At 63.5% G+C, this 86750-nt stretch carries 61 protein-coding genes, 1 other RNA gene and 1 pseudogene; 18 read left to right on the top strand and 45 right to left on the bottom strand.

The features are described from left to right. The coding region (locus EHS19_RS03870; RefSeq protein WP_175578286.1) for a glycoside hydrolase family 101 beta sandwich domain-containing protein at nucleotides 1-2707 on the top strand (2707 nt) is incomplete at its 5' end. Nucleotides 2708-3042: 335 nt separating this feature from the next. Here EHS19_RS03870 and EHS19_RS03865 read toward each other — a convergent pair. The 3 genes from EHS19_RS03865 to EHS19_RS03855 all read right to left on the bottom strand — a co-directional run bounded on the left by EHS19_RS03865 (nucleotide 3043) and on the right by EHS19_RS03855 (nucleotide 6186). After that, nucleotides 3043-3756 (bottom strand): SDR family NAD(P)-dependent oxidoreductase, encoded by a 714-nt coding sequence (locus EHS19_RS03865; RefSeq protein ID WP_151916468.1) that lies wholly within the window; start codon nucleotides 3754-3756, stop codon nucleotides 3043-3045. Between the two features lie 78 nt (nucleotides 3757-3834). Further along, nucleotides 3835-5124 (bottom strand): uracil-xanthine permease family protein, encoded by a 1290-nt coding sequence (locus EHS19_RS03860; RefSeq protein ID WP_151916467.1) that lies wholly within the window; start codon nucleotides 5122-5124, stop codon nucleotides 3835-3837. Between the two features lie 249 nt (nucleotides 5125-5373). Then, on the bottom strand, nucleotides 5374-6186 hold the full coding sequence (locus tag EHS19_RS03855; RefSeq protein ID WP_151916466.1) for a histidine phosphatase family protein: 813 nt from the start codon (nucleotides 6184-6186) through the stop codon (nucleotides 5374-5376). A 95-nt stretch (nucleotides 6187-6281) separates the two neighbouring features. Here EHS19_RS03855 and EHS19_RS03850 point away from each other — a divergent pair, with 95 nt between their 5' ends. Next, nucleotides 6282-6980 carry an alpha/beta hydrolase gene (locus EHS19_RS03850; RefSeq protein WP_151916465.1) on the top strand — a complete coding sequence of 233 codons (699 nt, stop codon included), beginning with the start codon at nucleotides 6282-6284 and terminating at the stop codon, nucleotides 6978-6980. 91 nt (nucleotides 6981-7071) lie between these two features. Here EHS19_RS03850 and EHS19_RS03845 read toward each other — a convergent pair whose 3' ends face one another. The 5 genes from EHS19_RS03845 to EHS19_RS03825 all read right to left on the bottom strand — a co-directional run bounded on the left by EHS19_RS03845 (nucleotide 7072) and on the right by EHS19_RS03825 (nucleotide 12309). Beyond that, nucleotides 7072-7743: a haloacid dehalogenase-like hydrolase gene (locus EHS19_RS03845; RefSeq protein ID WP_151916464.1), complete on the bottom strand. Its 672-nt coding sequence runs from the start codon at nucleotides 7741-7743 to the stop codon at nucleotides 7072-7074. Further along, complete coding sequence (locus EHS19_RS03840; protein WP_241677062.1) at nucleotides 7740-8861, bottom strand: glycosyltransferase family 2 protein; 1122 nt, start codon at nucleotides 8859-8861, stop codon at nucleotides 7740-7742. The genes EHS19_RS03845 and EHS19_RS03840 overlap by 4 nt, the downstream gene beginning before the upstream one ends. A 1103-nt stretch (nucleotides 8862-9964) precedes the next feature. Then, the gene (locus tag EHS19_RS03835) at nucleotides 9965-10612 is read right to left on the bottom strand and encodes an alpha/beta hydrolase (RefSeq protein ID WP_151916480.1); all 648 of its coding nucleotides are present in this window, start codon (nucleotides 10610-10612) and stop codon (nucleotides 9965-9967) included. Nucleotides 10613-10633: 21 nt separating this feature from the next. Beyond that, on the bottom strand, nucleotides 10634-10846 hold the full coding sequence (locus tag EHS19_RS03830; protein ID WP_151916462.1) for a zinc ribbon domain-containing protein: 213 nt from the start codon (nucleotides 10844-10846) through the stop codon (nucleotides 10634-10636). A gap of 221 nt (nucleotides 10847-11067) precedes the next feature. Next, nucleotides 11068-12309 carry a M20 metallopeptidase family protein gene (locus EHS19_RS03825; RefSeq protein WP_241677059.1) on the bottom strand — a complete coding sequence of 414 codons (1242 nt, stop codon included), beginning with the start codon at nucleotides 12307-12309 and terminating at the stop codon, nucleotides 11068-11070. Nucleotides 12310-12633: 324 nt separating this feature from the next. Here EHS19_RS03825 and EHS19_RS03820 point away from each other — a divergent pair, with 324 nt between their 5' ends. After that, nucleotides 12634-13476, top strand: coding sequence for a Cof-type HAD-IIB family hydrolase (locus tag EHS19_RS03820; protein WP_151916478.1), 843 nt, complete (start codon nucleotides 12634-12636; stop codon nucleotides 13474-13476). A gap of 160 nt (nucleotides 13477-13636) precedes the next feature. Here the strand turns inward: EHS19_RS03820 and EHS19_RS03815 are convergent, their stop codons facing one another. From EHS19_RS03815 to EHS19_RS03785, 7 genes are all read right to left on the bottom strand, one after another. Next, nucleotides 13637-14176, bottom strand: a complete 540-nt coding sequence (locus tag EHS19_RS03815) for a peptidylprolyl isomerase (RefSeq protein ID WP_151916461.1) — start codon at nucleotides 14174-14176, stop codon at nucleotides 13637-13639. A gap of 29 nt (nucleotides 14177-14205) precedes the next feature. Next, nucleotides 14206-14883: a methionine ABC transporter permease gene (locus tag EHS19_RS03810; RefSeq protein ID WP_151916460.1), complete on the bottom strand. Its 678-nt coding sequence runs from the start codon at nucleotides 14881-14883 to the stop codon at nucleotides 14206-14208. A 2-nt stretch (nucleotides 14884-14885) separates the two neighbouring features. After that, a complete protein-coding gene (locus EHS19_RS03805) occupies nucleotides 14886-15758 on the bottom strand; it encodes a methionine ABC transporter ATP-binding protein (protein ID WP_175578284.1) in 873 nt (290 codons plus the stop codon). A gap of 223 nt (nucleotides 15759-15981) precedes the next feature. After that, nucleotides 15982-16830 (bottom strand): MetQ/NlpA family ABC transporter substrate-binding protein, encoded by an 849-nt coding sequence (locus EHS19_RS03800; protein ID WP_175578283.1) that lies wholly within the window; start codon nucleotides 16828-16830, stop codon nucleotides 15982-15984. Between the two features lie 266 nt (nucleotides 16831-17096). Continuing rightward, the gene (locus tag EHS19_RS03795; protein ID WP_151916458.1) at nucleotides 17097-19430 is read right to left on the bottom strand and encodes a RelA/SpoT family protein; all 2334 of its coding nucleotides are present in this window, start codon (nucleotides 19428-19430) and stop codon (nucleotides 17097-17099) included. Between the two features lie 102 nt (nucleotides 19431-19532). Continuing rightward, a complete protein-coding gene (gene dut / locus EHS19_RS03790; protein WP_151916457.1) occupies nucleotides 19533-20033 on the bottom strand; it encodes a dUTP diphosphatase in 501 nt (166 codons plus the stop codon). After that, nucleotides 20033-20326 carry a DUF4193 domain-containing protein gene (locus EHS19_RS03785; protein ID WP_151916456.1) on the bottom strand — a complete coding sequence of 98 codons (294 nt, stop codon included), beginning with the start codon at nucleotides 20324-20326 and terminating at the stop codon, nucleotides 20033-20035. Before EHS19_RS03785 ends, dut begins: the two co-directional genes overlap by 1 nt. Before the next feature lie 150 nt (nucleotides 20327-20476). Here EHS19_RS03785 and sepH point away from each other — a divergent pair, with 150 nt between their 5' ends. Further along, nucleotides 20477-21661 (top strand): septation protein SepH, encoded by a 1185-nt coding sequence (gene sepH, locus EHS19_RS03780; RefSeq protein ID WP_151916455.1) that lies wholly within the window; start codon nucleotides 20477-20479, stop codon nucleotides 21659-21661. A 39-nt stretch (nucleotides 21662-21700) separates the two neighbouring features. On the opposite strand, the gene EHS19_RS03775 is transcribed toward sepH, so the two are convergent. After that, complete coding sequence (locus EHS19_RS03775; protein ID WP_151916454.1) at nucleotides 21701-22921, bottom strand: alkaline phosphatase family protein; 1221 nt, start codon at nucleotides 22919-22921, stop codon at nucleotides 21701-21703. 269 nt (nucleotides 22922-23190) lie between these two features. Between EHS19_RS03775 and EHS19_RS03770 the strand changes: the two genes are divergently transcribed. Then, complete coding sequence (locus EHS19_RS03770) at nucleotides 23191-25905, top strand: DNA gyrase/topoisomerase IV subunit A (RefSeq protein WP_151916453.1); 2715 nt, start codon at nucleotides 23191-23193, stop codon at nucleotides 25903-25905. A 278-nt stretch (nucleotides 25906-26183) separates the two neighbouring features. Further along, complete coding sequence (locus EHS19_RS03765) at nucleotides 26184-27161, top strand: serine hydrolase (protein ID WP_151916452.1); 978 nt, start codon at nucleotides 26184-26186, stop codon at nucleotides 27159-27161. Here EHS19_RS03765 and EHS19_RS03760 read toward each other — a convergent pair. Together EHS19_RS03760 and EHS19_RS03755 are read right to left on the bottom strand one after the other, a co-directional pair. Next, nucleotides 27149-27340 (bottom strand): hypothetical protein, encoded by a 192-nt coding sequence (locus EHS19_RS03760; protein ID WP_151916451.1) that lies wholly within the window; start codon nucleotides 27338-27340, stop codon nucleotides 27149-27151. The genes EHS19_RS03765 and EHS19_RS03760 overlap by 13 nt on opposite strands. A 64-nt stretch (nucleotides 27341-27404) precedes the next feature. Then, complete coding sequence (locus EHS19_RS03755) at nucleotides 27405-32471, bottom strand: DEAD/DEAH box helicase (RefSeq protein WP_151916450.1); 5067 nt, start codon at nucleotides 32469-32471, stop codon at nucleotides 27405-27407. A gap of 114 nt (nucleotides 32472-32585) precedes the next feature. Between EHS19_RS03755 and EHS19_RS03750 the strand changes: the two genes are divergently transcribed. Further along, entirely contained in the window at nucleotides 32586-34346 is a 1761-nt protein-coding gene (locus EHS19_RS03750; RefSeq protein ID WP_151916449.1) for an alpha/beta hydrolase, read from the top strand. A gap of 129 nt (nucleotides 34347-34475) precedes the next feature. Beyond that, the gene (locus tag EHS19_RS03745; RefSeq protein ID WP_241677061.1) at nucleotides 34476-35936 is read left to right on the top strand and encodes an aspartate ammonia-lyase; all 1461 of its coding nucleotides are present in this window, start codon (nucleotides 34476-34478) and stop codon (nucleotides 35934-35936) included. Nucleotides 35937-36046: 110 nt separating this feature from the next. On the opposite strand, the gene EHS19_RS03740 is transcribed toward EHS19_RS03745, so the two are convergent. From EHS19_RS03740 to EHS19_RS03730, 3 genes are all read right to left on the bottom strand, one after another. After that, nucleotides 36047-38320 carry a DNA gyrase/topoisomerase IV subunit B gene (locus tag EHS19_RS03740; RefSeq protein WP_151916448.1) on the bottom strand — a complete coding sequence of 758 codons (2274 nt, stop codon included), beginning with the start codon at nucleotides 38318-38320 and terminating at the stop codon, nucleotides 36047-36049. A 199-nt stretch (nucleotides 38321-38519) separates the two neighbouring features. Beyond that, nucleotides 38520-39959 (bottom strand): RNA polymerase sigma factor, encoded by a 1440-nt coding sequence (locus EHS19_RS03735; protein ID WP_421745192.1) that lies wholly within the window; start codon nucleotides 39957-39959, stop codon nucleotides 38520-38522. A 182-nt stretch (nucleotides 39960-40141) separates the two neighbouring features. Then, complete coding sequence (locus EHS19_RS03730) at nucleotides 40142-40894, bottom strand: DUF4192 family protein (protein ID WP_151916446.1); 753 nt, start codon at nucleotides 40892-40894, stop codon at nucleotides 40142-40144. A gap of 206 nt (nucleotides 40895-41100) precedes the next feature. On the opposite strand from EHS19_RS03730, the gene EHS19_RS03725 reads away from it, so the two are divergent. Further along, nucleotides 41101-42276, top strand: coding sequence for a polyprenyl synthetase family protein (locus EHS19_RS03725; protein WP_151916445.1), 1176 nt, complete (start codon nucleotides 41101-41103; stop codon nucleotides 42274-42276). A gap of 89 nt (nucleotides 42277-42365) precedes the next feature. Then, a complete protein-coding gene (locus EHS19_RS03720; protein ID WP_151916444.1) occupies nucleotides 42366-44744 on the top strand; it encodes a protein kinase domain-containing protein in 2379 nt (792 codons plus the stop codon). Nucleotides 44745-44795: 51 nt separating this feature from the next. Here the strand turns inward: EHS19_RS03720 and EHS19_RS03715 are convergent, their stop codons facing one another. Beyond that, the gene (locus tag EHS19_RS03715) at nucleotides 44796-45548 is read right to left on the bottom strand and encodes a lysophospholipid acyltransferase family protein (RefSeq protein WP_151916443.1); all 753 of its coding nucleotides are present in this window, start codon (nucleotides 45546-45548) and stop codon (nucleotides 44796-44798) included. 67 nt (nucleotides 45549-45615) lie between these two features. Here EHS19_RS03715 and EHS19_RS03710 point away from each other — a divergent pair, with 67 nt between their 5' ends. Further along, nucleotides 45616-46236, top strand: a complete 621-nt coding sequence (locus EHS19_RS03710; RefSeq protein WP_151916442.1) for a hypothetical protein — start codon at nucleotides 45616-45618, stop codon at nucleotides 46234-46236. A 62-nt stretch (nucleotides 46237-46298) separates the two neighbouring features. On the opposite strand, the gene EHS19_RS03705 is transcribed toward EHS19_RS03710, so the two are convergent. The 7 genes from EHS19_RS03705 to EHS19_RS03675 all read right to left on the bottom strand — a co-directional run bounded on the left by EHS19_RS03705 (nucleotide 46299) and on the right by EHS19_RS03675 (nucleotide 59048). Then, a complete protein-coding gene (locus tag EHS19_RS03705; protein ID WP_151916441.1) occupies nucleotides 46299-47618 on the bottom strand; it encodes an ABC transporter substrate-binding protein in 1320 nt (439 codons plus the stop codon). 114 nt (nucleotides 47619-47732) lie between these two features. Then, on the bottom strand, nucleotides 47733-48716 hold the full coding sequence (locus EHS19_RS03700; protein ID WP_241677058.1) for a carbohydrate ABC transporter permease: 984 nt from the start codon (nucleotides 48714-48716) through the stop codon (nucleotides 47733-47735). Next, nucleotides 48709-49641: a carbohydrate ABC transporter permease gene (locus tag EHS19_RS03695; protein ID WP_206666315.1), complete on the bottom strand. Its 933-nt coding sequence runs from the start codon at nucleotides 49639-49641 to the stop codon at nucleotides 48709-48711. Before EHS19_RS03695 ends, EHS19_RS03700 begins: the two co-directional genes overlap by 8 nt. Nucleotides 49642-50207: 566 nt before the next feature. Beyond that, nucleotides 50208-51254, bottom strand: coding sequence for an anthranilate phosphoribosyltransferase (trpD, locus tag EHS19_RS03690; protein ID WP_151916439.1), 1047 nt, complete (start codon nucleotides 51252-51254; stop codon nucleotides 50208-50210). A 250-nt stretch (nucleotides 51255-51504) separates the two neighbouring features. Then, nucleotides 51505-54834, bottom strand: coding sequence for a carboxypeptidase regulatory-like domain-containing protein (locus EHS19_RS03685; protein WP_175578282.1), 3330 nt, complete (start codon nucleotides 54832-54834; stop codon nucleotides 51505-51507). A gap of 378 nt (nucleotides 54835-55212) precedes the next feature. Further along, entirely contained in the window at nucleotides 55213-56793 is a 1581-nt protein-coding gene (locus tag EHS19_RS03680) for an MFS transporter (RefSeq protein ID WP_151916437.1), read from the bottom strand. 239 nt (nucleotides 56794-57032) lie between these two features. Beyond that, a complete protein-coding gene (locus EHS19_RS03675) occupies nucleotides 57033-59048 on the bottom strand; it encodes a glycosyl hydrolase 115 family protein (RefSeq protein WP_175578281.1) in 2016 nt (671 codons plus the stop codon). A 170-nt stretch (nucleotides 59049-59218) separates the two neighbouring features. Here EHS19_RS03675 and EHS19_RS03670 point away from each other — a divergent pair, with 170 nt between their 5' ends. Beyond that, nucleotides 59219-61480, top strand: a complete 2262-nt coding sequence (locus tag EHS19_RS03670) for an extracellular solute-binding protein (protein WP_151916435.1) — start codon at nucleotides 59219-59221, stop codon at nucleotides 61478-61480. A gap of 317 nt (nucleotides 61481-61797) precedes the next feature. On the opposite strand, the gene secA is transcribed toward EHS19_RS03670, so the two are convergent. After that, a complete protein-coding gene (secA, locus tag EHS19_RS03665; protein WP_151916434.1) occupies nucleotides 61798-64764 on the bottom strand; it encodes a preprotein translocase subunit SecA in 2967 nt (988 codons plus the stop codon). 248 nt (nucleotides 64765-65012) lie between these two features. Further along, nucleotides 65013-65672 carry a ribosome hibernation-promoting factor, HPF/YfiA family gene (hpf, locus tag EHS19_RS03660; protein WP_151916433.1) on the bottom strand — a complete coding sequence of 220 codons (660 nt, stop codon included), beginning with the start codon at nucleotides 65670-65672 and terminating at the stop codon, nucleotides 65013-65015. A gap of 176 nt (nucleotides 65673-65848) precedes the next feature. Between hpf and rnpB the strand changes: the two genes are divergently transcribed. Further along, nucleotides 65849-66221: RNase P RNA component class A (rnpB, locus tag EHS19_RS03655), an RNA gene on the top strand. A 52-nt stretch (nucleotides 66222-66273) separates the two neighbouring features. Here the strand turns inward: rnpB and EHS19_RS11295 are convergent. Both EHS19_RS11295 and recA read right to left on the bottom strand, forming a co-directional pair. Then, entirely contained in the window at nucleotides 66274-67230 is a 957-nt protein-coding gene (locus EHS19_RS11295) for a regulatory protein RecX (protein WP_241677057.1), read from the bottom strand. Nucleotides 67231-67232: 2 nt separating this feature from the next. Next, the gene (recA, locus tag EHS19_RS03645; protein WP_151916432.1) at nucleotides 67233-68444 is read right to left on the bottom strand and encodes a recombinase RecA; all 1212 of its coding nucleotides are present in this window, start codon (nucleotides 68442-68444) and stop codon (nucleotides 67233-67235) included. A gap of 38 nt (nucleotides 68445-68482) precedes the next feature. Here recA and EHS19_RS03640 point away from each other — a divergent pair, with 38 nt between their 5' ends. Further along, nucleotides 68483-68692, top strand: a complete 210-nt coding sequence (locus EHS19_RS03640; RefSeq protein WP_151916431.1) for a hypothetical protein — start codon at nucleotides 68483-68485, stop codon at nucleotides 68690-68692. Nucleotides 68693-68733: 41 nt separating this feature from the next. Here the strand turns inward: EHS19_RS03640 and EHS19_RS03635 are convergent, their stop codons facing one another. From EHS19_RS03635 to EHS19_RS03615, 5 genes and pseudogenes are all read right to left on the bottom strand, one after another. Then, nucleotides 68734-68979, bottom strand: a complete 246-nt coding sequence (locus EHS19_RS03635) for a DUF3046 domain-containing protein (protein WP_151916430.1) — start codon at nucleotides 68977-68979, stop codon at nucleotides 68734-68736. A gap of 166 nt (nucleotides 68980-69145) precedes the next feature. Beyond that, nucleotides 69146-69622 carry a helix-turn-helix domain-containing protein gene (locus EHS19_RS03630; RefSeq protein ID WP_241677060.1) on the bottom strand — a complete coding sequence of 159 codons (477 nt, stop codon included), beginning with the start codon at nucleotides 69620-69622 and terminating at the stop codon, nucleotides 69146-69148. Nucleotides 69623-69709: 87 nt separating this feature from the next. Then, complete coding sequence (locus EHS19_RS03625) at nucleotides 69710-70363, bottom strand: CinA family protein (protein WP_151916428.1); 654 nt, start codon at nucleotides 70361-70363, stop codon at nucleotides 69710-69712. Between the two features lie 302 nt (nucleotides 70364-70665). Then, nucleotides 70666-71322, bottom strand: a pseudogene (gene pgsA / locus EHS19_RS03620) (CDP-diacylglycerol--glycerol-3-phosphate 3-phosphatidyltransferase); the annotation flags it as partial. Nucleotides 71323-71402: 80 nt separating this feature from the next. Then, nucleotides 71403-74510 (bottom strand): FtsK/SpoIIIE family DNA translocase, encoded by a 3108-nt coding sequence (locus EHS19_RS03615; protein ID WP_421745182.1) that lies wholly within the window; start codon nucleotides 74508-74510, stop codon nucleotides 71403-71405. A gap of 101 nt (nucleotides 74511-74611) precedes the next feature. Here EHS19_RS03615 and EHS19_RS03610 point away from each other — a divergent pair, with 101 nt between their 5' ends. Further along, a complete protein-coding gene (locus tag EHS19_RS03610; RefSeq protein WP_151916427.1) occupies nucleotides 74612-75400 on the top strand; it encodes a Fic family protein in 789 nt (262 codons plus the stop codon). Between the two features lie 61 nt (nucleotides 75401-75461). Here the strand turns inward: EHS19_RS03610 and miaA are convergent, their stop codons facing one another. From miaA to EHS19_RS03590, 4 genes are all read right to left on the bottom strand, one after another. Further along, nucleotides 75462-76499 carry a tRNA (adenosine(37)-N6)-dimethylallyltransferase MiaA gene (miaA, locus tag EHS19_RS03605; RefSeq protein ID WP_151916472.1) on the bottom strand — a complete coding sequence of 346 codons (1038 nt, stop codon included), beginning with the start codon at nucleotides 76497-76499 and terminating at the stop codon, nucleotides 75462-75464. A 4-nt stretch (nucleotides 76500-76503) separates the two neighbouring features. Beyond that, a complete protein-coding gene (gene miaB / locus EHS19_RS03600; RefSeq protein WP_175578280.1) occupies nucleotides 76504-77946 on the bottom strand; it encodes a tRNA (N6-isopentenyl adenosine(37)-C2)-methylthiotransferase MiaB in 1443 nt (480 codons plus the stop codon). A 107-nt stretch (nucleotides 77947-78053) separates the two neighbouring features. Next, entirely contained in the window at nucleotides 78054-79376 is a 1323-nt protein-coding gene (locus EHS19_RS03595) for a histidine kinase (protein WP_151916426.1), read from the bottom strand. After that, entirely contained in the window at nucleotides 79349-80011 is a 663-nt protein-coding gene (locus EHS19_RS03590) for a response regulator transcription factor (protein WP_151916425.1), read from the bottom strand. Before EHS19_RS03590 ends, EHS19_RS03595 begins: the two co-directional genes overlap by 28 nt. 173 nt (nucleotides 80012-80184) lie before the next feature. Between EHS19_RS03590 and EHS19_RS03585 the strand changes: the two genes are divergently transcribed. Then, nucleotides 80185-80946: a GTP pyrophosphokinase gene (locus tag EHS19_RS03585; protein ID WP_151916424.1), complete on the top strand. Its 762-nt coding sequence runs from the start codon at nucleotides 80185-80187 to the stop codon at nucleotides 80944-80946. On the opposite strand, the gene EHS19_RS03580 is transcribed toward EHS19_RS03585, so the two are convergent. From EHS19_RS03580 to EHS19_RS03570, 3 genes are all read right to left on the bottom strand, one after another. Then, a complete protein-coding gene (locus EHS19_RS03580) occupies nucleotides 80903-81928 on the bottom strand; it encodes a DMT family transporter (RefSeq protein WP_151916470.1) in 1026 nt (341 codons plus the stop codon). The two genes, EHS19_RS03585 and EHS19_RS03580, sit on opposite strands and share 44 nt — an antisense overlap. Before the next feature lie 193 nt (nucleotides 81929-82121). Beyond that, nucleotides 82122-83051, bottom strand: coding sequence for a Bax inhibitor-1/YccA family protein (locus EHS19_RS03575; RefSeq protein WP_151916423.1), 930 nt, complete (start codon nucleotides 83049-83051; stop codon nucleotides 82122-82124). A 299-nt stretch (nucleotides 83052-83350) separates the two neighbouring features. Further along, nucleotides 83351-84205, bottom strand: a complete 855-nt coding sequence (locus EHS19_RS03570; RefSeq protein ID WP_151916422.1) for a DUF5067 domain-containing protein — start codon at nucleotides 84203-84205, stop codon at nucleotides 83351-83353. Between the two features lie 160 nt (nucleotides 84206-84365). On the opposite strand from EHS19_RS03570, the gene EHS19_RS03565 reads away from it, so the two are divergent. Both EHS19_RS03565 and EHS19_RS03560 read left to right on the top strand, forming a co-directional pair. Next, a complete protein-coding gene (locus tag EHS19_RS03565) occupies nucleotides 84366-85805 on the top strand; it encodes a sensor histidine kinase (RefSeq protein WP_151916421.1) in 1440 nt (479 codons plus the stop codon). A gap of 5 nt (nucleotides 85806-85810) precedes the next feature. Continuing rightward, nucleotides 85811-86503 carry a response regulator transcription factor gene (locus tag EHS19_RS03560; RefSeq protein WP_277752780.1) on the top strand — a complete coding sequence of 231 codons (693 nt, stop codon included), beginning with the start codon at nucleotides 85811-85813 and terminating at the stop codon, nucleotides 86501-86503. Nucleotides 86504-86750: the final 247 nt, after the last annotated feature.

Genomic DNA, 86750 nt, shown 5'->3' with positions numbered 1-86750 from the left:
GTCGCGCGGCGACAACGGCAAGGACGGCACCGAGTCGTACCTGCTGCCGTGGCTGTGGGATGCGAGCACCGGCAAGCTGGTCGATTCGGCGAACGAGAAGCTGTACCACTGGAACACGCTGGGCGGCACGACCGAGTGGACGCTGCCCGCCGATTGGCGGAATCTCGCGTCGGTGAAAGTGTACGAGCTGACCGATCAGGGCAAGACCAACGAGCAGACCGTTGCCGTCAAGGACGGCAAGGTGTCGCTTGAGGCTGAGGCGCAGACCCCGTACGTGGTGACCAAGGGCGCTGAGCGGCAGCTGAAGGTCACGTGGAGCACGGGCATGCACGCGACCGATGTCGGTTTCAACGACGCCAGGACGCTCGGCGAGAACTGGAAGGTCGCGGCCGGCAAGGACGGCAAGGCGGCGATCGTGGGCACCAGCAACGCGGTGCTCAAGCTGACCGGCGGCGTGAAGGTGTCGCAGAAGCTGACCGATCTGAGGGCCGGCAAGCGCTACGCATTGTATGTGGGCGTGGACAACCGCTCCGGTTCGGCTGCCAGGGTGAGCGTGACCAGTGGCGGCAGGACGCTGGCGACGAACTCGACCGGCAGGTCGATCGCGAAGAACTACGTCAAGGCGTACGCGCACAGCACCACCACCACGATCGAGCAGGGCGTGTCGGGAAGCTACTTCCAGAACATGGTCGTGTGGTTCACCGCACCTGACAGCGGCGACGTGACGGTCGTGCTGTCGCATGACGCGGGCACGGAGGCGACGGGCGCGGCGTACTTCGACGACGTGCGCGTGCTGGAGAACAAGTACGCGGGTCTGACGCTGAACGCGGACGGCACGCTCAAGACGCTGACGAACGACTTCGAGAACAACGCGCAGGGCATCTGGCCGTTCGTGATCGGGCCGATCGAGGGCGTCGAGGACAACCGCACGCACCTGTCGGAGCTGCACGCCCCGTTCACGCAGGCCGACTGGGACGTCAAGAAGATGGACGACGTGCTCGACGGCACCTGGTCGGTCAAGACCCATGGTCTGACGCAGCGCGGCGCCCTCGTCTACCAGACGATCCCGCAGAACGTGCGGCTGGAGCCGGGCGAGACCTACAAGGTCACGTTCAAGTACCAGGCCGGTTCCGACGACATCTACGCGTTCGTGACCGGTGACGGCGAAGGCACCATCACGTCCACCACCAACATCAAGAAGGCGATGGGCAAGAACGCCGACGGCACGTTCACCGCGACCGTCACCGGCTCGGTGACCGGCGACAGCTGGTTCGGCATCTACTCGACCACCACCGCCCCCGACCTGCAGGGCACCAGCGGGAACGCTGCCAATCTTGGCGGCTACAAGGACTTCGTCCTTGACGATCTGAAGGTCGAGCATGTCGCTCCGACCGCGCGCACCAAAGCCGAGGCTCAGGCCAGGCTCGACGATGTGCGGGCGAAGTACGACACGATGCAGGACCAGTATGCGCCGGGCAAGTGGCAGACCTATCAGGATACGGTGGTTCGCATCCGTGTGCTGATCGACAAGGACGGCGCGACGGGAGACGACTTCACCAAGGCATACAACCTCGCCGAAGCGCTCGACGCCTACATGGCCGAAGTCTCCGACAAAGCCTCCGGCGATGCGTGGGATGTGGCATCCGACGCATACACGGTCGAGGCGGGCAGCGTGGAGCCGACCGCCGGCGGAGCGGCCGAGGGACCGGCGAATCTCGCGCAGGACGGCAACGCCGGCACGCAGTGGCACACCGCCTACGACGGGACGGCGGTGGCCAACGGCACCGCATGGTATCAGTTCAACCTCAATAAGCCGACCACCATCGACGGGCTGCGCTATCTGCCTCGCGCGGGTGCCGCGAACGTCAACGGCAAGATCGTGAAGTACAAGGTGACGCTCACCCTCGCCGACGGCACCAGCAAGGATGTCGTCGCCAACGGCACGTTCGACACCGCGACCACGTGGCAGCGAGTCTCCTTCGATGCCGTCAGCAATGTGGTCAAGGTGCGTCTCACCGCGCTTGAGACGACGGGCCGGCTTGCATCCGAGGCAAACAAGTTCGCCGCCGCGGCCGAGCTGCGGGTCACGACGCCGAGGACCTATCAGGCGCAGTCGCCCGACAAGACCAAGCTCGACGAACTGATCGACACGGCCAAGGGCTACAAGGCGAAGGACTACACCGAGGCCAGCTACAAGAAGCTGAGCACAGCGCTCGATGCAGCCCTCAAGGCATCCGGCAACATGAGCGCAACGGCCTACGATGTGGCGCTGGCCGAGGCCAATCTGGGTACCGCGATCAACGGATTGGATGGAGCCGATCCCAAGCCAGATCCCAAGCCAGATCCTGATCCCAAGCCAGATCCAGATCCTGAACCCGATCCAACGCCAAAGCCGGACCCGGATCCCGACCCGACTCCGGATCCCGACCCGGAACCGGAGCCCGATCCGACGCCAAGCCCCGGCCCCGATGCCGGCAACAACGGTGGCAACAACGGAGCCGGCAACGACAACGACAACGGCTCCAAGCCTGATCAGAACAAACCTGATCAGAACAAGCCCGATCAAAGCAAACCCAAGCCGAACGGCAAGACGGACGGACGTATCCCGGATACCGGAGCGCCGGTCGCCGCCGCGATGGCGACGACGCTGCTGCTGACTGCCGCAGCCGCCGCGCTGACGGCACTGCGTCGCCGCAGCCGCCGGTAAGCCACGCTGTCCGGAAGTCAATGCCGCTGATTTCCGGACAGCGGCCAGACAACAGCATGGGGATGGCCCGTCTATACCAATCCGTATAGGCGGGCCATTCCCATATGCGCTGCAATCAGGCCACACTGCAACTAGTGTCCTGCGTCAAAATTCGTTGACGAATTCACTACCCCTCAGTCCCGCGTCTCGGGCCAGCTCCGCTGACAAGGGGAGCCAACAACATAATCAATGAACTTCTGACGCAGGACACTAGGCCACACTGCAACTAGGCCGCGATGACACGGCAATCCGCTGCGCGGCAACGCGCCCTACCGCGCAATCCGCCGCACGGCCGTTCACACGTAGTTGCGTTCGATCAGAATGTCGGAAACGGTCAGATTCGCCTCGCTGAGCAGATTGAACAGCACCACGTCGGCGAGTTCGCCCGCGTTCATGAACGTGTGCTGCTTGGCTTCGGACACGTAGTCGTGGCTGTCGCGGTAGAACGCGGTGTCGATGCCGCCGGGGTACACGCCGACGATCTTCACGCTCGTGCCCTTGTAGGCGGCCTTGAGGCTCTGCGTGTAGCCCTTCTCGCCCCATTTGGCGGCGCAGTACACGGATTCGTTCGCATTGCCGCGCGTGGCGGCGGTGCTCATCACGTTCGCGATCTTCAGATCGGACTCGTGGTCGGCGCGCAGCACGGCGACCGACCACAGCATCATGCCCTTGAGTCCTTTGAGGCAGCGATCGATGTCGGCGCCCTCATAGGCGGCGGGAACCTTGAAGGAGGGCTGCCCCGCGTTGTTGATCAGCAGATCGATGTGGCCAAGCGCCGCGATCTTGGCGACCGAATCCTTGACGAACGCCTCGTCGGACACGTCGCCGACGAAGGCGCGATACTGTTCCGACGAGAGTTCGGCGGAAAGCTCGCTCTGCCGCTCGGCGTTGAAGTCGATGCCGGCGACAAGCCAGCCGCGCTCGATGAGCCCACGGGTCAGCTCGTATCCCAATCCCAGAGCGCTTCCGGTGACGATCGCGATGTTCCTGCCATTCGTTGCATTCGCCATGATGTTCCCTGCCTTCCGACGCATCCGTCCGATGGTGTGATTGTCATGGTCAGCGTATCGAACCGTTCAGACGCGCCGCTACTGGATGTCGGGGTCGGTTTTGTCGATCGTGCCGGTGGCGCGGCCGACGGCCTTGAGTCCGTGATAGACGACGAGCACCGCTATCGTGCCGATGGCGATGCCGTTGAACTGGATGCCGTTGAACGCGAACTCAAACTGGCCGATGGCTACGATCATCACGATCGCGGCGACCATGATGTTGAGCGGCTTGTCGAAGTTGACCTTGTTCTCCACCCAGATGCGGATGCCCATCATGCCGATCATGCCGTAGAGCAGCGTGGTGACACCGCCGAGCACGCCGGCGGGAATCGTGTTGATGATCGCGCCGAACTTCGGGCACAGGCTCAGCAGCAGCGCGAAAGCGGCCGCGCACCAGTAGGCGGCGGTCGAATACACCTTGGTGGCCGCCATCACGCCGATGTTCTCACCGTACGTGGTGGTGCCGGAGCCGCCGCCGAATCCGGCGATCGCGGTGCCCAGACCGTCGGCGAACAGCGCGGTGCCCATCTGGTTGTCGTAGTCGCGGCCGGTCATCTGCGCCACCGACTTGACGTGACCGACGTTTTCGGCGACGAGCACCAGCACGACCGGAAGGAACATCGGCAGAATCGAGAAGTCGACCTGCGGCGTGTGGAACTGCGGCAGACCCACCCATGCGGCCTTGCCGATCGCGGAGAAGTCGACCTGGCCGCGAGCGCAGGCGTACGCATAGCCGACGATCACGCCGAGCAGGATGTTGAGGCGACCGGTGAGCCCCCGGAACAGCACGGCGATGAGCAGCACGGCGAGCAGGGTCACCAGTGCGGTGTCCATGCCCTTCTGCCAGTTCGACCATACGGACGGCGCGAGGTTGAAGCCGATGATCGCCACGATGGCGCCGTTGACGACTGGCGGCATGATGATGTCGATCCACTTGGAGCCGGCGTAGTGCACCAATATGCCGATCAGGGCGAGCAGCAGGCCGGTGACGAGGATGCCGAAGCTGGCGACCGCAAGCCCCTTGCCGGCGGTCTTGACGGCGAGGATCGGCGCGATGAAGCCGAACGACGAGCCGAGGTAGCTGGGCAGCACGTTCCTGTTGATCAGCAGGAACAGCGCGGTGGACAGCGCGGTGAAGAACAGCGTGGTCGACGGATCGAATCCGGTGAGGATCGGCACGAGGAACGTCGCACCGAACATGGCAACGACATGCTGCGCGCCGATGCCGACCGTGCGCGGCCATGTCAGCCGCTCGTCGGGTTCGACCACCTCGCCGGGGGCGAGCGTCCTGCCGTCGCCGTGGATCTTCCATGTGAACAGGTTCGTCATGACCGACTCCTTACCTCTCTAGTCATACGGCGTCGTCATCGTGCACGCCGTCGCATCGTCAGCCATTGTAGCCGGTGCGCGTCACCACCAACCGCCGCACCTAGTCACCGGCGCGTCACCGGCACGCAATCAGCGAGCAACCATGCCGTCACCAGGAATTCACCATGCCAACCGCCACGGCATGCCAGCCTCTGCCGGCTTCCCGCAGCCGCCGGGGCTTCCCGCAGCCGCCGGACCGCAGTCGAGGCATCACAGATGCGGATCGACCGCCTGCACCACGTCCACCAGATCGCCGTTGGACAGCGTGGGTCGCTTGAATTCACGCCATTCCTCGACGCGCACCTCCCATTTGCCGCTGTCCTCGCCGAGCACGGGCCGCGCGGTCTGCTCCCAGCGGAACCGGCGATGCGTGCGGCCGGTGGAGGGGTCGCGCCGCGAATAGTGCAGGCATGTGCAGTTGGTGATCGTCCAATCAGGGGATGCGGCCCGGCGCATGAACTCCTCGTCCGACAGATCCTCCAACGTGAGCATCAACGCGAGCATCAGATCGCCATGGCTGACCATGACAACCGATTCGGCATCGGACTTGCGGTTGAGCGACGTGAGCAGATTATGCACGCGGTTCTCCGCCACGTCGGCGATCGACTCGCCTGCCGGCGGACGCCAGTAGAGCGGATCGGTGTTCTTGAACATCCAGTTGCGCGGATAGTTGCCCCGGAAATCGTCCTTGGTGATCGTGTTGATCTCGCCCCAGGAGCGTTCGCGAAGCACGCGCGTCTCCTCCCATTTCGCCTTGGGCAGCGCCATCGTGGCGGCGGTCTCGCGCGTGCGGACGAACGGGGAGACCAGATATCGGTCGAACAGCTGCTGCTGCGACACCAGCCAGCGCCCGATGCAGTCGGCCTGCCTGCGACCGGTCGAGGTGAGACGCCACGACCGGTCGGGAACGGTGACGTTGTCCTGCGTGTAGAGCGAATTGTCGCCCTGCTCGCCGGCGTTGATGATCACGTTCGCCTCCGACTCGCCGTGGCGGATGATGTAGAGATCCAAAGGCATTGTCATACCGCACCACGCTACCCGTGAAGACGGACGCGGGGCGGTTCGCAAAGGCGGACGCGGGGCGGTATGCGAACCCATGCACGCCTACAATTGGCGGCATGAGACTGAACGCGACCGCGCACATCGATTTTTCGGCGGAATCGGAACCGCTGCTGCTCATGTTCCACGGATACGGCAATGACGAGACCGAGATGATCCGTGTGATCGATGCCGTCTACCGCGACGGAGCCGAGCCGAGCTATCTGTCGTTCGCCGCGCCGCATCTGCGGCCGTATCTCGGCGGGCGCTACTGGTATCCGGACGGATGCGGCGTCGAGGAGCGGCGTCGCGCGTGCCGCGCAGCGGGCGCGGCGGTCGTCGCGATGATCGACGCGCCGGTGTTCTCGCGGCGGTCGAAGGTGCTGATCGGCTTTTCGCAGGGCGGCTATCTCGCCTACCGGATGGTCGTCGATCATCCCGATCTGTTCGATGCGGCGGTGCTGCTGTCCCCGTCGTTCAAGGGGGAACGCGGAACCGTGCTGGACTGTCGGACGCGGTTCATGCTTGCCTATGGCGGCACCGACGTGACGATTCCGCCGGCCGATCAGCTGACCGCACGGCATGTGCTCGCCCAGTCAGGACGGCTCGTCTACCGCGAATACAAGGACATGGGTCATGCGATCTGCGATCGGGAGATCGCCGACATCCATGATTTCCTGCATCCGGCCGGCGCCGGCGTCGCGTCCGCCGTCGAGCCGACCACGCTGTTCGCCGCATCGCATCAGCGGATGATCGGCGCTCGTCGGGGGCGGCGCTGATCCGCCTGATTTCGATGCCGCCTGTACGGCGTCATCCGACGCCATTGTTCGCCATCCGTGGCTATTGGTCGCTATTTGACGCTACTTAACGCTATTTGACGCGGGTGATGCACGATCCCCTGACCATGTAGGCGCGGCGGGCCAGATCGATCATCGGCTGATCGAACGCGCTGTCGGTGTAGAATTCGTCGATCACCGCGTCGTCGCCCATGATCTCGCGAAAGCGGCGCACCTTGTTGACGTTGAAGTTGAGATACGTGACCTCAAGCGTGCTCGGGTCGATGACCGACGAGATCAGTCGACTCACGCCAAGTCGCCGGCATGCCTCGCCGACGGTCAGGTCGAAGGATGCGGTGAGGATCACGTCGTCCTCGCGCGGGTGGTACCACGGTTTGATGCGGTTCATGCGATGATCCCAGAAGTCCGACACCACGGCGTCGAGTCCGGCCGTCCTCGCGTCATCCCGGACCGGCCGCATGCCCACCGGCGTATGTGCCAAGGCACCCATCGCCGCCGTATGTCTGCGCATCAGTCGCGCGGCGCCGGCGGAGACGGACAGACGTTCCAGATACCGTTTCGTCACGTCGCCGACCCGCGCCTCCATCTGCTCTAGGGTGGCGCGGCCGAGCTTGTAGCGGATGGCGCAGCGCAGCACCGGCGAAAGGTAACGCAGCACCGAAGGATCATAGCGCACGCTGTACAGATAGAGATCGAACAGGCTCTCCCCGTCATAGATCGTGCCGTCGAAGTCGAACACCCTCATGCTCGTCGGTCCCGTGATCGCCGGTCCTGTGATCTCCGGTCCCGGCCACGCTCGGCCGCATCCGCGGATTCGAGCTCGGCGTCTCCCGACTCGCGCATCGACTGCAGCCAGCCGCGTCCCATACGCGCCCAGTCCTCGCGCATCTGGTCGAAATCCTCCAACGCACCGTTGACGGAGCGTTTGAGCAGTTCGATGAGCGATCGCGTCGATTCGGGCACATCGGCCTTCTCATCATCCAGATCCCGGCTGAGCACGGCGATGCGGTCGCGCAGGGCATCCTCCTGACGCGGATCGACCTTGAACTTGGCGACGATCGACTGGCGTATCGTCTCATAGTCGAGATTGGCGAGAAAGTTGAGCTGCTGCACCTTCATGAACTGCCTGAGCTCGGGATAGCGCGCCAGAATATAGGCCTCACGGTCATCGGCCGACGCCATCCAGTCATGCAGCGTGCGCATGTTCCAGCTGGACATGATCGACCCCTGTCGCATCCGGTAGTGGTACAGCACCTCGGGAATGCGCACCACCCGATGCGATTCGCCGATCACGTTGCAGATGCGGGCCATGTCCTCGATCTTGCGCCCTACCGGAAACGAGAATCCGTGCTCGCGGTAGATGGGCGCGGCGGCGATGAACGACCAGAAGTAGCTGTCGATCTCGGCTTTGACCTGCGCCTTGATCGCCTCAACCGGACTGAGGATCGTCACCTCGTCGAAATCGTTGTGCCGATAGGAGGATTTGAGCGTGCGACCGGTCTCGCTGATCGTGTCGAACTGGAACATCACCAGATCGGCGTCGTAGTGGTGCGCGGCGTCGAGCGTGCGTTCGATGAGACTCGGAGCGACCATGTCGTCGGAATCCACGAAATAGATCCAATCGCCATGCGAGGCGGCGAGTCCGGCATTGCGGGCATCGGACAGACCGCCGTTGGTCTTGTGGATCACACGAATGCGACCGTCCTTCGCCGCCCACGCGTCGCACATGGCCGGGCAACGGTCAGGCGAGCCGTCGTCGACGAGCAGAATCTCAAGGTTGCGATACGTCTGTGCGACCACGCCTTGCACGCAGGCATCCAGAAATCGTTCCACACCGTACACCGGTATGATGACCGACACCAGCGGGGAGCCCTCCCCTTGGGAACCCGTCTCCAAGGAATCCTCCCCCCGGATGCCCTCCCTTTGGGCGCTCTGGATGATTCCGGCGCTCGTCTCGTTGCGATTCATGGCCAATATTCCCTTCGTCGCCTACAACTGCGGGTCATTCTACCCGCACCGGCCTATAAGGCAGCCCTCGGTTCGGCCCCATCCCGCCGAGTCCGATGCCGGCGACCGAAGCGGAACATGAACAGGCCATCGATTTTCGTTCCGTCCCATTGATCTGTGGGATGCAACGTCAAAACGAGCTGGAATTATGTTGCGTCCCACTGATCCGTGGGACGGAATGAAGAATGAGCCGTTATTGACGTTCCGTCCCACTCGCTCCTTGCACCATGCCAATTCCGCCATGGGCGATGCGCGCATAAACCGCCATTTTCCAACGTTTTTACCTGATTACTGCCTGAGCGTTCGCTGTGACATGGAAGGAGTCGTGGGACGCAACACCCGAATGGGCCCGATTTTCGTTCCGTCCCACTGAGTTGTGGGACGCAACGCAATATGAGTCTGTTTTCACGTTCCGTCCCACGGGTTCGTGGTTCGTGAGAATCAGGGGAATCAATTGTGCGAAATACTTCAAGTCCCCTGAGTTGTGTCGAGTACCATGAGTGGTTTGTCTTGTAATTGCCTGAGTGATGCTGCATCCTCTTCGGGACCGTTGCCGTCAAGCTGACAGCAGAGCTGTCTGTGGGCAACGTCGCTCGACGAGCGTCGAGCCAGCAAACCGCGCGCACAGCGCGACCATGATTGCAGGACCGTTGCCGTCAGCAAGGCTGACTGGGAAACAACGGAAGTCGGGTCCCCCTCGTCAGGGAGGGCCGATATCGCTCAGACAATTGCGAGACGGACCGCTAGTGTCCTGCGTCAGAAAATCGCTGACGAATTCACTACCCCTCAGTCCCGCTTCGCGGGCCAGCTCGCCGCAATCACGGACGCGCTGTGCGCGCGGTTTGCTGGCTCGCCGGTCGGCTCGCACAGCACCTACAAACAGCTCCGCTGTTTGCTTTACGGTGCTGTCCTGACAAGGGGAGCCAACAACATAATCAACGAACTACTGACACAGGACGCTAGCCCATGTAGGGACGGGCGAGGTCTGCCTCGACAAGGAACGCGGAGACGTCGCGCATCTCGGCCATGCAGATGCTGTGCGCCATGCCCGGATAGATCCGCTCGGTCAGCGCGGTGTGCGCGGCGTAGAATGCGGACATGGCCTCGACCTCCTCGACCGGGAAGATGTCGTCGGCGGAACCGTGCCCGTAGAACATCGGCGGGCGACGCCGGGCCAGCGCATCATCCTGCGGAAGCGCGCCATGCGCGAGGAATCCGGAGAAGCTGACCGCGGCCGCATAGCGCGACGGATTGAGACGCAGCATCTCGCCGGCGAGCAGACCGCCCTGCGAGAAGCCCATGACGACGACCTTGCGATCGGCATCGATGTTCTCGCTCACCCACGCGTCGATCGCCTCGCCGGCCTGCCGCGCCTGATCATCAAGCGACGCGCCGGTGGGCACGCCCTCATGCTCCCAGTGGCCGAACCACGTGTATCCCATGCCGTAGGCGATCGGCGCGCGCAGCGAGGCGTAGTCCGCGCCAGTCGCGCAATAGGCGAGCAGACTCGGCAGATCATGCTCGTTCGAGCCCCATCCATGCAGCAGCACATAGACGGGCCCCTTGCCATCGCGATCGATCGATGTCAGCGCATGCGTGATCGACAAAGTCGACATAGCAGCCCCCGATCAGCCGACGAGGAAGTCGAGCACGTTCATGCCCGTGCCCGTCTGGGCACGGTACAGCTCGGTATAGCCGCACTGCACGCAGCTGATCGTGATGAACTTCTTGTTCTGCACGTTGAACAGCTTGGCGACGTTGCCGCCCGTCGCCTGAAACTGGTCGCTTTCATAGTTGCGGCAACCGCATTTGACGCACACGTACTGCACCTGACCCGCCATGATGGCTCCTTTCCTCCGGCAATCGCAATCCGAAACCATCGTCCGAACAACAATCCGATCATTCCGTCAATCCCATGCTACCCGCAGGACAGGCCCGATCAGGTCAGCCCCGCCGCCACCGGCGCCGGCACAGCACAAGCAGCCATGCAGCCGTCCGGCGTAACAGTGCAGCGCAGCCCGCCGTTCAGCGTGGTCGTGCGGCCGCGCAGCGCATCCGTTCGTCAGGCTAATTCGCGCAGCACGCGCAGTGCGGCGTTGACATAGAAATCAACGGCCGGCGCGACCGCGGCGTCAAGCCCGACGAAACGGGGACTATGCCAGTCGGCGCATCCCGGCCGACCGTTCGAGCCGACGAACGCGAACACCAGCCGCGACCTGAGGCCGAACTCCACGAAATCCTCGCCCGCCATGCTCGGACGGATCGGCATGAGCCGCGCGTATCCGGGCACATCGGCCGCCACGGCGCGCGACAGGGATGCGTCGCCGACCAGCGGAATCTGGATGCAATCCCACTCGACATCCGCCGTGATCGCGAACGCGGCGGCGATATGCTGCACCTCGTCGGCGAAGCGACGCCGCACCAGCGTCTCGTCATCCATGTCGAAGAACCGAACCGTGCCCTGGAAACCGGCCTCGGCGGGCACGACGTTCCACACATGCCCGCCATGCACCTCGGTGATCGACAACGCCAGCGCATGGAACGGGGAGACGTTGCGACTCACGATGGTCTGCAATGCGAGAATCATCGTGGCGAGCGCCTCGATCGGACCGGTGCCCTTGTGCGGATATCCGGCGTGCGTGCCATGCGCGTGCAGCGTGACCTTGAACTTCACGCAACCGGCCATCATCGGCTCGACGCCGACGGCGATCTCGCCGGGAGCATAATTCGGATTGTTGTGCGTGCCGATGATCGCCTCGACGCCATCGACCACGCCGGCGTCCACCATGGCTCGCGCGCCCAGTCCCAGCTCCTCGGCCGGCTGGAAGACGATCCTCACGCTTCCGGCGATGCGGTCGCGGTGCGCGGCGAGCCAGAACGCGGCGCCCAGCAGACCGGACATGTGCAGATCGTGCCCGCAGCCGTGCATCACCCCCTCGTTGAGCGAGGCGAACGGCAGACCGGTGTCCTCGCGGATCGGCAGACCGTCGATGTCGGCGCGCAACGCGATGCACGGACCGGGCCGCTCCCCCTCGATCAGCCCCACCACGCCGGTCTTCATCGGCGTGTCGAGCACCGTGATGCCGTGATCGCGCAGCTGGGCGGCCAGGTACGCGCTGGTCTCGTATTCCTCGAAGCTGCGTTCGGGATGCGCGTGCAGATAATGGCGGATGCCGATCAGCTCGTCGCCCGCGCCGACATGCACCGCCGCCGCATCCGCCCCACCGTTCGCACCGCTCGTCTGGCCGGCACTGCTCGACTCGTCCGCCGCGGTCTCGCTGATCGTGACATCGCCGCTCATCATCGGACCCCTTCCCTCTCGTCGTGATCGCCCGGATCACCCATATCGCACGAATCGTACCGCATGCCGCACCCACGTCGCATCCCGACTTCGCGCATCGGACGTACACTGGATTGCGGGATCACTGGATTACGGAACCATGCATCGACGGCCTCGCCGAACGTCGGCGGACAGCGCGGCACGCCGCCGATCACCGCCGTGCCGCCGATCACCAACGACATGGCCAGCGACTCGGCCGGCGCACCGCACCGGTCCGGCACCGACGTGGAGCCGGAGACGACCCGCCCCGGCATCCTGCAACACAACACGAAATCCAAGGAGAATCGCATGACAGCCGTCAGCACGCTACCGACCACTCCGCACGACTTCGACCCAGCCGACGTCAAAGCGGCGTTCTTCGACATCGACGGCACGCTGACCAGCTTCGTCACGCACGAGATTCCCGACTCCACGATCGAGGCGCTGCACCGGCTGCAGGCGCGCGGTGTGCGCACGTTCATCTGCTCGGGTCGCGCCCCCTCGCACATGACCGTCGTGCTCGACATGATGCCGGTGCATTTCGACGGGATCGTGGCGCTCAACGGCCAGTACTGCTTCGACGACCACGGCTTTTTGGAGAAGGAGCCGCTGCTGGAATCGGACGTGACGACCATCACCGCATGGCTCGACGCGCATCCCGACGTGGTCGCGAACTACTGCGAGAAGGATTACGTGTACTTCAACCAGATCACCGAGGCGATGCGCCGCACATGGGCGCAGCTGGGCAAGACCGCGCCGACCACGCACATCGACGACCCGCACACCCGCCCGGCCACGCATGAGACGTTCCAGATCAGCCCGTATGTGACGCTGGAGCAGGAGGCCGAGATCGAGGGGCTGTGCCGCAACGTGAAGGGCGTGCGCTGGCACCCCGACTTCGTCGATCTCATTCCGGCCGACGGCGGCAAGCCGGAGGGCATGAAACGGTTCATGCGACACTACGGCTGGAGTCGCGAGCAGACCGTCGCATTCGGCGACGGCGGCAACGACGCCACGATGCTGGAATTCGCCGGACTCGGCGTGGCGATGGGCAATGCGACCGAGCCGGCGCGCCAAGCCGCCGACTACATCACCGACGACGTCGACCACGACGGGATCATGAACGCGCTGACGCGATTCGGGGTGCTGTAGGCAGCCGCAACGCATTCGGGGACATCGCCCGCAGGCGACATCCCCGAATATGAATGCGAATGGCGATTGGACGGACCCATCGGATTGCCGGAAGTCGATGCCGGCGATCCGATATCCGACAATCCGGTATCCGACAATCCGGTATCCGACGATCCGGCCGCTACTTGACGACCTCGATCGACATGATGCCCGCCGGCTCCAGCGGAGCGTCGGACGCATCGGTGGGCACCGCCTCAAGCCGATCCACGACCCGCTTGGACGCGTCGTCGGCCACCTCGCCGAAGATGGTGTGGTGACCGTCGAGCCACGGCGTGGGCACGGTGGTGATGAAGAACTGCGATCCGTTGGTGCCGTGGATGCGCCCGTCATGGCCTCGACGCAGGCCGGCGTTCGCCATGGCGAGCAGGTACGGACGGTCGAACGTGAGCGACGGGTCGATCTCGTCGTCGAACTCGTATCCGGGGCCGCCGGTGCCGTTGCCGAGCGGACAGCCGCCCTGGATCATGAAGTCCTTGATGATGCGATGGAAGGTCAGTCCATCGTAGAACGGCTCATGGGAGGGCTGTCCGGAGAACGGATCCTTCCATTCCTTGTCGCCGGTGGCGAGTCCGATGAAGTTCGCCACGGTCTTGGGCGCGGCGTCGTCGAACAGGTTGATGGTGATGTCACCTTCGGAGGTGTGCATGATAACTGTGGTCATAGCGGTTCAGTCTAGCAGCCGGCATGAGACTATCGCGCATGGTGGTCGATGCGCCGGGCGATCCAGTCGCCGAGGGACTGCACGATCTGCACCAGAATAATGCTGAGCACCACGGCGACGAGCATCACATCGTACTGGTAGCGCTGATAGCCGTATCTGATGGCGATGTCGCCCAGACCGCCTGCGCCCACCGTGCCCGCCATCGCCGAATAGCCGAACAGGTTGATGAACGTGATCGCCGCGCCGCGCACCAGCGACGGCAGGCTTTCGACCAGCAGCACCTTGGTGACGATCTGCCATCCGTTCGCGCCGAAGCTCTGCGCCGCCTCGATCAGGCCGCCGTCCACCTCGGCGAGCGACTGCTCGACCATGCGGGCCACGAACGGCGCCGCGGAGATGACCAGCGGCACCATCGCGCCTTCGACGCCCAGCGATGTGCCGACGATGAGTCTGGTGAACGGGATGATCGCCACCAGCAGAATGATGAACGGAATCGAACGGCCGATGTTGACGATCCAGCCGAGGACCGCGTTGAGCGCACGGTGCGGCCAGATCGACTTCGGGGCGGTGATGGTCAGCAATACGCCCAGCGGAATGCCGAGCACGTAGGCGATCAGCGTGGACACGCCGGTCATGATCAGCGTGTCGCGCGTGCCTTCGAGCAGCAGCTCGCCGTAGTCGGCGATGAATGCGTTGATCTGTTCCATGCTCAGCGGCCCTCCTCCTGCGCATCCTGCGCGGATTGCGCGGATTGCCCGGATTGTACGGATTGCGCGGTACCGATCTGCGCGCCGCCGACCTGCGCGCTCTGCCCGGCGGCGTCGCTCTCGTCGCGCCCGTTCTGCTCATTGGCGCTGGCGATCAATGATTTGAGCACGTCGCTGTGCGGATTGGCGAACAGCTCGGCGGTATCGCCCATCTCGACGATGTTGCCGCCGTCGATCATCGCCACCCGGTCGCAGATGTTGCGCGCCACCGACAGCGAATGCGTGATGACGACCAGCGTCACCCCCAGATCGCGGTTGATGCGCCGCAGCAGGTCGAGTATCTGCACGGTGGTGGTCGAATCGAGTGCGCTGGTCGCCTCGTCGCACAGCATGATCTTCGGCTCGTTGGCGAGCGCCCTCGCGATGGCGACGCGCTGCTGCTGTCCGCCGGAAAGCTGGCTCGGATAGCGGTTCTCGAATCCTTCGAGGCCGACGAGCCGCAGCAGTCTTCTGGCCCGTTCGACGCGCTGCGCCTTGGGCCGGTGGGCGAGTTCGAGCGGGAACGTCACGTTGCGCAGCACAGTGCGCTGCTGGAAAAGGCTGAAGTCCTGAAAGATCATGCCGATCGTGGAACGCAGCTTGGTCAGCTCGCCGCCGGTGACGTCCGTCACGTCGACCCCATCGATGAGCACCCGCCCGGATGTCGGCCGCTCCAACAGGTTGATGGTGCGCACCAGCGTCGATTTGCCGGCACCGGACGATCCGAGGATGCCGAACACCTCGCCGTCGTTGATGGTCAGATTGATGTCGTGCAGCACCTCGTGCGCCTGGGCGCCGGTGCCGTAGCTTTTCTTGAGATGGTCGAATCGGATCACGTCTGCATGCCCTTCCTGCCTGTCCGTCCGTACGTGTTTCGTTACGCGCCGGCACCCTGGCACATGGCAATGCCGCGTGCCGGACACGTGAGGTCCGACGCGCGGCATGCGCCCTGAACGATCGTTCTGAGCGGATTGCCCTAGGTGGATTGCCCAGAACGAATCACCCAGATGCGGATTGCCCAGATGCGCCGAACAGCGTGCCGATCAGCGTGTATGCCGATCAGAAGACCGGCACCACGGCGCCCTTGTAGGTGTCGTTGATGTAGTCGCGCACCTCGCTGGAGTTGAGCGCCTTCTTGAGCTCCTTCGTCTTGTCGGTGTTCTCGTTGCCCTCCTTGACGACCAGGATGTTGGCGTAGGTCTTCGCGGCGATGCCGTCGGCCTTTTCGGTCGCCAGCGCGTCCTTGGTCGGGTCGAACTTCGCCTGGATGGCGTAGTTGCCGTTGAGGGCTGCGATGTCGACGTCGCTGAGCACGGTCGGCACGACGGCGGCCTCAAGCTCCTTGAACTGGAGGTTCTTCGGGTTGGAGACGATGTCCTTGGGTGTGGAGTTGATGTCCTCGGGGTTCTTGAGCTCGATCAGGCCGGCGTCCTGAAGCAGCAGCAGCGCGCGGGCCTCGTTGGTGGCGTCGTTCGGGACGGCCACCGTGGCGCCGTCCTTGAGATCGTCAAGCGACTTGGTCTTGCCCGGGTAGAGGCCGAACGGCTCGAAGTGGACCGTCTCGACCGAGACCAGATGCGTGCCCTTCTCCTTGTTGAAGTTGTCAAGGTACGGCTTGTGCTGGAAGTAGTTGGCGTCGACGTCGCCATCCTCGGTGGCGGTGTTCGGCTGCACGTAGTCGGTGAACTCCTTGACCTCAAGCTTGTAGCCGTCCTTTTCGAGAATCGGCTTGACCGCCTTGTTGAGGATTTCGGCGTGCGGGGTCGGGCTTGCGGCCACGGTGATGGTCTTGTCGTCCTCCTTGCTGGTCGCGCTCGATCCGCCGCATGCGGCCAGACCGACGCTCACCGCGACGGCGACCGCGGCGGCCACCACGGATTTGATGATTCGCGTATTGATGATCTGCATGATGACGTCCTCTCTCTTTTCCGTCTCTCTGCGAACCGCCGAAGTCCTGACTGCGGCGGTTCGCTCGGGCATCCGCCCTCTCGATACGCCACTATAGCGGCGCGGCGAGGCTCGCCATGCGGCATGGTCATTGACGTTTTTTATAGTCCATTATCAGCGGCTGCTGACCGCTCGCGATCGTCGACGGCCGACGGCAACCTGCCGAATGCGCGGCAGGGCCGCGACCGGCCGATCGTCGCCGTTCGGAACCGTCTCGCCGAGAACGGTCAGGACTGCTGCATCTTGCGCAGACGCGGTTCCTGCGATTCCTTGGCGCCGGTGATGCGGTAGACGTCGAACACGCCGTCGATCTTGCGCACGGCGGCCAGCAGACGGTTCAGATGCTGGGGATCGGCCATTTCAAAGCTGAACTGGCTGATCGCCACACGATCGCGCCCGGTGGCCTGCGAACCGGAGAGGATGTTCACGCCGTGATCGGCGAGCACTCGCGTCACGTCGGATAGCAGATGCTGGCGATCCAATGCCTCGACCTGGATCTTGACCATGAACGAGCCCTTGGTGCTGGTCCACTGCACATCGACCACGCGTTCCGGCTGCCGCTTTTCAAGATCATGCATGTTCTGGCAGTCGGTGCGATGCACCGACACGCCCTGATTGCGCGTGATGAATCCGACGATATGGTCGCCCGGCACCGGCATGCAGCAGCGCGCGAGCTTGACCCACACGTCGCCCACGCCTTTGACGGCGATGCCCAGCGAGCTGGTGGTCTTCTTGACGCTCTCCACCTGCCGCAGCGGCAGCGCCTCCTGCTCGACCTCCTCGTCGACCTCCTCGCTGCCCGCGTCCTTGACGAGATGCGCGATCACGTTCTGCGTGGAGATCTGGCCGTCTCCGATCGCGGCGAACACCGCGTCGGCGTTGGCGAAGTTGAGCTCATCGGCCACGCCCACCAGCGCCTGGGGCGTCAGAAGCGTGGCGATGGGAAGGTTGCGCTTGCGCATGGCCCGCGTCAGCTCGTCGCGGCCCTCGTCGATGGCCTCGGTGCGGCGCTCCTTGGAGAACCACTGACGGATCTTGTTGCGGGCCTTGGGGCTTTTGACGAAGCTCAGCCAGTCGCGCGACGGACCAGCGGTGTCGGACTTGGAGGTGAGGATCTCGACGGTGTCGCCGTTGTCGAGCGTCGTGTCGAGCGGCACCAGACGGCCGTTGACGCGAGCGCCCATCGTGCGATGGCCGACCTCGGTATGCACCGCGTAGGCGAAATCCACCGGGGTCGCGGCGGCCGGCAGCGAGACGATCTTGCCCTTCGGCGTGAACACGTAGACCTCGGACGCGCCGAGATCCTCCTTGAGCGAGCCGAGGAACTCCTTGGAGTCCGGCGTTTCGCTGGTCCAGTCGGCGAGCTGCTGGATCCATTTGAGGTTGTCGGCCTCGGACAGCTCCTGCTCGTTCTCCCCGCGCCTGCGATCGGCCTTGTCCGGCGAGCTCAGGGCGCGACCGGCCTGACCGTTCTCCTTGTACTTCCAATGCGCGGCGATGCCGAACTCGGCCCGCCGATGCATGTCCCACGTGCGGATCTGGATCTCGACCGGCTTGCCGCCGGGCCCCACGACCGTCGTGTGCAGCGACTGGTACATGTTGAGCTTGGGCATGGCGATATAGTCCTTGAAACGCCCCGGCACCGGGCTCCACCGCGCGTGCACGGCACCGAGCGCCGCATAGCAGTCCTGAATCGTGTCGACGATGATGCGCACGCCGACCAGATCGTAGATGTTGGCGAAATCATGGCCGCGCACGATCATCTTCTGGTAGATGGAGAAGTAGTCCTTCGGCCGTCCGGTCACATACGCCTTGATGTGCTGCGCATCGAGATCCTCGTGGATCTCCTCCAGAATCTGCTTGAGGTACACGTTGCGCTGTCCGGCGCGCCGAGCCACGAGCACGACGATCTCGTTGTAGATCTTCGGATAGAGGACCTTGAAACTCAGCTCCTCCAGCTCGGTCTTGATCGCGTTCATGCCCAGGCGGTTGGCGAGGGGGGCGTACACGTCAAGCGTCTCATGCGCCTTCTTCTGCGCGCCGGCCGGCTTGACATAGCGCCACGTACGCGCATTGTGCACGCGATCGGCGAGCTTGACGACGAGCACGCGCACGTCCCGGCTCATGGCCACGACCATCTTGCGTATCGTCTCCGCCTGCGCGGAGTCGCCGTACTCCATCTTGCTCAGCTTGGTGACGCCGTCGACCAGACCGGTCACGGTGTCGCCGAACTCGGCCCGGCATTCGTCAAGCGTATAGTCGGTGTCCTCCACCGTATCGTGAAGCAGGCCTGCCGCCACCACGGTCGGACCCATGCCCAGATCGGCGAGGATCTGCGCCACGGCGAGCGGGTGGATGATGTACGGCTCGCCGGATTTGCGCCGCTGCGGGGCATGCTGGGTGACCGCCCTGCGATAGGCGCGATCCAGTATGGTCAGATCCTCCTGAGGATGATGGGCGCGACATGCCTCCATGATCGGCTTGAGCGGATTGAGCGGATCGTCGCTGATCTCGCATCCCAGCATGCGAGCCGACGCATACTCACCCTGCGCGTTGGCCATGCTTCACCTCCTCGACTTTCGTCCAATCATACCCTGTGCCACGGCAGCGGGTTCAACGGATACCGGGACGACGCCCGCAGCGCGCGCGACATCGCTGCCCCGTCAGTTGCCGCCAACGGCCTCCTGCGCCGACGACACGCCGGTCGATCCGAACCCGCGCTCCGCGCGATCGGAGCCGGGAAGACGGTCGGCGGCGACGAACGTGGCCTGCACGTAACGCTGGATGACCAGTTGGGCGATGCGATCGCCGGGATGGAACACGGCGGTGCGCTCGGGATCGAGGTTGATGAGCGGCACCTTGATCTCACCGCGGTACCCGGCATCGACGGTGCCCGGCGCGTTGAGCACGGTGACCCCCTGCCGGACAGCCAGCCCGGAACGCGGATGCACGAGGGCGACGTAGCCCGCCGGCAGCGCGATGGCGACCCCCGTGGGGACCAGTGCGCGCTGGAACGGCTTGAGCGTCACCTCGACCGTCGTGATCAGATCGGCGCCGGCGTCGCCGGCATGGGCATAGCGCAGCTGCACCGGATGCGACTCGTCGAGGGACCTGACGAGCACCTCGGTGTTCTCCGGCTCGTTGTAGGTCTCGTCGATCGCCATCAGGCGGCGCACTCCTGGCACACCGGCTGCCCGTCCTCGGTGGTGTACGCCAGCTGGCTGCGATGCTTGACCAGGCAGCATTCCGAGCAGATGAATTCGTCGCCCTGCATCGGGATGACCGTCACCGAGGCGTCCTCGTTGCTCAGATCAGCGCCAGGCAGCTCATAGTCCTCGGCGATGGCGTTCTCGTCGTCGTCGATGTCGCTCGACGTGTTCTGAGAGCCCTTGCCGAGCGCCTGCAGCGATTCCTCGTCATCGTCCTTATTGCGAGGGGAATCATAGTCCTGAGCCATCTTCGTCCTTTCCTTCCACGGCGTCCTATGCGCCATAGGATACACGACTTGTACTCGGCATAGGATACACGATTTGAAATACCCGTAAAATACGACACGTGGGGCACAATAGAACGTGCAAGGTTTTTTTGATGGAAAGTGGTGTGTGACATGCCTGAGCATCCGCTTGAACACGCGAGATTCGATCACGTCGAACCGACCGGGGAGCTCGTGTTCGCGGCCGGCTCGCGGCGTTTCTCGGTCGATGTGGACGAGACGCTGGAGCGCGCCATCCTCGAAGCCAAGCAGCTGCGCGACGAGTCGGGCGCCGACATCAGACCACAGCGCGTCGAAACGCTGCCGATCTCACAGATCCAGACCCTCATCCGTGCCGGGGCGGAACCGTCCAAGGTGGCCGAACGCTATGCCGTCAGCGAGGCGCTGGTCCGGCGGTTCTCCGCAGCCGTCGAAACGGAGAAGAGCTATGCCATCGAGCAGTTCCTGCTCGTTCCCGCGCCGAAGGAGAGCCGCGTGCGCACGATGTCGGAGCTGATCGAGCGTTCGCTCGCCACCGCCCGCATCGGTATGGAGTCCGTATCGTGGAAGGCGACACGCCGAGGACTGGAACCGTGGCGCATCACCGCGCGCTTCGCCTCCGCCGGCCGCGCAGTCAAGGCCGAATGGGCGTGGAACATGCACGACAACGCCGTCGTCGCACTCAATCCCACGGCGCGGCGGCTGCTCGGCGAGCTCGACGACGCCGCGCCGTCGAACGGCGGCTCTTCCTCGGCGGCGTCGGACGACGGTCTGTCGGTCTCGCTTCGACTGCCCGGCGACTCGCTGCGCTCCGCGCGTATCGAACGCACCGTGTCGCAGTGGGCTCCGCAGCAGACCGCGGACCATCACTCATTCGACGAATCGCATGGCATCGCATCGGCGGCATCCTCCGATGAGGCGGGTCCCGCCGGAGCGATCGCGTCTGCGGCGGCGACATCGCAGTCGCAGGCCGCCACAGTCAACGGACTGCAGTCGGCGCCGACCGCGGCCCGTCGTCCGCTCGACTCGCCGGCTGCCGGTGGGCGTAGGGCGGCGGCTCGGGCCGTATCGGCAGATGCGCGCACGGCCGCCGATGCGGCCCGCGATACGACCGGGGCGAATACCGACGCACAGCGGCCTGCGACAGCGCAGAACTCCGCCGGTTCCGCCTCCGCATCCGTCTCCGTTCCGCTTGTGCCGGCCTCGAGCGACGAGCGAGGCCGCAGCACGACGAGCCAGCCCGAGACGAAAGGCGCGCAGCGGCGTCGCCCCGGGCGTTCCGCCGTGCCCAGTTGGGATGAGATCCTGTTCGGCGAATAGTCCGGTACCAGACGATCCGCACTGATCGGATCGCAGCGATCAGGCCACGTCGATCAGGCAGGGAATGTCCATCTCCATCATCGTGCGCGAACCGTGCACGCTCGGCAGCCGCGTCGCCTTGTCGGTCTGGCTGCGTGAATCGACGATGGTGGTCTGCGCGCGAGCCGCGACGATCACGTCGCCGAGCATCGTCGGCACCCGCGCGTCGATGGGACCGAACAGACCGTCCGCGAGCGCCTCGCCGCGCGTGAGCACCAGCGCCGCGTCGCCGAGTCGTTCGCGCCACCGGCTGGCGATGTCGTCGGCGTTCGCGTCCGTCTCGGCGTAGAGCATCGGGGCGCGCGGCTCTCCGCCGACCATCGCGACGCCGGCCGACAGCAGCGGCTCGCTCGCGATGTCGATGCGCTGGCCGGGGTCGGCCTCGATCATGCCATGGTCGGCGGTGACGACGATCAGCGTGCCCTTGGGCGCGTTGCGGCGCACAAGCGCCAGCTGCGCGTCGATGCGCTCGAATGCGGCGATCCACCGTTGCGAGTTCCATCCGTAGTTGTGGCCGATCTTGTCGGCGTCGCGAATGTACAGGTAGGTCAGACCGGCCGACCTCGCCGCGCGGCATGCCGCCAGCGCCCGCTGACTCGGCGAGATGTCGCCCACATACGCGGGGCCGCGCAGCGCCGCCTTGGTCAGCGGCGAATCGGCGAATTTCGGCAGCCCCACGGTGGTCACGCGAACGCCGCGTTCGTCAAGACGCTCGAATACGGTCGGCTGACGCTGCAGGTCGAGCGGGTCGGGCGCCTCCTTGAATCCGATGAGCTGGCAGAGCGCGCCCGTGTCGGGATTGCGCTGCGTGTATCCGGTCATGCAGGTCAGTCCCGGGCAGGTGCCGGTGCCGAACGTGCCCATCGCGGCGACCGTGGTGCTGGGGGTGCAGGTGCTGATGGGGCGCTGATTGGCGCTTTCGTTCATCAGCGAACGCAGGTAGGGCGCGTGCCCGAGCCGCATCGCGAGATTCCAGTAGCCCATGCCGTCAACCAGCACGACGATGGCGCTGGACGCCTTCGGCATGCCGAGCGCGACGCGGCATCGTTCGGGGTCGGGATGCACGGGGGTCGCGATGGGCACGCCGATCGCCGCGGAAACCGCCGGCAGCAGCGCCGACAGGTGCAGCGGGCCGCCGCGCCGGCCATCCGCATGGTCCGAATACTGCGCGACAGGCACGAAATCAAGCAGCTCATTGGTAGACGGTACTTCCACTCCCATATCGCCCATTCAATCACCGGACGGCGAAAACGCGAACGGCGACGCGCGGCAGAGTCGTGGCGATGCGCGGCAGCGACGTGGCGATGCGAACCGATGAACAATCCGATGAACAATCCGATGAGCAAGCCGATGAGCAAACCGATGAGCAAACCGATGAGCAATCCGATGAACGGACGCCCCCGCCGCCACGGCATCCCGTGGTTTCGCTACTATGGTGCGGTCGGTCGCATGCGCGCGGCCGCAACGATCACTGGCGGATGGGAGCACTCATGGCACATGGCCGCAAACCGGCGCACTCCTCCTACGACCTGCGTCAGGTCAAGGAGCACATCGTCGAGACCCCGTTGAACGAGGAGATGAGCAAGTCGTTCCTCGAATACGCCTATTCGGTGATCTATGCGCGAGCGCTGCCGGATGCGCGCGACGGGCTCAAGCCGGTGCAGCGGCGCATCATCTACCAGATGGGGCAGATGAACCTCTCCCCCGACCGCCCGTACATGAAGTCGGCGCGCGTGGTCGGCGAGGTGATGGGCAAGCTGCATCCCCACGGCGATTCGGCGATCTACGAGGCGATGGTGCGTCTCGCCCAGCCGTTCGCGATGCGGCTGCCGCTGGTGGACGGCCACGGCAACTTCGGCTCCCTTGACGACGGGCCCGCGGCATCGCGATACACGGAGGCCCGGCTGGCCCCCGCGGCGCTCGGCATGAACGCCGGGCTCGATGAGGACACGGTCGATTTCACGCCAAACTACGACAACAAGCTCAAGGAGCCCGTCGTGCTGCCGAGCGCGATCCCCAATCTGCTCGTCAACGGCGGCTCCGGCATCGCGGTGGGCATGGCGACGAACATGGCCACGCACAACCTGCGCGAGACGGTGGCCGCCGCCAAGCATCTCATGGCCCATCCCGACGCCACGCTGGAGGAGCTCATGCGCTACGTGCCGGGGCCCGACTGGCCCGGCGGCGGCATCATCATCGGTCGTGACGGCATTCGCGATGCCTACCGCGACGGCCGCGGCACGGTGACCACGCGCGCGACGACGCACATCGAGAACGTGACGGCGCGCAAGAAGGCGATCGTGGTGACCGAGCTGCCGTTCATGGTCGGACCCGAACGGGTGCTGGAACGCATCTCCGAAGGCGTGAAGAACCATAAGCTGGAGGGCATCTCCGGCGCGATCGATCTGACGGACCGGCACAACGGCACCCGCATCGTCATCGAGGTCAAGACCGGCTTCGACCCGAACGCGGTTCTTCTGCAGCTGTTCCGCCATACGCCGCTGGAGGACAACTTCACCATCAACAACGTCGCTTTGGTGGACGGTCGGCCGCACACGATGGGGCTGCGCGAGATGCTGGACGTGTGGATCGGCCACCGTCGTGGCGTGGTGCGTCGTCGCAGCGCGTTCCGCCGTCGCAAGGCGCTGGAGCGGCTGCATCTGGTCGAGGGCCTGCTGCTCGCGCTGCTCGACATCGACGAAGTGATTCAGGTGATTCGCACCTCGGACGACGCCGACGCGGCGAAGAGCCGCCTGATGGCCGTCTTCGATCTGGACGACATACAGTCGCAGTACATCCTCGATCTTCGTCTGCGCCGACTCACCCGCATGAGCCGCATCGAGCTTGAGGCCGAGCGCGACGATCTGAGGCATCGCATCGAGGAGCTCGACCGCATTCTCGCATCGAACGACGAGCTGGACGCCGTGGTCGTGCGGGAGATGGACGAGGCCGTCGAGGCCTGGGGCTCACCTCGGCGCACCGTGCTGCTCGACGCCGACGAGTCCGGCACGCTCACGCCGGTGGTAGCGCACGGCGACGACGATGCGCGGGATGCGGCATTGGACGCAGCCAAGGCGGTGACGACGACGCAGCATGCCGCATCCGATGTCGCCGCTGCGGCCGCGGCGCGACGCGAGGGGCGCGAGGACGCTGCCGCGCAGGCGCTGCAGATCGAGGACGCGCCATGCACGGTGATGCTGAGCGCATCCGGTCTGATCGCCCGGACGACGCCGTCAGCGATGGATGTCTGGCATGCGCGGTCCGCCGCCGATCCGCGTACCGCGGACGATCAGATCCGTTCGATCTTCGCGACGTCCACACGCGCCTCCTATGCGCTGATCACGTCGGCCGGCCGTCTCGTGCTCGCGCATGTGAGCGATCTGCCGTCGCTGCCCGCCTCGACGACGCTGCATGTGACCGGTGGCGTGCGCGCCGACGAGCTGATCGCCATGACCGAAAGCACGCAGCCCGTGCACGGCGAGCATGTGGTGGCGGCCATCGCCATGCACGGCGATCCGGTTGACGCCGGTTCCGACGGCGGTTCCGACGCGGGTTCGCAATCCGCCGCGGCGCTGCTCCCGCTGGCTATCGGCACCCGCCGAGGCGTGGTCAAGCGCTGGAATCGAGAGGCTCCCACGACGATGGACTCATGGTCGGTGATCGATCTCAAGGACGGCGACGAGGTGCTGGCCGCCGCTCCGGCGCGCGACGGCGACCGTCTGGTGTTCATCTCGTCGGACGCATCGCTGCTCACCTTCGACGCGGCGCTGGTCCGCCCGCAGGGGCGCACCGCGGGCGGCATGGCCGGCATCCGGCTTGCCGAGGGGTGCCGTGTGATGGCGTTCGCCGCCATACCCGCCGGCAAGATCGCATGGACGTACGAGGAGGGCGGCAACGGCCTGTCGGCCTCGTCCGGCGCCGTGGTGCTGACGGTCGCCGGCGATGCGGACGCGTTGGCCGGCACGGACAACGGTTCGGCGAAGGTGACCCCGCTGGAGATGTATCCGACGAAGGGCCGTGGCACCGCCGGCGTGCGCGCGCAGCGCTTCCTCAAGGGGCAGAACACGCTGATCCTCGCATGTGTGGGAGCCTATCCTCTGCATGCTTCGACCGACTCCGGCTCGCCCGTCGAGCTGCCGAAGCCCGACATGCGGCGCGACGCATCCGGCGTGGAGCTCGCCTCGCCGATCGGATTCGTCGCCTGACGCTTCGGATTCGTCGCCTGACGCTGGCGTTGCCTGCGCCGCCTTCCGACACCGCCTCCTGACACCGCCGGACATCGGCGCAGAGGGTATTACGTGCCTGTGGCACACGCCTACCTCATACCCTACATACCCGGCAGACGCGCCGTGCGTGCTGCATGCGCGGAACGCGCGGCGCGCACGGCGCGTCTGTCTACATCGCAGTGCTCCGCCATGTCCGCTATGGTGGAGGTGATCGTTCACGGACCAGGCTGGTTTGCGGCCGTTGATCGGAGGCTGTCATGAGGATGCGCATCGGCTTGCGTCATGCCGCCACGTCAGCCACGGTCGCGATGGCGCTGATCGCATCCGGGCTGTCTCCGAACGCGGTCGCGGCGGTGGCCGCCGCTTCGACGACGATGCCGTATCCGTTCGGACCTTCGACCAAGGCCGACCACACCCCCGACGAATCCGGAGACGATAGCGACTGGGATGCGCAGGCGGTGCTGCTCAACGCGATGATCGAACGGACCCGGACGCTGCCGGAGCTGCTGCGCATCGGCATGGGCGATCCGAGCACGCAGGACAAGGAGCCGCTTCACGATCTGACCGACGAGGTGCGCGGCTCTCTGGACGATCTGTTCGCCGGTGCCGAATCGTATGCGATGGTGGTGCGCGATGCGCGCACCGGATATGAGCTGGTGAACATCAACGGCGGACGCGTGTTCGTTTCCGCAAGCACCTACAAGCTGTATGTGGCGCGGGATATGGCCACGATGGTGGAGTCCGGCGCATTGTCGTGGCAGTCCGCTCTCAACGGCATGACGTTGGAGTCCTGTCTCGATACGATGATCGTCAATTCCGACAACGATTGCCCGATCGCATGGCTGACCAGCGTGTCGTCGAATGACGAGACCACCGCCCGCGCCGTCGCCGCGGGCGCGAGCGGAACCGTGTTCGGCAACGACGGCATCGTGCGCACGACCGCCGACGATCTGTCCTCCATATTGGAGGATTTCTATCATCGCAATGGTCTTACCGACGAGTCGGTGGATCGCATACTGGCGTTGATGGAGCGGCAGATCTACCGCGAGGGCATTCCGGCCGCGTTCGACGATGACGTGACCGTCGCGGACAAGGTCGGTTTTCTTGACGCGTATCTCAATGACGCCGGCATCGTCTACTCGGCGAAGGGCGATCTGATCGTCGTGGTGCTGACGAACGGCTCGTCATGGGATGACATCGCCCAGGCCGTGCGCATCGTCTATCAGGCGCTGTAGCCGACATTGCCCGTGCCGCCGTCGCCATCACCGCTATCGCCATCGTCGCCGCGGTTGCCATGAACGCGGTCGTTGCCGTCGCGGTCGTCGCAACCCCAGTCATCGCGGCTGAAACCCGGCCTTCGCGGCGGCTTGAGCACGCCCCGCCGAACGCGCAACGCGCCACCGAACACGAACAAGCCGCCGTGTGGACACGGCACACACGGTCGAACGGCGAAAAGCCCGCAAAGCCGATGAAATCGGTCAGCGGTACAGCTTCATGCCCTGCGGACACGGCACGAATCCCGCCATATGCAGCATGCGCAGCAGTTGCGGACGAGACCTCACCGGTGAGCCGTTGACATCCGCTACGGTGATGCCGCCGACGCCCTCGCAGTCCATCGTGCGCTGCAGCGCGAAGACCAGTTCGCCGCAGGCTCGGCGAAGGGTTTCGGATGCGGCGTCGAACGCGAACAGGCGATGGCTGCGCGGCACGATCATCAGCACCGGTCTGCCCTGTGCCGTCACGACGACGCTGCCGGCGCGCCGTGACGGACGTAGACCGGCGGCATGCTCGCGCGCATCGAATTGGCCCGACGACGGAGGGTCCCGCTGTTGCGGCGCATCCGCCGACATCTGCTCCTGCGATGGCACCCGCTCCTCCGATGACGTTCGACCTTCCGATGAAATCTGTGCATCATGCGGTGTCGACGCATCCGCTGACGCATGACGCTCGGATTCGGCACCGGCAATCGGCCATGGAATCGCCGACCCGTAGAGATTGGCGGGATCGAGCGCATCGATGGCGACGAGCGCTCCCCCGCCGCCGCGGGCATCATCGGCCATGCCGCGCAACGCGTCGATGGACTCCCGCTCGGCGAATTGCGCGGCGCCGAATCCTTCGACGAACATGCCCCTGACCAGCAGCCCGCGCTCCTCCATGCGTCGAAGGACGGGATACAGGCCGGAGAATCCTCCGTCGATGTCCTCCTTGTCGATGAGCGGCTGGGCGATGATGCCGTAACGGTCCAGCAGCGCCTCCACCATGGCGATGGCGCGTCTGCCCGATTCCTCGTCCGAGTCCTCGCCCCCATCGGCGGGCATGGACCGGGATGAGGATGAGGCGACCAGCGACCACAATCCTCCCAGACGCGCCGGAAGCCGCGTGCCGAGTCTGACCCGTCGCCGAGCCACGCGCACCGTTTTCGTCTGTGGGCCGGCCCCGCCGCCGGCAAGCACCGCGCGCACCGGGGAGAACGAACTGTTGGTGATGCTGCCCTGCCGCACCAGCGCCCATAGCGCGTTTTCGAATGCCTGATGCGACCAGCCGTCGTCCATGATCTCACCGGTCGCGTCATCCACGGTGATGTCGGTGATGTCGGTGCCGTCACCGTCGTGACCGTCGTCACCGTTCCCGTCGCTCCCCTGTTCAGCTCTATGGCGATTCCATGCGGCTCGCGCCATGTCCTCCAGCCGATCGGCCCGATAGGAGCCGGCACCGGATGCGTACGACAGCGCATCCGATATCGCGCTCATGACATCGCGGTCGAGGTCATGCGCGGCTGCGGCTGCACCGTCGACGATCCCATTGCGGTGCCGGGCTGCGTCGCTCGTACGATGCAGCGTCTGCATGGGCGCAAGGATCGCCGAACGCGAGGGATGGAACGCTATGCGTCCGATGCACTGCGAGCCGCGCGAGCCGTCCGCCACCCACACGACGTCGCCCTCGGCAAGCAGCTCGTCGAGCATGGACGGCGTATAGTTCCTGATCCGAGCCGGGAACACGGCGCTCTCCCATAGCGCGGCGGGCAGCGCCACTCCTTCGAGCTGTTCGATGACCTGCGCCAGTCCGTCGGCCCCTTCGAGACGCTGCGCCCCGACCGATGCCACCGACTGGCGGTCCAGCACGAATCGCTGGAACACGGACGCAGGCACAGGCTTGATCGCCTTGCGCATTCTGGCCAGCGACAGCGCGCGGATGCGGCGGAACACCTCACGGTGAAGCAGCTGCATCTCGCCTGGCGCTTCCGCCTGGGTTTCCTTCCGGGTCTGCGACTGTGTTGCCGTCTGTCCGCCGGATGCGGAGTCATCCGTCTTCGTCGCGGCACGAAACGCACCTTTGAGCAGCTCTCCACGGCGTTCCATCTCGTCCAGCGCATGAACCGCCGTCCGCGCATCGAGTCCGAGATCGGCGATCATTCGATCGGCGGTGAACGGACCATGCGTCTTCGCATAGCGCGCCACGCGCCCCGCCACGTCGTCCTCGTCGAGTTCGTTCCAGAATCGTCGCGAGGCGAGCTGGCGTTCGACCTGCGCGATAGCCTCAGGATCGAGCAGCGCGGTCATGTCCGAGCCCGTGAGCAGGCGCTCCAGGACCGCCGGGTCGACGGACAGCAGCTGCGCGCTGCGTTCCGCCTGCGGCATGTCGTACTGGTACATGACCGAGCCGACGAAGCCGAACAGCAGATTCTCGGCGAACGGGGACGGCTCCTGAGTCTGCGTCTCGACCAGCGAGATGGCTCCGGACCCCACCGCTTCCATGATCTCGCGCAGCGCCGGCATGTCGTAGACGTCCTGAAGACACTCCCGAGCCGTCTCCAGAAGCAGCGGGAAATTCCGTCTTGCGCGCGCCGCGCCCAGAAGCTGCGCCGCGCGCAGACGCTGCTGCCACAATGGCACGCGTCTGCCCGGATCGGTGCGCGGCAGGAACAGCGAGCGCGCGGCGCATTCGCGGAACCGGGCGGCGAACAGCACGCTGTCGCCCACCTGCGCGCGCACGATGCGGTCAAGTTCGTCGGGATCGAACACCAGCAGGTCACGTGAAGGCACGTCGCCTCCCATATCGGGCAGTCGGATGACGATGCCGTCGTCCGCCGCATAGATCTGCCCGTCGAACCCGAACCGGCGCGACAGCCGGTCACCTATGGCCAGCGCCCACGGCTCATGCACGCGGCGCCCGAACGGCGAATGGACGATCACGCGCCAGTCCGACTCCTCGTCGCGGCATCGTTCGACGACGATATGCCGGTCGTCGGGCACCACGCCGGTGGCTGCCCGCTGCTCTGACAGCAGCGCAGCCAGGTTGTCTACGGCATTGTCGTCCAGACCGTCCTCACGCAATCTACGTTCCACCGGCACCGTAAACCGTGGCGCGCTGCGTTCCCGCGTCCGGCCGGATGCAGTCGCGGGCCCGGATGCATTGTCGGGTGGCTCACCCTGCGGAGCGTCTTCAAGACCACTGCAGACCTGTCTGAGGAACCCGCCACGCGCCCGCCCGAAGCCCGCGTCTCGCCCGAGGCCCTCACCATGCCAGAACGGCAGGCGCGCGGTGCGTCCCGGCGCCGGCGTGACGACGACGCGGTCGCGGGTGATCTCCTGAATCTGCCATGTGGAGGTTCCCAGGGTGATCACGTCGCCGACCCGCGACTCGTAGACCATCTCCTCGTCCAGTTCACCCACCCGGCGCGGTCCTCTGCCGGATTCGCTCTCAGGCAGCACGACCGTGTACAGGCCCCGATCCGGGATCGTGCCTCCGCTGGTGACGGCGAGCCGCTGCGCCCCTGGACGCGCGGATATGATGTCGTCGTCCCGATTCCACATGAGCGGCGGCCGGAACGCGGAGAACTCCTCATCATCGTAGGTGCCGGTCATCATGCCCATGACGGCGTCGAACACGTCCCGCTGAAGATCCTCAAAGGGAGCCGAACGGCGCACGCTGCGATACCATTCGTCCGGTTTGAGATCATCCATCGCGGCGGCCGCGACGGTCTGCTGGGCAAGCACGTCGAGCGGATTGCGCGGTATGTGCAGCGGTTCGATGGCACCCGCCATCATGCCCTCGATGCCGGTCGCCACGCCTATGATCTGCTCGCGCGTCAGCGGATAGAACAGCGCGTGCGACACGCCGCCCACATGGTGGTCCGCGCGTCCGACGCGCTGCAGACCCGACGACACCGACAGCGGGGGCGCGATCTGGATGACCAGATCAACCGATCCCATGTCGATTCCCAATTCGAGACTGCTGGTCGCCACCACGCACCGCAGCCGGCCATGTTTGAGACGCTCCTCGATCTGCTTGCGACGCTCCTTCGACACCGATCCGTGATGGGCCATCGCGATCACGTCGTCGGCGTCATGCGACTGCACCAGCATGGTGGTGGATCCCACCACGGCGTCATAGTGAGTGGCGAGCCCCTTCTTCCCCACATGCCCGTCCGCACCGCCTTTCGCGTCGTCATCCGCATCGAACGAACCGGCGGATTTGCCGTGACGGCCTTCGGCGTAGAGGTCGTTGAGTCTGGCCGTGAGACGCTCGGCCAGTCCACGCGAGTTGACGAAGACGAGCGTGGTGCGGTGCGCGAGAATCTCGTCGAGTACGCTGCGCTCCACCACGGGCCAGATCGACCCGGTTCGACCTGCCGCCACACCCGTGGGATTCGCGTGATCGGCGGGCTTGCCGGCATCACCTGCACCGTGCGCCCCGTCGGATGCTGTTCCGACGAGCCGCATCATCCGCGGCGTGACCCCGCTGATATGCCGTTCACCTCGCAAGCTCTGCGCCGCTCCCGCCTTCGACGGCATGTCGGCCGAGTTCAGATCGCGCATGTCGGCGAGCGGGGCGACCGCGCGCAGTCGCATGCCCGGACGGCCATGCGGATCGATGATCGTGATCGGAGCCGAACCGGCCAGAAATCGTGCCGCCTCGCCGGCGGGATTGACGGTGGCCGACAGTCCGATGCGCTGCACCGGCTCTGCGACGAGCATGTCGAGCCGTTCGAGACTCAGCGCCAGATGCGCCCCACGCTTGGAGCCCGCAAGGGCATGCACCTCGTCGACGATCACGGTGCGCACGGTTCGCAGGATGCGCCGCGCCTTGGAAGTCAGCAACAGGTAAAGTGACTCCGGCGTGGTCACCAGAATGTCCGGCGGATGGGCGGCTATGGCTCGCCGTTCGCGCGCCGTGGTGTCGCCGCTGCGCGTGGCGACGCTGATGCGCGGAGGCGCGACGCCCATGGCCTCGCACTGCCTCGCTATGCCGCCCAGAGGGGATTCAAGATTCTTCGCCACATCGACGGCGAGCGCCTTGAGCGGGGACACGTACAGCACACGCACCCCATGGACGGCGCGCGCCTCGCCCTCGGTCATCAGCCGGTCTATGGCGGAGAGGAACGCCGCAAGCGTCTTGCCGGAACCCGTGGGGGCGATCGCCAGTACGTTGCCGCCTGAGCGAATCGCGGGCCATGCCTCGCGCTGCACCTCGGTGGGCCGTCCGAACGCATGGGAGAACCATGCCCGGGTGGGAGCGGAGAACAGGTCAACAGATTCGCACATGTGTTCGATTATGCTGTGCGCCAAGGACGACGCGACACGCCTGGGAACTACGGTGCCGACGCATCGGACGGCACGCCCCTTCACCATGAGGACGAACGACGATAGACTGGTGTCATGAGCGAACCACAGCAGCCCATGTCCTTCAATCCGGGCGACCAGCAGCCATACAGGCGCAGTCAGCCCGAATCCCAGCATGCGTATCCTCCCTATGGGCAGCCCGGCTATCAGCCCAGGCCACCGTACTACGGCTACGTGCCCCCGCGGCCGCATAGCTCGCTGGCCGCATGGGCCGTGGTGCTCATCGCAATCGCCACTGCATTCAGTCTCATGGCGGCGGTGGCGCTCGTGCCCGCAGTCATGAACACCGACACGATGACCGTCAGCATCGACAACACCCACGGCACCACCGACGGCGGCTCTCAGGGCGGCGACGGCTCCGACGCGCCCGGCGCCCGACCGGACTCCGTCGACGCGGCATTCGACGACTACTACACGCAGAGCGTCACATGGAAATCCTGCGCTCAGGGCGATGCCTGCGCCACGCTCAAGGCGCCCTCCGACTGGTCCGACGCTGAGTCCACGCCCATCAGCCTGCATCTTGCCATCCACCATGCCACGAAGGAATCCAAGGGCACGCTGTTCATCAATCCCGGCGGCCCCGGCGCGTCCGGCGCGGACTTCCTCAATGACTTCCTCTCCTTCAGCGCCACGAACCGCCTGACGGAGAACTACGACATCGTCGGATTCGATCCGCGCGGCGTGGGCGGCTCCACCGCGGTCTCCTGCGGAACCGACTCGTCACTGCTCGACGACTACTTCCTTTCGCCGCCGGCCACGGACAAGAACCTGCAGCAGCTGCGCAGCCTGTCCGACCGGTTCGCCAAAGCGTGCCGGGACTCCTCCCCCGACGACATCGTCGATCATGCGGACACCCAGTCGGTGGCGCGCGACCTCGATATGATGCGGGCCGTGCTGGGCTCCGATCATCTCGACTACCTCGGCTTCTCCTACGGCACGTTCATCGGCGCCACCTATGCCGCGCTGTTCCCCGAGCAGACCGGCCGGCTCGTGCTCGACGGCGCGGTCGATCCGCAGGAGGACACGTCCGAACAGACCATCAACCAATCGGTGGGATTCGAAAACGCGCTCAAGGCCTATCTCAAGGACTGCATCGACAACGACGCCAGCTGCCCGTTCAAGGGGGGCAGCGTCGATCAGGCGGTCAAGCAGATCCAGTCATGGCTCTCCCGCGCCGATTCCAAGCCCTGGCCGGCATCCGGCGGCGACGTCAACAGCGTGGCCCTGATGTACGGCATCATCACACCGCTGTATTCGCAGGACAACTGGACGTTCCTGACGCAGGCGTTCACCGAGATGAAGTCCAGGGGAACCGCGACCACGATGCTGCTGCTCACGAACACCTATCTGGCGCGCGAGCCCGGCGGCGGATACAAGGACAACTCGATGCAGGCGAACCTCATCGTCAACTGTCTGGACAACCCGCCGACATCCGACATGGCCCGCCAGAAGCAGATCGCCAAGGAGCTGAGCGAGAAATCACCCACGTTCGGCCGATTCATGGCATACAGCAACCTCGGCTGCGACGCGCTCAAGCAGGACCGATCGCATCTCGAGAAACTCGACTTCTCCGCGAAGGGCGCCGCGCCGATCGTGGTCGTCGGCACGACGGGCGACCCAGCCACGCCGTACCAGTCGGCCGTGAATCTCGCCAAGGAACTGGATTCCGGCGTGCTGGTCACCTACAAGGGCGAAGGGCACACCGCGTATTCGTCCACCAACGTCTGCGTGGCGAACGCGGTGGACGACTATCTCATCGACGGAACCGTGCCGAAGGACGGCACGACCTGCCAGTAGCCCCACACGCAATCATCCGCCAGACAGCGTCGGCAATCCACCGGCGTTTCGTCGGCTCGCATGCCCGCCACGGTTCGGGCGGGGTCCTCGCCACACGCGCACCATCACGCCAAGAACAGGAGCATCATGATGATCGATCGACTTGCGTCGAACAACTCGTCAATGGCACGCGCGATGCGCGTCGAACACGACTGCATCGGCACGCTTGACGTGCCCGACGACGTCTACTGGGGCATTCACACCCAGCGGGCGATCGGCAACTTCACCGTGTCCGGCATCGCGGACTCAACGCACCCGCAGCTCATCAGGGCGTATGCCACCGTCAAGCGCGCGTGCGCCGAGGCGAACGCCGAACTCGGCCTCATCGACCGCGCCAAGGCCCGTGCCATCATCGCCGCGTGTCTTGAGATCGAGAGCGGCGCGCTCGCCGACCAGTTCCCCGTGGACGTGCTGCAGGGAGGCGCCGGCACCTCCACCAACATGAACATGAACGAGGTGATCGCCAACCGTGCGTTGGAGATCGCAGGACACCGGCGCGGCGACTACGCGTTCATCCATCCCAACGACGACGTCAATCACAGCCAGTCCACGAACGACACGTATCCCGCCGCGTGCAAGCTTGCGCTCATCGACGCGATCGGGCCGCTGGCCGAACAGACCCGTGCGCTTGGCCGGGCGTTCCATGATCTAGCCGACCGACACGCCGATGACGTGACCATCGGGCGCACCCAGCTTCAGGATGCGGTCCCCATGACCTATGGCCAGGAGTTCCACGCCTTCGCCAGTTTCATGAAGGCCGACTGCATGGCGTTGGAGCATGTCGTTCCGCAGCTTATGTCGCTCAATCTCGGTGCCACCGCTATCGGCACCGGCATCTGCGCCGATCTGCGGTTCCGCAAGGCCGCGACCGAGCATCTGGCGCGCATCAGCGGTCTGCCGGTCACGGCCGCGCCCGATCCGGTGGCGGCGATGACCGACATGAGCGCCTACATCGCGGTCTCGCAGACCGTGAAGAACCTCGCGATCCATCTCAAGAAGGCAGCCGACGACCTGCGACTGCTCAATTCGGGGCCGCACGACGGCTTCAACGATCTCAACGTGCCGGCACGTCAGGCCGGCAGCAGCATCATGCCAGGCAAGGTGAATCCGGTGATTCCCGAATGCGTGGATCAGTGCTGCTTCATGGTGTTCGGCATGGACACGACGGTGACGTGGGCCGCCTCGGAGGGTCAGCTGCAACTCAACGCGTTCGACCCGGTGATGATCCATGCGCTGCTGGACGGCATCGATCTGATGACCCGCGCGCTGGCCATGTTCCGCGAGCGTTGCGTCGAGGGCATCACGGTGAACGTCGAGGTCGGGCGCCGTTACGCGCAGTACTCCCCGTCGATCGCGGCGACGCTCAACGACGAGATCGGCTACGAGCATGCCGTCGACATCGCCAAGGAGGCGTCCGTCACCGGCCGCAGCGTGCGCGACATCGCCGGCGAGCGGACCGATCTGCCCGCAAGCGAGCTGGATGCGCTGCTGGATCCGATCACGCTGGCACGTCGGCTCGGTCAGACCTGCCGCGAGCATCGCGACGCCTGACGACGACGCATGATCGCCTGATGATCGGCATCGACGGCTGAGATCCGGTCCATCCACCTCGTCCGCCCGGCGTGCCACGCTCGGTGCCGGACGGACGCATATGTGCCCGATCAGGTGTCGATCTTCGACCGGTCGAAGTCGTCGGCGTTGTCGACGATGAACCGTTTGCGAGGAGGCACGTCGTCGCCCATGAGCAGGCTGAAGATGTCGGCTGCCTGAGCGGCGTCCTCCATGCGGATGCGACGCAGCATGCGCGTACGCGGATCCATCGTGGTGTCGGCGAGCTGGTCGGCGTCCATCTCACCCAATCCCTTGTATCGCTGGATATCGGGGTTGTAGGCGACCTTCCTGCGATCGAGGTCCACGAGCCGCCCCTCCAGCTCGTCGTCGGAATACGTGTAGATGTACTCTCCCTTGTGGCTTCCCGCGAGCGCGATCCGGTGCAGCGGCGGCACGGCGGCATACACATGCCCATGCTCGATGAGCGGACGCATGTACCGGTAGAACAGGGTGAGCAGCAGGATGCGGATGTGCGCGCCGTCGACGTCGGCATCGGTCATCATGATGATCTTGTTGTACCGTGCCTGTTCGATGTCGAAGCTGGCTCCCGACCCGGCACCGACGACCTGGATGATCGCGGCGCACTCCTTGTTCGACAGCATCTGCGAGAGCGATGCCTTCTGCACGTTGAGGATCTTGCCTCGAATCGGCAGCAGCGCCTGGAACGCGGAGTTGCGGGCCGCCTTGGCGGTGCCGAGCGCGGAATCACCCTCGACGATGAACAGTTCGGCCACATCGTCGTTGCCCGGCTGGCAGTCGGAGAGCTTGGGCGGCATGGACGCGGATTCGAGCGCGTTCTTGCGACGCGTGACCTCCTTGGTCTTGCGTGCCTGGATGCGGGCATGCATCTCGCCGACGATCTTGTCGAGCACGCGCGAGGACTGATCCTTGTAGCCGCGCTTCGAGCCGCTGATCATCTCGCCGAACTGCCGGTCGGTCATCTTCGCGACGATCGGTCTGACCTGGGCGGTGCCCAGCACGTCCTTGGTCTGCCCTTGGAACTGCGGTTCGGCGATGCGGACGGTGACCACGGCCACGAGTCCGGCCATGATGTCGTCGCGTTCGACGCGCATGTTGGCATCCTTGAGATTGACTTTGAGCCTGCGCGCGTTGTCTTCGACCGCCTTGCGCACCTGTCGGGTGATCGAGGCGAGGAATCCGTCGACGTGCGTGCCGCCTCCCGGCGTTTCGACGACGTTGACGAAGCTGAGCACCTTTGTGTCGTAGCCGTTGATCCAGCGCATGGCGATGTCCACGGCGCAGTCACGGGTCACCTTCTGCGCATGCAGTTCCCCGCCTTCGCCGACGGCCTGGGTCTCCTCGTCATACGTGTCCTGGCCGCTGATGCGCCAGATTCCGGACACCGGCTCGCCGTTCGAGAGGAAGTCCACGAAATCCTTCACGCCGCCGGTGTGGCAGAACTCCTCGATGCGGCGGTGCGTGTGCCGCGCGGCCTCGGTACGCGCCGCGACGATCGCCACGGATTCGCCCGATATCGCGGCATCGGCGGCGGATTCCGTCTCCTCGTCGGCAGTCCCGTGGGATCCCTCACCGGGGGTCTCGTCGGAGGTCTCGTCGATCTCACGCATCTCATCGATCGTCTCGTCCCCGGTGGCCGGAATGTGCTCGTCGACGACGGTGATTCTCAGTCCCGGCACGAGGAAGCTGGTCTGACGCACCCGGTCGATGAGCTGGTCGTAGCTGAATCGGGCGGTGTCGTTGAATATTTCGGGATCGGCCCAGTAGCGGATGCGCGTACCGGTGACCTTGGCCGGAACCCTGCCGATGATCTCCAGCTCGGTCGGCCTGTTCTTCCGCGTGCGTTTGAACGGCGAGTCGGGCGAGGGATGGGCCGGATCGGCATCCGTGTATACGCCGGGATGTCCCTGATGGAAGGCCATGTGGTGCGTTTTGCCGTCACGGTCGACCTCCACGTCGAGCCGGGAGCTCAACGCGTTGACGACCGACGATCCGACGCCATGCAGGCCGCCGGCGGCGTTGTATGACGAATTGCCGAACTTCGCACCGGCGTGCAGCTTGGTGAGCACGACCTCGACGCCGGTGAGCTTGGTCTTCGGCTCGATGTCCACGGGGATGCCGCGACCATTGTCGGCGACCTCGACCGACCCGTCCTCATGCAGGGTCACGGTGATATGGTCGCATGCACCGGCGAGCGCCTCGTCCACCGCGTTGTCGATGATCTCCCACAGGCAGTGCATCAGTCCCTGACTGTCGGTCGTGCCGATGTACATGCCGGGGCGCTTGCGCACGGCATCGAGACCTTCAAGAACGGTAAGACTGTCGGCACCGTAGGATTCGGGCATGGTTCTCCTTATTCAATCACATGGCTCAATCACATGCAGAACAACAATCATGCTCCCGCGATGCGGAGGCACGGAAACGAATGGCCCTGTTGCGCAATCCCCTGACCGGGCATAGCGGGATACGGATGGCTCCGTCGGGTGGAAGCCCACTGGGCTTCCACCCTCCTCGCGCGGTCGGCCTGCCGAGCGGGCCGACCGCTCACTGATCCAGGAAATCCCGCAGGGTCTGCGAGCGCGACGGGTGACGCAGCTTCGACATGGTCTTGGATTCGATCTGACGGATGCGCTCACGGGTCACGCCGTACACGCGACCGATGTCGTCAAGGGTCTTGGGCTGTCCGTCCTCAAGGCCGTAGCGCATCTTGATGACGCCGGCCTCGCGCGGCGACAGCGTTTCAAGCACCTGCTTGAACTGTTCCTGAAGCAGGGAGAACGCCACGGCGTCCGACGGCGCGATCGCATCGGTGTCCTCGATCAGATCGCCGAATTCGGAATCGCCGTCCTCGCCGAGCGGCGTGTGCAGCGAGATCGGCTCACGACCGTACTTCTGCACCTCCTGGACCTTCTCGACCGGCATGTCGAGTTCGCGCGCCAGCTCATCCGGCGTGGGCTCGCGGCCAAGATCCTGAAGCATCTGGCGCTGCACGCGGGAAAGCTTGTTGATGACCTCGACCATGTGCACGGGCACGCGGATGGTGCGGGCCTGATCGGCCATGGCGCGGGTGATGGCCTGGCGAATCCACCATGTGGCGTAGGTGGAGAACTTGAAGCCCTTCTTCCAGTCGAACTTCTCGACGGCGCGGATGAGGCCGAGGTTGCCTTCCTGAATAAGATCGAGGAACAGCATGCCGCGACCGGTGTAGCGCTTCGCCAGCGACACCACCAGTCGCAGGTTGGCCTCCAGCAGATGATCCTTGGCCTTCTTGCCGTCCGCGGCGGCCCACTTGAGCTCGCGCTTGCGCTTGAAGTCCATCTTATCGCTTTCGGTGTCGAGCAGATGCTGCGCATACAGACCCGCCTCGATGCGCTCCGAAAGATCGACCTCCTGCTCGGCGTTCAGCAGGCTGACGCGTCCGATCTGCTTGAGATAGTCCTTGACGGGGTCGGCGGTCGCGCCCGCGGCGACGACACGGCGCTTCGGATTGCCCGATGGCGTCAGATTGTCGTCATCGTCATCGTCACGCACCACGAAGGCGCCCTTCTCCTTGGGCGTCTCGGGCTCCTTGCGCTTGGGCTTGTCCTCGACGCTCTCGGAACCGTCGTCGTCCTCGTCATCAACATCTTCACCGTCCTCGTCGGACCCGTCAAGGGCATCATCGACATCGACGTCAACGTCATCCGCGCCATCGTCGAGATCATCGACATCGGCATCGTCGTCCAGCGGATCGAGTTCGTCGTCGGACAGCCGGTCGCCGTCGTCGAGCATATCGTCCTCGACGGCATCGGCCGGGATCGGGGCCTTCGCATCGTCCCGCGTGTCATCCGGCTTTGTCGAGGCGCGTTTCGATGCCGCGGAGGAAGAGCTCGCGGTCGCGGCCTTCTTCGAGGCGCGCCTGCGGGTCGCCCCGGACTTCACGACCGGAGCCTTCCCGGTCTGCTCGGCATCGTCACGCTCGACAGTCGTTTCCTTCTTGGACAAACCCCATCCTCCTGCATGATCGGCCATCGGTGCTATATACCATATGGGCGCACTTCTGGCAAGGGCAAATCGTCAACTAACTATAGGAGTTAACCACTGCGCAAGGACGATTATTCCCACGGCCGACGCCACGGAGAGGATGAACACGCCACGAGCGCGACGCGCAGTCCCATGCACGGGATCTAATACTCGACCTCGCACACGCAGGACTCGTCGTCCAGATCCACCGCCACATCCTCCATCCACGCCGGGGCGACGCCATGCGCCAGCGCGGAAACGATGATCTCGGCAAGCGTGCAGTCCTCGTCGATCGTCAGACATTCCAAGGCGACCGCAAGCGCCTCACGGCAGCCGAGCCACCAGAGCAGATAGGCGATGATCGACAGCGGCTGCGCACGATAGCATACGGGGACCATCCCCGCCATGTCGACCAGCATCGACAGTCCCGCGCGGCACCGACGGACATCGGGGTGCAGCGTCGCATCGTCAAAGGCATCCGACAGCAGTCCGCAGACCAAGTGACGACTATCGTCGCAGAACGGATCACGCACCAGGGCGATCATCTCCTCGCGGCCGCAGCGTCCGGGACGCGCCACCAGGGAGATCACCAGCGCATCGCGAATGGTCAGCGACTGCATCATTCCCGCAGCCAACGCCAGCGCATGGCCGCGCGTCAATGCCACACGGCACCCGCCTTCCTCTTCGCTCAGCAGCCGCATCCATTCGCGAAACGGACCGGCGACCCATCGGGCATCCGCCTCATGCGGTCCCAGATCGATCCGGCTTCTGCGCAGCCGCTCCCGCAGCCGCACGATCTCCTCATCGTCCGCCTCATGGCTCCCGCCAGCGACCGCCTCACCACGCGGCTCGTCGCGCCGAAGCGGCAGGCCGCCCGAGCAGACACCGTCCACGCATCGTCTCATATTCGCGTTCATCATCATCCCTTTCCGAATCGATGTACTGACAATGAATCCGAACCATCCGTCCGGATCACCCCGCGCCGACCGAACGCGGATTGCCCATCACTATGGCATGTGCCCGCAGCGGGGTCCAGCCAGAACGACCCTTGTGGACGGAACCTCAAAACCATTGGAAAACAGCCGTTCTTGTATTTGCCAAACGTTGTGGATAACCTCTAACTATGACTATTGAGACGGATCTGCATAAGATCGAGCATCGCATAGCGCATCTAGTGCGCCGCCACCTCGCCGACGACGACATCGCGATCGCGCTCCCCCTGAGGCGGATCGCGGATCTGGTGACCGATCAGGCGGTCGAATCCAGCAAAGGCGGAAAACGTCTGCGCGCGCTGCTGGCGCTCGCGTTCTTCGATGCGGCGCTCGCCTCGAATGCAGATGCCCCCACCTTGGATGCAGATGCGCCGAATGCCGCCGCACCGGCTGCCGACGCACCGGCTGCGGCGACATCGGGCAACGCCACGCTCGCTCCGGGAACCGACCGCGGAACGATGCTGGACCTCGCCTGCGCGATCGAGGTGTTCCAGACGGCGGCTCTGGTGCACGACGACATCATCGACGAATCGCCGCTGCGACGCGGGCGCCCTTCCGCGCACACCGCGCTCACCCACGTCACGAACAGCAGCGCCATCGGCCGCGGACTGGGCATCATGCTCGGCGATCTTCTGGCGACCGAAAGCGTTGCCATCGCCGAACACGCCGCGCAGCGCATGACGAACGACCATGCGGTCATCGAGGCGTTCCTCGACATGCATCGCGAAGTCGAGGTCGGACAGGTGCTTGATCTCGGCGTCGAGATGACGCCATTGGACGATCCGAAGGCCCTCGCCGACGCGTCGCTGAATGTGTTCAGATGGAAGACCGCAAGCTACACGACCATCGCGCCGATCAGGCTCGGGCTGCTGGCCGCCGGCATGGACCGCGCCGAGGCCCGGCGCAGGGCCCTTGCCATCGGGGTTCCTCTCGGCGTGGCGTTCCAGCTGACGGACGATCTTCTCGACGTGACGGCGGACAGCCACCGCACCGGCAAGCCCGTGGGGGGAGACATCCGCGAAGGCAAGCGCACCGTGCTGCTCGCCGACGCGCTCGCCGCGGCGAATCCGGACGAACGCGCCGAACTCATCGCGATGTTCGAAGCACCCCGCCGCGATGAGACCCAAGTGCGGCGAGCCATCGAACTGTTCATCGGCGGCGGGGCGAGCGAACGCTCGCTTGAACGCATCACCGCGCTGCGCGACGAATCGATGGCCGCCGTCGAACACTGGTGGCCGGCATCGACACCATCAGGCAGGGCGCTCGCCGAGGTGTGCGAACGATTTGTACCGCTCTCGCGCAGATAGCGGACCCGCGCGTCTCAACGGCACGCGGGTCGCATACACTGAAGAGTGGATATTGGTGAGACAGTTGCAGGAGAGCGGGACGTACGACCATGAACGAGAGCGCACGAGCACTTGAGGGGCGAGTCATCGAGGGCCGCTACCGCATCATCCGCAGCATCGCCGAAGGCGGCATGGCAACGGTGTACGAGGCGATGGACGAGCGTTTGGAACGCACCGTCGCCATCAAGGTCATGCATATCCAGCTTGCGCAGGGGCCGCACCGCGACCAGTTCGTCGAACGCTTCCGACGCGAGGCGAAGTCGGCGGCGGCCATCGCCAATCCTCATATCGTGCAGGTCTACGACACCGGCGAGGTGGACGGACTCGACTATCTGGTCATGGAGTTCGTGCATGGGGTGAACCTGCGTCATGAGATCAACCAACAGCACACGTTCAGCGTGCGCGAGACGCTGCGCATCGTCGCCGAAACGCTGGACGGACTCTCGTCGGCTCATCGCGCCGGCGTGGTGCATCGCGACATCAAGCCCGAGAACATTCTGCTCAACGAACGCGGGCATGTGCAGATCACTGATTTCGGCTTGGCAAAGGCCGCTTCGCAGGCGACGCTGTCCACCACCGGCATGCTGCTGGGCACTGCCGCCTACCTCGCTCCGGAGATGATCGAACGCAACGAGGCGACCCCGCAGGGGGATCTGTATTCCGTGGGCATCATGGCATGGGAGATGCTCGCCGGTCAGGTGCCGTTCGCATCCGATAATCCGGTGACGCTGGTGTTCAAGCATGTCCATGAGGACGTGCCGTCCATCACGACGATGTGCCCCGGCATCAGCCCCCAGGTGGCCGCGTTCATCGCCCGTCTGACCGCCCGATCGGTGGATGCCAGACCCGTCGACGCCACTGCCGCCGCACGCGAGCTTCGCGAACTGTGCGCCCACCTCGACATTCCCGCATGGACCTATCGCAGACCGGCAGACGACATGCAGGGCGCAACAGCCCAATCGCAGTCCCAATCACCGATGGGGCAGGCGCAGCCCGACGACACGCCCACCATGGCCACCGTCCGCCCTGCTGATGGAACCGAGACACTGACGCCATCCACACCATTGACGTCATCCACACCACTGACGCCACCCACGCCGCCGGCATCGTCGACGCGGCCCACATCGTCGACGGCTTCCACACCGCCGGAAAAGCCGTCATCATATGATTCTGCGCATGCAGACGAGACGCGCGATCATGCCGCAGACCCGATCTCCACGGCATCCCACGCCGCCGAATCCAGCGACTCCCCGTACGTCGGCGGCGCCGATGCCAACACCGGCATCAGCTCCGAATCGATGCCCGGCAACGCCACCAAGGCCATGCCCCGCCCAAGCGACGAATTCACCAAGGTCATCACACGACCGCTGCCCGGCGAGAAGGAGTCCCTGCCGACCACCGCAGCACACGCCGAAGCCACGGCACGCACCGGTCGCCGCCGCACGCGCCTCACCATCATCAGCACATTGATCGGCGTACTGGCCCTCACCGGCGGCGCATTCGCATGGTGGTTCTTCCTCGGCCCCGGCAGCTACTGGACGGTGCCCAAGCCCGACGACGTGACATGCACCCAGAACAAGACGTGCTCGCTCGCCGGCGCGACATGGGACGCGTATCGCAGCACGCTGGACGTGTCCAACATCCCCTACACCGTCACCGCCGACTACAGCGACGACATCGCCAAGGGACGAATCATCAAAGCCTCCCCCGCCAACGTCGGTGATCGGATCGGCAAGCGATCCGGCGGCACGATGCACATCACCATCTCCAAAGGCGCCCGCGCCGCAACGGTGCCGGCCGACATCCTCGACTCCGGCAGCGCATCCTACAAGGCGCCGCTGGAGGCGCTCTCCAACGCCGGATTCGACAACGTGGAGCATGATGCGACCAGAGACGACTACTCGCTGTCCGCTCCGGAAGGCGCGACGCTGTACATCAGCGTGACGCCCGGCACCACGATGCGGCACGACGAGAAGATCGTCGTCGGCCTGTCGAAGGGGCCCAAGCCGGTCGCCATGCCGGATGTGGTCGGCAAGAGCCGCGACGAGGCGAACTCGATGCTGCGTGAGGCGAAGATCAACGTCACCTTCACCGAGGAATACGACGATGCCGTGGAGGCCGGCAACGTCATCTCGTCGTCCGAGGAGGCCGGAGCGCAGCTGCATTGGGGCGACGACGTGCAACTGGTCGTCTCGAAGGGCCCGCAGACCGCCAAGATCCCCTCGGGGCTGGTGGGCAAGAGCGAGAACGAGGTGACGCAGCAGCTCAAGGCGCTGGGCTTCGAGGTCAAGACCAACAAGGTGCTGGGGGGCCTGTTCGGCACCGTACGCTCGATCTCGAACGGCGACACCGACATCTCCGACGGCGGCACGGTCCGGTTGCGCGACAAGGACGGCAAGGCGACGGTGATCACGATCACCATTGTGTGACCACCATGGTGTGGCTGGGGGCGAGGTCGGCGGAGACGCGAGGTCGGTGGATCAGGCCTGCTCAGACTGTTCCGTCGACCCCTGTTCCGTATGCTGCGAATTCTGAGCCGCGATCTGGGCCGAAGCCTGCTCCTTGAGCCTCGCCTTGACAGTCTGCGCATATTCGTCCATGTATTCCTGACCGCTGAGGCGCTGAATCTCTCGCGTGACGCGGTCCGTCAGATCGCGCAGCTCCTCGTGGGTCACCTCATCGGGCTCGCGGCGCTCGACCTCGATCGGCTTGCCGTAGATCACCTGCGTGCGGCCTTTGAGCGGGATGACCGTGCCAGGCTTCTGCAGATCACGAGACCCGATGATGGCAGTGGGCACGATCGGGCATCCGGTCTCAAAGGCGAGTCGGGCAGCACCGGTATGTCCTTTGTATAGGCGTCCGTCTGGGCTTCTGGTGCCTTCGATGTGAATGCCGAACAGATGTCCATCCTCGATGATCTCCCTCGCATGGGCGAGCGCGCCGAGCGATTTCGAGCCGCCGGAGCGGTCCACCGGGAACACGCCGACCGACGTGAACCACCACTTCTTGAACTTGCCTTTGATGCCCTTGCCCTCGAAATACTCGGCCTTGCCCATGAAATGCACCATGCGCGGACAGGTGATCGGGATCAGCGCATCATCGATGACAGCCAGATGGTTCGCGGCGATGATGGCGCCGCCGGTACGCGGGATGTTCTCCAATCCGGTGACGGACGGTCCAAGACGGCGACGCGCGACCCATCCGAATCCCTTGACGAAAAACCAGTACAGCATGTTCGTATCCTCCCGGTTTGGCTGGCCGCTTGATTGCAGTAGACAGACTTGATTACAGTAGACAGGTATGACCGACAACCACAATACCAACGACGACGGCATGCGTCCAACCCCCACGCCGCAGGATTCCTCCGCGTCGACGTCCAACGACGGCACCTCCTCGGATGATGCGTCCTGGGAGGCGTTCGCGCGCGCACACGAGGATGATCTCAGGGATGTGGAGCGTTCCCGTAATGCACGTCGTTTCGAGCGGCATGCACAGCGCAAGGAGAAGGAGGCGCTGGTTTCCGTCGAGGATCTGGACGCGAGCGCGTTCGCCGGTGCAGGCGAACCGCTGGGGCGGCGCGTGCGCGGTCCGCGGGACAACACGAATTCGAGTTGGCTGGACACCGACGAGGTGATGGACCGCTACGATGACGGCGGCTTCACTCCCCCGAACCCGGAGCTTGGCCCGGTCAAGGCCTCCACCGCATTGCTGACGGCGTTGCTGGTCATCGGCGTGGCGGGCACCATCGTGATGGTGCTGGTGCCGAGCCTCTACGGCATTCCCGTGGTGAGCGCGCTGCTCAACATCGCCTTCGGGCTGTGCACCATACTCGGTTTGGGCGGTCTCATCGTCAAGGCCCTGAATCGCAAGGACCGTCCCGGCGACAAGGGCGGCTTCTACGACGACGGCGCGAGGGTGTGAGTCCAGCCGTTCTTGGATCCCTTCTCTGAGGGGAGCCAAGAACGGCGATGTGCCAGTACGGCTCACGATGCGAAATCGATGGATTCCTGCAGTTCCGCAATCATGCTCTTGGCCGCATCAAGCGACTTGCGCTTGCCGAACACCACATCCTGCTGGTACCGCACGATGACCTTGTCCAGTTCCGAAGCACCGTTGGGCGTAATCGCCGGGGCGTTCCCCAGCATGGGCTGGATCTTGTCGACGAAGTCAAGTGCCGCCCGATCCGTTCCGTCAGCCTCGGCGGCCAAAGACTTACGGATATCGTTGTTTGCCGGAATGCCGCGTTCGGTGCCGAGAATCTCACCGGCCTTCGGGTCGTTGAGGAGATAGTCGACAAGCATCGCCGCTTCGGCAGGGTGCTGGGACTGTGAGGAGATCGCCCAGTACATGCCAGGTTTCAGGTACATGGTCTTCGCACCGGGCTTGACTTGGGGCATCGGTACGAGCGTCATGTTCTCGGTGCCGGCGGCTTGAGCGTACGGGGTGATCATCGTAGCCTGCGTGATCATCATCGCCTGCCTGCCCTTGCCGAAATCACTGTCGTTCATGGCGGCTGCGGTGTTCTCACTCCAACGTTCCGCGCTGCCTTCGATGCCGTTCTTCGCCCAATCCGCGGGCAGCTGCAGGAATGATGCAAGCGTTTCGGGGGAAATCGTGATGCGATTGCCGTCGAACAGCCGCTCACCGTGCTGACGCGCCCACAGCTGCAGGCCGTATCCGTTGTTCGGGGCGATTGAACCGATATCCTTGCCGCCGGATTTCTCCGTGACCTGCTGCGCGAATGCGGTGAATTCGTCCCAGGTCCAGTTGTCGGTATCCGGCAGGGTGAGTCCGAGTTCGTCGAGCACATCGTTGTTGACGATGACCCCATACTGGGCGGTGGTCATCGGGACGGCAACCTGTGCACCCTCCACCTGGCCCATAGTCTTCAGTGAATCATCCATACCGCTCATATCAAGGTAATCAGATGCCTTGCCGAGATCGAGCAACGACCCCATCGATCCGTAGAACGCCAGATATAGCTCATCCATCTGCATGACGTCCGGCGCGTTGCCGCCTGCGGACTGCACGGCGAGCTTGTCCCAGTAGCCGGTCCAGTCGGAGTATTCCATATCGATGTGAATGTTGGGATGTTCCTGTTCGAAGCCCTTGACCGCCTCCTCGGTGGCCTTGACGCGAGCGTCGCCTCCCCACCAGCTCAGTCGGATGGTCACATCGCCGTCCGCCGGCACCACCGGCACATCGGACGTGCCGACCGAACTGCCGCACGCGGCCGTGACGCACAACGATATCGCCGCCATCACTGCGGCCAGATACTTCTTCCACATACGCTTGAACATCATTGTTGTCCTTCATGATTGGAAATGGCATGGATGTGCGCGGCATCAAGGCGCACCGAGGTAAGGCATATGAAGGTACGTCGACCGAGGAGCAACGCGGATGACGCTCCATCCATGTCATTTCCCTCCGGTGGTGGCGATTCCCTGGACCAGATACTTCTGCCCGAATGTGAACACCAGGAAGAGCGGAATCAGCGAGACCACGCTCATCGCGAACATCGGGCCGTAGCTTGACTGGGACTGCGAGTCGATGAACGTGCGCAGCGCGATCGGCACGGTGTACATGTCCGGCTTGGTGAGGTACAGCAGCTGGCTGAAGAAGTCGTTCCACGTCCAGATGAACGTGAACACCGCACAGGTGCCGATGGCCGGCTTCATCAGCGGCAGCAGAATCTGGAAGAAGATACGCATATGACCGGCGCCGTCCAGCTTGGCGGCCTCGTCGAGGTCACGCGGCAGACCACGCAGGAACTGGTAGAACAAGAAGGTGAAGAACCCGTCCATGGCGAGGAACTTCGGCACGATCAGCGGGACGAACGTATTGATCATATGCAACGAGTTCCACATGATGTACTGCGGAATCACAATCACATGAATCGGGATCATGAGCATGAGCAGCATGAAGCCGAACAGCACGCCGCGGAACCGGAAGTTGAGCCGGGCGAAGGCGTAAGCGGCCATCGAGCAGGTGAGGATGTTGCCGACGATGGCGAACACGACGATGATCAGCGAGTTCAGGATGTAGCGGCCGAACGGCTGACTGAGCGCGTTCCATCCGGCCGCGTAATTCTTCCAGAGCGGATTGGTGACCACCAATCCCATATTCGTGAAGATCTCCTCCTGCGGGCGCAGCGAGCTGGCGATCATCCACAAAATCGGATACAGCATGAGGATGGCCACGAGCAGCACCACAACCTGCTTGACCACGGCCGCAATCACACGGCCGATGCTGCGGCTGCGGTTCGGATGCATGCCCGTGCCGGAGCCGAGCTCCGCATATGCCGCATTGCCGCGATCGCTTGCGCTCGGTTCGCGAGCGGCACGGTTCCCATCGGTTTCGCCGGAGTCAATCACGGCATTCATCGTTGCAACATCAGTCATCGTAATGCACCCAGAACTTCGAGAGAGCGAAATTGATTCCGGTCAGCAAGGCCACGATCAGCACCATGATCCATGCCAACGCGGAGGCGTAACCCATGCGCAGCGACGCGAAGCCCTGCTGGTAGAGATACAGCGTGTAGAACAGCGTTGAGTCGGACGGACCGCCGGTGCCGCCGGACACCACGTAGGCCTGAGTGAACGTCTGGAAGGAGTTGATCACGCTCATCACCAGATTGAAGAAGATGATCGGCGAGAGCATCGGCAGGGTGATCGAGCGGAACTGACGCCATTTTCCGGCACCGTCCACGCTGGCGGCCTCGTAGAGTTCGCGCGGAATCTGGCGCAAACCGGCGAGGAAGATGACCATCGGCGAACCGAACTGCCAGACATGCAATGCCATAAGCGTCCAGTTGGCCGTGTCCGGATTGGCGATCCAAGACATCGACGTATCTATGCCTAAGATGCCGAGGAACGCGTTGAACAGGCCGTCCGCACCGAACACCATCTTCCAGAGCACCGCCACGGCCACTGATCCGCCAAGCATCGACGGCAGGTAGAACGCGGAGCGGTAGAAGGCGAGCCCCCTCATGCCGCGATCAAGCAGCACGGCAAGCGCCAATGCGGCGATGAGCTGCAGCGGCACGGAGACGATCACGTAGGTCAGGGTCACCTGCAATGAGCTGATGAATCGCGGATCGGCGAGCATATGCCGGTAGTTCATCAACCCGACGAACTGCGGCGGCTTGATCATGTTGTATTTGGTGAACGAAATCCCCAGCGAGTACAACATCGGAATAAGGCTCAGGAACACCGCGCCAATCAGCCACGGCGCCAGAAACCCCAACGCCACCTTGGTGTCGGTCGGCTTGTCTTTCGGCTTGTGCCGGTTTTTGACCAGCGATCCGAATTCCGTAAACGAACTCACGACGTTCCCTCCATGATTCCAGACCTTCATCGGTCGAACATGACTTAAGGATATGTGAGAGTCCACCGTCGTTGCCACTTGTTGCCAAAGTTGCATAGACGGCAGCATGGCATGCGCATGCGAGGAACCATCGCCATAGGCACCACATCAATGACGATTGAGGGGAAGCATCGGAAATACGCTGCTTCCCCTCAACACATTCTTCCGTCATCCTACATCATTAATTCGTTAACGAATTCACTACCCCTCAGACCCGCTTCGCGGGCCAGCTCGCTGCAATCAGGGACGCGCTGTGCGCGCGGTCTGCCGGCTCGCCGGTCGGCTCGCACAGCACCTACAAACAGCTCCGCTGTTTGCTATACGGTGCTGGTCCTGCAACAGCTGACGCGCTTCGCGCGCATCCTGCTGGCTCGCCTGTCGGCTCACACGTTGCCTACAAACAGCTCCGCTGTTTGCCTAACGGCAACGGCCCTGACAAGGGGAGCAAACAATATCATCAACGAACTTCTGACGTAGGACAATAGCTGTCTCCTTATGCAGAAAAGCACCGAACGTCCTACGATGTATCACTCCTTGGACTTGGCGACGGCGACCCACTTGTCGAGCAGTGCCTGGGCCTTGCCGGAATCCACGGCGTCCTCGGCGAGCTTGTAGGCTTCGCGGAAGCGTTCGCCCAGCGTGCCCTCGCCCACCAGATGACCGTCGGCCACAATGGCGGAGGCCGCGTTGAGCAGTGCGGTGGTGCGGGCCGGGATGTCCTTGCCGGCCACGAAGTCGCGGAAGGCGGCAGCGTTGACCTCGGGCTCGCCGCCCTTGAGATCGGCGACGTCGATCTTGGCGAGGCCGAGCTCCACGGTCGGGTCGAATTCGGTCTCGGTCACCTTGCCGTCGCGGATCTCCCACACGGAGACCGGGCCGGTGGGGGCGAGCTCGTCCATGCCCTCGTGCGAGGTGTAGACCATGCCGGACTGGCCATTGGCGGCATAGACGGCGGCCATGATCGGGCTCATCTCGCGCTTGGCGCAGCCGATGGCCACATGGGCGGGCTTGGCCGGGTTGGTCAGCGGGCCCAGCACGTTGAACACGCACGGGATGCCGAGCGCAGCGCGAATCGGGCCGACGAAGCGCATGGCCGGGTGGAAGGTGCGGGCGAACGCGAAGGTGATGCCCACCTCGTCGCCGACCTCGCCGACCGCCTCGGGCTTCAGGTCCAGCGGCAGGCCGAGCGCTTCGAGCACGTCGGCGGCACCGCACTTCGAGGAGGCTGCGCGATTGCCATGCTTGACGATCTTCACGCCCGCGGCCGCGGCGGCCACCGAGCCCATCGTGGACAGGTTCACCGTGGCGAAGCCGTCACCACCGGTGCCCACGATGTCGGTGGTCTCACCGGAGACGTTGAGCGGCACGGCATGCGACACCATGGCCTTGGCGGCGCCGGACACCTCCTCGGCCGTCAGCCCCAGCTGCTGCTGAAGGGCGAGCGTGGCACCCACGGCGGCGGGATTGGCGTTGCCCTTCATCAGATCATCGACGAACCATTCGGATTCCTCGGCGCTCAGGTGGTCTCCCCCGACCAGCTTGGTGAGAATCGACTTCCATGTGATCTCGGCCATTGTTCCTCCTTGGCGCGATTGCACGCCTTCATAACCCAAGTGACGGGCCTTATTCTACCCGTTCTGTGTTTCCCGCTCCGGCCTCTTCCATATTGCAGAAGGCCGTGGCAGCGGACCATCGCATCACGGACGTGATCAACCGCATATACGGCGGGAGGCGTGCCGCGGGAATCCGTTTCCACGGATCCTGCGGCACGCCTGACATGCGTCGCCCTTTCGGGACAAGCCGTCACATGGCGGACGTCACGGTTCAGGCCTTGCGACGCACCGCGAACACGATGCCGGAGGCGATCGCCAGCAGCGCGACGGCCACGGCCACCGAGGTCACACCGGCACCGGTGCGCGACAGCGTCCCGGTCTGGGGCTTGTCGCCATGGGCCTTGTCACCCGCATCGTTCTGGCCGTCGCCGTTGTTCGAGCCGTTGTTGTCGGAACCGCCATTGTCGGAACCGCCATTGTCGGAACCGCCGTTGTCGGAACCGCCGTTGTTGGAACCGCCGTTGTTGTTGTCGGACCCGCCATTGTTGTTGTCGGAACCACCATTGTCGGACCCGCCGTTGTTGTTGTCGGACCCACCATTGTCGGACCCGCCGTCCGAATCTGCCGCGACGAGCTTGCCCTTGGCGTCGTTGAGTCTTTCAATCGCCTTGGTGACCTCATCGGTGGTGGCGAAGGCGTCGTCCAGCACGGCGCGCGCGTTCTGGCGGGCCTCGGCGAACTGCTCCCACGAAACGGCGGTGTACGCCTTCTCGTCGAGCTTGTCCGCCTCGGCCAGGTTGCCGGCGAGATCGGTCTTGTCGACGACGGCGATTGCCGGCTTGGGCGACTGCACTGCGTAGGTCAGCGCATCGAGCCCGAACAGGCTGCCCTTGGCGGTGTCCGTGATGGTGAAGCGGATGGTGTGCTCGCCGGAGCCGAGCTTCACGTCCTCAAAACCGTAGGATTTGCGGGTGTCGCTGTTCGAGCCGCTCATCACCATGGGCTCGCCGGTGTTCACGCCGTCGATGGACAGCTGCACGGTGGCGCGGTTGTTCTTGTCCTTGGTGAAGACGGTCAGATCGTACACGTCTTTCTGAGGCACTTTGAACGTGTATTCGGCATAGCTGCCGTTCTTGCCATTCTCGAAGGCCGCCCAACTGCCGCCGCTGAAGGAGCCGTCAGTGACGTCGCGCTTGGTGAGGCCGTCGTTGCTGATGTCCGCATTCTTGGCGTCCAGTTCGAGGGTGGAGATCGCCGGCAGCGTGAAGTCCACTTGCGTGACGGCGCCGGCCTTGACGGTGACGTCATCCTGCGCGGAGGCGGTGCGGTAGCCGTCCTTGGCGGCCGTGACGGCCGCGGTGGCGGTTTCCGTGGTCACGGGCACGTCCTTCACCGTATAACGTCCTTGTCCGTCGGTGGTCGCGTCGAACTTGCGTCCGCCCACGGTCACGGCGATCTGTGCATCCTTGACGGGGTTGCCTTCGAGGTCCTTCACCGTGCCGGCGAGAGTACCGGTATCGGAGACGGCCCGGAGGTCGACCACGGTGTATTCGGCATTGACGGTCGCCTTGGTGTCGAGCAGCGTCTTGCCGTCGGCTCCGGTGACGGTGACCCCGTAGTCGCCGGCGGGGATGTCGGCGATCTGGTAGCGGCCGCTGGCTCCGGTGGTCGCGGCGTAGGTCTTGCCGGACTGCGCATCCTTGAAGGTCACGGTGGCGCCTGCGACCGTCGCGGCGTAGGCGTCGGTGAGGGTGCCGCCCACACCGGTGAACGAAACCTCGTAGATGCCCGGATCAGGGGTGGAGGACACGGCGTTGCCGGCGAAGTCCCTGGCGGTGACGTCGTCCGCCTTCAGGTAGTTGAAGGTGAAGGTCTTCGTATCGAGCGTGTAGGCCACTCCGATGTCATTGAGTCTGGCGTCCACCGGCTTGAGGACGGCGACCTCGTCAAGGCCGACCTCTTCGTTGCCGGTCTTCAGCACGCCCTCGAACGGGTTCTCGTTCTCGATCGTGATGGCGTTGGCGTCCTTGGCGTTCTTGGCGGCGTTGACGTACACGTTGTGGTCGTAGGTGATCTTCTTGTCGGTCTGGTAGCCGCCGGGCGCACGGGTGCCGTCGCCGCGGTTGTAGTAGAAGATGTTGTTGGTCAGATGCCAGGTGTCGTTGCCGCTGTTCGAGGAGTTCACCCACGGACCGTTCCAGCTCCGGCTGGACTGGTAGATCACGTTGTTGTAGATTTCGAAATGACCGCCCCACACGTAGCCGTGGAACGTGGCCCAGCCGCTGTCCGCGATGACGTTGTAGCGGATGATGACCGTGTTGTAGTCGTAGCCGCACAGCAGGATGCCTTCGCCGCTGTTGTGGATGTAGTTGCGCTGGATGATGGTGTTGGTCACGTTGCGGTCCGGGTCGATGCCGTTGGAGTCGGAGCCGCCCGCCTTCTTCTGGGAGTCGTAGACCTCGTTGCCTTCCACTATCACGTCGTCGGCGAAGTACAGTTCGATGCCGCACACGCCGGGGTGGGCGATGACGTTGTTCTCGACGCGTCCGCCGCGCACGCTGGTGAGGTAGACGCCGTCGCCGTTGTACACGCCCTTCTGGTCGATGTTGTTGTCGCGCACGACCACGTTGGTGTGCATGCGCGCCTTGGACTGGTAGCCGTTCGAAGCGCGTCCGTCCCAAGCCGCGTACTTGTTCTTGCCGCCGTACCACTGCTTGATGGTGAACGCGCCGAACGAGTTGCGCTTGAAGTCGTTCTTCTCCACGAGCACGTCGCTAAACACGGTGGGCTCTCCTGAAGGCTTGAACGTCTCCATGAGGATGCCGCCGGTGCGCTTGGAGAAGTCCCAGCCGCCGGCCATGAGCACGCCGTTGGAGGACTTCGCCATGTCCGCCTTCGCCTTGTCGAAGTCCTTCGCGATCTGCGACTGCGTGATCCACGCCACCTCGCCGGTCACGTCATGCACGTACAGGTCATGCAGGTCGAAGCCGCTCAGCTTGGCGGCGTCCTGGCCGTAGATGTGGATGCCGCGCAGGTCGTCGACAAGGGCGCCGTTATTCGCATCGATCTTGCCGCCCTCGTCGTTGCCGGTGAACCCGGCGGCCTCGTTGCTCACGTCAAGACCCGAGATGTCCCAGTACTCCTGATCCTTGAGCTGGACCACGTCGTTGACCTTCGCGTTGCCCTTGAGCACCGGACGCGAGCCGTTCTCGGACCCATAGGAGCCGAGCGCGATCTTCGCGTCCGCATTGCCGGAGCCCAGTGGGTGCAGCAACGCGGTCGGATCGTCGTAGTCGAGCTTGGCGTCGCCGGTGGCCTGCCAGGTCTCGCCCGCCTTGAACAGGATGCGGTCGCCCGGCTTGAACGTGGTCTCGTTCACCTTCTCCAACGTCCACGGCGAGTCCTCGGACGTGCCCGAGTTCGTGTCCTTGCCTGACGTGGACACGTAGTACGTCGTCCCCGACGCCTTCGCATCCTGCTCCACGTACAGTCGTGCCGGCAGCTCGTCGGCATGCGCCATCGGCGCGATCGCTCCCACCAGCATCGCGCCGATGGCCGCCACGGCGACCGCGCGCGATTTCACGCCTACGCCAAATACCATGTGGTTCTCCTTCTTCGGTTTGCATTGCATGCGATGCAATGCCGCTACGAATCCTTCCCCTCACTGTGGAAGGATGGTTACACGCTAATGGCAACACGACCATCACGGCTTGGGTTGCCATTTGTTGCCAGATGTACTGCCGGCTGGTCGGAACCAGAGCAGACGGCAATACGGCATGGCCTTTTCACACCAGGCCCCACGCCCGCGGCTCCGGTTCGGCCCCGCGGCGCACAAAAACGAGGGGCCGGTCCCGGGCGCATGTCTGCAACCATGCACACGGGACCGGCCCCTCATCATCATCCGGATCCGTTCGTACGGTGATCGTCATTGCCGGTCAACCGACCATGACGTCTCCCGCACTCCCACATCCGAGAAGCATCACTCGGCGGCCTGCGGCCAGCACTTCTCGTACTTGACGCCGGTGAGCTGCTCGACGACCTTCTTGGTCTCGGGATCGACGTCGGCCTTCTTGCCACCGTTCTTGAGACGCTCGATTTCGGCGAGCAGGATGCCGTCGGTCTTCTTGTCGAGCTTGAAGGTCAGCGCGATGGCCCAGGCGATGAGCAGGCCGATGATGACCCAGCCGATGCACACGAAGGCGATGCCGTTCTGCGCGGCGACCGGCTGATCCGGGTACTGCATCACGCCGGAGGCGTCCTTGGCCGGCTTGATGAAGCCGGTGGAGGCCAGGTAGATGCCGATGAAGGTGGTCGCGAGGCCGGAGGTCAGCTTGCGGGTGAACGCCTTGAAGCCGGAGAAGACGCCGGTGCGGTTCTTGCCGGTGACGATCTCGTCGACATCCGGGATGAACGGGAACACGTTCCACGGGATGAACCAGACCATGGCGCGGAAGATGAGCCACCAGATGGTCACCACGAAGGCGAGCGTGGTCCATGCCCCGTCGGCGAGGCTGCCCTGCGCCTGCCACAGGCCGAGCAGACCCAGCAGACCGATGATGCCGCCGGCGAAGTTCAGGGAGTACATCTTGCGCGGACCGAGCTTGGTGAACAGCCAGCCGAAGACCGGCTTGAGCGGCTCGCCGACGAGCGCGAAGCTCAGCAGCAGGGAGCCGAAGGCGGCGGTCTTGTTCCAGTTGTAGATCACGAAGAACAGCCAGGTCTGGCCGAACACATCCATGAAGGTCTGGCCGAGCAGGTAGATGAGGACGTGCTTGCGGAAGGACTTGATGCGCAGGGTGGAGAAGTAGTCGACGAACACGTCGCCGATGCCCTTGAGCCACTTGCCGAAGTCGAACGGCTGCTTGGCCTCCTCCTCGATCTTCTTGACGTCGAAGCCGGCCTCCTCGGGCGTGAGCTCCCACGTGGACTTGTAGCACACGAACAGGGCGATGCAGAAGGCGAGGATCAGACCGACCATGGAGACCTGATAGGCGTACGAATGCTGTTCGCCGAGACCGGTCAGGGCGGCGGTCATGATCAGCGGGATGACCGCGGTGGTCACGCCGGAGATGAACATACGGACGGTGGACAGCTTGGTGCGGCCGTTGAAGTCCGTGGTCATCTCGGTGGGCAGCGTGGAGTACGGGGTCATGATCAGCTGGTTGGCGATGATCCACAGCGCGTAGCCGATGAAGTACAGCCAGACCGGCAGGCCGGGGACCCACACAATCACCGTGACCAGCAGCACCGGGATGCCGGCGATGAGGAAGAAGCGGCGACGGCCGAACTTGCGTCCGATCCGGTACTTGTAGAAGTTGTCGGACAGGGATCCGACGATGAGCGCCGCGAAGGCGGAGACGATCGTGGCGATGCCCATGATGGAGGTCGCCTGGTCGACGGCCAGACCGGCGAACGTCACCCAGAAGACGGGCAGATAGGTGGCGATCTGGCCGAAGCCGCCGCCATAGAAGTCGCCGATGCCGAAGCCGAAGGCGTTCGCCATCGTGATCTTGCGTCCCTTAGGCGCGCCAGCCTGAGGGGTGGTTGCCTGCTGTGTCATTGCAGCATCCTTTCCATTACTGTATGCGGGAGGCACCCCGCTACAGGTTTTTTCTTTTTCTCTCAGGATTCAGGAGGCACCCTGAAATCCGCGAATTCTCTTCTCTGGCTCCCTCTGATGAGGGAGCTGTCGAACACAGTGAGACTGGGGGGGGGAGGGAACTCGAGAGTGTTTTCGTCTGGATCTCTCCCCCCACCCGCTCCGAGGGGAGCCCCCTCGTCAGAGGGAGCCACTAACAGCTACTTCTGCCACTTGGCTTTCATGGCCTTGAAAATCTCGCGGTCGGTAGGGTGGTTCTCCATGTTCATGATGACGAACACGTCCTTTTCCCACTCCGGGTAGCAGAAGTCACGCAGCCACTGGAAGTAGTGCGGACCGTCGCCCACGCAGCGCAGATAGCCCATGAGCTGTTCGGCGACCCATGCGGACTGCTTGATATCCGTGAGGCAGTCGTTACGCCAGAAGTTGGCCCACACGCCGTGTTCGCGGTCGCGCATCGCGCGGTCGCCGGCGGTGAACTCCTCGGCCGCGAGACCCGCGTCGTAGAAGGCATGCTGCCAGTCCTCGTCGTAGCCGGCGAGCAGGGCGTCGCACACGTGCACGGAGGCGGCCACGGAGTGCTCGTAGATGCCGGCCTCGACGCCGATGGAGTCGCGGATGAGCTCGGCGGCATCCTCCTCGCCGCGCAACTCGGCGGAGATGGCGGCCAACTCGACCTTGTCGGCGAGGTCGACGTAACGCTTGACGGCCGGCTCGATCAGGTCGCGGTAGAACGTGATCTGTTCCTTGAGCGTGTCGGCCTCGTGCATCCAGCGAAGGTCCTGCGCCGGGGCGTTGCGGTCCTTGAGCCACTGGGTGATGAGCATGCGCGGCACATGGTTGAAGTACTGCTCGCCGGCGTGGTCGTCCCAGTTCGGGCCGTACTGCACGGAGGCCTTCCAGTACTCCTCGTACAGGCCGAACACGGCGTCGACGTTGTCCTTGCCGTAATAGTCGGCGATGTAGTCCTTGGCAACCTTCTCGAAGTCGATCTTGCCGTCGCGCCAGATCGCGGCGATGAAGTTGAGGAAGTAGACGTGGGGCTTGATGTTGGATGCGTTGACGATCCACACGTCGGCGCCGCCATGCTCGATCACCTGCTCAAGCTCGCCGGCCACCAGACGCGGGTCGTTGGTGATGTCGGTGGTGTGGTTGGCGGCCTGCAGGTCGTAGAAGCTCGCATGGTAGTAGATGCCGTTGTCGCCGTCGTTCGTCGGCATGGCGGGCACGCGCGGGTTGTTGTTCTCCTGGCGGCGGGAGACCATGCGGCCGAAGCCGTTGTCGGCCCAGATCTTGGCGACCTGCTTGGGGTAGGTCAGCACGCCGGCGCGGTAGAGTTCCATGGCCTCGCCGTACAGGTAGATGCAGCACTGGGCGCCGGGGTCGGCCTCCTGAACCATGTCGTACTGCTTCTGGATGATGTCGGAGAGCAGCTTGCCGCGCGCCTCGTCGGTGGCGTAACGCGGGTCGAAGTTCCAGAACGGCTGGTCGCCCTGGCCGCGGAAGCCGAGCGTCCATACGGTGCGCTTGCCCTTCTGGGCCTCGATGGCCTCACGCCACAACGCCTCGAAGCGCGGCTCCTCCTCCGGCCACTTGGGCTGCACGCCCGGGTAGGCGGCGGCGAACATGCGGGCGCCGAGCGGACACGCGTGGTGCTGGTTGATGTAGAAGCCCATGTCCTGTGCGAGCTTCAGGTGCGGTTCGCCACGCTGGCCGGAGCCGGGGATGACCATGTTGCCGCCAAGGCGGTACACGGTCTCGAAGGCGAGCCTCCACGGCTTCTCCTTGTCGTTGTCGATCTGCCAGTCCTCGAGCAGCACCTCGTCGTTGACGAAGAAGCCCTTGTACTTAACGGCCGTGGGCTTCGAGGCCAGCGCGAAGTCGTCGGCCACCTCGATGGTCGGCACCGGCGTGAACTGCTGGTCGTTCCAGAACCAGAAGTCCTTGACGCCGAGGATTTCGCGGCTGACGGCGTACAGGCCGTAGATGAAACCGAAGTCGTCGCCTGCGTGGATTTCGAGGTTGCCGTCGGCGACACGCACCTCCCAGGTCTCGGGGTTGTGTGCGCCCTCGACGAGCACGATGTCCGCTCCGGGCTGGTCGGACGGCGAAATCGTGGCCTTCAGGTCACGCTCGATGTCCTCGACCGCGAACGCCACGGCCTTGGACGGCGTCGCCCCCGTCACCGTGGACGCGGATGTGATGGAAATAGACATGGTTCCTCCAAGTGAACTTGTCTGTTGTTTTCGTACGTTCCGGTGCGCTTCCACGCGCCCGAACCGCTGACAGGAACCATATTCGTTCATCATGGAACACACGTTGCGCTTGTTGCCAAAGGTTGCCATAATGTTGCGCATCGTCTTCGACAAGAGCGGGGAGACAGCATATGGACAAGGGCAAAACCACCATCTATGACATCGCGCGCGAGGCCGGAGTAAGCCCGTCCACCGTCTCGCGGGCGCTCAGTCAGCCGGGACGAATCTCAGCGAAGACCGAATTCCGCATTCGCCGAGTGGCCGAGCAACTCGGCTACCTCACACCGGACACCGCCGATGACGGCGATACTCCCCTGCCGGCCACCGGCATGATGGCGGCCATCGTGCCCACGCTGGCCAATCCCCTGTACGCCACCACGGTCAATGCCCTGCAGGAGCATCTGGAGTCAAAGGGCTACGGCCTGATCACCCTGGACACCAACGAGAAACCGGCGGTCGAGCGCAAGGCCATGTCCTATGTGATGCGCAACGTGGATGGCGTCGCGCTCATCTCCTCGCGCCTGAGCGAACCGGATATCCGTCGCATCACACTGGTCAAGCCGGTCGTGCTCATCAACCGCACTATTCCGGGATTGGCAAGCGTGACCGTGGACGTGGCCGGGGCCATCGACGACGCGGTGCACGCACTGAAATCATCCGGTCATTCGTCGATCACCTATCTCGCCGGCCCCGTGAGCTCATGGTCGAACGAATACCGCCGACGCTGCATCCGAACCTCGGCGTTTCGCTATGACATGACCTACCGTGTGGTACGGGGATGCGAACCGAACCTCTCCGGCGGCATGAAGGCCGTCGAGCAATATCTCATCCGCCCCACGGATGCGGTGTTCGCCTTCAACGATTCACTCGCCGCTGGTTTCATGACGGCGGCGAGGCGTCGGGGTCTTCGCATCCCGGAGGATGTCTCGGTCATCGGATTCGACAACATCGAAATGTCCGCATTACTCACCCCCGCCCTGAACACCATCAATATGCGTGGCGCCTATCTGGCATCCCAAGCCGCGAGTGCGCTGGTGAACGCGGCGCGCGGCGGCTCGACCTCCCGGCCTGAGCCGATCTCGCTTGAGGCAAGGTATGTGACACGGGATTCGGTGAACCCGCATAAGCGTTCCACGATGAAGCTCGGCCCGTACGCCGAGCTCACACGTTCCAACGACACCGTGGTGCTCACCATGCTGTCCAACGCCTTCAACGAGACGATGCCGCGCATCAACGAGTTCATGCGCAGTCACCCGCATATCGTCATCGACCCGATTGAGGGCCGGACCCAGGAGAACACGCTGGCACTGTACTGGGAACGTATCATCAATCGCCGTCCCGTACCGGATATGGTCAATGTGGAGCGCACCGCCCTGCCGCAACTGGCGGCATCCGGTGCCCTGCTCGATTTGACCGCCTTCGCCGGCGAGGAGCTGGAACGCGAGGTGGCTCCCCGAGTGGACCCCGCGTCGTGGCGTTCGGCCCATTATGCCGGCAAACTGTATGGCATCCCCGGCGACCAGTCGCAGACGGCGATGTTCTACCGTGAAGACCTGTTGGAACGCTACGGACTTGCCGTGCCGCACACATGGGACGAGTTCTATGACGAAGGCGTGGCCCTGCACGCGCGCAATCCCAACCGGTACATGGGTATCCTCGACACCACCGATGTGCAGCATTACCTCTCGTTCTTCCGCATGGCCGGTGCCAAGCCGTGGGTGGTGGAGAATGACACCGCGATTCGCTTCCAGATGACCGACGACCGCGTGCGGTTCGTGGCCAAGTTCCTGCAGCAATGTCTGGACGACGGCGTGCTCAAGGCCGAACCGCTGTGGGACAACCGCTATATGCTGCCCACATCCGGCACTTATCTGACCATGACCTACGCGAACTGGATCGGCAAGATCCTCGCCGCGTCCTATCCGGCCGACAAGGGCCTGTGGAAGGTGGCACTGCCGCCCGGATTCGTAGACCCCAGCCAGATCATGACCGCGGAGATCGGCGGTTCGACGATGGCGATCAGCGCGAAGCTGCCGCCGGTCCGCCAGCGGGCGGCGCTGACGTTCATCCGCTGGTTCCAGCTCGACCCGGCCTCGGTGGAACTGCGGGCACCGGGCGGCGTGTCCGCGGCAGCCGGCTATGTGGAGGATCTGACACGCCGCGGCACGCGCGACTCGTATTTCGACCAGCCTATCTACGACGCGTACGCCAAGTCCGCGGCGCGTGTGAACCGCGACTGGGACAACCTGCCATTCTACAGCCAGCTGAATGCTGAGTTCGCCCGTCTCATCGTGCCCGCGCTGCGTCCCGGCGGCCGCAGCGATGACCGCCTGGACGAGTGGGAGCGCCGCCTCAAGCTCTACGCCACCTCGCAGGGTTTCACCGTGAAATGAACGGCATTATGCATATAACCGCCGACGACAATACTGCCGCACATGGGGTTATGCCACTGCGCCGTGCCACATGCCCCATGGTGTAGGGATTTTCACATGGTGTAGGGAACGGGTTTTGCGATTTCGCGGAATTCCGCCGTTTTATGTCCCTACATCATGGGCAATTCCCTACATCATGGGATTTTCCCCACACCATGGGGCATGTGATGGGCATGTGTCAAGGAGCACGCGAAGACAGCAACACGAAAGGGGTCTCTCCTCGGCGAGGAGAGACCCCTGTTCAGTCAGCGGTGAAAGCCGCCACTATCGAACGATCATCACTTTTCGTTCTGGCCGTGGCACATCTTGTACTTGCGTCCCGAGCCGCACGGGCACTGGGCGTTCTTCGACGTGCCGGGGAAGGTGCGTCCGTCGGCCCACGGGGTCTTGAGCTCCTCGCTCTTGGGACGCTTGCTCACGGGAACCTTGCCTTCGGCGTGGCTGATGGGAGCGGGGCCGGTGATGGCCGACGTGGTCTCGCCGGCTTCGGAGGCCTTCGCCGCCTCAGCGATCGCGGCGGCCTGTTCGGCATCCTCCTGCGATTCCTCGGACTCTTCGGCTTCCTCGGATTCCTCTTCGGCCTCGCCCTGCGCGGCTTCGGCTTCACTCTCGCCGTCCTCATCGGGGCCGGCGGCTTCGGATTCGCTCTGCTCCTGCTGCTCGGCAGCGGCATCGGCGATGATGCCCAGCTCGCTTTCAGCGGCCTCGACCGGCTGATCGGCCTCCTGCGCCTCGGAGCTGGCCACCTGATCGACGTCGATGTGGAAGAGCAGCTGCACGCTCTCCTCCTTGATCGCCTCGACCATGGAGTTGTACATCTGATAGCCCTCGCGCTGGTATTCGACCAGCGGATCACGCTGACCCATGCCGCGCAGACCGATGCCGTCCTTGAGGTAGTCCATCTCGTAGAGATGTTCACGCCACTTGCGATCGAGCACGGCGAGGACGACGCGACGCTCCAGCTGACGCAGTCCGTCGGCGCCGACATGCGCCTCGAAGTCGGCGTAATCCGCGGCGGCCTTCTCCACGATGGCGTCGCGAACGGCCTCCACGGCCTTCTCGCTCTTGTGACCATCCGCGGCGGCCTTGACCTCGTCCATGTCGAAATCAATGGCGAACACGGACTTGAGCGCCTTGCCGAGGCCCTCCCAATCCCAGTCGGCAGGTTTGTCGGAGCCGTTGTTCGCGCCCTTGACGTAGCTTTCGACGGTCTCCTTGATGAAGCGTTCGACATCCTCGTGGATGTCCTCGCCCTTGAGCACGGCCTGACGCTCGGAGTAGATCACGGTACGCTGCTTGTTCATCACATCGTCGTACTTGAGCACGTTCTTACGAATCTCGAAGTTGCGGGATTCGACGGCCTTCTGTGCGGTGCGCACACCCTTCGACACGCTCTTCGACTCGATCGGCTCGCCTTCGGGCATGCCCTTCGCCATGACACGCGCGACAAGCTGCGTGTTGAACAGACGCATCAGATCATCTTCCAGCGACAGGTAGAAGCGGGACTCACCCGGGTCGCCCTGACGGCCGGAACGGCCGCGCAGCTGGTTGTCGATACGACGGGACTCGTGGCGCTCGGTGCCGAGTACATACAGGCCGCCGAGACCGACGACCTCCTCATGCTCGTCCTTGACCTGCTCCTTGATCTCGGCGAGCGCGCCCGGCCAGCGCTTCTCGTACTCGTCCGGCGTGTCCTCGGGCGAATATCCCTCGGACTTGAGCTTGGCATCGGCGAGGAACTCGACGTTGCCGCCGAGCATGATGTCGGTACCACGACCGGCCATGTTGGTGGCGACGGTGACGGCGCCCTTGCGACCGGCGACCGCGACGACCGCGGCCTCCTTCTCATGCTGCTTGGCGTTGAGCACCTGATGGGGGATGTTCGCCACGTCGAGCAGCGAGGAGACGACCTCGGAGGACTCCACGGACGCGGTGCCGAGCAGCACCGGCTGGCCCTTGGCGTGACGCTTGGCGACATCCTTGACGATCGCCGCCAGCTTCTCCTTCTTCGTGCGGAAGATGAGATCGTCCTGATCGATGCGGATCATCGGCTTGTTGGTGGGGATCGGCAGCACGCCCAGCTTGTACGTGCCCATGAACTCGGCGGCCTCGGTCTCGGCCGTACCGGTCATGCCCGCGAGCTTGTCGTACATGCGGAAGTAGTTCTGCAGGGTGATGGTGGCGAAGGTCTGGTTCTCCGCCTTGACCTCGACGCCCTCCTTGGCCTCGATGGCCTGATGCAGACCCTCGTTGTAGCGACGTCCGGGAAGGATTCGACCGGTGTGCTCGTCGACGATGAGCACCTCGCCATGCGTGACGACATAGTCGCGATCGCGCAGGAACAGCTCCTTGGCCTTGATGGCGTTGTTGAGATAGCCGATCAGCGCGGTGTTGCTGGGCTCGTAGAGGTTGTCGATGCCCAGGAAGTCCTCGACCTTGGTGATGCCCGGATCGAGGATGCCGACGACCTTCTTCTTCTCGTCGACGTCGTAGTCCTCGTCGCGGGTGAGCTTGAGCACCAGCTTGGCGAAGGTGCGATACCAGCGGGTGACGTCGCCTTCGGCCGGACCGGAGATGATCAGAGGGGTTCGCGCCTCATCAATGAGGATGGAGTCGACCTCGTCGACGATCGCGTAGTGGTGGCCGCGCTGAACAAGCTCGCTCTTCTCCCAGGCCATGTTGTCGCGCAGATAGTCGAAGCCGAACTCGTTGTTGGTGCCGTAGGTGATGTCGGCATTGTACTGGCGGCGACGTTCCGGCGGCTTCTGGTCGGTGATGATGCAGCCGACGGACATGCCGAGGAAACGATAGATACGGCCCATCAGCTCGCTCTGGTAGCTTGCCAGATAGTCGTTGACCGTGACGACGTGCACGCCCTTGCCCTCAAGCGCGTTGAGATAGCTCGGAAGGGTCGCGACCAGCGTCTTGCCTTCACCGGTCTTCATCTCGGCGATGTTGCCCCAATGCAGGGCGGCGCCGCCCATCAGCTGCACATCGAAGTGACGCTGTCCGAGCGTGCGCTTGGAAACCTCACGCACGGTCGCGAACGCCTCCGGCATGAGCTTATCGAGACTCTCGCCATTGTCGAGCCTCTGCTTGAATTTCGCCGTCTGCCCCTTCAGCTCCTCGTCGGACAGCGCTGAGATTTCATCCTCCAGCGCATTCACGGCCTTCGCCACGCCCTCAAGCTTCTTGATCTGGCGGCCTTCGCCCATTCGAAGGGCCTTGTCGAGGATATCTACCACGTTTCGCTCCTGGTTCGTTCAATAAGAGACGAGCACGGCCCGATCGACTGGGATCGGGCACAAACTTCGTCCATACTACGCGAAAGCGGGGATTTTTGCCCGCAATGTCCACCGGACGCGTCACCGGAGACCGCATTGATCGCACGCCACCACGCCGTGGGGCCATCGATGCCGTCACACAACGCAAACCCGCACGACGTTCGGCCATGCGGGTTTGCGATATGCGGACTCAACGATCCGATCGATCGTCACTTCCTGACGTTTTCCGGTGTGTCGATCTCGAACACGCCGTAGCTCCAGCCATGACGGTGGTAGACGACGGACGGACGACCGGTCTCCTTGTTCACGAAGAGGAAGAAGTCATGACCGATGAGCTCCATCTCATACAGCGCCTCGTCGATCGTCATCGGTTCGGCGATATGGAGCTTGCGGCGAATGACGATGGGCGTGTCGCCCACCTGCACCTCGACGGACTCGCCGGGGCCGAGATCCGATGCCACTGCCGCGGCGGGGCTGTTGTTCGGCTCCTCCTCGGGCTCCTCCTCCTCGGTTTCAGGCTCGACCACGCCCATATCCACGGGAACGGGATTCATATAGCCGCGACGATGATCCTTGCGACGGTCACGGGTGCGACGCAGACGCAGCGTCAGCTTGTCAAGCGCCATGTCAAGCGCGCTGAACTCATCGGCGCTGGATGCCTCGGCACGCACCACGGTCGTGCCTGCGATCACAGTGATCTCCACGCGCTTGGCGGCATCGGCCTGACGTGGATTGCCCTCATGCGACAGCACGATCTGCGCGCGCTGCGCGTCAGGGGCGATAGCGGTCACACGATTCATCTTGCTTTCAACGACGTCACGAAACCTCTGCTTGATCTGCGTGTGGCGTCCGGTAACGACGATCTCCATGTGGACCTCCCTAGACTCAAGCGGCTGAACCGCTATTTGACGGACCGAACGGCGACTTCGCCATCGGTAAGGTACATTGTAGCCGAATTCTTGGTGAACTGTTCCAGACTCGCCCGAAGAATAATTCGATTCCATGGAAATCGCCGCCGTCGAGCCTTCGTGTAGAATGGTGCGTTCGAGACCCCTTGACGACCGCGACCCAAGTTCTGTGCAGGACGCGGGTTGAGGAACTTCCGGGCTCCGTAGAGCACGATGGCGGATAACGTCCGCCCAGGGTGACCTGAGAGACAGCGCAGCAGAAAACAGACCGCCGGTCTAGGCCGGTAAGGGTGAAACGGCGGTGTAAGAGACCACCGGACCGCTGGCAACAGTCGGTCGCATGGCAAGCCTCATCGGGAGCAAGGCCAAGCAGAAGGCGTTTGAGGGCTGCTCGTCCGATGCCTTCGGGTAGGCTGCTGGAGCTTGGCGGCGACGTCAAGTCGAGATGGATGGTCGTCCATGCCACCTCGCGTGGCATGACAGAACCCGGGGTATAAGGGGTCTCGCTTTCTCTGACTACTCATCGTATACTCGCGTTTCAGCGCGTGCCGCCATCGCAGTCCTAGGCGAACAGCTCATGCGCCACGCGACGCAGCACCTCGGGATCGTGCCCTTTTCGTCCGCCGGCGCTCCAGAAGCGGCGCAGTCTTCGCTCCCGATCCATCCCGGCCGTCTTCATGCTCACCGTGCGGCCAAGCTCCCAGGCGTTCTCCTCGAACAATCCAAGCTTCTCGGCCCGGTCTACCTTGGATCGCGCCATCGACTCGCTCACATCCTTGCGCAGGAGCTCGCGATAGGCTCCTCGCGCACCCATCATCCGGGCATGACATGCGCGAAGCACATCCTCGGCGAAGGCGTCATCGTCGATGAGGCGCAGCTCGACAAGTCTGGCCACCACCGCTTCAGCCGTCGACCTCGCATAGCCCTTATCGACGAGTCTAGCGACCATGGCCCGTGAAGGTTTCGCCGCCGCATCCAATATGCGCAGCGCCGCCTCACGGCATGCCTCCTCGTCGCCGGCCTCCACCGTCGATGGCGCCGCATCGTACGATTCACCACGTTCCGCATCGATGCCAGCCGCATGCGATCCCCCATAGGCCACACCACGCACCGACGAACGAGACGAACGCCGCCGACGACGTCCGCCGCCCCATCTCGCCGCGCTTCGCGAGAAGGACGCGTCGTCGTCACTGCCTCCAACACGTGAACCGTCGCGACTGCGGACGGAGCCGAAGACCGCGACTCCCGATGACACGGATTGAGCCGTCGCGTCATTCAGGGCCGACACAGACGGACATGCCTCGTCGTCGCACTCGACACGCCGACCGGACACGATGACGACGCCGGGCGCACGTCCCACCGCGACGGCGGCGGCGCTATGCGGAACAGCGCTTCGAATCGTAGCGCCCAGCGCATCGGCATCTTCAATGCCAGCGCCATCAATGCCATTGTCGGCAATGTGCGGCTTCTGCGGCGATACCGGCTGATGCCGCCGCAGAAAATCCTCGACTTCGATCATGGTCAGCTCTTGGCCGAAGCCGTTTTAGCCGATTTGGCGCTTGGCTGGGCCGGCTGGGACGCCGCCGCGGACTCGGCTCCGGCAATCTCGGCCCCCGACCCGTTCTCATCGGCCGCATTCGCGGGGGAATCCTCGGCCGACGAGCCCTCTGCGAACTGGTCCTCGGGCGGAATGACCCCGAACGCCATCTTCACCTTGCGCTCGATGCCGTCGGTGACATCGGGATGGGCCTTGAGGAACTTGCGCACGTTCTCGCGCCCCTGCCCCAGCTGATCCTCGCCGTAGGTGAACCACGATCCCGACTTCTTGACGACATTGCTCTGCAGCGCCATGTCGAGCACGGATCCCTCACGGGAGATGCCCTCGCCGTACAGCACATCGAATTCGGCGGATTTGAAGGGCGGGGCCATCTTGTTCTTGACAACCTTGACCTTCGTGCGGTTGCCAACCACCTCTTCGCCGTTCTTGATCGCCTGAATGCGTCGGATATCGAGACGCACCGAGGAATAGAACTTGAGCGCCTTGCCGCCGGTGGTCGTCTCGGGGTTGCCGAAGAACACGCCAATCTTCTCTCGCAGCTGATTGATGAATATCGCCGTGGTATTGGCCTGCGCCAGCGCTCCGGTCATCTTGCGCAGCGCCTGACTCATGAGCCTGGCCTGCAGACCGACGTGGCTGTCTCCCATTTCGCCTTCGATCTCCGCCTTCGGCACCAAGGCCGCGACCGAGTCCACGACGATGACGTCCAGGGCACCGGACCTCACCAGCATGTCGGCGATCTCCAGCGCCTGCTCGCCATTATCGGGCTGTGAGACGATCAGCGAATCGGTGTCCACACCGAGCTTCCTCGCATAGACGGGGTCCAGTGCGTGCTCGGCATCGATGAACGCCGCCACGCCTCCGTTGCGCTGCGCATTCGCCACCACATGCAAGGCCAGCGTGGTCTTGCCGGACGACTCGGGGCCATAGATCTCCACGATGCGGCCTCGCGGAAGTCCCCCAATGCCGAGCGCCAAGTCCAGTGCGAGCGAACCCGTGGGAATCACCTCGACATTCTGGACCGGTCGATCACCCAGCCGCATGGCGGAGCCTTTGCCAAAGCTCTTCTCAACCTGCGCCAGAGCGGAATCCAACGCCGCCCTGCGTTTGGGATCGATGTCATGAGTGTTCGCATCAGACGTCTTCTTCGCCGATGCCGACGTTTGCTGTGCCATGTGCTGCTCCTTCTGTCTGTCACCATGTACGGATGGTCATGACCAAGGCTAAGCGTCATGACACCCACGGGCAATGCGCGACGGCCATTGTGGTCGGAACCTCGCAAAACCCGACGAGTCAGAGCCGCCAAAGGCAAGCGCCACAAGGCTTTGCGCACGTTCAAGCCTCGCTATCGCACCCCATGCCGTTCATCGTCAATGTGGATAACCATACCGCAAAGCGCGAACAAATGTTCGACAATACATAGTGCGGAGCGCTCCAAATCAAGCGACACGCCGATGCAGGACCCTACGCCAAACCCACTGAAGGCGGCAACGGCGGCGCATTATGGCCCGATCCCCATCGATCGGCATCCGGCACACCCATCTGATCGCACAACACATTCCACACGACACGCGGTTCGACACCCTCGCCAAGAGCCTCCATCACCGTGCGACCATCCAACGCGACAAGAGCCTGATCATGCGCGAGGCTGCGTCCGTATGGACGCGTGAACACCTCATCCACGAGCTGCCAGAACTCCCGTTCACGCATCCAGAATCCTCCCCAGCGTCCTCGTCTCAACCTTGCTGCATACGGCAACAAAACAGCCACGGCAGACATCCTGCATGCTGAACAATCAACCACCGGGCAACCGGCATCCGCTGACCCACGGCGTCACCACATCCACTGCAGGTCCGCCGCCCATGCAGCACGAAACCTACTCCTCCACGGAATCCAGATAATCGGCCACCATGCGCAGCATCTGCGCCGTGCTCACACCCAACGCCTGCGCGATGGAGCCAAGCAGTTCGGAGCTGGCCTCCTTCTGACCGCGCTCGACCTCGGAGAGATAGCCCAATGACACGCCCGCACGCTCACTGATCTCGCGCAGCGTCTTGCGGTCCCTCGTACGCAGGTCACGCAGCACATGCCCGATGGCCTCACGCAACGAAACCTGCCTGACGGCCTGACCGTCCTCGCCCGAGACACGCGCATCGGAACGAAGACGCGAATCGGAATCCTCCTGACTCCACATACGGTTCAAAGCCGCCTGCCGTTCGTTCTTCGCCTTCTTCGCGGCCTTGGCACGCAGCACCTGCTGCTGTGCGAACATCACCGCCCTACGCTGCGCCGGAGTGAGCTCACGCATGCGCGCCGAAGGCCTCGCCCCGGTGTCCATACCCTGAATGGCCATGTCCTGTTCAATGCGTGCCAGCGTGTCCATGTCAGCCTCCTGAAGTTCCTTGCGCGGGACGCCTATCGCGCCCGTTCACTATACGATTCAACAGTCGGTTCGCGTGTTTATTCCTGAATCTTCCTGCAAAAAAGCTGTGAATTCGCACAGTGTCATCAACACACGTTCAACGACCTGACGGCGTATCCGCTCTCTTGAGCCACGTAGACGCAGCTCGCGCGTCTGCGTGCGCTCCCGTCCATCGGCATTGAGCGGCCCCGGCAGATGGAATCCCACATAGACCAACCCGGCAGGCTTGTCGCCATCCGGACCGGGCCCGGCGACGCCGGTGGTGGACAGACCGATCACGGCATCGTATCTGGGCTGATGATACAGGCGCGCCGCCCCATCGGCCATCTGGCCGGCAACAAGCGGATGCACGGCCCCCTCCGTGTCAAGCAGCCCTCGATCGACACCAAGTATGGATGCCTTGGCTGCGATGTCGTACGTCACGGCCGAACCAAGAAACACCTTCGACGCCCCGGGAATGCGGACGAAGGCATCGGCAAGAAGCCCACCGGTCAGAGATTCAGCGGCGGCAAGGCGAATCCCCCGTCGTTCGAGACGCGCGAGAATGCACGCGGCAAGTCGATCGCAGCGATCCTCGAGAGCCGCCAAATCCGAATCCTCGGCGTATCCGTACTCGGCGTCGCTCGGCGAGCCACCCGACGCAACAGCCGCACCAGGCAGGCAAGCCGCCATCAGCGCGCTTCTCCACCATCTTCAGGCGTAGCAGCCACCGCATCCGCCGCCACCGCATCCGCAACAGAGGCATCCACGACAGCAGCAGACACCGCACCGACCTCGCCGGCACCCGTACTCTCGCCGGAGATCTCCGCGGCTGCGGAAACATCAACGCCAGACGCATCAGCCGCATCACTCACGCCAGCCGCATCAGCCGCACCCTCAGACACAACACTCACGTCAGTCGCAGCATCCGCCTTCGGCGACGTCTCACCATGCGTATGCTTGCCGGCATGCCGCAATGCCCCCTTGGACGCGCCCTTCGCCGAACCGAACACGCCCATGAGATACTCCGCTCCCGAATACAGGCACAGCATCAGCGCGATATAGATCACCAGATAGGTGACGAACAGATAGGCGGTGAGCCAGAGCGGGCTGTCCTCGGTATCCGGGGCGAACTGCCACACGGGAAGCATGAGCATCGACAGACCGATGCACTGGAACAGCGTCTTCATCTTTCCCGGCCACGCGGCCGCGATGACATGTCCACCGGAGTCGATGACGAAGAAGCGCATCACCGTGATGCCGATCTCACGCACCAGAAACAGCAGCGTGACGATCCAGCCGAGCACCGGAGCGCCCAATTCGCCGAAGGCGGCGGCCACCACAAGCGTGGCGCAGGTCAGCAGCTTGTCGGCAATGGGGTCCATGAGCTTGCCGAGTTCGGTGACCTGATCGTATTTGCGCGCCATCCAGCCATCGATCTTGTCCGTGGACGCCGCGACGATGAACAGCACAGCGGCGACCCACCGCATGCCAAGGTTGTTCATGCCCCACGGCCCGGCCGCTATGTAGAGTCCAAGAAAGACCACGACGAGAATGATCCGCGAGTAGGTCACCAGATTCGGCGGCGCATTCCATCCGTCGAACAGCGACTTGCCTGTTGATTCCTTGCTTTCGATCGTATCGTTGTGCATGATCCTCACCATACCCGCACGTTGCTACCTATGCCGGGAGACGACGCTGGAAATCGTCATGGAAACACATGGGAAATCGCTTAGTCCTGCGCCTCACCCTGCGCGCCCGCCCCGGCGCCGCCGTCGACGGCATGGATCGAATCGGACTGTCCGCGAATGAAGGCGAGCACGGCCGGCAGATCCTGCGGCTGCACCAGCACCTGACGCGCCTTGGACCCCTCCGAGGGCCCGACCACTCCGCGTGATTCCAGCAGATCCATGAGACGACCGGCCTTGGCGAATCCGACACGCAGCTTGCGCTGCAGCATCGATGTCGACCCGAACTGCGTGGTGACCACAAGCTCGGCGGCCTGCAGCAGCACATCCATGTCGTCGCCGATCTCCTCATCCGGCTCCGCAGCGGTCTTGTCCGCCTCCTTGGTCATCTGTTCGATGTCCTCGCGATACCGCGGCTTGCGCTGGGTGCGTACGAATTCGACGGCCTTGCGGATCTCGGATTCCGACACCCAGGATCCCTGGACGCGCATCGGTTTGGCAAGCCCCATCGGCAGAAACAGCGCGTCGCCCTGACCGATAAGGGTCTCCGCGCCCACCGTATCGAGAATGACGCGCGAGTCGGTGGCTGACGATGTGGCGAACGCAAGCCGGGAGGGGATGTTCGCCTTGATCAGGCCGGTGACCACGTCGACCGACGGCCGCTGCGTGGCCAGCACCAGATGCACGCCTGCGGCTCGCGCCAGCTGCGTGATGCGCTGGATTGAGCTCTCCACGTCGTTTTTGGCGACCATCATGAGGTCGGCCATCTCGTCGACGACCACGAGGATGTACGGATAGGGTGCGACCTTGCGCTGAGAGCCGGCAGGCGCATGGACCTTGCCTTCGCGCACCGCCTTGTTGAAGTCCTTGATGTGGCGGAATCCGAAGAACTCCAGATCGGAGTATCGCGCGTCCATCTCCTTGACCACCCATTCGAGCGCCTGGGCGGCCTTCTTCGGATCGGTGATGATCGGCGTGAGCAGATGAGGTATGCCCGCATACGCGGACAGCTCGACGCGTTTGGGATCGACCATGATCATCCGCACCTGATCTGGCGTGGCGCGCATGATGATCGAGGTCAGCATCGAATTGATGAAGCTCGACTTTCCGGAGCCTGTGGCGCCTGCGACCAGCAGATGCGGCATCTTGGTCAGATCGGCCGTGACGAAGTGCCCTTCGACGTCCTTGCCGACGCCCGTGAGCATCGGCGTCGGATCATTCATGGCCTTGTCGCTGCGCAGCACATCGCCCAGATGCACGATCTCACGATCCACGTTCGGTATTTCGATGCCGATGGCCGATTTGCCGGGGATCGGCGAGAGGATGCGCACGTCCGAGCTCGCCACCGCGTAGGCGATGTTCTTCTGCAGATTCGTGACCTTCTCCACCTTGACGCCCGGCCCCAGTTCGACCTCGTACTGGGTCACCGAGGGACCTCTGAGGAATCCGATCACTCTGGCATCCACGTTGAACTGCTGGAACGTGGTCGTCAACGCCGCGATGACATGATCGTTGGCCGGGGTGCGTGCGGCATGCGGCTGGCCTTTGACCAGGATGCCGAGATCGGGCAGATGATACACGCTCTGATCGTCGTCTCCGTCACGCGCATCCGCCTGATCGATATCCGACCGGCCGGTGCCCGTCTGACCGACGCCGGCGGTCTGCGGCACCGTTGCAGACGCCGGCGCACCGGCAACGACGGGGAAGGGAACGGAGGATGTGCCATCCGAGGCCACGGCGGCCCACGGATCGGCACCACCGGCGCGCCCGGAACCACCCGACGATGCCGATACAGGCGACACCGGCGATGTCGACCCGGAATCGCCCGGCTGCATACCCGATGAAGCAATGCGCCGCGCGACTTGAGCCCCCTCGGAGGCGACTGCGCCAGCCGCCCGCGCAGCTGCCCCGGAGACCGTGCCGACCGTCGAAGCCGCCATCGGCAGCGTCGCCGACAACGCCGCCGTACGCGCATCAGCCTGCGAAGCACCCGCCGCGATGCCCACCGTGGCTGCCGCCCCGGCCAAATCCGCGGCCGCGCCAGTCGCCGCATAGGTTCCCGCGATCGCCGCCGATGCAACCGAACGCGGCGCGCTCCCCGAGGGACCCGTCAGCGAGGTCTCAGCCGCCTGGCCGTGGCGCGAGGCGGCATGGTCGAACGGGCTGTCGCCGGCGTATTGATCCAGCGTCTCATCGGATTGCGTATGGCGGCGCTTGGAGAACAGTCTCGAGAACAGAGCGAATCGCGAGCGACGTGGCTCTTCCCCGGCATCGCTACCCTGGCCGAGATCGGAGCGCGCACCGCTCTCGTCTGGCGGAACATCGGATCCGTCATGGGCGGGAACGCCGGCTGCGAACGCCAACATATCATCACCGACACGGACCTCGTTCGGGAACTGCTCGTCATCGGCGTCGCCGTCCGACGTACTCCGTCCACCGACACCGAGGCGTTCACGTAGACGCCGCACGTTCTCGGGCAGATCGGTCACATGGGTGCGGGTGATCAGCAGTATCGAGAACAGCGCCGTCACCACGAACACGATGATCGCGAACGTCTTCGACAGTCCCCATGCGAGCGGCGAACCCAGCACGAATCCGAACAGACCGCCGGCGCGCTGAAGCAGCGTGATATCGAAACCGGGGCTGTCGGACGCGATCACCACATCGAGAATGGAACAGACCGACCACAGCAGGATCACCCAGCCGCTCACCACACGTGGATTGTCGGAGCCCTTGCCCGCGTTGCGAATGAGCCGAATCGCCACTATGGTCAGCAGCACCGGAAGAACGACGCTGGTCAGTCCCAGCAGACCCGAGGCGAAGGCGTGCACCAATCGGCCGATGAAACCGTTCACCCGGAACCATTCGGATGCGCAGAACAGCACCGCGAGCAGCAGCATCAGAAAACACATGCCATCACGGCGATACGCCGGATCATATTCGCCCACGCCGCCTATCGATCGCACCGCCGAGCCGAACGCCCGAGGCATCGCAAGCAGCGCGCGCCGCCACCACGGCTCCGACTCGAGAGGCGCGTCGCCGCCGTTCGTCGAGCCGGCGGCGCGCGCACGCGAAGCCGTGTCGGCACCGCGCCGCATGGAGCGGTCGCGCATGTCGTCGTTCTGATTCGATGAAGATGATGTTCGTGTCATAGCGCTTCACGATTCTACCGACCCCCGTGCATCTGCAAGGTAGGGCATGTCAACATGGTCGGGTCGGTGCGGCACGCGGCAAATACGGCTAGTATGGTTCCATGACTCCAGCCGAACGAACCAGCGCGGTCGCATTCGCCCTGAAGAACTGCGCATTGGAAGCATTGACGCCGACGAGCGCGACGCTGCGCGCGCTTGAGGCATACGAACGCGGCGACATGAACGTCGACGAACTGCTCGCAGTCGCCGATCGGGAGGCATCGAAGCTGACCGTAGGCCGTCTTTCCGACGGCAGTCTCGACGATCACGCCGTCGGCCATGCGAGCAGCATTCTTGCGAGAACCGTGCTGCTGATCGAACGCGGGTGGCCGGCGACCGGCGATCTCGCCGAGCTGACGGCCATTCACAACGGTCTGTTCACCGGCGTGTTCCTGGATGCCGGCCGATTGCGCACAGCGAACACGACCCGCGAGGTGACCAGCGAGAAGACGCTTGCCGGCAATCCCGAAACGTTCTTCCCCGCCGCGCTGATCGAAACGGGAGCGTTGAACATCGCCACCGAGCTGGCCGACCTCCGCAATCTCGTCGCTCTGGATAGGGCCGATTTCATTCATGAGCTGGCGCGCATCTACGATGAGCTGGGATATCTGCACCCGTTCCGCGGCGGCAACGCGATGACGCTGCGCATATTCGCGTCGCGTCTGGCGCATGATGCCGGATGGGATCTGGACTGGGGTCCGGTGAGCCGGGACGGCTACAAGGAAGCCAAGCATGCGGCCTATCGCGGCGATATCAGTCTGTTCGCCCGTATGTTCGACGACATCGTCCGCCCCGCCAATCCGACCCGCGTGTTTCTGATCGCCGGCTGGAGCCAGGGGCCGGCACACTGACCGGCGCACGCCGACGGTCGGATCACGCCGACGGTCGGATCACGCCGACGGTCGGATCACGCTACGCCATTTCTGACGCGACATCACCGAGATGATGCTGCGTATAGTCGTCCGCACGCGCATCGATCGGATCATAGTCTCCCGCATCCGCGTGCGCGATGATCGCCATCGCGTTGTCCACGAGTCTCGGATTGAGCGCTTCAAGCCAGTGGATGCGCGGATCCCGACCGAACCACCCCATCTGTTTGCGGGCGAGCCTCTTGGTCCTGCGTGCAACGTCCGCGATCGTGTCATCAAGATCAGCGAGTCCGTCAAGATAGTCGACGACCTGCTGATAGCCGAGCGCACGAGCCGCAGTCGGTCCCAGATGAGGGCGCAGACGGGTCACTTCGTCCACAAACCCGTGCTCGAACATCGATCCGGTACGTTCGTCGATGCGTCTGTCAAGCTCCGCTCGCGGCAGATCCAATCCGATCTGCACCGAGGGAATCACGTATCGGTATCGCGGCAGACTCGCCGAATAGGGCTTTCCGGTCAACGCGATGACCTCCAACGCGCGTATGGTGCGACGAGGGTTGCGCGGGTCCATGCGCGAGGCGGCCTGTGGGTCCTTGTCCTTCAGCTCGTCGAACAGCGCCCCGGCACCCTCCTGCGCCTCGCGCGCCTCAAGACCGGCACGCACCTCGGGATCGGTGCCGGGAAACGAGATGTCGTCGATCGCTGCCCTTGCGTACAGTCCCGAGCCGCCCACCAGTATCGGGCGGATGCCCGCGGCCTGCAGATCGGCTATGGTCTTGCGGGCAAGACGCTGGAACCGCGCGACCGTCATCGTCTCCTCGGGGCCGATGACATCGATGAGGTGGTGCTTTACGGCGAGACGCTCCTCGCTCGTGGCCTTGGCCGTGCCGATGTCCATGCCGCGATACATCTGATACGCATCCGCATTGACGATCTCGGCGCGTTCGCCGCGCTCCCGCAACGCCGTGGCGATGGCGATGCCGAGCCCGGTCTTGCCCGATGCCGTCGGGCCGACGATCGAAACGACCCTTGGGCCGCGCCGACCGTCGCCGGGCAGTTCCGACTGCTCAGTGACGGACATGGGTTCAGTGACGGACATGATAGGTCTGTCCTCGCGCCGGATCGGGATCCGCAATCAGATTGTGCCGCCCCGCATGGGTGACGGTTGCCGTGACGAAATCGCCGACCTGCGGCATCGGTTCGCCCTGTGGCACGCCGATATGCACGAGCGTGCCGGTCCGCTCCCTTCCCGTTACGCGATGCGTCGCGGAATCCTTCTTGCCGGCGGCGCCGGTGATCATCACCTCGACGTCGCGCCCCTCGAATTTGGCGAGCTCCTGCGCGGTGATGCTTTCCTGCAATGCGACGAGCCGGTCGAAGCGATTCTGCACCACGTCCTTCGGCACCTGTTCCATGCTCGCCGCCGGCGTACCCGGCCGCGGTGAATACTCGAAGGTGAACGCCGACGAGAATCTGGCCTCGCGCACCACGCGCATGGTCTCGTCGAAGTCCTCCTCGGTCTCTCCCGGAAAACCGACGATGATGTCGGTGGAGATCTGCGCGTCCGGCATGGCCTGACGAATACGGCCGAGGATGTCCAGGAACCTCGCGGAACGATACGAGCGGCGCATGGCGCGAAGAATCCTATCGGAACCGGACTGCAGCGGGAAGTGCAGCTGATGCATGACGTTGGGCGTCCCGGCCATTGCGGCGATCACATCGTCGGTGAACGCGGCCGGATGCGGCGACGTGAATCGCACCCGTTCCAGCCCTTCGATCTGTCCGCATGCGCGCAGCAGCTTGCTGAACGCGTACCGATCGCCGATGCCATAGCCGAACGAGTTCACATTCTGGCCAAGCAGGGTGACCTCCTTGGCCCCATCGGCCACGCACTGGCGGATTTCGGCGAGAATGTCGCCGGGACGACGGTCATGCTCGCGGCCGCGCGTGGTTGGCACGATGCAGAACGTGCAGGTGTTGTTGCATCCGATCGAAATGGAGACCCAGCTTGAGACCCGTGACGCACGTGCCGCAGGCAGCTGGCTGGGGAAATAGTCGAGACGATCCACCACATCGACCTGCGGCTCGCCGATCATGCGAGCCTGGTCAAGCAGACGCGGCAGCGAACCGATGTTCTTGGTGCCGAAGACGGCGTCGACCCACGGGGCGCGTTCGGCGATCCTGCGTCGGTCGAGCTGCGCCATGCAGCCACCGACCGCGATCTGCAGATTGGGCCGATCCCGCTTGAGCTGGGCCCATAGGCCGATCGTGCCGTACATGCGCTCGGCGGCGTTCTCACGTACCGCGCAGGTGTTCATGACGATCAGATCGACGTCCTTGTCGAGCACCTGCTCCTCGGTCGCCGGCACATACCCTTCCGCTTCGAGAACGCCGGCGATGCGCTCGGAGTCGTGCACGTTCATCTGGCAGCCAAGCGTATGCACGTAGAACACGCCTCTGCCCCGCGATCCCACCGCCGTGGCCCTCGTCGAGGCGCGCTCCGCCTCGGTCATCATCAATTCATCCATAACGAACCATCGTATCGATTGCCCCCGTCAGACGACGTGACATCGGCGGTCGGGACGCGCAGGGCGGTGATGCGCCCGACAGGTCATGCGGCGAATCGCCCGGCTGATCACTCGACGAATCCGGCGTAGGGGATGAGCGCATACAACCGCCATCGTCCGTCATCCCCAGTGCCGGCTTCAAGCCGCCCATGCAGCAATGCGACGATCTGCCGGTGGCATTCCAGTCCCTGACCTCCCTCGCCTCCACGTGACGATCTCAAGGCCACTTGATTGGAGGATTCGATCTGCATGCCCTCGGCTGCGAATCGGATCCACACACGATATGCACGCCGGCCTTTCTCGGCGTGCCGAGCCACGTTCGAGAACGTCTCCAGCAGCAGATCCTTCATTTCGGCTGCACTGTTCTCATCGCATGGCTGAGCGACGTCAACGCCGTCGGCGACCTCGACGAGAACGTCCCCACCGAATCCCTGTCCGAGCAACCGCTCCTGCTGACTCGAAGCACTCTGTTCCACGGCACTGCTGACGATGGCGATCGTGCAATCCGCAGTGCAATCAACATCATCATATGCATCATCAACAGCACTATCGGACGCACTATCGGACGCACTATCGGACGCGCCAGCCAGCGTCATTTCGCCATTGGGCAGTATTGCAGCGATCACGGCACGCACACCACGCAGCGCCTCAAGAACCTGATCGTCCAGCTGTGCGAACAGCCTGCGATCCTTCTCGCTTCTGGACTCGTCGATGCACGCGCCCTCACACACCATCGCCACATAGGACAATCGTCCGGCGACGGTATCATGAACGTCACGGGATAGCTCAAGACTGCGCCGCCGACTGACAGCCAGCTCCCGCTCCCGTTCGATTGCGCGCTCGGCAACGGCCGCGCGCCTCGCCTCATCTTTCCATAGCATCGCCCGACCGACCACGGCGGCCATCAGCATCATGGCCGTGGCGTTCATCATCCTCATGGCACCGACCTGTGGCCGCCCGGTCCATGCGCCATCGAACAGAGGCGACAACGACAGACATGCGATCAGGCTTGAACCAACCGTATATGACAGGATCGTTCGGCGCGAACACCGATACGCCACGATCGCCAGCATCATCATCTGGGCGATGATCAGAAGCGCATCAGGGGAATCAGGCATGAACGTGCAGGCCGCGAAGATCACCGTCATCGGCGCAGCGCAGACCTTGGGCCATCTGACCAGCAGCAGGAGTGCAGGCAGCTCGGATAGCATAAGCCAGAACATCGGGTCGTCAGGCTGATAGGCGATCGGCGTCTCGACCGCGATCAGCGCGGCACAGGAAACGCATAGGCACCATTGCACCGATCGCCGATGCGCGCCTGCCGTTCGCACCATCGACCGCAGCAGCGTCACATGACCATCATTTACAGCAGATCGCGCATCTGATGCCATAGGATTGCCGCCTGCCCGAGATTGTCCGCATGCAGTTTGGCCTTGGCACGGATGGCCTGCGTGCGCACCGTCGTCGGTGCCACTTCGAGCTCCAGGGCGATCTGTTTGAGCGTCTTCCCCTCAATCAGCCTATCCATGACTCGAGCCTCGCATCTGGTCAGCGGTCCATGCCACTCGCCGTGGGAGAACGTCAGCCGCCGATAGGCGTTATGCGCGTCTTCGAACGGAGCACCGGCCCTCGGCGTATAGATCTCACCGTCGAGAACCGTGCGAATCGCCTCGCACAACGTGGAAATGGGAGCCTTGTCGACGATTCCCTGAGCACCCGTGGCGGCGGCGAAATACGCGAATGAGTCCGCATTCAACGCGGTCATGAGCAGGATCGGCATGACGCCGATCTGCGAACGAATTTCCCGGCATGCGCGGATCCCCGATTCGCTCTTGGATAGCTGAATGTCGGCAAGGAGCAGATCCGGCCTAGTCACCGGATCGAGACATCGACTGACGGCATCCTTGGAATCGGTCGTAGCCCATGACACGCGACATCGATCAATCCCCTTCGTCACTATGGAGGGCAACGCTGCAATGACCAGCGCATCGTTGTCCAATACGGCGAGATTCACCACATCTCTCATCACTTCCCCTCCTACTCCATCGTATTTGGTGTACACCACAAGTATACGCTCAGTTCATGATGGATTCGCGGGGCGTCGTGGGACGTCGGAACGAGGTGCTTCATTTGAAAGTGAGTTCGAAATGCGAGGTTGGCTTGTGGGACGCGGTAGAATGATCACACACACGCAGGCGCATGGCCCGCAGAACACGAACACGGGGAGCGAACGTGATCCTTGAACGACACAGCCGCCTGAGCAGCAACGAGATCAAAACCCGCCTCAAAAGCATCGACCTGGGCGACGGCCGCTTCCCCACCGAGCAGATCGGCGAGTTCATCGACCTCATGCAGGTCTACGAGGGCGCGATGTACGAGATCAGCACCAAACTCGAGATCCTCGACGACGAATTCCAGGTCAGGTTCAGCCACGACCCCATCCACCACATGGAACGACGCCTCAAATCCGTCAACTCCATCCTCGGCAAGCTCGAACGCAAAGGACTCCCCCTCACCATCGCCTCGATCCGCGACAACCTCTTCGACGTCGCCGGCATCCGCGTCATCTGCAACTACCGCGACGACGTGTACGCCGTGTCGAACTACCTGTCGGCCCAATCCGACATCCAGGTCCTGCGCGTCAAGGACTACATCAAGAACCCCAAACAGAACGGATACCGCTCGCTCCACGTGATCTACGCCGTGCCGGTGTTCCTCTCCTCAGGCGCCCACCACACGCCAGTCGAGGTCCAGTTCCGCACCATCGCCATGGACTACTGGGCAAGCCTCGAACACGCCCTGCGATACAAGACCGACCTGCCCGACACCCGCCTCGCCGAACACTCCCAGACCCTCCTCGACTGCGCCAGATCACTCCAGAACATCGAAGTCCAAATGCAGAACATCCACCGCGACATCAACGGCGCACCACGCGCCGAAGAGACGCCGAAGGCCGGCTGACGGGCATCTGCGCAAGCAGCGTGCCGATGAAGATGAGCGCGCATCCCAGATACGCCCTGCCGGTCATGCGCTCCGACAGCAGCACCGCGCCGCCGATCGCGGAGAACAGTGATTCGAGCGAGAGAATCAGCGAGGCGCGAGTGGGCGGAACCCACTGCTGTCCGATGATCTGCAGCGTGTAGGCGATGCCGACCGAGCCGATGCCGGCATAGACGACTGCCGGCCATGCGAGCAGCATGCCGGACCAATTCACGGACCCTTCCAGCAATGTGGCGATCCAACTGAATGCGGCTGTGCCGGCGAACTGCATGAATGACAATCTCAATGGATTCATGCGCTTGGAGCATGCATCCACAACGAGAATATGAACGGCGAACAGTACCGATGAGCACAGGAGCAGCACGTCGCCTATCGTGATCGATCCGAATCCATTGGTGACGCAGAGCAGATAGAATCCGACGATGGCGATGGCGACGCTGACGATTGTCGTGATGCCGATGGTGCGTCGCAGGACCATCCACGACAGAATCGGCACGAGCACGATGTACAGGGCGGTGATGAAGCCGGCTCGTCCGGCGGATGCATCGTTCATGATGCCGTACTGCTGCAATGTGCTTGCCGAGAACAACGCCAGTGCGCATGCGATGCCGCCGATGGCCGTAGACCACTGACCCGCGATCCTCGATGGAAGTATGCGACGCGTGCGCGACAGAGACGATCGAGCGGCCAGCGGTGCGGTCACTGGACTGCACGACTGGCCGCTCGACGGTTCGTAGCTCCGATCATCATTCATGCGACGACTGCCACGCGCTGCTGCTCGCCGTGTCCGGACGCGATCAACGAGCAGCAGTGGCACAAGCGAGAACGCCCCCAGCGTGAATCGCACGGCGTTGAAGAACAGGGGCGTCATCGATGCCATGCCCTGCACTTGGGAGACAAATGCGAATCCCCAGATCATCGCGGTAAGCGTGAGGCATGCCATGCCGATCGATTCGTTGTTGCTCATGGCGTACCAGCGTAGCATCCGACCGGCATCCGGAGTCGCTCGCGATCAGAACGCCTGCCGCTACAGATGCATCGAGTCAGGTTTAGACGCAAGAGCGGCGTGAAGAGACCAGACAGCCGTCTCCACACCGCTCAATCGATGTCACTCACCGTGAATCGTTCAATGTCTGTCAGTCCCGATCGCCGAACAACTGCAGCAGGTACAGGAACATATTGACGAAGTCGAGGTAGAGATTCAGAGCGCAGATAATGGAGATCTTCTTGATCATCTCCGGACCCTGAGCCTCGTACGTGGCGAACAGCCGTTTCGTCATCTGCGCGTCATACATGGTCATGCCGGCGAACAGCACCAATCCGACCGCGCAGATCACCCGCATCATGCCCGTGCTTCCGGGCAGGAACGAGATCACGATCTGCGAGATGATCAGAACGATCAGCCCGACCATGAACACCGGACCGAACTTGAGCATGTCGAACTTGGTGGTGAGGGCCAGCATGGTGAGGATCAGGAAGAACGCCGCGCACAGCCCGAGCGCGATCCCGATGGTTCCCAGCTCGTAGTAGGCGAAGATGTAGCTGAGCGTGAAGCCCATGAGCGCCGCGTAGATATAGAACATGGCGCGCGCGGTGCCGGCCTTGATCGACATGATGCGCGCGCTCAGATACACCGCCAGACCGATCTGGACGATCGCAAGCAGCATCACGCCGATGAAGCCGGTGGATTCGATGAAGCGTATGTACATGCCACTGGTCTGCGCGATCAACGCGACGACGGCGGTGATGATCAGTCCTACGGTCATCTCGCCATAGGCGCGTGCGATGGAGGTGCGTTCCGCCTGACGAATCTGTTCATATGAGTATGCCGTCTGCGCGTTCATCGCCGCCGTACCGTTCGGCGCATAAGCGAACTGGGACTGGCCATAGGCGTTCTGATACTGGGGTTGAGCGTACTGGGGCTGCGCATACTGCCCCTGTGGTGTAGCCCCATATGGCGACGAACCATACGATGCGCCCTGATTTCCATAGGCGTACTGCTGACGGGGATCTGCGGGCTGCTGATTACCCGGATAGCCACCCTGCGGCTGGTTTCCGTATGTCATGTGATTGCTCCTTCTGTAGCAAAGCCCATCATACGGGGCATTGCTGAATGTTGCATGAACATTCAGCCCTGGGAATGCGCCACGTCACTGCACCGTCCATCGATCTGACGATCGTGCGTCCGTCGCATCCATTCCGTGGGCGGGATGACCATGCATCACCATCCCGTCCACGCAACTCCATCACATCCACGTATCCGGCTCATCCAGCTCACCGGTCTCACCCGGCTACCCTAGCTCTTCTCTCCTTCGACCGGCGCGAATAACGCCTCCTGCCGTCTCCAGCACATATCCATGACTGACTATTGCAGATCGAATGTGTGCTTCACCTTGGCGGAGTCATCAAGGGAGAACAGGTCGGTGACCTCCACGGTGATCGGTGAATCGTCCTGCAGCACATACCCTTCCGTGACCGTGCCCTTGGCTTTCGGCTGCAATGCGGTCATGGACGAGCTGGCGTCATAGCCTTGCGGATTGTCGATGTACATCGCCAGTTCCAGGGAGCGTCCGTTCTGAAACACCTTGGCATCGGCAAGTGCTATGAAGGAGCCATTCTTCTCCGTCTGGTTCACCCACTCATAGGTGACCAGGACCGTAGGCTTGCCATTGTAGTCATTGCCGCTCTTGACCGCCGAGACAATGGTGACATGCATGTCCCTCAGGTCACCCTCCTTGTCCTGATCCCCTTTCGCAGCAGCTGGCTCATCTGCATCATTGTCGGAGTTCTCCCCCTTCGTCTTGGAATCGTCCCCGCCGGGTTCCTTCTGCTGAGTCGACTGGGGTGCCTTCTCGGAGAACGCATCGTCAATGGCCTTGCTTGCGGCGGCTTGCATCGCAAGCGTGATGACGATGGATGCCACCGAGATCGCGATCGCGATGATGGCGACGGCCTTGCCTGTTCGTTTTCCGCGCATGACCCCGACCAGCCCTATGATGCCCAGAACGGCACCGATCAAGCCGAACACGGCCGCGATGTTGTTGATGATGGGAATGAAGCTCAATGCCAGTCCCACCACGCCAAACACCAGACCGACGATGCCGCACACGCTCATATGTCCCTTCGCTTCGGCCGGCTGAGCAGCGGTCCCCGATTGGTCCGCGCCACTGTGCGCGATCTGGCCTGAGGCGTTGCGCTCATCAGAATCGTTGACTGACATGATTCCTTCTTTCCTCTGATTGTCCGTCATCAAGCAGGCTATCGTGAATCACGTCGCTGCGGTATTGTTCGGAAGGACATTCCCATATGCCCGTTCGGACATATCCGATCTGTTCGTCCGGACAATACCGAGCCCGACTGGAATCGACTACAGTGGGACTATGGCCAGTGACATTTCCAAGGCCCATCCGCCGGGCGAACAACATGGCGAATCGGAGAGAACCATACGTGATCGCTCCGATGTCCTCGTCGTGCCGGCTCGAACGGGGTACACGATCATCATGATTCCGTGCACCATCTTTTTCTGCCTTCTGCAGGTGTCATTTGCCGTGGATCGTCCCGGTATCAGCGAATCCCTGCACACATGGTTCTTGATCTCGGCACTATTGGCACTCATACTGCCCTGGGCTCTGGCATATCGGCAGAACTATCCCGAGGCCGTTTTCGGCATCGCGCTGATTTCCACGCTGCTATGTCCTTATGAACCGCTGTTTCTGTTGATTGCACTCTCCTCACTCGTGGCCCGTCGCATGCCCTCACGCTGGCTGACGACGTGCATCATATTTGCTCTCGCTGTATGCTGCTGGTCTCAGGTGCGCGATGCTCTTCAGCCTTATGGCGCATCCGTCTGGCACAGCGTCTTCTCCCCCGACACGCATGGCGATATACCCATCGCCTATTCCGATAGGGCGAGGACCGTCATCATCGCATTGTCGGCATCCGCAGGCCTCGCCGTTTTCGTGGTATCCATGCTGATCGGCCTTCATCTGCGGTCCAAGGCACAGGTCCAGCTCTCCGATGCCAAAGCACGCGCCGCCGCCCAGCGATCTCAAATCCTGCAAAACGATCTGGACGGGCAACGACTGGCTGACGCAATCGCCGCCGAAGCGCATGACACGCTCGCACATACGCTGTCGCTGATCGCGTTGCATGCCGGCACGCAGCAGATCGAAACCCTACGATTGCGCCGACTGATGTCGCAGAACGATCAGAAGGATGGTGACGATAATCCAGATGCGCAATCGGCGAATACTCTCATCGAGAGCATTGAAACCAGAAATCAGGACATCAGACAGCAGGCGGCCAAGGCGATGCGGGAAGCGCATGCCATTATCGATATGCTCAAGCATCCCGGTAAGGCCGTTTTCCACCTTACCGATACCGGAGACAACTCCCTGACGCGTGATTCGATCGATCAGCTGCTGGCTGATGCAAGAAACGCCGGCGCATCATTGAACACCTGGATTGACGTTCGAGATCTGGATCAGATATCCCCGGCCGCCGGAGCACTGGCGTATCGGGTCATTCGCGAAGGACTCACCAATGCGAGAAGGCATGCCAACGAGCACGCCTGTTCTCTGGATCTCAAAGCAAGCCCTCAGGACGGCATACATATTCATATCACCAATCCCACAACGGTTGGGCATGCGCATGAAAACGGCATCGAAGAGATGGCGACAGACCCGCATGCACGCACGTCTGCAGGAGGCAACGGCCTAACATCCATGCGCGAGCGAGTGGAATCCTTTGGAGGAAGCTGCGAATACGGCACCGACGAGCAACGTCTCTTTCATCTTGTAGTCGATATTCCGGTACGATAGATACTGTGAATACTACAGATGAATCGAGTGCAGCCGATGCAGACATCGACGTCTGCATCGTCGACGATGACCCGATGGTGTGTCAGATGCTGAGCATGATCATTGGAGAGGCATCCTACAATCACATTAGGGTGGTTGGCACTGCGAACAATGGTTCAGAAGCAATAGAACGCATCAAAGCAACAACGCCGGATATCGTGCTGATGGATATCGCCATGCCGATCATGGACGGCATCGACGCGACACGGATCATACGAGCATTACCGAATCCTCCCCATGTCCTGATGCTGACGTCATTGAATCCATCGAACACGATCGAAAGAGCTGTTGAAGCTGGAGCGGAAGGATTCATATCGAAAACCGAAGATCCTCGTAAGATCGTCATGAACATACGTCAGGCGTATGAAGGTAAGGTGCAATTCAACACGGAAAGCCAACAGCACCTCGTTGCGGCGATACGAGGTAACCGTCTGACAGAGCGTCGTGAACAGGCACGTACCCTTCTGGAGTCATTGCCGGAACGTGAACGAACCGCAGTGTTATTAAGTGCCGAAGGTATGACGAATCAGGAAATCGCACAGCATATGTTCATATCTGAAAGAACCGTGAAGTCACACCTGATGTCGGCAGCCAGAAGACTGTCCATGGACCGGGTCGGTCTGGCACGACTGGTGGAGCGATCAGACTGGAAACAATGATGCCATACCATTGCGTCAGTTCACACTGACATCAATATCGACGTGCAGTATGCCAAAGGCAGCGGAAGATGTGGATTTGAAATATCAGATATGAGAGAAGTTCCGAGATAAGCCTACGGTCGATGAATCAACGAAATATGCGGATATGAAAAAGCCCCCGGCGTGTGCTGGGGGCTTTTGTAAGTGTTGTTGCGGCGGTGTGCTACTCTCCCACATTCTCTCGAATGCAGTACCATCGCCGTGCCAG

Source organism: Bifidobacterium jacchi (assembly GCF_009078285.1).
GTDB lineage: Bacteria > Actinomycetota > Actinomycetes > Actinomycetales > Bifidobacteriaceae > Bifidobacterium > Bifidobacterium jacchi.
Note: the sequence above shows the minus strand (reverse complement) of the source record. Positions and strands in the feature narration are given on the sequence as shown.

Excerpts from the sequence above, each read along its gene's own strand:
- EHS19_RS03865 (WP_151916468.1), bottom strand. The coding sequence starts at position 3,756 with ATGGCGAATGCAACGAATGGCAGGAACATCGCGATCGTCACCGGAAGC.
- EHS19_RS03765 (WP_151916452.1), top strand. The coding sequence starts at position 26,184 with ATGAGGATGCGCATCGGCTTGCGTCATGCCGCCACGTCAGCCACGGTC.
- EHS19_RS03580 (WP_151916470.1), bottom strand. The coding sequence starts at position 81,928 with ATGGCATGCCTCACGCTTACCGCGATGATCTGGGGATTCGCATTTGTC.
- EHS19_RS03700 (WP_241677058.1), bottom strand. The coding sequence starts at position 48,716 with ATGACTGATGTTGCAACGATGAATGCCGTGATTGACTCCGGCGAAACC.
- EHS19_RS03635 (WP_151916430.1), bottom strand. The coding sequence starts at position 68,979 with ATGCGTGAACGGGAGTTCTGGCAGCTCGTGGATGAGGTGTTCACGCGT.
- hpf (WP_151916433.1), bottom strand. The coding sequence starts at position 65,672 with ATGGAGATCGTCGTTACCGGACGCCACACGCAGATCAAGCAGAGGTTT.
- EHS19_RS03675 (WP_175578281.1), bottom strand. The coding sequence starts at position 59,048 with ATGTCTATTTCCATCACATCCGCGTCCACGGTGACGGGGGCGACGCCG.
- EHS19_RS03730 (WP_151916446.1), bottom strand. The coding sequence starts at position 40,894 with ATGAACGCGAATATGAGACGATGCGTGGACGGTGTCTGCTCGGGCGGC.
- EHS19_RS03800 (WP_175578283.1), bottom strand. The coding sequence starts at position 16,830 with ATGCAGATCATCAATACGCGAATCATCAAATCCGTGGTGGCCGCCGCG.
- EHS19_RS03855 (WP_151916466.1), bottom strand. The coding sequence starts at position 6,186 with ATGACAATGCCTTTGGATCTCTACATCATCCGCCACGGCGAGTCGGAG.
- EHS19_RS03685 (WP_175578282.1), bottom strand. The coding sequence starts at position 54,834 with ATGGTATTTGGCGTAGGCGTGAAATCGCGCGCGGTCGCCGTGGCGGCC.
- EHS19_RS03640 (WP_151916431.1), top strand. The coding sequence starts at position 68,483 with ATGACCAAGGCTAAGCGTCATGACACCCACGGGCAATGCGCGACGGCC.
- EHS19_RS03825 (WP_241677059.1), bottom strand. The coding sequence starts at position 12,309 with ATGATGAGCGGCGATGTCACGATCAGCGAGACCGCGGCGGACGAGTCG.
- EHS19_RS03815 (WP_151916461.1), bottom strand. The coding sequence starts at position 14,176 with ATGACCACAGTTATCATGCACACCTCCGAAGGTGACATCACCATCAAC.
- EHS19_RS03565 (WP_151916421.1), top strand. The coding sequence starts at position 84,366 with ATGGCCAGTGACATTTCCAAGGCCCATCCGCCGGGCGAACAACATGGC.
- EHS19_RS03595 (WP_151916426.1), bottom strand. The coding sequence starts at position 79,376 with ATGGCATCAGATGCGCGATCTGCTGTAAATGATGGTCATGTGACGCTG.
- EHS19_RS03715 (WP_151916443.1), bottom strand. The coding sequence starts at position 45,548 with ATGCTGTACTGGTTTTTCGTCAAGGGATTCGGATGGGTCGCGCGTCGC.
- EHS19_RS03775 (WP_151916454.1), bottom strand. The coding sequence starts at position 22,921 with ATGGGAGTGGAAGTACCGTCTACCAATGAGCTGCTTGATTTCGTGCCT.
- recA (WP_151916432.1), bottom strand. The coding sequence starts at position 68,444 with ATGGCACAGCAAACGTCGGCATCGGCGAAGAAGACGTCTGATGCGAAC.
- EHS19_RS03740 (WP_151916448.1), bottom strand. The coding sequence starts at position 38,320 with ATGCCCGAATCCTACGGTGCCGACAGTCTTACCGTTCTTGAAGGTCTC.
- EHS19_RS03670 (WP_151916435.1), top strand. The coding sequence starts at position 59,219 with ATGGACAAGGGCAAAACCACCATCTATGACATCGCGCGCGAGGCCGGA.
- EHS19_RS03750 (WP_151916449.1), top strand. The coding sequence starts at position 32,586 with ATGAGCGAACCACAGCAGCCCATGTCCTTCAATCCGGGCGACCAGCAG.
- EHS19_RS03720 (WP_151916444.1), top strand. The coding sequence starts at position 42,366 with ATGAACGAGAGCGCACGAGCACTTGAGGGGCGAGTCATCGAGGGCCGC.
- EHS19_RS03575 (WP_151916423.1), bottom strand. The coding sequence starts at position 83,051 with ATGACATACGGAAACCAGCCGCAGGGTGGCTATCCGGGTAATCAGCAG.
- EHS19_RS03795 (WP_151916458.1), bottom strand. The coding sequence starts at position 19,430 with ATGGCCAACGCGCAGGGTGAGTATGCGTCGGCTCGCATGCTGGGATGC.
- EHS19_RS03850 (WP_151916465.1), top strand. The coding sequence starts at position 6,282 with ATGAGACTGAACGCGACCGCGCACATCGATTTTTCGGCGGAATCGGAA.
- EHS19_RS03860 (WP_151916467.1), bottom strand. The coding sequence starts at position 5,124 with ATGACGAACCTGTTCACATGGAAGATCCACGGCGACGGCAGGACGCTC.
- EHS19_RS11295 (WP_241677057.1), bottom strand. The coding sequence starts at position 67,230 with ATGATCGAAGTCGAGGATTTTCTGCGGCGGCATCAGCCGGTATCGCCG.
- EHS19_RS03845 (WP_151916464.1), bottom strand. The coding sequence starts at position 7,743 with ATGAGGGTGTTCGACTTCGACGGCACGATCTATGACGGGGAGAGCCTG.
- EHS19_RS03830 (WP_151916462.1), bottom strand. The coding sequence starts at position 10,846 with ATGGCGGGTCAGGTGCAGTACGTGTGCGTCAAATGCGGTTGCCGCAAC.
- EHS19_RS03705 (WP_151916441.1), bottom strand. The coding sequence starts at position 47,618 with ATGATGTTCAAGCGTATGTGGAAGAAGTATCTGGCCGCAGTGATGGCG.
- EHS19_RS03585 (WP_151916424.1), top strand. The coding sequence starts at position 80,185 with ATGGCCCGCAGAACACGAACACGGGGAGCGAACGTGATCCTTGAACGA.
- dut (WP_151916457.1), bottom strand. The coding sequence starts at position 20,033 with ATGGCGATCGACGAGACCTACAACGAGCCGGAGAACACCGAGGTGCTC.
- EHS19_RS03745 (WP_241677061.1), top strand. The coding sequence starts at position 34,476 with ATGATCGATCGACTTGCGTCGAACAACTCGTCAATGGCACGCGCGATG.
- EHS19_RS03725 (WP_151916445.1), top strand. The coding sequence starts at position 41,101 with ATGACTATTGAGACGGATCTGCATAAGATCGAGCATCGCATAGCGCAT.
- EHS19_RS03820 (WP_151916478.1), top strand. The coding sequence starts at position 12,634 with ATGACAGCCGTCAGCACGCTACCGACCACTCCGCACGACTTCGACCCA.
- EHS19_RS03630 (WP_241677060.1), bottom strand. The coding sequence starts at position 69,622 with ATGGCCATTCAGGGTATGGACACCGGGGCGAGGCCTTCGGCGCGCATG.
- EHS19_RS03625 (WP_151916428.1), bottom strand. The coding sequence starts at position 70,363 with ATGGCGGCTTGCCTGCCTGGTGCGGCTGTTGCGTCGGGTGGCTCGCCG.
- sepH (WP_151916455.1), top strand. The coding sequence starts at position 20,477 with ATGCCTGAGCATCCGCTTGAACACGCGAGATTCGATCACGTCGAACCG.
- EHS19_RS03570 (WP_151916422.1), bottom strand. The coding sequence starts at position 84,205 with ATGTCAGTCAACGATTCTGATGAGCGCAACGCCTCAGGCCAGATCGCG.
- EHS19_RS03610 (WP_151916427.1), top strand. The coding sequence starts at position 74,612 with ATGACTCCAGCCGAACGAACCAGCGCGGTCGCATTCGCCCTGAAGAAC.
- EHS19_RS03785 (WP_151916456.1), bottom strand. The coding sequence starts at position 20,326 with ATGGCTCAGGACTATGATTCCCCTCGCAATAAGGACGATGACGAGGAA.
- EHS19_RS03615 (WP_421745182.1), bottom strand. The coding sequence starts at position 74,510 with ATGACACGAACATCATCTTCATCGAATCAGAACGACGACATGCGCGAC.
- EHS19_RS03710 (WP_151916442.1), top strand. The coding sequence starts at position 45,616 with ATGACCGACAACCACAATACCAACGACGACGGCATGCGTCCAACCCCC.
- EHS19_RS03590 (WP_151916425.1), bottom strand. The coding sequence starts at position 80,011 with ATGAGAGATGTGGTGAATCTCGCCGTATTGGACAACGATGCGCTGGTC.
- EHS19_RS03755 (WP_151916450.1), bottom strand. The coding sequence starts at position 32,471 with ATGTGCGAATCTGTTGACCTGTTCTCCGCTCCCACCCGGGCATGGTTC.
- trpD (WP_151916439.1), bottom strand. The coding sequence starts at position 51,254 with ATGGCCGAGATCACATGGAAGTCGATTCTCACCAAGCTGGTCGGGGGA.
- miaA (WP_151916472.1), bottom strand. The coding sequence starts at position 76,499 with ATGTCCGTCACTGAGCAGTCGGAACTGCCCGGCGACGGTCGGCGCGGC.
- EHS19_RS03810 (WP_151916460.1), bottom strand. The coding sequence starts at position 14,883 with ATGGAACAGATCAACGCATTCATCGCCGACTACGGCGAGCTGCTGCTC.
- EHS19_RS03770 (WP_151916453.1), top strand. The coding sequence starts at position 23,191 with ATGGCACATGGCCGCAAACCGGCGCACTCCTCCTACGACCTGCGTCAG.
- EHS19_RS03680 (WP_151916437.1), bottom strand. The coding sequence starts at position 56,793 with ATGACACAGCAGGCAACCACCCCTCAGGCTGGCGCGCCTAAGGGACGC.
- miaB (WP_175578280.1), bottom strand. The coding sequence starts at position 77,946 with ATGGATGAATTGATGATGACCGAGGCGGAGCGCGCCTCGACGAGGGCC.